Source organism: Streptomyces albiaxialis (assembly GCF_039530985.1).
Lineage (GTDB): Bacteria > Actinomycetota > Actinomycetes > Streptomycetales > Streptomycetaceae > Streptomyces > Streptomyces albiaxialis.
Window position 1 is genome coordinate 851,599 of the sequence record NZ_BAAAPE010000013.1, and the last position, 110,160, is coordinate 961,758.

At 72.2% G+C, this 110,160-nt stretch carries 108 protein-coding genes, 1 tRNA gene, 3 pseudogenes and 2 riboswitches (1 of these 114 only partly in view); of the genes and pseudogenes, 43 read left to right on the forward strand and 69 right to left on the reverse strand.

Annotation, left to right across the window (positions count from 1 at the left end; genetic code table 11):
- Nucleotides 1-43: 43 nt before the first annotated feature.
- Nucleotides 44-1,096, reverse strand: a complete 1,053-nt coding sequence (locus tag ABD343_RS27390; RefSeq protein ID WP_344531998.1) for a glycoside hydrolase family 6 protein — start codon at nt 1,094-1,096, stop codon at nt 44-46.
- A gap of 193 nt (nt 1,097-1,289) precedes the next feature.
- Nucleotides 1,290-1,411: riboswitch (cobalamin riboswitch) on the forward strand.
- Between the two features lie 32 nt (nt 1,412-1,443).
- Between ABD343_RS27390 and ABD343_RS27395 the strand changes: the two genes are divergently transcribed.
- Complete coding sequence (locus ABD343_RS27395) at nt 1,444-1,668, forward strand: CbtB domain-containing protein (RefSeq protein ID WP_344531999.1); 225 nt, start codon at nt 1,444-1,446, stop codon at nt 1,666-1,668.
- Nucleotides 1,669-1,683: 15 nt separating this feature from the next.
- Nucleotides 1,684-2,445 (forward strand): CbtA family protein, encoded by a 762-nt coding sequence (locus ABD343_RS27400; protein ID WP_344532000.1) that lies wholly within the window; start codon nt 1,684-1,686, stop codon nt 2,443-2,445.
- A 96-nt stretch (nt 2,446-2,541) separates the two neighbouring features.
- Here ABD343_RS27400 and ABD343_RS27405 read toward each other — a convergent pair whose 3' ends face one another.
- The 10 genes from ABD343_RS27405 to ABD343_RS27450 all read right to left on the reverse strand — a co-directional run bounded on the left by ABD343_RS27405 (nt 2,542) and on the right by ABD343_RS27450 (nt 11,324).
- On the reverse strand, nt 2,542-3,294 hold the full coding sequence (locus ABD343_RS27405) for a class F sortase (protein WP_344532001.1): 753 nt from the start codon (nt 3,292-3,294) through the stop codon (nt 2,542-2,544).
- Between the two features lie 8 nt (nt 3,295-3,302).
- A complete protein-coding gene (locus ABD343_RS27410) occupies nt 3,303-3,908 on the reverse strand; it encodes a hypothetical protein (RefSeq protein ID WP_344532002.1) in 606 nt (201 codons plus the stop codon).
- Between the two features lie 149 nt (nt 3,909-4,057).
- On the reverse strand, nt 4,058-4,837 hold the full coding sequence (locus ABD343_RS27415; protein WP_344532003.1) for an HAD-IIA family hydrolase: 780 nt from the start codon (nt 4,835-4,837) through the stop codon (nt 4,058-4,060).
- Between the two features lie 97 nt (nt 4,838-4,934).
- A complete protein-coding gene (locus tag ABD343_RS27420) occupies nt 4,935-6,002 on the reverse strand; it encodes a 2-aminoethylphosphonate ABC transporter substrate-binding protein (protein ID WP_344532004.1) in 1,068 nt (355 codons plus the stop codon).
- A 26-nt stretch (nt 6,003-6,028) separates the two neighbouring features.
- Nucleotides 6,029-6,826, reverse strand: coding sequence for an ABC transporter permease (locus ABD343_RS27425; RefSeq protein ID WP_344532005.1), 798 nt, complete (start codon nt 6,824-6,826; stop codon nt 6,029-6,031).
- Nucleotides 6,807-7,673, reverse strand: coding sequence for a 2-aminoethylphosphonate ABC transporter permease subunit (locus tag ABD343_RS27430; RefSeq protein ID WP_344532266.1), 867 nt, complete (start codon nt 7,671-7,673; stop codon nt 6,807-6,809). The genes ABD343_RS27425 and ABD343_RS27430 overlap by 20 nt, the downstream gene beginning before the upstream one ends.
- 10 nt (nt 7,674-7,683) lie before the next feature.
- The gene (locus ABD343_RS27435) at nt 7,684-8,775 is read right to left on the reverse strand and encodes an ABC transporter ATP-binding protein (protein ID WP_344532006.1); all 1,092 of its coding nucleotides are present in this window, start codon (nt 8,773-8,775) and stop codon (nt 7,684-7,686) included.
- Nucleotides 8,772-9,506 carry a phosphonatase-like hydrolase gene (locus ABD343_RS27440; protein WP_344532007.1) on the reverse strand — a complete coding sequence of 245 codons (735 nt, stop codon included), beginning with the start codon at nt 9,504-9,506 and terminating at the stop codon, nt 8,772-8,774. Before ABD343_RS27440 ends, ABD343_RS27435 begins: the two co-directional genes overlap by 4 nt.
- On the reverse strand, nt 9,500-10,633 hold the full coding sequence (locus tag ABD343_RS27445; RefSeq protein WP_344532008.1) for a TIGR03364 family FAD-dependent oxidoreductase: 1,134 nt from the start codon (nt 10,631-10,633) through the stop codon (nt 9,500-9,502). Before ABD343_RS27445 ends, ABD343_RS27440 begins: the two co-directional genes overlap by 7 nt.
- A gap of 130 nt (nt 10,634-10,763) precedes the next feature.
- Nucleotides 10,764-11,324, reverse strand: coding sequence for a TetR/AcrR family transcriptional regulator (locus tag ABD343_RS27450; protein WP_344532009.1), 561 nt, complete (start codon nt 11,322-11,324; stop codon nt 10,764-10,766).
- A gap of 80 nt (nt 11,325-11,404) precedes the next feature.
- Here ABD343_RS27450 and ABD343_RS27455 point away from each other — a divergent pair, with 80 nt between their 5' ends.
- Entirely contained in the window at nt 11,405-11,833 is a 429-nt protein-coding gene (locus tag ABD343_RS27455) for a DoxX family protein (protein WP_344532010.1), read from the forward strand.
- A 179-nt stretch (nt 11,834-12,012) separates the two neighbouring features.
- Here the strand turns inward: ABD343_RS27455 and ABD343_RS27460 are convergent, their stop codons facing one another.
- Complete coding sequence (locus tag ABD343_RS27460) at nt 12,013-12,795, reverse strand: GntR family transcriptional regulator (RefSeq protein ID WP_344532011.1); 783 nt, start codon at nt 12,793-12,795, stop codon at nt 12,013-12,015.
- A 36-nt stretch (nt 12,796-12,831) separates the two neighbouring features.
- Nucleotides 12,832-13,449 carry a hypothetical protein gene (locus ABD343_RS27465; protein WP_344532012.1) on the reverse strand — a complete coding sequence of 206 codons (618 nt, stop codon included), beginning with the start codon at nt 13,447-13,449 and terminating at the stop codon, nt 12,832-12,834.
- 231 nt (nt 13,450-13,680) lie between these two features.
- Here ABD343_RS27465 and ABD343_RS27470 point away from each other — a divergent pair, with 231 nt between their 5' ends.
- Nucleotides 13,681-14,769, forward strand: coding sequence for a Gfo/Idh/MocA family protein (locus tag ABD343_RS27470; protein ID WP_344532013.1), 1,089 nt, complete (start codon nt 13,681-13,683; stop codon nt 14,767-14,769).
- 65 nt (nt 14,770-14,834) lie between these two features.
- Here the strand turns inward: ABD343_RS27470 and ABD343_RS27475 are convergent, their stop codons facing one another.
- From ABD343_RS27475 to ABD343_RS27490, 4 genes are all read right to left on the reverse strand, one after another.
- Nucleotides 14,835-15,710, reverse strand: a complete 876-nt coding sequence (locus ABD343_RS27475; RefSeq protein WP_344532014.1) for a fumarylacetoacetate hydrolase family protein — start codon at nt 15,708-15,710, stop codon at nt 14,835-14,837.
- Nucleotides 15,711-15,776: 66 nt separating this feature from the next.
- Entirely contained in the window at nt 15,777-16,574 is a 798-nt protein-coding gene (locus ABD343_RS27480) for a YidC/Oxa1 family membrane protein insertase (RefSeq protein ID WP_344532015.1), read from the reverse strand.
- Between the two features lie 118 nt (nt 16,575-16,692).
- A complete protein-coding gene (locus ABD343_RS27485; RefSeq protein ID WP_344532016.1) occupies nt 16,693-17,001 on the reverse strand; it encodes a DUF6412 domain-containing protein in 309 nt (102 codons plus the stop codon).
- Between the two features lie 207 nt (nt 17,002-17,208).
- Nucleotides 17,209-18,729: a DUF445 domain-containing protein gene (locus ABD343_RS27490; RefSeq protein ID WP_344532017.1), complete on the reverse strand. Its 1,521-nt coding sequence runs from the start codon at nt 18,727-18,729 to the stop codon at nt 17,209-17,211.
- Nucleotides 18,730-18,963: 234 nt separating this feature from the next.
- Between ABD343_RS27490 and ABD343_RS27495 the strand changes: the two genes are divergently transcribed.
- The gene (locus ABD343_RS27495) at nt 18,964-20,274 is read left to right on the forward strand and encodes an SGNH/GDSL hydrolase family protein (protein ID WP_344532018.1); all 1,311 of its coding nucleotides are present in this window, start codon (nt 18,964-18,966) and stop codon (nt 20,272-20,274) included.
- Nucleotides 20,275-20,295: 21 nt separating this feature from the next.
- Here ABD343_RS27495 and ABD343_RS27500 read toward each other — a convergent pair whose 3' ends face one another.
- The 3 genes from ABD343_RS27500 to ABD343_RS27510 all read right to left on the reverse strand — a co-directional run bounded on the left by ABD343_RS27500 (nt 20,296) and on the right by ABD343_RS27510 (nt 22,917).
- A complete protein-coding gene (locus tag ABD343_RS27500; protein ID WP_344532019.1) occupies nt 20,296-21,255 on the reverse strand; it encodes an ABC transporter ATP-binding protein in 960 nt (319 codons plus the stop codon).
- A gap of 17 nt (nt 21,256-21,272) precedes the next feature.
- Nucleotides 21,273-22,037 (reverse strand): ABC transporter permease, encoded by a 765-nt coding sequence (locus ABD343_RS27505; protein WP_344532267.1) that lies wholly within the window; start codon nt 22,035-22,037, stop codon nt 21,273-21,275.
- Between the two features lie 70 nt (nt 22,038-22,107).
- Nucleotides 22,108-22,917 carry an ABC transporter permease gene (locus ABD343_RS27510; protein ID WP_344532020.1) on the reverse strand — a complete coding sequence of 270 codons (810 nt, stop codon included), beginning with the start codon at nt 22,915-22,917 and terminating at the stop codon, nt 22,108-22,110.
- Nucleotides 22,918-23,167: 250 nt separating this feature from the next.
- On the opposite strand from ABD343_RS27510, the gene ABD343_RS27515 reads away from it, so the two are divergent.
- A complete protein-coding gene (locus ABD343_RS27515; RefSeq protein ID WP_344532021.1) occupies nt 23,168-25,516 on the forward strand; it encodes a transglycosylase domain-containing protein in 2,349 nt (782 codons plus the stop codon).
- Nucleotides 25,517-25,601: 85 nt separating this feature from the next.
- A riboswitch (guanidine-III (ykkC-III) riboswitch) is annotated at nt 25,602-25,664 on the forward strand.
- Between the two features lie 31 nt (nt 25,665-25,695).
- Nucleotides 25,696-26,016, forward strand: a complete 321-nt coding sequence (locus ABD343_RS27520) for a DMT family transporter (RefSeq protein WP_344532022.1) — start codon at nt 25,696-25,698, stop codon at nt 26,014-26,016.
- Between the two features lie 29 nt (nt 26,017-26,045).
- Here the strand turns inward: ABD343_RS27520 and ABD343_RS27525 are convergent, their stop codons facing one another.
- Complete coding sequence (locus tag ABD343_RS27525; RefSeq protein WP_393734947.1) at nt 26,046-26,348, reverse strand: GroES family chaperonin; 303 nt, start codon at nt 26,346-26,348, stop codon at nt 26,046-26,048.
- A gap of 84 nt (nt 26,349-26,432) precedes the next feature.
- Nucleotides 26,433-26,756, reverse strand: coding sequence for a DUF3618 domain-containing protein (locus tag ABD343_RS27530; RefSeq protein WP_344532024.1), 324 nt, complete (start codon nt 26,754-26,756; stop codon nt 26,433-26,435).
- 176 nt (nt 26,757-26,932) lie between these two features.
- Here ABD343_RS27530 and bcp point away from each other — a divergent pair, with 176 nt between their 5' ends.
- The 5 genes from bcp to ABD343_RS27555 all read left to right on the forward strand — a co-directional run bounded on the left by bcp (nt 26,933) and on the right by ABD343_RS27555 (nt 30,995).
- On the forward strand, nt 26,933-27,415 hold the full coding sequence (gene bcp, locus ABD343_RS27535) for a thioredoxin-dependent thiol peroxidase (RefSeq protein ID WP_344532025.1): 483 nt from the start codon (nt 26,933-26,935) through the stop codon (nt 27,413-27,415).
- Nucleotides 27,416-27,472: 57 nt separating this feature from the next.
- Nucleotides 27,473-28,984, forward strand: a complete 1,512-nt coding sequence (locus ABD343_RS27540) for an MFS transporter (RefSeq protein ID WP_344532026.1) — start codon at nt 27,473-27,475, stop codon at nt 28,982-28,984.
- 46 nt (nt 28,985-29,030) lie between these two features.
- Nucleotides 29,031-29,112, forward strand: a tRNA-Leu gene (locus ABD343_RS27545).
- A 318-nt stretch (nt 29,113-29,430) separates the two neighbouring features.
- Nucleotides 29,431-29,868, forward strand: coding sequence for an NfeD family protein (locus ABD343_RS27550; RefSeq protein WP_344532027.1), 438 nt, complete (start codon nt 29,431-29,433; stop codon nt 29,866-29,868).
- Between the two features lie 29 nt (nt 29,869-29,897).
- The gene (locus ABD343_RS27555) at nt 29,898-30,995 is read left to right on the forward strand and encodes an SPFH domain-containing protein (RefSeq protein ID WP_344532028.1); all 1,098 of its coding nucleotides are present in this window, start codon (nt 29,898-29,900) and stop codon (nt 30,993-30,995) included.
- Nucleotides 30,996-31,022: 27 nt separating this feature from the next.
- Here ABD343_RS27555 and ABD343_RS27560 read toward each other — a convergent pair whose 3' ends face one another.
- Nucleotides 31,023-32,081 carry a PP2C family protein-serine/threonine phosphatase gene (locus ABD343_RS27560; RefSeq protein WP_344532029.1) on the reverse strand — a complete coding sequence of 353 codons (1,059 nt, stop codon included), beginning with the start codon at nt 32,079-32,081 and terminating at the stop codon, nt 31,023-31,025.
- 517 nt (nt 32,082-32,598) lie between these two features.
- Complete coding sequence (locus tag ABD343_RS27565; RefSeq protein ID WP_344532030.1) at nt 32,599-33,357, reverse strand: SDR family NAD(P)-dependent oxidoreductase; 759 nt, start codon at nt 33,355-33,357, stop codon at nt 32,599-32,601.
- A 144-nt stretch (nt 33,358-33,501) separates the two neighbouring features.
- Between ABD343_RS27565 and ABD343_RS27570 the strand changes: the two genes are divergently transcribed.
- Nucleotides 33,502-34,119, forward strand: coding sequence for a TetR/AcrR family transcriptional regulator (locus ABD343_RS27570; protein ID WP_344532031.1), 618 nt, complete (start codon nt 33,502-33,504; stop codon nt 34,117-34,119).
- 39 nt (nt 34,120-34,158) lie between these two features.
- Here the strand turns inward: ABD343_RS27570 and ABD343_RS27575 are convergent, their stop codons facing one another.
- A complete protein-coding gene (locus ABD343_RS27575) occupies nt 34,159-34,656 on the reverse strand; it encodes an SRPBCC family protein (protein WP_344532032.1) in 498 nt (165 codons plus the stop codon).
- 46 nt (nt 34,657-34,702) lie between these two features.
- On the opposite strand from ABD343_RS27575, the gene ABD343_RS27580 reads away from it, so the two are divergent.
- On the forward strand, nt 34,703-35,317 hold the full coding sequence (locus ABD343_RS27580; protein WP_344532033.1) for a TetR family transcriptional regulator: 615 nt from the start codon (nt 34,703-34,705) through the stop codon (nt 35,315-35,317).
- Between the two features lie 25 nt (nt 35,318-35,342).
- Here the strand turns inward: ABD343_RS27580 and ABD343_RS27585 are convergent, their stop codons facing one another.
- On the reverse strand, nt 35,343-36,980 hold the full coding sequence (locus ABD343_RS27585) for a serine/threonine-protein kinase (protein WP_344532034.1): 1,638 nt from the start codon (nt 36,978-36,980) through the stop codon (nt 35,343-35,345).
- Between the two features lie 144 nt (nt 36,981-37,124).
- Between ABD343_RS27585 and ABD343_RS27590 the strand changes: the two genes are divergently transcribed.
- Entirely contained in the window at nt 37,125-37,844 is a 720-nt protein-coding gene (locus ABD343_RS27590; RefSeq protein ID WP_344532268.1) for an SDR family oxidoreductase, read from the forward strand.
- 16 nt (nt 37,845-37,860) lie between these two features.
- On the opposite strand, the gene ABD343_RS27595 is transcribed toward ABD343_RS27590, so the two are convergent.
- Nucleotides 37,861-38,868 carry a DMT family transporter gene (locus tag ABD343_RS27595; RefSeq protein WP_344532035.1) on the reverse strand — a complete coding sequence of 336 codons (1,008 nt, stop codon included), beginning with the start codon at nt 38,866-38,868 and terminating at the stop codon, nt 37,861-37,863.
- Nucleotides 38,869-38,944: 76 nt separating this feature from the next.
- Here ABD343_RS27595 and ABD343_RS27600 point away from each other — a divergent pair, with 76 nt between their 5' ends.
- Nucleotides 38,945-39,544, forward strand: a complete 600-nt coding sequence (locus ABD343_RS27600; protein WP_344532036.1) for a TetR/AcrR family transcriptional regulator — start codon at nt 38,945-38,947, stop codon at nt 39,542-39,544.
- Here the strand turns inward: ABD343_RS27600 and bla are convergent.
- The gene (gene bla / locus ABD343_RS27605; RefSeq protein ID WP_344532037.1) at nt 39,521-40,486 is read right to left on the reverse strand and encodes a class A beta-lactamase; all 966 of its coding nucleotides are present in this window, start codon (nt 40,484-40,486) and stop codon (nt 39,521-39,523) included. The two genes, ABD343_RS27600 and bla, sit on opposite strands and share 24 nt — an antisense overlap.
- Before the next feature lie 73 nt (nt 40,487-40,559).
- Complete coding sequence (locus tag ABD343_RS27610; protein WP_344532038.1) at nt 40,560-42,254, reverse strand: penicillin-binding transpeptidase domain-containing protein; 1,695 nt, start codon at nt 42,252-42,254, stop codon at nt 40,560-40,562.
- A gap of 121 nt (nt 42,255-42,375) precedes the next feature.
- On the opposite strand from ABD343_RS27610, the gene ABD343_RS27615 reads away from it, so the two are divergent.
- Both ABD343_RS27615 and ABD343_RS27620 read left to right on the forward strand, forming a co-directional pair.
- Nucleotides 42,376-43,491: a LysR family transcriptional regulator gene (locus tag ABD343_RS27615; RefSeq protein ID WP_344532039.1), complete on the forward strand. Its 1,116-nt coding sequence runs from the start codon at nt 42,376-42,378 to the stop codon at nt 43,489-43,491.
- Complete coding sequence (locus ABD343_RS27620; protein WP_344532040.1) at nt 43,488-44,399, forward strand: serine hydrolase; 912 nt, start codon at nt 43,488-43,490, stop codon at nt 44,397-44,399. Before ABD343_RS27615 ends, ABD343_RS27620 begins: the two co-directional genes overlap by 4 nt.
- Nucleotides 44,400-44,451: 52 nt before the next feature.
- Here ABD343_RS27620 and ABD343_RS27625 read toward each other — a convergent pair whose 3' ends face one another.
- Together ABD343_RS27625 and ABD343_RS27630 are read right to left on the reverse strand one after the other, a co-directional pair.
- Entirely contained in the window at nt 44,452-45,048 is a 597-nt protein-coding gene (locus ABD343_RS27625; protein ID WP_344532041.1) for a hypothetical protein, read from the reverse strand.
- On the reverse strand, nt 45,048-46,112 hold the full coding sequence (locus tag ABD343_RS27630; protein WP_344532042.1) for a glycoside hydrolase family 6 protein: 1,065 nt from the start codon (nt 46,110-46,112) through the stop codon (nt 45,048-45,050). Before ABD343_RS27630 ends, ABD343_RS27625 begins: the two co-directional genes overlap by 1 nt.
- A gap of 184 nt (nt 46,113-46,296) precedes the next feature.
- Between ABD343_RS27630 and ABD343_RS27635 the strand changes: the two genes are divergently transcribed.
- A complete protein-coding gene (locus tag ABD343_RS27635) occupies nt 46,297-47,367 on the forward strand; it encodes a PucR family transcriptional regulator (RefSeq protein ID WP_344532043.1) in 1,071 nt (356 codons plus the stop codon).
- A 202-nt stretch (nt 47,368-47,569) separates the two neighbouring features.
- Here the strand turns inward: ABD343_RS27635 and ABD343_RS27640 are convergent, their stop codons facing one another.
- From ABD343_RS27640 to ABD343_RS27650, 3 genes are all read right to left on the reverse strand, one after another.
- On the reverse strand, nt 47,570-48,436 hold the full coding sequence (locus tag ABD343_RS27640; protein WP_344532044.1) for an LLM class flavin-dependent oxidoreductase: 867 nt from the start codon (nt 48,434-48,436) through the stop codon (nt 47,570-47,572).
- Nucleotides 48,437-48,450: 14 nt separating this feature from the next.
- The gene (locus ABD343_RS27645) at nt 48,451-49,998 is read right to left on the reverse strand and encodes a serine hydrolase domain-containing protein (RefSeq protein WP_344532045.1); all 1,548 of its coding nucleotides are present in this window, start codon (nt 49,996-49,998) and stop codon (nt 48,451-48,453) included.
- Between the two features lie 90 nt (nt 49,999-50,088).
- Nucleotides 50,089-50,946 carry a class I SAM-dependent methyltransferase gene (locus tag ABD343_RS27650; RefSeq protein WP_425578299.1) on the reverse strand — a complete coding sequence of 286 codons (858 nt, stop codon included), beginning with the start codon at nt 50,944-50,946 and terminating at the stop codon, nt 50,089-50,091.
- 61 nt (nt 50,947-51,007) lie between these two features.
- Here ABD343_RS27650 and ABD343_RS27655 point away from each other — a divergent pair, with 61 nt between their 5' ends.
- The gene (locus ABD343_RS27655; RefSeq protein ID WP_344532047.1) at nt 51,008-51,661 is read left to right on the forward strand and encodes a TetR/AcrR family transcriptional regulator; all 654 of its coding nucleotides are present in this window, start codon (nt 51,008-51,010) and stop codon (nt 51,659-51,661) included.
- Between the two features lie 58 nt (nt 51,662-51,719).
- On the opposite strand, the gene ABD343_RS27660 is transcribed toward ABD343_RS27655, so the two are convergent.
- On the reverse strand, nt 51,720-52,556 hold the full coding sequence (locus ABD343_RS27660) for a class I SAM-dependent methyltransferase (RefSeq protein WP_344532048.1): 837 nt from the start codon (nt 52,554-52,556) through the stop codon (nt 51,720-51,722).
- 185 nt (nt 52,557-52,741) lie between these two features.
- Between ABD343_RS27660 and ABD343_RS27665 the strand changes: the two genes are divergently transcribed.
- On the forward strand, nt 52,742-53,629 hold the full coding sequence (locus ABD343_RS27665) for a sigma-70 family RNA polymerase sigma factor (protein WP_344532269.1): 888 nt from the start codon (nt 52,742-52,744) through the stop codon (nt 53,627-53,629).
- 106 nt (nt 53,630-53,735) lie between these two features.
- Here ABD343_RS27665 and rdgB read toward each other — a convergent pair whose 3' ends face one another.
- From rdgB to ABD343_RS27685, 4 genes are all read right to left on the reverse strand, one after another.
- Nucleotides 53,736-54,350, reverse strand: coding sequence for an RdgB/HAM1 family non-canonical purine NTP pyrophosphatase (gene rdgB / locus ABD343_RS27670; protein WP_344532049.1), 615 nt, complete (start codon nt 54,348-54,350; stop codon nt 53,736-53,738).
- Nucleotides 54,351-54,388: 38 nt separating this feature from the next.
- Nucleotides 54,389-54,778, reverse strand: coding sequence for a hypothetical protein (locus ABD343_RS27675; protein ID WP_344532050.1), 390 nt, complete (start codon nt 54,776-54,778; stop codon nt 54,389-54,391).
- Between the two features lie 138 nt (nt 54,779-54,916).
- Nucleotides 54,917-55,642, reverse strand: coding sequence for a ribonuclease PH (gene rph, locus ABD343_RS27680; RefSeq protein WP_344532051.1), 726 nt, complete (start codon nt 55,640-55,642; stop codon nt 54,917-54,919).
- Between the two features lie 78 nt (nt 55,643-55,720).
- A complete protein-coding gene (locus ABD343_RS27685) occupies nt 55,721-55,954 on the reverse strand; it encodes a PTS sugar transporter subunit IIB (protein ID WP_344532052.1) in 234 nt (77 codons plus the stop codon).
- Nucleotides 55,955-56,240: 286 nt separating this feature from the next.
- Here ABD343_RS27685 and ABD343_RS27690 point away from each other — a divergent pair, with 286 nt between their 5' ends.
- Complete coding sequence (locus ABD343_RS27690) at nt 56,241-57,476, forward strand: PTS transporter subunit EIIC (protein WP_425578300.1); 1,236 nt, start codon at nt 56,241-56,243, stop codon at nt 57,474-57,476.
- Between the two features lie 216 nt (nt 57,477-57,692).
- Nucleotides 57,693-58,934, forward strand: a complete 1,242-nt coding sequence (locus tag ABD343_RS27695; protein WP_344532054.1) for a PTS transporter subunit EIIC — start codon at nt 57,693-57,695, stop codon at nt 58,932-58,934.
- Nucleotides 58,935-58,979: 45 nt separating this feature from the next.
- On the opposite strand, the gene ABD343_RS27700 is transcribed toward ABD343_RS27695, so the two are convergent.
- Nucleotides 58,980-59,741: an MBL fold metallo-hydrolase gene (locus tag ABD343_RS27700; protein ID WP_344532055.1), complete on the reverse strand. Its 762-nt coding sequence runs from the start codon at nt 59,739-59,741 to the stop codon at nt 58,980-58,982.
- 189 nt (nt 59,742-59,930) lie between these two features.
- On the opposite strand from ABD343_RS27700, the gene ABD343_RS27705 reads away from it, so the two are divergent.
- Nucleotides 59,931-60,326 (forward strand): type II toxin-antitoxin system PemK/MazF family toxin, encoded by a 396-nt coding sequence (locus ABD343_RS27705; RefSeq protein ID WP_344532056.1) that lies wholly within the window; start codon nt 59,931-59,933, stop codon nt 60,324-60,326.
- Nucleotides 60,327-60,344: 18 nt separating this feature from the next.
- Here ABD343_RS27705 and ABD343_RS27710 read toward each other — a convergent pair whose 3' ends face one another.
- The 8 genes from ABD343_RS27710 to clpS form a co-directional block, all read right to left on the reverse strand.
- Complete coding sequence (locus ABD343_RS27710; RefSeq protein ID WP_344532057.1) at nt 60,345-61,295, reverse strand: PLP-dependent cysteine synthase family protein; 951 nt, start codon at nt 61,293-61,295, stop codon at nt 60,345-60,347.
- Between the two features lie 6 nt (nt 61,296-61,301).
- On the reverse strand, nt 61,302-61,580 hold the full coding sequence (locus tag ABD343_RS27715; protein WP_344532058.1) for a MoaD/ThiS family protein: 279 nt from the start codon (nt 61,578-61,580) through the stop codon (nt 61,302-61,304).
- A 97-nt stretch (nt 61,581-61,677) separates the two neighbouring features.
- On the reverse strand, nt 61,678-61,788 hold the full coding sequence (locus ABD343_RS27720) for a putative leader peptide (protein WP_344532059.1): 111 nt from the start codon (nt 61,786-61,788) through the stop codon (nt 61,678-61,680).
- 66 nt (nt 61,789-61,854) lie between these two features.
- Nucleotides 61,855-62,280: a M67 family metallopeptidase gene (locus tag ABD343_RS27725; protein ID WP_344532060.1), complete on the reverse strand. Its 426-nt coding sequence runs from the start codon at nt 62,278-62,280 to the stop codon at nt 61,855-61,857.
- A gap of 203 nt (nt 62,281-62,483) precedes the next feature.
- Entirely contained in the window at nt 62,484-63,944 is a 1,461-nt protein-coding gene (locus tag ABD343_RS27730; protein ID WP_344532061.1) for an amino acid permease, read from the reverse strand.
- A gap of 262 nt (nt 63,945-64,206) precedes the next feature.
- On the reverse strand, nt 64,207-65,760 hold the full coding sequence (locus ABD343_RS27735; protein WP_344532062.1) for an alanine/glycine:cation symporter family protein: 1,554 nt from the start codon (nt 65,758-65,760) through the stop codon (nt 64,207-64,209).
- A gap of 336 nt (nt 65,761-66,096) precedes the next feature.
- On the reverse strand, nt 66,097-66,735 hold the full coding sequence (locus ABD343_RS27740; protein ID WP_344532063.1) for a DUF2017 domain-containing protein: 639 nt from the start codon (nt 66,733-66,735) through the stop codon (nt 66,097-66,099).
- Nucleotides 66,735-67,046, reverse strand: a complete 312-nt coding sequence (gene clpS, locus ABD343_RS27745; protein ID WP_344532064.1) for an ATP-dependent Clp protease adapter ClpS — start codon at nt 67,044-67,046, stop codon at nt 66,735-66,737. The genes ABD343_RS27740 and clpS overlap by 1 nt, the downstream gene beginning before the upstream one ends.
- Nucleotides 67,047-67,199: 153 nt before the next feature.
- On the opposite strand from clpS, the gene ABD343_RS27750 reads away from it, so the two are divergent.
- Nucleotides 67,200-68,540, forward strand: coding sequence for a nicotinate phosphoribosyltransferase (locus ABD343_RS27750; protein ID WP_344532065.1), 1,341 nt, complete (start codon nt 67,200-67,202; stop codon nt 68,538-68,540).
- A 116-nt stretch (nt 68,541-68,656) separates the two neighbouring features.
- Entirely contained in the window at nt 68,657-69,250 is a 594-nt protein-coding gene (locus ABD343_RS27755; RefSeq protein WP_344532066.1) for an isochorismatase family protein, read from the forward strand.
- Between the two features lie 36 nt (nt 69,251-69,286).
- Here ABD343_RS27755 and ABD343_RS27760 read toward each other — a convergent pair whose 3' ends face one another.
- A complete protein-coding gene (locus tag ABD343_RS27760; protein ID WP_344532270.1) occupies nt 69,287-69,553 on the reverse strand; it encodes a hypothetical protein in 267 nt (88 codons plus the stop codon).
- A gap of 1,001 nt (nt 69,554-70,554) precedes the next feature.
- Here ABD343_RS27760 and ABD343_RS27765 point away from each other — a divergent pair.
- A complete protein-coding gene (locus tag ABD343_RS27765) occupies nt 70,555-70,863 on the forward strand; it encodes a hypothetical protein (protein ID WP_344532067.1) in 309 nt (102 codons plus the stop codon).
- A gap of 75 nt (nt 70,864-70,938) precedes the next feature.
- Here the strand turns inward: ABD343_RS27765 and ABD343_RS27770 are convergent, their stop codons facing one another.
- The gene (locus tag ABD343_RS27770; RefSeq protein WP_344532068.1) at nt 70,939-71,640 is read right to left on the reverse strand and encodes an RDD family protein; all 702 of its coding nucleotides are present in this window, start codon (nt 71,638-71,640) and stop codon (nt 70,939-70,941) included.
- Nucleotides 71,641-71,742: 102 nt separating this feature from the next.
- The gene (locus ABD343_RS27775; RefSeq protein ID WP_344532069.1) at nt 71,743-73,371 is read right to left on the reverse strand and encodes an RDD family protein; all 1,629 of its coding nucleotides are present in this window, start codon (nt 73,369-73,371) and stop codon (nt 71,743-71,745) included.
- 321 nt (nt 73,372-73,692) lie between these two features.
- Between ABD343_RS27775 and ABD343_RS27780 the strand changes: the two genes are divergently transcribed.
- Both ABD343_RS27780 and ABD343_RS27785 read left to right on the forward strand, forming a co-directional pair.
- Complete coding sequence (locus ABD343_RS27780) at nt 73,693-74,169, forward strand: SsgA family sporulation/cell division regulator (protein WP_344532070.1); 477 nt, start codon at nt 73,693-73,695, stop codon at nt 74,167-74,169.
- 75 nt (nt 74,170-74,244) lie between these two features.
- Entirely contained in the window at nt 74,245-74,571 is a 327-nt protein-coding gene (locus tag ABD343_RS27785) for a hypothetical protein (RefSeq protein ID WP_344532071.1), read from the forward strand.
- On the opposite strand, the gene ABD343_RS27790 is transcribed toward ABD343_RS27785, so the two are convergent.
- Complete coding sequence (locus tag ABD343_RS27790) at nt 74,525-75,973, reverse strand: MFS transporter (protein ID WP_425578282.1); 1,449 nt, start codon at nt 75,971-75,973, stop codon at nt 74,525-74,527. The two genes, ABD343_RS27785 and ABD343_RS27790, sit on opposite strands and share 47 nt — an antisense overlap.
- Nucleotides 75,974-76,088: 115 nt before the next feature.
- On the opposite strand from ABD343_RS27790, the gene ABD343_RS27795 reads away from it, so the two are divergent.
- Nucleotides 76,089-76,625, forward strand: a complete 537-nt coding sequence (locus ABD343_RS27795; RefSeq protein ID WP_344532072.1) for a winged helix-turn-helix transcriptional regulator — start codon at nt 76,089-76,091, stop codon at nt 76,623-76,625.
- A gap of 221 nt (nt 76,626-76,846) precedes the next feature.
- Here ABD343_RS27795 and ABD343_RS27800 read toward each other — a convergent pair whose 3' ends face one another.
- Both ABD343_RS27800 and ABD343_RS27805 read right to left on the reverse strand, forming a co-directional pair.
- On the reverse strand, nt 76,847-77,149 hold the full coding sequence (locus tag ABD343_RS27800; protein WP_344532073.1) for a hypothetical protein: 303 nt from the start codon (nt 77,147-77,149) through the stop codon (nt 76,847-76,849).
- On the reverse strand, nt 77,142-77,447 hold the full coding sequence (locus ABD343_RS27805) for a hypothetical protein (protein ID WP_344532074.1): 306 nt from the start codon (nt 77,445-77,447) through the stop codon (nt 77,142-77,144). Before ABD343_RS27805 ends, ABD343_RS27800 begins: the two co-directional genes overlap by 8 nt.
- A 285-nt stretch (nt 77,448-77,732) precedes the next feature.
- Between ABD343_RS27805 and ABD343_RS27810 the strand changes: the two genes are divergently transcribed.
- On the forward strand, nt 77,733-77,993 hold the full coding sequence (locus ABD343_RS27810; RefSeq protein WP_344532075.1) for a hypothetical protein: 261 nt from the start codon (nt 77,733-77,735) through the stop codon (nt 77,991-77,993).
- A 40-nt stretch (nt 77,994-78,033) separates the two neighbouring features.
- Here ABD343_RS27810 and ABD343_RS27815 read toward each other — a convergent pair whose 3' ends face one another.
- Nucleotides 78,034-79,410, reverse strand: a complete 1,377-nt coding sequence (locus tag ABD343_RS27815) for an FAD-binding oxidoreductase (RefSeq protein WP_344532076.1) — start codon at nt 79,408-79,410, stop codon at nt 78,034-78,036.
- Between the two features lie 133 nt (nt 79,411-79,543).
- Here ABD343_RS27815 and surE point away from each other — a divergent pair, with 133 nt between their 5' ends.
- Entirely contained in the window at nt 79,544-80,500 is a 957-nt protein-coding gene (gene surE / locus ABD343_RS27820) for a 5'/3'-nucleotidase SurE (protein ID WP_344532077.1), read from the forward strand.
- Between the two features lie 204 nt (nt 80,501-80,704).
- On the opposite strand, the gene ABD343_RS27825 is transcribed toward surE, so the two are convergent.
- Nucleotides 80,705-82,222 carry a glycosyltransferase family 39 protein gene (locus ABD343_RS27825; RefSeq protein WP_344532078.1) on the reverse strand — a complete coding sequence of 506 codons (1,518 nt, stop codon included), beginning with the start codon at nt 82,220-82,222 and terminating at the stop codon, nt 80,705-80,707.
- Between the two features lie 175 nt (nt 82,223-82,397).
- On the reverse strand, nt 82,398-83,555 hold the full coding sequence (gene hppD, locus ABD343_RS27830; RefSeq protein WP_344532079.1) for a 4-hydroxyphenylpyruvate dioxygenase: 1,158 nt from the start codon (nt 83,553-83,555) through the stop codon (nt 82,398-82,400).
- Between the two features lie 142 nt (nt 83,556-83,697).
- Here hppD and ABD343_RS27835 point away from each other — a divergent pair, with 142 nt between their 5' ends.
- A complete protein-coding gene (locus tag ABD343_RS27835; protein WP_344532080.1) occupies nt 83,698-84,174 on the forward strand; it encodes an Lrp/AsnC family transcriptional regulator in 477 nt (158 codons plus the stop codon).
- A 184-nt stretch (nt 84,175-84,358) separates the two neighbouring features.
- On the opposite strand, the gene ABD343_RS27840 is transcribed toward ABD343_RS27835, so the two are convergent.
- The 7 genes from ABD343_RS27840 to ABD343_RS27870 all read right to left on the reverse strand — a co-directional run bounded on the left by ABD343_RS27840 (nt 84,359) and on the right by ABD343_RS27870 (nt 92,306).
- Nucleotides 84,359-85,171, reverse strand: coding sequence for a S16 family serine protease (locus ABD343_RS27840; protein ID WP_344532081.1), 813 nt, complete (start codon nt 85,169-85,171; stop codon nt 84,359-84,361).
- A 73-nt stretch (nt 85,172-85,244) separates the two neighbouring features.
- A complete protein-coding gene (locus ABD343_RS27845; RefSeq protein ID WP_344532082.1) occupies nt 85,245-85,889 on the reverse strand; it encodes an IclR family transcriptional regulator in 645 nt (214 codons plus the stop codon).
- A 246-nt stretch (nt 85,890-86,135) separates the two neighbouring features.
- Complete coding sequence (locus tag ABD343_RS27850) at nt 86,136-87,932, reverse strand: DEAD/DEAH box helicase (RefSeq protein ID WP_344532083.1); 1,797 nt, start codon at nt 87,930-87,932, stop codon at nt 86,136-86,138.
- Nucleotides 87,933-88,149: 217 nt separating this feature from the next.
- On the reverse strand, nt 88,150-89,211 hold the full coding sequence (locus ABD343_RS27855) for a YeiH family protein (RefSeq protein ID WP_344532084.1): 1,062 nt from the start codon (nt 89,209-89,211) through the stop codon (nt 88,150-88,152).
- Nucleotides 89,211-89,795 carry a cysteine dioxygenase family protein gene (locus tag ABD343_RS27860; RefSeq protein ID WP_344532085.1) on the reverse strand — a complete coding sequence of 195 codons (585 nt, stop codon included), beginning with the start codon at nt 89,793-89,795 and terminating at the stop codon, nt 89,211-89,213. Before ABD343_RS27860 ends, ABD343_RS27855 begins: the two co-directional genes overlap by 1 nt.
- 88 nt (nt 89,796-89,883) lie before the next feature.
- Entirely contained in the window at nt 89,884-90,789 is a 906-nt protein-coding gene (locus ABD343_RS27865) for a LysR family transcriptional regulator (protein WP_344532086.1), read from the reverse strand.
- 59 nt (nt 90,790-90,848) lie between these two features.
- Nucleotides 90,849-92,306, reverse strand: coding sequence for an MFS transporter (locus tag ABD343_RS27870; protein WP_344532087.1), 1,458 nt, complete (start codon nt 92,304-92,306; stop codon nt 90,849-90,851).
- A gap of 211 nt (nt 92,307-92,517) precedes the next feature.
- Between ABD343_RS27870 and ABD343_RS27875 the strand changes: the two genes are divergently transcribed.
- Genes ABD343_RS27875 through ABD343_RS27885 form a run of 3 tightly spaced genes read left to right on the forward strand, consistent with a single transcriptional unit; the run spans nt 92,518 to nt 97,756 of the window.
- On the forward strand, nt 92,518-93,042 hold the full coding sequence (locus ABD343_RS27875) for a hypothetical protein (RefSeq protein WP_344532088.1): 525 nt from the start codon (nt 92,518-92,520) through the stop codon (nt 93,040-93,042).
- Complete coding sequence (locus ABD343_RS27880) at nt 93,039-97,400, forward strand: putative T7SS-secreted protein (RefSeq protein ID WP_344532089.1); 4,362 nt, start codon at nt 93,039-93,041, stop codon at nt 97,398-97,400. Before ABD343_RS27875 ends, ABD343_RS27880 begins: the two co-directional genes overlap by 4 nt.
- Entirely contained in the window at nt 97,397-97,756 is a 360-nt protein-coding gene (locus ABD343_RS27885; RefSeq protein ID WP_344532090.1) for a hypothetical protein, read from the forward strand. Before ABD343_RS27880 ends, ABD343_RS27885 begins: the two co-directional genes overlap by 4 nt.
- A 57-nt stretch (nt 97,757-97,813) precedes the next feature.
- Here ABD343_RS27885 and ABD343_RS27890 read toward each other — a convergent pair whose 3' ends face one another.
- The 3 genes and pseudogenes from ABD343_RS27890 to ABD343_RS27900 form a co-directional block, all read right to left on the reverse strand.
- Nucleotides 97,814-97,996 (reverse strand): DUF397 domain-containing protein, encoded by a 183-nt coding sequence (locus ABD343_RS27890; protein WP_344532091.1) that lies wholly within the window; start codon nt 97,994-97,996, stop codon nt 97,814-97,816.
- A 10-nt stretch (nt 97,997-98,006) separates the two neighbouring features.
- A complete protein-coding gene (locus ABD343_RS27895; protein WP_344532272.1) occupies nt 98,007-98,624 on the reverse strand; it encodes a DUF5753 domain-containing protein in 618 nt (205 codons plus the stop codon).
- A 21-nt stretch (nt 98,625-98,645) separates the two neighbouring features.
- A pseudogene (locus ABD343_RS27900) lies at nt 98,646-98,807 on the reverse strand (helix-turn-helix domain-containing protein); the annotation flags it as partial.
- A 259-nt stretch (nt 98,808-99,066) separates the two neighbouring features.
- Here ABD343_RS27900 and ABD343_RS27905 point away from each other — a divergent pair.
- From ABD343_RS27905 to ABD343_RS27930, 6 genes and pseudogenes are all read left to right on the forward strand, one after another.
- On the forward strand, nt 99,067-99,501 hold the full coding sequence (locus ABD343_RS27905; protein ID WP_344532092.1) for an ATP-binding protein: 435 nt from the start codon (nt 99,067-99,069) through the stop codon (nt 99,499-99,501).
- An 84-nt stretch (nt 99,502-99,585) separates the two neighbouring features.
- A complete protein-coding gene (locus ABD343_RS27910; protein WP_344532093.1) occupies nt 99,586-99,930 on the forward strand; it encodes an SseB family protein in 345 nt (114 codons plus the stop codon).
- Nucleotides 99,927-100,505, forward strand: a complete 579-nt coding sequence (locus tag ABD343_RS27915) for a hypothetical protein (protein WP_344532094.1) — start codon at nt 99,927-99,929, stop codon at nt 100,503-100,505. Before ABD343_RS27910 ends, ABD343_RS27915 begins: the two co-directional genes overlap by 4 nt.
- Complete coding sequence (locus ABD343_RS27920; RefSeq protein WP_344532095.1) at nt 100,502-104,920, forward strand: DUF6531 domain-containing protein; 4,419 nt, start codon at nt 100,502-100,504, stop codon at nt 104,918-104,920. The genes ABD343_RS27915 and ABD343_RS27920 overlap by 4 nt, the downstream gene beginning before the upstream one ends.
- Before the next feature lie 7 nt (nt 104,921-104,927).
- Entirely contained in the window at nt 104,928-105,683 is a 756-nt protein-coding gene (locus ABD343_RS27925) for a barstar family protein (RefSeq protein ID WP_344532096.1), read from the forward strand.
- Between the two features lie 68 nt (nt 105,684-105,751).
- Nucleotides 105,752-106,873: pseudogene (locus ABD343_RS27930) on the forward strand (MFS transporter); the annotation flags it as partial.
- A gap of 28 nt (nt 106,874-106,901) precedes the next feature.
- Here ABD343_RS27930 and ABD343_RS27935 read toward each other — a convergent pair.
- Nucleotides 106,902-108,020: pseudogene (locus ABD343_RS27935) on the reverse strand (N-acetylmuramoyl-L-alanine amidase); the annotation flags it as partial.
- Between the two features lie 262 nt (nt 108,021-108,282).
- Here ABD343_RS27935 and ABD343_RS27940 point away from each other — a divergent pair.
- On the forward strand, nt 108,283-108,876 hold the full coding sequence (locus ABD343_RS27940) for a TIGR03086 family metal-binding protein (protein WP_344532097.1): 594 nt from the start codon (nt 108,283-108,285) through the stop codon (nt 108,874-108,876).
- 387 nt (nt 108,877-109,263) lie between these two features.
- On the opposite strand, the gene ABD343_RS27945 is transcribed toward ABD343_RS27940, so the two are convergent.
- A protein-coding gene (locus tag ABD343_RS27945; RefSeq protein WP_344532098.1) for an FG-GAP-like repeat-containing protein crosses the window boundary here: on the reverse strand, nt 109,264-110,160 show its 3' portion. 570 nt of this gene lie beyond the right edge of the window; 897 of the gene's 1,467 nt are visible here — the last part of the coding sequence; its start codon lies off the right edge, out of view — the gene reads right to left on this strand; its stop codon occupies nt 109,264-109,266.

The window sequence follows — 110,160 nt, forward strand, 5'->3', positions numbered from 1 at the left end:
TCCGCCCCCTCTCGTATGCGTGTGTCTCCCGTAGGCCCGTGCGCTACTTCTTCGCGTTGCGCGCGAGGTCCAGTGCGTACTCCGGCCACCAGGCGCCCGCCTTCGGGCCGCCCTTGCACTCGCCGTCCGACTCACCGGGGCGCTTGATCCAGAGGAAGGCGTCGACGAGCTTCACGCCCGTCTTCGTCGTGGGCTGCTCGCCGAGCGCGCGGCCCTTCGGGTTGCACCACGCCTCCTCGTCGGCGCCCGCGCCCTCGATCGGGCCGTTCCCGTTGCGGCTGGTGTCGATGACGAAGGGCTTGTTGCCGATCATCGGGGAGATCTTCTTGCCGTAGGCGATGTTGGACTTCGTCGTCTGGTAGTTCGAGACGTTCAGCGCGAAGCCGTCGGCCTTGGCGATGCCCGCCTTGTTGAGCGGCTCGACGAGGCCGCCCGGGTCACGCACCCAGTCGGGGTTGCCCGCGTCCAGGTAGACCTTCGTCTTGGGCAGGTCCTTGAGCTTGCTGACCGCCTCGTTCAGAAGCTGGTAGCGCTCCTCGTGGAACTGCTGCGGGGTGCACCCCTCGGCCAGCAGGTGCGGGATCGAGTCGGGCTCGACGATGACCGTCGCCGACCGGTCGCCGATGCCCTTGACGACCTTGTCGAGCCACGCGCGGTACGCGCCCGCGTCCTTGGCGCCGCCCTTGCTGTACTGCCCGCAGTCGCGGTGCGGCAGGTTGTACAGCACCAGGAGCGCGCTGCGGTCGGCCTTGTCGGCGGCCTGCGTGAGCTTCTCGGTCTCGCCCTGCGGGTCCTCGGTGCCGACCCACTCGGCCACGGGCTGGCTGGCGATCTTCTTGATCAGCTTCGCGTCGCCGGACTTGTCGTCCTTCTTGTACGAGCTGAGCTGCTGGGCCGCCTTCCCCTCCGGGTTCACCCAGTACGGGGCGACGGACTTGGGGCGCTGCTGAGGAGCGCCCTCGTCCTTCCCGTCGCCGGACCCGTCGTCCGACGACGAGCATCCGGCGAGCAGCAGCAGCGTCCCCACCGCCGCACCGCTCGCGACGAGCCGAGTGCGGGCAGGACCTCGCCCGCGGCCGCCGTGATTGCCGTACATCCACTCCCCCTTGGCTGCACTTCCGGGACTCTCCCGGACCCCCATGGGACAAATCGTCGCTCCATCGTGTCACAGGGATTCGCGAACGGGAAAAGCTGTAGAACACCTGTTACGGCCGCCGTGACGCCGCTCACGTCCTGCCCAGGGCCTTGTTGACAGTGCACGCTCAGGCTGGGACTCTCCGGGCACCACATGTTCACATCGAGGCGACGGTGCGCAGGAACCCGGTGCGAATCCGGGACGGTCCCGCCACTGTGTCCGTACGCGCGCCGCGCGTACGGGAGTCAGGAACTGACCCGTCGCTTCTCCGCCAACGGGGCGTGGAAACCCCAGGAGGAGGCCCGCGGATGTCCCCGCAGACGCACACCGCGCACACGGCACCGGCCGGTTCGACGACGGCCGCCGCGATCCGTACGCGCGACGCGCTGATCGCTCTCGCCGCCGCGCTCGTCGCGCTCATCGCCCTCTACGCCGTCTTCGTCGACAACGGCCAGCTCGTCTCGGCCACCGGCGAGTATCTCCACGAGTTCTCGCACGACGGACGCCACCTCTTCGGCGCCCCCTGCCACTGAGGGGAACCGGACACCATGACGGTCTCAGCCGAGACGACTCCCTACCCCCTCCTGCCCCTCCTCGGCCGCGGGCTCGCCGCGGGCGGGCTGGCGGGACTCGCCTCCGGGCTCTTCTCCCTGCTGCTCGCCGAGCCGCTGATGGACCGCGCGATCCGGCTGGAGGAGCGGCGCGCGGCGGCCCACGAGCACGGCGGGGCGCACGGGCACGCCGCCGAGGCGGAAGAGCTGTTCACCCGGGGCACCCAGCACTTCGGGCTGGTGGTGACGGCGGTGGTCGTCGGCCTCGCGGTCGGCGTCTTCTTCGCCCTCGCCCACGCGCTCGTCCACCGCGCCGACCACGCCCGGCGCCCCTGGGAGCGCGCGGTCGCCCTCGCCGGTGCCGGGTTCCTCGCGCTCTCGCTGCTGCCCGCGCTGCGCTACCCGGCCAATCCGCCGGGCGTCGGCGACGGGGGCACGGTCCAGGAGCGCCAGGCACTGTGGGTCGCGGCCCTGGTGATCGGGGTGCTGGGGATGGTGCTGGCGTGGCAGCTCTCCGTGCGGATGGGGCGGCACGGGTTCGGTGCCCCGGCGCGCCAGCTCGCCGCCGCCGGTGCGATCGTCGGCACCCTTGCCGCGCTCTTCCTCCTCCCCGACAACCCGGACCCGGTACCGGTCCCCGCTCCCCTGCTCTGGGACTTCCGCGTCCTCTCACTGGCCTCCCACGCCCTGCTGTGGGGAGCCCTGGGAGCAACCTTCGGCCTCCTGTCGCTCCGCAGGAGAACGGAGGGCGCCCCCTAAGGGGCGCGGGGAACTGCGCGACAAGCCGCGACGCGCGGGGAGGGGTGGGCTCGGCTCGGTCGCGATGTTGGGGGCGCTCATGGTTGCGGGCTAGGACTAGTTCGGGTCCGACACCCCTGTGAGGTAGGCGGAGACGACGACGTTGGAGGAGTAGACGCGGCGGACGCGGTCGAATTCGCCGCCGCAGGTGATCAGCCGGAGTTCGGCGCGTCCCTCCTTCTCCGTCCCGTAGACCCGGTCGGCGTCGAACTCTCCGCGCCCGACGACCCGCGTGCGCTCGACAGTGAACTCCGCGACCGTGCCGTCCGCGCGCCGCACCCGTATGCCCGTGCCCGGCTTCACGGTGCTGAGCGCGTAGAAGACGGCCCGGCGCTCGTCCGTGTCCACGTGGCCGACGAGGAGCGCCGCGCCCTTCTCGCCGGGCGCGGGTCCCCGCGCGTACCAGCCGACACGGTCGGCGTGGGCGTACGCGGGGGCGTCGACGGCGCCCTCGCGGTCCACGCCGCGCCGGATCACGCGGGCGTGCACGCCGATGTCGCCGATGTCGATCCGCGTCGGCCGCGACCGCTCGTCGAGGGGGTCGTGGGCCGCGGGCAGCGGCGGCAGGCCCGCGGCGAGCCGTCCGGCGCGGGAGACGTCGCCGAGGACCGGTCCCCCGCCGCCGTCGGTCAGGTTGCGGCCCCACAGCCAGAGCCCGAGCAGCAGGACGACCCAGGCGGCGCCGGTGATCAGCCGTCCCCGCCCGGCCGTGCGGGCCTCGCCGCCGCTCGCGGACCCACCGCTCGCGGTCCCGTTCCCCTCGGCCCGTTCACCGTGCCCCGGCGCACTCCGACCGCCGCCGCCGTCCATCGGTCACGTCACCTGTCGCCGTTCGGGCGCCGGGTGCGCAGCACGTACGTGACGAACGCGGCCAGCGCGGCGCCGATCAGCACGAGGCCGCCGCCCGCGTCGAAGCCGCCGCCCGCGCCCCCGTCCGCCGTGCCGCCGCCGCCCGCGCGTACGGGCGCGGAGGGCGAGGCCGGGGAGGGGGTGGGGGTCGGAGTGGCCGTGGGCGTGGGCGTGGGGCTGGGCGACGGGGACTGCGCGCCCGCGACCGTGAACTCGCCCCGGGCGACTCCCTGCTTGCCGTCGCAGTCGACGGTGACCGTGTGCGTGCCGGGCTCGGCGGAGGCGCGGATCGTGGGCTCGCCGTAGAGCCCGCCGTCGGCGTCGGGCTTGAGGTCGACGTCCTCCTCGAAGGCGTCGGAGTAGGCGACGCCGGTGTCGCCCTCGCAGGCGTCGACGCTGATGTCGGCCTTGGCGCCGGCTGTCACCGTCTCCGGCGTGACGGTGACGCCGTCCACGCCCCGGTCCTCGCCCGGCGTCAGCGGGGGCGCGGCGCCCAGGGCCAGGGCCGCCAGCAGCGCGAGCGGAACGGCCTGGTGTCGGACCCGACGTCGTGCCGGGGCGCAGCAGGGAGCCATGGGAACCTCCGGATCCTGGTAGATCCGACGTTCCACAAGGCGGCGCCCCGCCGCATCCGGAGAGGGTCCGGAAGCGGCGGGGCGCTACTCCGTACGGGCGATATGAGCGGTACGGGCGGTACGGGCGGTATGGGCGGTACGTCCCGGTCTCAGACGCGGTCCACCAGGTCGGCGATCGAGTCGACGACGCTGGAGGGCCGGTACGGGTACCGCTCGACCTCGTCCGGCCTGGTCAGGCCCGTCAGCACCAGGAAGGTCTCCAGGCCCGCCTCCATGCCGGCCCGCACATCGGTGTCCATGCGGTCGCCGATCATGGCGCTGGTCTCGGAGTGCGCCCCGATCGCGTTGAGCCCGGCGCGCATCATCAGCGGGTTGGGCTTGCCGACGAAGTACGGGTCCTGGCCCGTCGCCTTGGTGATCAGCGCGGCGACGGAGCCCGTGGCGGGCAGGGCGCCCTCGGTGGAGGGGCCGGTCTCGTCGGGGTTGGTGGCGATGAACCGGGCGCCGTCGTTGATCAGCCGGATCGCCTTGGTCAGCGCCTCGAACGAGTACGTCCGGGTCTCGCCCAGCACCACGTAGTCCGGCTCGACGTCCGAGAGGACGTACCCCATGTCGTGCAGCGCGGTCGTGAGACCGGACTCCCCTATGACGTACGCGGTGCCGCCGGGGCGCTGGTCGTCCAGGAACTGGGCCGTGGCCAGCGCCGACGTCCAGATGTTCTCCGCGGGCACGTCGAGGCCGATCCGGGAGAGGCGGGCGTGCAGGTCACGGGGCGTGTGCATCGAGTTGTTGGTGAGCACGAGGAAGGGGCGCCCGGACTCCTTCAGCCGCTTTATGAAGGAATCGGCGCCGGGCACCGGGATCCCCTCGTGCATCAGCACACCGTCCATGTCGGTGAGCCAGGACTCGATCGGCTTGCGCTCTGCCACGTGACGGCTCCCTGCCGGTGCGTTCGGGTTCTGGCCTTCAGCGTAACCGGGAGTCGCCGGTCAGCCGATCCGTACGCCGTGCCGAGGCCCTCGGCGATCAGCTTCCGGTCGCCTCCTTCCAGTCGTCGATGTAGGAGTCGAAGTTCTTCTCGACGTCGGCCCAGTCGGGGCGGAAGATCTCGACGCCCTTCATCAGCTCGGCCAGCGCCCTGGCGTTCGCGTCGTGTGCCGTGATGTCGGAACGGACGGTGAAGCCGCCGCCCACCGACGAGACCTCGCGCTGGGGCTCCTCCCCGAGCAGGAAGTCCAGCAGCTTCTTGCCGTTCTCCGTCCGCGGCCCGCCCTTGACGAGCCCGGCCGCGTACGGCAGCGCGAACGTGGAGGGCTTGGCGCCCTTCTCCTTCGCGGGGAACCAGATGCCGAGGTTCGGCATGGAATGGGACTGGGCGTGGTTCATCTGGACGTCGCCGTTGGCCACGAGCAGCTCGCCCTTGTCGACCTTGGGCGCGAGCTTGCTGGTGGAGGAGGACGGGCCGACGTTGTTCTTCTGGAGCTTGCCCAGGTACTCCATCGCGGGCTCGCGGCCGCCGAAGTCGTGGACGGCCTTCAGGAGCAGGGCCGTTCCGTCCCCGGCGACGCCGGGCGTGGAGTACTGGAGCTTGCCCTTGAACTTGCTGTCGAGCAGGTCGTCCCAGGTGGCGGGCGCCTTCTCCAGCTCCTTGGTGTTGCGGATGAAGCCGAAGTAGTTGTTGACCAGGGGCGTCCAGCGGCCACTGGCGGCGCGCTCCTTCGCGGGCACCTTGTCGGCGCCCTCGGGCTCGTACTTCTCCAGCAGGCCCTTGCTGTCGGCCTGCTGGATGAACGGGGGCAGGGTGACGAGGACGTCGGCCTGGGTGTTGCTCTTCTCGCGGACGGCGCGCTGCACCATCTCGCCGGAGCCGCCCTCGACGTACTTCACCTCGATGCCGGTCTTCTTCTCGAAGGCCTTGAACTGCCGGTCGTACCAGCCGTCGCCCTTCTCGCCCTTGAGGCCGTCGGCGCTGTAGACGGTGACGACCTTGTCGCCGGAGGAGGCGGACCCGGTGCCGCCGCAGCCGGAGAGCGCGAGGGAGAGGGAGAGCGCGGCGGCGCCTGCGGCGGCGGCGCGGGAGGGACGTATGGACATGGGAGTGCGCCTCTCAGGAGGTCGGATCAGCGGTAGGAAGCCTTGGTACGGACGCGGGAGACGGCGAGCAGCACCAGCAGCGTCGTCGCCATCAGCACCACCGCGAGCGCGGACCCCGTGAAGAGCGAGCCCCGGTCGGTGGCGGCGAAGATCTGGACGGGCAGGGGCATCCAGTCCGGCGGGTAGAGCATCATCGTGGCGCTCAGCTCGCCCATGGACAGCGCGAAGCAGAGCCCGGCGGCGGCGTTGAGCGAGGGCAGCAGCAGCGGCAGCTTCACCCGCAACAGCACGTACGCGGGACGGGCGCCCAGCGAGGCCGCGGCCTGCTCGTACGCGGGATCGAGGCGGGCCAGCGCGGCGGAGACGGACTGGAAGGCGAACGCGGTGACGAGGACCGTGTGCGCCAGGAGCACGATCCAGCGCGTGCCGTTGAGCGTCACGGGCGGCTTGCTGTACGCCACCAGCACCGCGAGCCCGACGACGACGGACGGCACGGCGACCGGCAGCATGAACAGCGCGTCCAGGACGCGCCGTGCGCGCCTGCCGACCGCCGAGGCCGACAGCGCGGCCCAGGTGCCCAGGACGAGCGCGACGAGGCTCGCGCCGATCGCGGTCTGGAGGCTGACGCCGAGCGCGGCGAGCGACTCGCCCCGGGTGACCGCCTCGTAGTGCCCGGCGGTGGGACCGGAGGGGAAGGCGCCGCTCCAGTGCGTCGAGACCGAGGCGACCGCCACGATCAGCAGCGGCAGCGCGAACAGCGGGGCGAACAGCAGCGCGAAGACGGCCCACGCGCCCCAGCGCCCTTTACGGCTGTGCACCAGCACGGCGCCCGCTCCTTCCGAGGACGGCCCGGTAGAGCGCGTACAGCCCCACCGAGATGACGACGTTGACGGTGGCGACGACGCAGGCGGCCGCGTAGTCGGACTCCAGCATCGCCTTGCTGTAGACGAGCATCGGGAGGGTGACCACGTCCTTCGCGCCGGTGAACAGCACGATCGCGAACTCGTTCAGGCACAGGACGAGGACGAGGCTGCCGCCCGCCATCAGGGCGGGGAGCGCCTCCGGCAGGATGATCCGCCGCACGATCCGCGCGGGCCGCGCGCCCAGCGAGGACGCGGCCTCGATCTGCGCGGTGTCGAGCTGCGCGAACGCGGCGAGCAGGGGGCGCATCACGAACGGCGTGAAGTAGGTGACCTCGGCGAGCAGCACGCCCCACGGGGTGGTCAGGAAGTCGACCGGCCCGTCGGCGGCGCCCGTCGCGTCCGTCCACACCCCGTTGGCCATGCCCTTGGTCCCGTAGAGGAAGAGCAGCGCGAGGGTGATGAGGAAGGAGGGGAAGGAGAGAAAGACGTCGATGAACTTCGCGACGGCCCTGCTGCCGGGGAACGGCACGAACGCGACGACCAGCGCCAGCACGAACCCCAGCACGAGGCACCCGGCGGTCGCCCCCACCGCGATCATGACGGTGGTGAGCAGCGCGTCGCGGAAGGCGTCGGACGCGAACACCTCGCCGTAGGCCCCGGACGCGGTGGACTCCTCGACGACCAGCGCGAGCGGATAGAGGAAGATCACCGCCAGCACGGCGACGGGCGGCAGGGCCCACAGCAGCGCGCCGTGCCGCCGCGGGGACCGGCCCCCGGTACGGGCGCCCTGGAGGCGGCCGGCCCGCACCGGCACGCTCTCAGCCACGGAGCACCACCCCGTCCTCCGCCGCGAAGCGCAGCGCGACGCGCTCGCCGAGGCGCGGGGGTTCGCGCAGCTCGCCGACCTCGGCGGTCACCTCGTGCCCGTCGATCTCGGCGGTGATCCGGTGCGTGGCGCCGCGCCACTGGAGCCCGGTGACGACGCCCCGCAGGACATTGCCCCCGTCCTCGGCCCCGCCCTCGCTCTCGCTCTCGCCGAGGCCGATCCGGTGGGGGCGTACGCACAGCGTCGCGCTCTCCCCGTCCCGTACGGCGTCCCGCACGGTGTCCCCGACGCGGAGTTCCGTGCCGCCGAAGCGCACGGTGCCCCCCTCCGGGCCGCCGACCACGGGCAGCAGGTTCGCGTTGCCGACGAACGAGGCCGTGAAGGTGCCGCCGGGCCGCCGGTAGAGCCGCGAGGGCGTGCCGACGTCCTGGAGGCGGGCCTTGTCCATCACGGCGATACGGTCGGCGAGGGTGAGGGCCTCGACCTGGTCGTGCGTGACGTAGAGGATCGAGACGTCCGGCAGCTCGCGGTGCAGCCGCGCGAGTTCGGCGAGCATGCCGGACCTGAGCTGCGCGTCGAGTGCGGACAGCGGCTCGTCGAGGAGCAGCACGCCGGGGCGGATCGCGAGCGCCCGCGCGATGGCGACGCGCTGCTGCTGGCCGCCGGACAGCTCGCGCGGGTGGCGGCGCGCGTACGCGCTCATGCCCGTCATCTCCAGCGCCTCGGCGACCCGTCCGGCGATCTCGCCGCGCGGCGCCTTCTGCGCCTTGAGGCCGAACGCGACGTTGTCCTCGACGCGCATGTGCGGGAAGAGCGCGTACTGCTGGACGACCATGCCCACGCCCCGCCGGTACGGGGGCAGGTCCGTCACGTCGCGCTCGCCGATCCACACGCGCCCGCGCGCGGGGCGCACGAACCCGGCGACGGCGCGCAGCGCGGTCGTCTTGCCGGAGCCGGAGGGGCCGAGCAGGGCCATGACCTCGCCCGGCTCGACGGTCAGGTCGAAGGAGTCGAGGACGGTGTTCTCGGCGTTCCGCCCGTACGCCACCGACACCTCGTCGAAGCGGATCCCGGAGGCGCTCACGTCCCCTCCCGTACGTCCAGCTCGTCGAGCAGCTCGGGGAGCCCGGCCACCGAGCCGAGGACGTGGGTGGCGCCGGCTCCGCGCAGCTCGTCCTCGCCGTGCGCGCCGGTCAGCACCCCGGCCACCGCGCCGGCGCCCGCGCGGATCCCGGAGCGCATGTCGTACGCGGTGTCGCCCGCGACGGCGATCTCGCGCACGTCGTCGGCGGCGCCGGTGCGCAGCAGCGCCGCGAGCACCATGTCGGGGTACGGGCGCCCGCGCCCGGCGGGGCCGGTGTCGGCCGGGCAGAGGGTCAGTTCAACGAGGTCGCGCCAGCCGAGCGCGTCGAGGATCGCGTCCTGCGTGACGCGCGCGAAGCCGGTGGTCAGCACGACCGTTCGGCCCGCGTCCCGCATCCGGCCGATCGCCTCGCGCGCCCCGTCGACCGGCGCGCAGTGGCCCTCGCCGACGAGCTGCCCGTACGCGCGCTCGAACTCGGCGTTCGCGCGCCGGGCCTTGTCCTCGTCGCCCCCGAACAGGTGCCGGAAGACGGAGATCTTGGACTCGCCCATGGTGGCGCGGACGTAGGCGAGCATCTTCTCGCTCTCGGGCGTGCCGGGTTCGACGCCGAGGAGGGAGGACGCGGCGGTGAACGCGCGCTCGACGAGGCCGTCGTCGGCGACGGTGGTCCCGGCCATGTCGAGCACGACGAGTTTGGCGGTGTGCGGCGTGGTGGGGCTCATGGTCACCATCCCAGTTCGTTCGCGGTCTGTTCGGCGATGGCGGGCGAGCAGGTCATGCCGCGCCCGCCGGGCCCGGTCACCAGCCACGCGCCCGCGCCGACCTCCTGGCGGTGCACGACGCGCCCCGGCTCGGCGCACTGCGCGTACACCCCGGCCCAGCGCTGCCGCACGGGCGGCAGCGGACGGCCGAGCAACTTCTCGACGACGGCGGCGAGGTGCCCGTACGGCTCCTCCTCGACGTCGAAGCGGAACGGGGTCTCGTACTCGTGGGTGTCGCCGATCGTCAGCGAGCCGTCGCGCCGCTGCACCATGAGCAACTGCATCTTGTGCAGGGCGGCGACCGGCGTCTGGTCCTGCGCCGCGGCCATCGCGTCGAGCGCGGGGCCGCCGTACGCGGGGTAGTAGCGGAAGCTGTCCCCGTCGGCGACCGAGGTCGTCAGCTCCTCGCCCAGCGGCTCGGTCTGCATCATCTGCAACCGCACGCGCCGTACGGGCAGTTCGGGCACCAGCTCGCGCACCAGGCCGCCGAGCCACGCGCCGGTGCAGAGCACGACGGCGTCGCCCTCGTGGGTCCCGCCCCGGTCGTCGCGCACGCCGGGACGTCCTTCGAGCAGCGCGCGGACCTCGCGCCCGCCGAGGAACGTGTAGCGGCCGGGCGCGGCGGCGCGCAGCGCGTCCTGGAGCGCGCGCTGCGCGGTGCGCGGCTCGACGGCCGCGTCGCGCTCGCACCACAGCCCGCCGAGCACGGCCTCCCCGCGCAGCGCGGGGTTGAGGGCGCGGACCTCCTCGGGGCCGAGCAGCTTGTAGCCGCGCGCGGCGGCGTCGGGGCGGGCGGCGGAGGCGCGCGCCACCGCCAGCTCCGCCTCGGTGGTGACGGCGGTCAGCGAGCCGTTGGGGCGGAAGCCCAGGTCCGGCACGCGGGCGCCGATCTCCTCCCACAGCTCGCGGGCGCGCAGCGCCGCCTCCAGCTCGGGCCCGTCGGCGCGGCCGCCGACCCAGACCAGGCCGAAGTTCCGTACGGAGGCGCCGCGCGCCTGCTCCTCGCGCTCGATGTGGACGACCTCGTGGCCGCGCTCCACGGCATGCCAGGCGTGCATGGTGCCCAGCACCCCGGCTCCGACAACTATGACTCGCATGCCGTGAACGATCGCGGCGCCGCGTGACACCGGGGCGACGGCCGGGTGAACTGGGCCGGAAGTTTGGCCCAGACCCGTTATCGTTCTGTGATCCGTAGGGAGCGGTAGGCCTGGTCGCCTGGTCGCCGGGTCAGCTCACCGAGAACCGGGAGAGGACCGCGCGGGCGGCGGCGACGGGGTCGTCGCCCAGCTCCGGCGGCAGCGCGCCGCCGATCCACAGCGCGGCGAACCCGTGCACGACGGACCAGGCGGCCACCTCGGCCGACTCCCGCTCCTCGGCGGACCCGGCCCGCCCGTCGGGGGGCAGGGCGGCGAGCGCGGCGCCCAGCCGCGCGTCGGCACGGTCGCGGGCCGCCGTGACCAGCGGATCGTCGGCGCGGTAGAGCCCGGGCTGGAACATCACCGCGAAGTGCGCCGGCCGCTCGACGGCGAACCGTACGTACGCGACGCCCGACTCCAGCAGATCGTCACCGGCGGCTTCGAGCGCGTCGGCGAGCAGCTCGTACCCCTCGGCGGCGAGCGCGGTGAGCAGCCCGGTCCGGTCCTTGAAGTGGTGCGCGGGCGCGGCGTGCGAGACGCCCGCGCGCCGGGCCAGCTCGCGCAGGCTGAGCGCGGCGGGCCCGTCGCGCTCGATCATCTCGGCCGCCGCGGCGAGCAGGGCACGGCGCAGGTCTCCGTGGTGGTACGGCATGGAGCGAGCCTATCTTGCCATTGACAAGATGGGGAGCGAGCGGGAATCTTGACAGTGTCAAGACTCGGAGGAGGTTCGCCATGGAACCCCTGATCGCCCTGCTCGTGGGATTCGGCGGCGCCCGGCTGACCGGGCTGGCGGGCGTGGAGGCGCTGGACAGTTGGCAGCCCTCGCTGCGCGTCGGACTCGCGCTGATGTTCCTGCTCACCGGGTTCGCGCACTTCCACCCGAAGCTGCGCGCCGACCTCGTCGGCATGGTGCCGCCCGCGCTGCCGCGCCCGGACCTGATGGTGACGGCCACGGGCGTGCTCGAACTCGTGGGCGCGGCCGGGCTGCTGCTCCCCGCCACCGCACGGTGGGCGGCGGCCTGCCTGGGCCTGCTGCTGATCGCCATGTACCCGGCGAACGTCTCGGCCGCGAGACGAGGCGTGGCCCAGGGAGATCCCCTGCTCCCCCGCACCCTGCTCCAACTCGTGTTCATCGGCGCGGCGGTTCTCGTGCTGGTCTGAAGAGCGCCCCGTCAGGGGCGCGGGGAACTGCGCGAGCAACCACGACGACGGCGCAGCCCGCGACGCACCGCACGGGGCACCCCCGACACAGCCCCGGCGCAGCCCCGGCCCAGCCCCGGCCCAGCCCCGGCCCAGCCCCGGCCCAGCCCCGGCCCAGCCCCGGCCCAGCCCCGAAAAAGCTAGCCCTCAAGCCGGACGCTGAAGCTGAAGCGGTCCCCCCGGTAGAGCAGGCGGACGCGTTCGAGGGGGCGCCCCTCCTCGTCCCGCGAGGCCCGGTGGATGAGCAGCATCGGCAGGCCCGGCGGCGTCCCGATCAGCAGGGCCTCGCGCGGGGTGGCCAGCACGGTCTCCAGCCGCTCGTCCGCGTCACCGAGGCACAGCCCCATCTCCTCCCGGAGATAGCCGTAGAACGACGAGTCGGGCTCGAAGTCCCGGTCCAGCCTCGGCACCCGTTCGACGGCGATGTACGTGCTCTCCAGCCCGACCCGCTCGTCGTCCGCGAACAGCACCCGTTCCAGGTGCCACACGCTCTCCCCCGCGCCGATCGCCAGCTCCCGCGCCAGCGCCGGGGGGCAGGGGTGCCGTTCGAGGCCGATGAGCGTACGCCCCGGCGTACGGCCCTGCTTCCGCACGCCCTCCGTGTAGCTCGCCAGCGCCAGCGGCTGCTCCATCTTCGGCCCCGCGACCACCGTGCCGCGGCCCGAACGGCGCAGCCGCCCCTCCAGCAGCAGTTCGCGCAGCGCCTGGCGGACGGTCTCGCGCGACACCTCGTACCGCAGGGCGAGTTCGCGCTCGGTGGGCAGCACGCCGCCCTCCCCCAGCTCGTCGAGGAGCGGCGCGATCCGGGCCTTCAGCCAGTAGTACTTCGGCACCCGCCCGTGCTCGGGTATACCCGCACGGACGGGCGCGCTGCCGTCCTCGGGGATCTCGTACGGGACGGTGCGTTCGCGAGAGGTAGCCACCTCGGCATCCTCGCAGGCCGCCGGGGCGCGGGGCGGCTAGCGCCGGGCCGCGCCGACCGTGAACCGGTACGGAGCGGACTCCCCCACCCACTCCCCGTCCGCACCGCGCCGCTGCACCGAACTGACGCTCGCCCGCACGCCGTTGCCGCCCTCCGTGCCCTCGGCGAACCGCATCTGGACCCGCACGGAGGCGGTGCCGCCCGGCTGGAGCGCGTAGCCGTGGAAACCGGGGGCCGTGAAGACGCCGACGTTCTCGCCGGGCCCGGTGTGCCGGAACCGCACGGGGCGCCACGTACCGCCCGGGTCCCGGAACCGGACCTGGATCTGAGCGGGCCGCAGCGCCTTCCGCCGGTCGAGCAGCACCAGGATCGGGTGGACGGCGGCACAGCGCCCCCGCGCGTCGTTCCGCATCTCGATCCGGAACCCGCGCCGGCCCCCGCCCGGCGCGTACGCGGCGGGGCCGCCGGTCACCCGCGTGCCGAGCGCGAACCGCGCCTTCCCGGGCGCCACGCAGCGCGGCACCTCGGGCACCTCCGGCGCGGAGGAGGCGGAGGCGACGGCAGCGGCGGAAGCGGGCGCGCCCCCGAGCAGGACGGGCAGCGCCAGCAACGCGGACCCGAGCACGACGGCCCTACGGAACAAACGGAATCGCATGGAGACGGCCCTCTCAGCGAACGGGGACGGGGACGGGGCAGGGCGGGACGGCAGGAACGGGAATCCGGGAGGGAGCGAGGGCGGAGACGGAAGGGCGGGGGGCAGGGATCGTGTCCGGAACATCCCCGTTCGTGGCCCCCGCGCCCGGCCCGCGCCGCGCGGACGACCCGTACGGCGCACACCGCGCCCCGGTCGTTTCCCTGTCACCAGCCGCTTTGCGAGGCTGGGGCCATGACACGTATGGACGCCTCCGTCACCCCGCTCCGCGTCGGCCTCCTCGGCTACGGCCTGGCGGGATCCGTCTTCCACGCCCCGCTGATCGCGACGACGCCCGGCCTCGCGCTCGACACCGTCGTCACCTCCGACCCGGAACGGCAGGTCCGCGCCCGCACCGCCGGAGGCCGCGACGCCGACGACGTCCGTACGGTCGCCACCGCCGACGAGCTGTTCGCCCGCGCGGACGAGCTGGACCTCGTGGTGGTCGCGACGCCGAACAAGACCCACGTCTCCCTCGCCCGGCAGGCCCTGGAGGCCGGGCTCCCGGTCGTCGTCGACAAGCCGCTCGCGGCGACGGCCGCCGAGGCCGAAGCGCTCGCGGACCTCGCCGACGAACGGGGCCTGCTCCTGTCCGCCTTCCAGAACCGCCGCTGGGACAACGACTTCCTCACCCTCCGCTCCCTCCTGGACGGGGGCGCGCTCGGCGAGGTGCAGCGCTTCGAGTCCCGCTTCGAGCGCTGGCGGCCGAAGCCCAAGGGCGGCTGGCGCGAGTCGGGCGACCCGGCGGAGATCGGCGGCCTCCTCTACGACCTGGGCAGCCACCTCGTCGACCAGGCCCTCACCCTCTTCGGCCCGGCCGCGTCCGTCTACGCGGAGACCGACGTCCGCCGGGCAGGCGCCGAGGCCGACGACGACAGCTTCATCGCCGTCACCCACGCCGGCGGCGTCCGCTCCCACCTGTGGATGAGTGCCACGGCGGCGCAGCTCGGGCCCCGCTTCCGGGCGCTGGGCAGCGAGGCCGCGTACGTGAAGTACGGCCTCGACCCGCAGGAGGCCTCCCTGCGCGAGGGAGCCCGCCCGGCGCCGGGCCTGCCGTGGGGCGTGGAGCCGGTGTTCGCCTGGGGCACCCTCGGCACCGTCGACGGAACCCGGCCCGTGCCCACGCTCGACGGTGCCTACCCGGCGTACTACGACGCCGTCGCCGTGGCCCTGCGCGAGGGCACGCCCCCGCCGGTCACCGCCCGCGAGGCGGCGGCGGCCCTCCGCGTGCTGGAGGCCGCCCGCCTCTCGGCGACGGAGTCCCGCGTGGTGAGCCTCCGCTAGGGGGTGTCTGACCAATGCCCGCGGCGTCGCGGTGTCCGGCACCCCCTAGGCCACGGCCCGGCTCCTCAGGCCGACTTCAGCAACTGCCGCTGACGCCCGAGCCCCTCGATCTCCACCTCCACCACATCGCCGTCCCGGAGATAGGGCTTGGGCTCGGCCATGCCCATGGCCACGCCCGCGGGGGTGCCGGTGTTGATCACATCGCCCGGGTACAGCGTCATGAACTGGCTGAGATAGCGGACCACCTCCGCCACCGGGAAGATCTGCTCGGCGCTGGTGCCGTCCTGCCGGAGCTCGCCGTTGACCCACAGGCGCAGATCGAGCGCCTGGGGGTCCGGCACCTCGTCGGCCGTCACGAGCCAGGGGCCCAGGGGGTTGAACGTCTCGCAGTTCTTCCCCTTGTCCCACTGGCCGCCGCGCTCGATCTGGAAGGCACGCTCCGACACGTCGTTCGCCACCGCGTATCCCGCGACGGACGCCAGCGCCTCCTCGTGCGACCCCAGATACCGCGCCGTACGCCCGATGACGACCGCCAGCTCGACCTCCCAGTCGGTCTTCTCGCTGCCGCGCGGGATCAGCACGGTGTCGTGCGGACCGACGACGGTGTCGGGCGCCTTCATGAACACGATCGGCTCGGCGGGCACGGCGGCGCCCGTCTCCCGGGCGTGGTCGTGGTAGTTCAGCCCGATGCACACGATCTTGCCGATGCGGCCGAGCGGCGGGCCCACCCGCAGGCTCTCCGCCTCGCCCTCGCCGCCGCCCGGCAGTTCGGGAAGGGCGCCGCCCTCCGCCGCCACCCGCAGCCGGTCCATGGCGGCGGCGTCGGCGAGCAGGTCACCGTCGATGTCCGGCACAAGTCCCGACAGGTCCCGGAGCGTTCCGGACGCGTCGAGCAGCGCGGGCCGCTCCGCTCCCACCGAACCTATGCGCAGCAGTTTCACGTGCCTCTCCCCTCACAGCGGTTTGTCAGATCCTCCAAGGCTTCGTTCATGTCGGCAAGACCCGGTTCACCTGCTGGACGCCCCTCCCCCGGACGCCCGGAGCTTCCCGCGCCTCCCGGCCGCCCCCGCGGCACGCGCGGCGTCCCCCGTCGCGTCCCCCGTCGCGCCGCCGCGCCGCCCGGCCTCCTCCGGCGGCTTCCCGGCGCCGAGCGCGGCCCGCTCGACGGCCGTCCACGTCGTCGACGTCACGACGTAGAGCGCGGCGGCCAGCGGCACCACGGCCACCGTGATCAGCGTCCCGAAGGCGAGCAGCGACAGGTACCGGAACGGTCCCGTCATACCCGTCGCGCTCTGCGCCGCGAGCCTCCTTCCCCGCAGATACGTCCAGGTCGCCACCGCTCCCGTCAGGACGAACAGCCCCACGTACACCAGCCCGTGCGCCCCGAACACCCCGCCGTCGCCCAGCGCGTCCGTCCACCGGCCGCCGAGCGGAGCCCCGAGCAGGGTGTGGCCCAGCAGGCCGTCGTCCGTCGTGAACAGGTGGTACATCGCGAAGAACACGGGCAGTTGGAGCAGCAGCGGCAGACAGCCCGCCGCGGGCGACACCCCCTCCTTCTTGTAGACGGCGCCCATCTCGCGGCGCAGCCGTTCCGGGTCGTTCTTGTGCTTGCGCTGGAGCTCCGCGACGCGCGGCGCCAGCCGGGCCCTCACCCGCTCTCCCCGCACCGCCGCGCGGGCCAGGGGATGGAGCGCGAGGCGGACGGCCAGCGTGCAGGCCACGATGGCGGCGGCGGTGGCGGCACCGCCGAAGAGAGGGGCGAGCGCGTCCGAGAGGGACGCGACGAGCGAGGCGAATACGGACATGGGGTGAGCCCTCCACGGGTCCCGTCGTGCCGGATGGAGACAGATCGGCGTGACGAGCCACGGGGGCTCAGCCCGGCGGAACGCCGGGAGAGAGGGAGCGTGAGCGCGCGGGCGAGCCCTACGTGGCCGTCGGTATTCGACGGCCCGGTGCTCGGGGGCGCGGACGCCCCGAGGCGTCCGGATCCCGCTGCGGGAGGAAGGCGGTGCGCCGCTCACGGTCGCGTATCGCCGTGCGGATGCGTCCTGGGGCCAGTGCGGGCGCCGCGTCGGCCCCGGCCAGCGCGAGGCAGAGCAGGGTGACGGCACCCGTGGCCGCGGCGGCGGCCAGCGCCGTGCCCAGCCCGCTCTGCGTGATGAGGAATCCGGCGGCAAGGACCATCAGGGCGACGGCGCACATCCGCCAGGCGCTCAACATCCGGTAGACCATCCGTCCCCCCTTCCTTCCGCCCGACGTGCCACACCCGTACGACTCCCGTACGCGCGTGGCCTTTTCACCACGACACCACGCTAACGCCCGCCACTGACAACGGGTTCCCGGCCCGTCGCCGCCCCGCCGTCCGGCCCGTCGCCGCCCCGCCGTCCGGCCCGACGTCGGCCCGCCATCGCCCCGTCATCGCCCCGTCGCCGCCCCAGGTCAGACCCCGAAGAACCGCGCCACCGTGTAGATCGCGAGGCCCGCCAGCGAGCCCACCACCGTGCCGTTGATCCGGATGAACTGGAGGTCGCGCCCGATGTGGGCCTCGATCTTCTTCGAGGTGTGCTCGGCGTCCCAGCCGGCCACGGTCTCCGAGATCAGCGAGGTGATCTCGTCGCGGTAGGTCGTCACGAGATAGACCGCGGCGCCCTCGACCCAGCCGTCGACCTTGCCCTGGAGGCGGCCGTCGTTCGCCATCCGCATGCCGAGCGAGAGCAGCGCCGTCCGTGCCCGTACGCGCAGTTCGCTGCGCTCGTCCTCGGCCGCCGCCACCAGCATCGAGCGCACCGCGCTCCACGCGGAGGCGATCAGGTCCTGCACCTCGGAGCGGTCCAGCACCTCGTTCTTGAGCCGCTCGACCCGGGCCCGGGTCTCCGGGTCGGACTGCAGGTCGCGGGCGAAGTCGGAGAGGAAGCGGTCCACGGCGCCGCGCGCCGGGTGGTCCGGCATGTCCCGCATCTCGGTGACGAAGCGCAGCAGTTCGCGGTAGACGCGCTCGCCGATCCGGCGGTCCACGAAGCGCGGCGTCCAGCCGGGCGCCCCGCCCTCGACGGCCTCCATCACCGAGTCCCTGTGCACCTCCAGCCAGTGCGCGGCGCGCTCGCACACGAGGTCCACGATCCGCCGGTGGCCGCCGTCACCGACGATCTTCTCCAGCATCGTGCCGAGCCCCGGCGCGATCTCCTGCGCGTGTGCGCGGCGCGTGATGGCCTCGCTCACCACCGCCTGGACGTCCGAGTCGCGCAGCACGGTGAGCGCCCCGCGCAGCGCGGTCGCCAGCTCGGCCGTGACCCGGTCGGCGTGCGCGGGCTCGGCGAGCCAGGCGCCGAGCCTGTTGCCGATGCCGACGGCACGCAGCCGCGCCCGTACGACGTCCTCGGAGAGGAAGTTCTCCCCCACGAACTCGCCGAGGCTCTGTCCGAGCTGGTCCTTCTTCGTCGGGATGATCGCCGTGTGCGGGATCGGCAGGCCCATGGGGTGCCGGAAGAGGGCCGTGACCGCGAACCAGTCGGCGAGCGCGCCGACCATCCCGGCCTCGGCCGCCGCCGCGACGTATCCGGTCCAGCCGCCGGCGCCCGCGTGCTGCGCCCACTTGGCCAGCGCGAAGACCGTCGCCATCAGGAGCAGCGCTCCGGTCGCGATGGTCTTCATCCGGCGCACCCCGCGCCGCCGCTCCTCGTCGGCCGCGGTGAACCCGCCGATGCCGCCGATGCCCCCGGGGCCGCCGCTGCCTCCGCGCCCCTTCGGCCCTCTCCGGCCGGGGGCCGCGCCGGGTGCCGAGGCCGGAGTACGGGCCCCGGCAGCCACCTCCCCGTCGGCCCCTTCTGCGCGCTCAGCCTCCCCGTTCTCCTCGTTGTCCCCGTTCCCGCCGCTCGCGCCGGGCTCGGACGGGCCGCGTGTGAGAGCCCTCACATGGGCATCATCACGACCAGCCAGCTCGCCCTCATTTGTCCGATCCATCCGCTCCACGCCATCCTCACCCGGGGCATCCCACGCATATTCTCCCTCGCTCTTCCACGAAGGGAACGGTCGGCCGGTTTCCGGCGTCTGTGTGTTCGGGTGATGGCGTCGCCGTGGTCGCCGCCCCTCCCGTCGTCCCGGCCCCCGGCGGAGGCCGTACGCCAATCGTGGGATCATGACACCGCCGACCACTCGGAGCCTCGGGCTCCGCCAGCCCGAGGAGAAACATCGCGCATGACCAGGAACATGGGTTATGCCCTGCTCGCCGGACTAGCGGCAATCGTGGTCCTCGTCTCGACCGCGATATTCATCGGTATCGGCAGCGGCAACGACGGCCTGGACGAGGGTTCGCCCCAGGCCCGTAACTCGGCGGCGCCCGCCTCCTCGGGCAACTGGGTCGGCACCTGGTCGGCGGCAGCGGCGGCGGCCGAGCCGAACACCAAGGACGGCTTCGCCGACATGTCGATACGGAACGTCGTGCACACCTCGGTCGGCGGCACCGGCGCCCGTATCCAGCTCTCCAACCTCTTCGGCAACCGCCCGCTGACGATCTCGCACGCCACCATCGCGCTCGCCGCGGCGCCCAGCAATCCCACGGCCGCCGCGGGCACGATGCGCCGCCTCAGCTTCGGCAACAAGTCGTCCGTGACCATCCCGGCCGGCGGCGAGGTCACCAGCGACGCGGTCCGGCTCAATGTGCCGCACGCCGCCGACCTGCTGGTCACCACGTACTCGCCGACCCCCTCGGGCCCGGTGACCTACCACCCGTACGCCCGCCAGACCGGTTACGTCGCCGAGGGCGACAAGGCCGAGGAGCTGTCGGGTGCCGCGTTCGACCAGCAGAGCCAGTACTGGCGCTATCTGACCGCCGTGGACGTGTGGAGCGCGGAGACCGAGGGCGCGGTGGCGGTCCTGGGCGACTCGATCACCGACGGCATCACCTCCAGCCCGGGCGCCAACCGCCGCTGGACGGACTTCCTCGCCGAGCGCCTGCGTACCGAGCGTGGCGCGCCGCGGTACAGCGTGCTCAACAGCGGCGTCAGCGGCAACCGCATCCTCGTGGACGGCAGCAAGTTCTCGCCCAACAACGGCCCCAGCGCGCTGACCAGGATGAATCGCGACGTCCTGTCCCGTACGGGCGTGAAGACCGTCTTCATCGAGATGGGCCTCAACGACGTCATCAAGATCCCGCGCCAGCGCGACCCGCAGAAGATCGTGGACGGTCTGCGCGAACTGGTGAAGCAGGCGCACACGCGTGGCCTGCGGGTCGTCGGCTCCACGCTCACGCCGTTCGGCGGGCACCGGGGATACACCCCGCGCATGGACGCCGTGCGCCAGCGGGTCAACGAGCAGATCCGGGGCGGCAAGATCTTCGACGCGGTCGTGGACTTCGACGCCGCGCTGCGCGACCCGGCCCGCCCCGAACGGCTGCGCGCCGCCTACGACTCGGGCGACCACCTGCACCCGAGCGACAACGGCTACCGCGCCATGGCCGACGCCGTGAACCTCAAGCTCCTCAAGGGCTCGTCCCCGGCACGGCTCTGAGCCCGCGCACCACCTCGGCGCTCACCCCTCCGCGTACATCCGTGCGATGACGTCCTCGATGTCCGGCTCCCTGACCGACAGGTCCACCAGCGGATAGCCGTCCGCGATCTGGGAGACGATCGGCGCCGCGCTCGCCGAGGCGGGGAACGCGAGCCACTGGCGCGGGCCCTCCGTCCGTACGGTCCGCGCCCCGCTCACTCCTTCGATCGGGGGGAGTGCGCGTTCGAGGTCCACCACCAGCGTGCGCTCGCTCTCGCCCACCTCGTGGAGCCCGGCGAGCGCCCCGTCGTACATCAGCCTGCCGTGGTCGATGACCATCACGCGCTTGCAGAGCTGCTCGATGTCGGTCAGGTCATGCGTGGTGAGGAGGACGGTCGTGCCTTTCTCGGCGTTCAGGTCGCGCAGGAACTCCCGTACGCGCACCTTGCTGATGACGTCGAGCCCGATCGTCGGCTCGTCCAGGTACAGCACGTCCGGGTCGTGCAGCAGCGCCGCGGTGATGTCGCCGCGCATCCGCTGCCCCAGCGAGAGCTGCCGTACGGGCACGTCGAGCAGGCCGTCCAGCTCCAGGAGTTCGACGCAGCGCTCCAGGTTCGCCCGGTAACGCGCGCCGGGCACCCGGTACATCCGGCGGACCAGGTCGAACGAGTCGCGCAGCGGCAGGTCCCACCAGAGCGTGGTGCGCTGGCCGAAGACGACGCCGATGCGCCGGACCAGGCGCGTGCGCTCGCGCGAGGGGTCGAGACCCGCGACCCGTAGCCGGCCGCCGCTGGGCGTCAGGATGCCGGTCAGCATCTTGATCGTGGTCGACTTCCCGGCGCCGTTCGGACCGATGTAGCCGACCATCTCGCCGCGCGGCACGGAGAAGGAGATCCCGCCGACGGCGCGCACCTCCCGCTTCGTGCGCCGGAACGTGCCGCTCTTGCGCCGCACCTGGAAGACCTTCTCCAGGTCCTCCACCTCGATGAATCCGTCACTCATCCGTGCCCGTCCCCTCCTCAGCTCCCGGTACTCCGATAGGCACGCAGCCCCGTACGCCACGCCAGGCCCGCCAGCGCGCAGAAGAGCAGCGCGACGGCGGGCGAGGCGAAGTCCACCCAGCCGGGCAGGCCGAGCGGGTCGTCCCGGCCGAGCACGCGCAGCGCGGGCAGCCAGTTGACGAAGGCCAGCGGCACCACGAACGTGACCCCGCGCACCAGGTCCTTCGCGAAGATCGTCGGCGGGTACTGGAGCAGCGTCGTGCCCCCGTACGTGAAGGAGTTCTGCACCTCGGCCGCGTCCTGCGCGAAGAACTGGAACGCGGCGCCGAACACGAAGACGCAGCCGAAGATCACGAAGCCGCAGAAGATCATCATCGCGATCATCAGGACCTTCCACGGCGCCCAGTCGGTCTCCAGCCGCCACAGCGCCCAGCCCAGCACCAGCGCGCCCTGCGTGATCCGCGAGACGCGGCGCAGCGCGAACTGGTCGGCCGCGATCTGGCTGAGCACCGGCACGGGCCGCATCAGCAGCACGTCCATGGTCCCGTCGCGCACCCGTCTGCCGACCCGTTCGAGGTTGCCCAGCAACAGGTCGGAGAGTCCGAAGGCCACGGTGGACGTCCCGTAGAGGAACGCGACCTCGGGCAGGGAGAAGCCGCCGAGCGCGTCCACGTGAGCGAACATGATCATGATCGCGGCGAAGTCCGCGAACGTCATCACGCCGCTGACCACCGTGACGATCGCGAACGACGCGCGGTACGCCATCGTCGAGCGCATCCACATCCGCACGATGAAGCCGTACGCCCGCAGCCCCCAGAGCGCCCGTGCCACGGGGCTCTCGGCCACCCTGGTCTCAGCCACCCTGGACCACCACCCTCCGCATCGCGACGGCCTGGAGCAGCCGCCCGGCGCCCAGCAGCACCACAGCCCACCCCGCCTGGAACGCCAGCGCGCCCGCGAGCCCGGCCCCGACGTGCTGCTGGAGGAGCACGTCGGCGGGCACCTGGAGCGTGGCCGCCCAGGGCAGCACGCTCACCACGTCCCCGAAGCCGCCCGGGAAGACGGTGAGCGGCAGCAGCATCCCCGAGAAGAAGATGCTCAGCAGCATGCTCAGCCCGTTGACGCCCGTGGAGTCGAGCAGCCAGAAGGTGCTGAGCGCGAAGAGGTAGCGCAGCGCGAAGCTCACGACGACACCGAGGGCGGTCGCGAGCAGGAACAGCAGCCACACCAGCGGGGAGCCGGGGAGCGCGAGGTCGAAGGCGAGCGCCCCCACGAGTATCGGCACGATGCCCCGGCCGAGCAGGTGGAAGGCGGCCCGCCCCAGATCGGCCGCGAGCCACCACATCTGCAGATCGACGGGCCGGTACAGGTCGATGGCCACATCGCCGGTGCGGATGCGCTCCTGCAGCTCGTCCTGGAAGCCGCCGCCCATGATCGCCGCGGTGGCGAGCAGCCCCTGTCCGATCCAGACGAAGGCCAGTGCCTGGGCCTGGTCGTATCCGCCGAGGTGGGGGCGGGTGTCCCAGAGGGCGATGAAGGTGTACGCGAGGATGAAGCCGAAGACCGTGTTCGTGAACACACCGGCGGCTGTAGCGACACGGTATGTCGCATACCGCCGGAAACTGCTCACCGCTACGGCGAAATAGAGACGGAAAAGACGCATCCTTTCGAGCCCCTCCACCGTCTTCCTAGTAGCACTTCCGTACGAGAACGAAGCGACGGAGCCTAGTCCGGACCAGGCCGGGCCGACGAACGATTTTCTCGCGCGACGGGTGACGGGGCGGGGCCAAACGGCCCATCAGGGGGTCCGGACTGGTGTGCCCCGGCCCTGTCAATCGATGCGGATGGTGCGACAGTGTTCTACGGGGCGTACACGGGAATCGCCCGACATCGGACGAGGAGTCCCTGGAGACATGAGCGACGAACCGAACAGCGAGGCCGAAGGCTGGGAGCCGAGGCCCGAAGGTGCGTCCGAGGAGAACGGCAAGAAGCGCCGTCGCACCGGCTGGCGCCGCGTCATCCCCACGTGGCGGATGGTGCTCGGCGGCGTGCTGCTGATCCTCCTGCTCGTCTCCGGCGCGATGGTCGCCGGATATCTGCTGGTCAGCATCCCTGAGCCGAACAAGGCGGCGGCCGCGCAGACCAATGTCTATCTCTACGCCGACGGCACCCAGATCGCCCGCGACGGCAAGGTCAACCGGGAGAACATCAGCCTCGCGCAGGTCCCCAAGCGCGCCCAGCACGCGGTGCTCGCCGCCGAGGACCGGGACTTCTACCACGAGTCGGCGATCGACCCGAAGGCCATGCTCCGCGCGGGCTGGAAGACCCTCACGGGCGGCGACCGGCAGGGCGGTTCGACGATCACGCAGCAGTACGTGAAGAACTACTACCTGAACCAGGAACAGACGGTCACCCGTAAGGCCAAGGAGTTCTTCATCTCGCTCAAACTCGATCGTGAGGTGAGCAAGGACGATGTCCTCCAGGGCTATCTGAACACCAGCTACTTCGGCCGGAACGCCTACGGCATCCAGTCCGCCGCGCACGCCTACTACGGCAAGGACGTCAGCGACCTGACCACCGCCGAGGGCGCGTACCTCGCGGCGCTCGTCAACTCCCCGAACGCGTACGACACCCGCGCCCATCCCGAGAACCGCAAGCGGGCCGTCGCCCGCTGGAACTACGTGCTCGACGGCATGGTCAAGGAGGGCTGGCTGGAGGAGTCCAAGCGGGAGAAGATGAAGTTCCCCGAGCCGGACCGCGCCAAGCCGCCGAACAACATGTCGGGACAGCGCGGCTATCTCGTCGAGGCCGTCAAGAACTACCTGATCAGCAACAAGATCATCGACGAGCAGCGGCTCGCCGCGGGCGGATTCCGCATCACGACCACCCTGCAGCCCAAGAAGCAGAAGGCGATGCGCGACGCCGTCGACAAACGGCTGATGGACCAGCTCGACAAGAAGGGCCGCAAGGTCGACAAATACGTCCGCGCGGGCGGCTCCTCCGTCGATCCCAAGACGGGCAAGGTCGTCGCGATGTACGGCGGTATCGGCTACACCAAGCAGTACGTCAACAACGCCACCCGCCGCGACTACCAGGTCGGCTCGACCTTCAAGCCGTTCATCTTCACCTCCGCCGTCCAGAACAAGTCCAAGACCCAGGACGGCGTCCCCATCACCGCGCGCACCATCTACGACGGCACGAACAAGCGCGAGGTCATGAGCGACGGCCGCGGCACCGACTACGCACCGGAGAACGAGGACCACAGGTCGTACGGCCAGATCCCCGTCACCACCGCCATGGACAAGTCGGTGAACTCTGTCTTCGCGCAGATGGGCGTCGACGTCGGCCCCCGGAAGGTCAAGAACACCGCGATCGACCTCGGCGTCCCCCGGGGCGTGCCGAACATGCCCGAGGACGGCTCGATCGCCCTCGGCGTCACCACCGCCTCGACGCTCGACATGGCCGAGGCGTACGCGACGCTCGCCAACCACGGCAAGCACGGCCACTACCGCCTCGTGGAGAAGATGACCCGGGGCGGCGAGGTCGTCGAGCTGCCCGAGCAGGATGCCAAGCAGGCCGTGCCGCGCGTGGCCGCCGACTCCACGACGGCCATCCTGCGCAGCGTCGTCAAGGGCGGCACCGGCACCGCGGCGCAGGCGGCGGGCCGCCCGGCCGCGGGCAAGACGGGTACGGCCGAGGAGGACAAGGCCGCCTGGTTCGCGGGCTACACCCCGGAGCTGTCCACGGTGATCGCCGTGATGGGCCAGGACTCCAAGAGCGGCGTCCAGAAGCCCCTGTACGGCGCCGCGGGCAAGGCCCGTATCAACGGTGGCGGCTTCCCCGCCGAGATCTGGGGCGCCTACACCAAGGCGGCGCTCGACGGCACTCCGGTGCGCGACTTCAAGCTCGAAACCGACGGCCAGTCCGCCGATCTGCCGAACACCCAGCCGCCCACCACGCAGGCGCCCACGACCCGGCCGCCGGAGACCGAGGACCCGACCACCCCGCCGCCTTCCTCCGAGGAGCCGCCGGAGACCCCGACCAAGCCCGAGCCGCCGAGCACCAAGCCCCCGGAGACCCCGACGGTGCCTCCGGAGATCGGCGGCGTGGACGGCGGCGACGTGATCGGCGGCGACGACGGAGGGGTCGTCGGCGGCGACACGGGAGGTGATCCCGGCGGAGCCGCCGCCAACGGCGATCCGAACGGCGGGGCGTGGGACGGCGGCAACACCGCCGACGGCGCCCCGGGCGGGGGCTGGTGATCCTCCCGGTGCTCCACCTGGTGACCGGCGTCACCACCCCTTCCCACCCCGTTTGCTACGGTTCAGGGACCGGCTGAGAGAGCGCTGAACGCCGCTCCGGCCGGTCCCGACGAGACGCGTCGTACCGGGCTCGCAAAGACGACGCACCCCCGCAATGCAACATTTACGGAGGTGCCGTCATGGCCTGGATCCTGTTGGTCGTCGCCGGACTCATCGAGGTGGCGTGGTCGATCGGGATGAAGTTCACCGAGGGCTTCACCCGACTGTGGCCGAGCGTCTTCACGATCATCGGCATCGCCGCCAGCATGGCCCTGCTCGCCCAGGCCGCCAGGACCCTGCCGATCGGCACGGCCTACGGCGTCTGGGTCGGCATAGGCGCGGCCGGCGCCGCGATCGTCGGCATGCTGGTCCTCGGCGAACCGGCGACCGCGGCCCGGATCTTCTTCATCGCCCTGCTGCTGGTGGCGGTGGTCGGCCTCAAGGCGACCTCGGGCCACTGACCGGCACTCGGAGGTCTCTCAGAGGTCTCTCAGAGGTAGAGCCCCGTGGAGTCCTCCGAGCCCTGGAGGCGCTCGGCGGCGACGGCGTGGAGGTCGCGTTCGCGCATCAGCACGTACGCGACCCCGCGCACCTCGACCTCCGCGCGCTCCTCGGGGTCGTACAGGACGCGGTCGCCCGGCTCGACCGTCCGCACGTTCTGGCCCACGGCGACCACCTCGGCCCAGTCGAGCCTGCGGCCGACCGCCGCGGTCGCCGGGATCACGATGCCGCCGGACGAGCGCCGCTCGCCCTCGCCCTTGTCCGTACGGACGAGCACGCGGTCGTGCAGCATACGGATGGGCAGCTTGTCATGGTGCTGCGCGTGTGCGGATTCAGGCGTCTCGGAGCTCACGGCACGACACCGTATCCCAGACGCTCAGCCGCGCCGACGCCGAGCCGAGAGCGCGAAGAGGCCGCCCACGACGGCGACGGTCACCAGCGCGACGGGAACGACGCGCTCCATGCGCGGAGCCCCGTCCTCGCCGACGAACTGCGCCCGTACGTCCGTGAGGGCACGGTTCGCCGCGACGTACGCGCGCCCGGCGGTCCTGTCCACCGCGGCGGACGCCTTCGCCTTCACGTCGCCCATGATCGTCTTGGGATGGACACGGACGGCGATCTCGTCCAGCGAGGCGGCGAGCTCCTGCCGCCTGCGGACGATGTCCGCCTCGATGTCCGCGGGGGTCCTGGCTTCCGGCACCGCGCTGCCTCCGTCGCTGTCAGTCGTCCGTCATACCGTGGCTGATGGACCACATCCTGTCAGTTCACCGGGTCACGCGCCCCACGGCACCCCCGATCGGCGCCGTCGGGCTACGCTCGGCCGCTGTCCGACCCGGCCGCGCCCCGGCCGCACACGTTCGAGGAGACGGAGACCAGATGAGCGAGCGACTCCAGCCCGGCGACACCGCGCCCGACTTCACGCTGCCCGACGCCGACGGGAAGCAGGTCTCGCTCGCGGACCACCGCGGCCGCAAGGTGATCGTCTATTTCTACCCCGCGGCGCTGACCCCCGGCTGCACCAAGCAGGCGTGCGACTTCACCGACAACCTCGACCTGCTCGCCGGGCAGGGGTACGACGTCATCGGCGTCTCCCCCGACAAGCCGGAGAAGCTCGCGAAGTTCCGCGAGAAGGAGGACCTGCGGGTCACGCTCGTCGGCGACCCCAGCAAGGAGACGATGGAGGCGTACGGCGCCTTCGGCGAGAAGAAGCTCTACGGGAAGACGGTCACCGGCGTCATCCGCTCGACCGTGATCCTGGACGAGGAGGGCAAGGTCGAGCGCGCGCTCTACAACGTCAAGGCGACCGGGCACGTCGCCAAGCTCATTCGCGACCTGGGCCTGGAGGAGCAGGGGGCCTGACCGCCACTGGCGTATCAATTGCCGCATAAGGGTGGATGTGTGCGGTACTCATGATCCATGAGTACCGAGGCGCCGAATCCCCCCGACCCGGCCGCCGTCAAGCGGCACCGCGCCCTCTTCCGTGCCGTCAAGCGGCGGCTGAGTCCCAGAATCCGCCGCAGCGACATCACGGTCACCGACGAGGCGACGGTACGCAGGGCCACAAAGGCGGCGGCCGTCGGGAACGCGATGGAGTGGTTCGACTTCGGGATCTACGCCTATCTCGCGGTCACGATCGGCAAGGTCTTCTTCCCCGGCGGGGGCAGCACCCAGCTCCTCGCGTCCTTCACCGCGTTCGCGGCGTCCTTCCTGGTCAGGCCGCTGGGCGGGCTCTTCTTCGGCCCGCTCGGCGACCGCGTCGGCCGGAAGAAGGTCCTCGCGCTCACGATGATGCTGATGGCGGCGGGCACCTTCTGCATCGGCCTCATCCCGAGCTATGACTCGATCGGCATCGCCTCGCCGATCCTCCTCCTGCTCTGCCGCGTCGTGCAGGGCTTCTCGACGGGCGGCGAGTACGGCGGCGCCGCCACGTTCATCGCCGAGTACGCCCCCGACAAGCGCCGCGGCTACTTCGGCAGCTTCCTGGAGCTGGGCACCCTCACCGGCTACACGGGCGCGGCCGCGCTCGTCCTCGTCCTGAACACCACGCTGGGCGAGCAGGGGATGCTCGACTGGGGCTGGCGCATCCCCTTCCTGGTCGGCGGCCCGATCGGCGCCGTCGGCCTCTATCTGCGGATGAGGCTCGACGAGACACCCGCGTTCCAGAAGCGCGCCGCCGAGCTGTCCCACTCCCCCGAGGCCGGCCGCGAGCAGGCCGCGGAGCCCAAGCTGTCGGAGAACGTGCCGCAGAAGGAGCTGAAGACGATCTTCGCCGAGCAGTGGCCCACGCTGCTGCTCTGCGTGGGCCTGGTCGCGGCGTACAACGTCACCGACTACATGCTGCTCTCGTACATGCCCGCGTATCTGACCAGCGAGCTGGACTACAAGGACTCGATGGAGCTGGTCGCGGCCATCATCGCCATGCTCGCGATGATGACGGTCCTCCAGCGGGTCGGCCATCTCAACGACCGCTTCGGCCGCAAGCCGGTCCTCCTCGCGGGCATGCTCGGCTTCCTCGTCCTGACCGTCCCGGCCTTCGCCCTCTTCCAGCAGGGCAGCTTCCTGGCGGTGCTCGGCGGGATGCTGATGCTCAGCGCCTGCCTGGTGTGTCTGCTGGGCACGATGTCCGCGACACTGCCCGCGCTCTTCCCCACGGACGTCCGCTACGGCTCGCTCTCCATCGGCTACAACGTCGCCACGTCCGTCTTCGGCGGCACGGCTCCCGGCATCATGACGTTCCTGGTCGACAGCACGGGCAACAAGCTGGCCCCCGCCTACTACTCCTCCGGCGCCGCCGTGCTCGGCATCATCGCGGTCCTGTGCATGAAGGAGACCTCGGGCCGGCCCCTGGAGGGCTCGCCGCCCTCGGTCAGCACGGAGGAAGAGGCCCGCGAACTCGCCCGCGCCCAGACCCACGAGCCGTCCTTCTGACCCTCTCCCCCTCCCTCCCCGCCGCCCCGCAGTACGATACGAGCGCGCGCGAGTGCCGGAATTGGTAGACGGGACGGCTTTAGGTGCCGGTGTCTTCGGACGTGGGGGTTCGAGTCCCCCCTCGCGCACTGCGGGTTCCACCCCTCCGGCCCGCCTCGGGCGGGCACAGGCACCGTCACCGGGCCTGCCCACCGTGCTGTGCGTGGCCCACGTCGAAGAACGACAGCGCGCCGCGGGACTTCGGCATTCAGCCGCATTTCAATGGAGATATTCCCTTTCCAGAACGGCAGAGGATCTCCATGTCCGCACGGTGGCGGTGTACAGACCTCTGAGCCGTGTACAAGCGGCATGATCGCGGCACAAGCGCGCCCCAGTTGCTTCCTCTGTTCCGCCCGGTGTTCCGGGAGGTAGATTGGGAGGCAAGTCCCCTGAGGGAGGCTGATTCGATGCCGTGGTTTCTCTGGCTGCTCGCCGCTGCGGCACTCGGTGCCGCGGAGTTTTTCACTCTGACACTGGTCTTCGGGCTGCTGGCGGGCGCCGCACTGGTCACCGCCGTGGTCGCCGGTGTGGGCATCGGAATTCTGGGCCAGCTCGTGGCCCTGGGAGTGACAGCGGCAGCGGGCCTTCTCGTCGTCCGGCCCGTCGCGCTGCGGCACATGACGCAGTCGCCCGTTACGCGAGAGGGCAGCGACGCACTGATCGGGAAGCGGGCCGAGGTCCTGCAGGAGGTCACCGCGACCCGCGGCCTCGTCAAACTTTCCGGCGAAGACTGGTCAGCGCGTTCTCTCGATGAAAGCCAGGTGATCCCGGTAGGAGCACTTGTGGATGTAATGGAGATCGAAGGCGCTACAGCTATCGTCTACCCCCACGAACTCCTTCCATGAGTGCCTGAAAAATAACCGATGGAGGAATTGTGGATCCGCTTGTCATTCCTATTCTTGTAGCGGCGATCGTCATCGTCTTCCTCGTGATCTCCACCGTCCGGATCGTGCCGCAGGCGCGCCGCTACAACATCGAGCGATTCGGCCGATATCACCGAACTCTGCAGCCCGGCCTGAATTTTGTCCTGCCGGTGGCGGACCGCGTCAACACCAAACTCGACGTGCGGGAGCAGGTGTATTCGTCCGACCCCAAGCCGGTGATCACCGAGGACAACCTCGTGGTGAACATCGACACCGTGCTCTATTACCAGATCACCGACCCGCGTTCGGCGGCGTACGAGGTCGCCAGTTATCTGCAGGCGATCGACCAGCTCACCGTGACCACACTGCGGAACGTCATCGGCAGCATGGACCTGGAGGGGACCCTCACCTCGCGTGAGGAGATCAACAACCGGCTCCGTGCCGTCCTCGACGACGCCACCGGCAAGTGGGGGATCCGGGTGAACCGTGTCGAGATCAAGGCCATCGATCCGCCGAACACCATCAAGGAAGCGATGGAGAAGCAGATGCGGGCCGAGCGTGACAAGCGCGCGGCCATCCTGCACGCCGAAGGGGAACGGCAGGCCAAGGTCCTCACCGCGGAAGGTACGAAGCAGAAGGACATCCTGGAGGCGCAGGGCACACAGCAGGCCATGATCTTGCGGGCCGACGGCGAGGCAAAGGCGGTGGAGCGCGTCTTCCAGGCCGTTCACCGCAACAACGCCGACCCGAAGGTCCTGGCCTACAAGTACCTGGAAACGCTGCCGCACTTGGCCCAGAGCGACAACAACACCTTCTGGGTGATCCCCGGGGAGCTGACCGAGGCGGTCCGCACCGTCACCAGCGCGTTCGGCGACCAGTCGGCGACGGGGCTCCCCGAATCCACGCGACGTGAGAGCGCGGCCGCCGCCGACGCGGACGACGCCTCGGACACGGGCGAGACCCCGGAGCTGGAGGCGGGCCCGCCCCTCTCGTTCGACTCCGACGCGGCCGCCAAGGAGGCCGCCGCTGCCGTGAACGAGGCCAAGGCCGAGGCCGAGGCTGCCAAGTCGCCGCAGATGCCGAACCGGGGCCAGAAGCCGGGCGACTGAACCTGTCGGCCTGCCGGGGCCGTTCGTCTACGCCCCGTGGTAGCGCAGGAGCAGCATCGCGGCGTCGTCGTGCAGCGGTGCCGCACTGTGCTCCACCAGGTCGGCGCGCAGCGTGGCCAGCGCGTCTTCCGGATCCGGTTCCTTGAGCAGCAGTCCGCGTTCTTCCAACGGGTAGAAACGGCCGGCCCGGTCGCGGGACTCGGAGACACCGTCGGTGTACAGCAGTATCTGGTCGCCGGGGACGAAGTCCACCCGGAACGGGCGCGGGCCCTCCGCGTCCAGGGCGCCGAGCCCCAAGGGGAGGGCGGGTCTCGGTGGTTCGATGAGGCGGACCTCGCCGTCGGGGCGGACGAGCAGCGGGGGCGGGTGGCCATGATTGAGCATGGTGACGCTGCGCTTGTCGGTGACCTCGGCGAGCACCGCCGTGCAGAACTTCTCCCCGGTCAACTGCCGCTCGGCGGCCCGTTCCAGCCGGGCGCTGACGGCGACGAGGTCGGCTTCGTCGTGCGCGGCCTCGCGGAACGCGCCGAGGATGTCGGCCACCGTCTCGACCGCCTCCAGCCCTTTGCCCTGGACGTCACCGACGATGACGCGGACGCCGCGGGGCGAGGCGACGACTTCGTACAGGTCGCCGCCGATGCGGGCCTCGGCCGCGGCTGAGGTGTAGGAGACGGCGACGCGAAGGTTCCCCGCGTGCCGGGGAACGGGCCGCAGGAGCACCCGCTGGGCGACTTCGGCGACGGAACGGACATGCGCCAGCTCGGTCATCCGCCGCTGCCGGGCGATCGCGACGATCGCCCCGGCCACCGTGACACCGGCGACCGAGGCCAGCGCGGTATAGCCGCGCCGCTCGCCCCACAGGTCATTCTGAATCGCCAGTTCGGTGCACAGGGCCAGCGCCAGGGCGCCGACGAGAGCCGTACGGCGCCAGCTCCCGGCCAGAGTGGCGAAGGCCGGGCCCAGCGAGACCAGAGGCAGGAAGCCCACGCCCGGGCCCGCCGTGAAGTCGATCACGGCGACGATCGCCATCACCGCGAACGGCAGGATGGAAAGCGTGAGGGAGCGCTGCCTCGCCTGTTCGGCCATGGGGGTCTCCGGCTGTACGAGAACTCAGGTGACGCCAGCGTGCCCACAGCTTGGCAACCTGGCCGAATGCGCACCGACAATAGGGGTTTCACTCTCTCTGGGAGAAAAAATCCGCTAGTTCGTGAGCGGATCGTCATCCGCGAGGCATGCTGGTGCGGCAGGATCCAGCCCCGGAAAGGGGCGGCAACCGCTCGCCCACCTCCGACAGCGCCGGGAAGCGGCGCACGAGACCGAGCAGCGCATGGCTTCACTCCCTCAGGCCGACCTCGCCCCCGCCGCCCGCCGCCCGCGCCAGGCGTGGGGAGGCATGGGGAACACACGTCTTACACATCTCATGTTCCACCCGTCAGCCAGCGGTACTCATCCCGCACCGATCGCGCGAAACAAGCTCGAAGCCCCCCTCGCGCACTGCGAGGGGGGCAACGGGAAGGGCATCTGCCCACCGGGCCGGGTGCCGGGCCGGGGGCCGGGGGCCGAACCGGATCGTACGAGCGGTCGCGGCACGGCCCCGGGGCCGTCACTGGGCCGTGATGCCCCCGTCGATGGCGAGGGCGCCGGCTGTGATGAAGCGGGACTCGTCGCTCAGGAGGAAGGCGACGAACGCCGCTATCTCGTCGGGCTGTGCCAGGCGGCCGACCGGGAGCATGCCCTCCACCTGGGCCCGGCCCTCGGGTGTCGCGCCCATCGTCTGGGCGAACAAGGGGGTGTCGACGCCGCCGGTGACCAGGGCGTTGACCCGGATCCCCGCCGTGGCGTTCTCCAGCGCTGCGGCGCGGGTCAGGCCGACCACGCCGTGCTTGGCGGCCACGTACGCGGCGACGGTCGGGGTGCCGGTCACTCCCAGGTTCGAGGCGTTGTTGACCACCGCGCCGCCGCCCGCGGCCTGGAGTGCCGGGATCTGGTACTTCAGCCCGTAGAAGACACTCGTCAGGTTGGCCTCCAGGTCCGCGTGCCAGTCGGTCGCGGCGATGTCGGGCACGGGGCCGAAGGCGTTCATGCCGCCGACGTTGTTGAACGCCCCGTCCAGGCGGCCGAATTCGGTGACGGCGGTCTCGACCAGCCGCGCGCAGTCCTCCTCGACGGTGACGTCGGCCGGGACGAACACCGCGCGTCCCCCGCCCGCACGGATCCCGGCGACGACCTCGTCGCCGATGTCCTTGCGGCGCGCGCCGATGACCACCGCGGCCCCCTCGGCCGCGAGCCGCTCGGCCGTGGCCCTGCCCATACCCGAATTGCCGCCCGTGACGAGGACGACCTTGTCCGTGAAGCGCGCCATGATGCGAACTTCCCTTCTTCCACAAAGAGTTCGACAGACTTACTCGATACACGACACGTGCCGTGTCGCCATCTGCCGTGAAGCGTGCCCCGCCGCATGGACCCTTGTCAACACGACCCGTGTCGTTTCCAGTAGAGTGGGGTCATGCCCAGTCAGCCGGAACCCAGCCCGCCGGAATCCCGGCAGCCCGATCCACAGCGCCGCAGCGAGAGGAGCCGCCGCGCGATCCTCGACGCCACCCTCGACCTGTGCGCCGAGCACGGGTACGGGCCGGTGACCGTGGAGGCCATCGCCGCGCGGGCCGGGGTCAGCAAGAAGACGATCTACCGCTGGTGGCCCTCGAAGGGCGCGGTCGTCCTGGAGGCGCTCCACGAGGCCGCCGACCCGGTCTCGGGCTTCCCCGACACCGGGGACCTGCGCGCGGACCTGCTGACCCAGATGGAGGCGCTGCTGCGCGGCCTGCTGGGCAGCCCGCGCTTCGGCCGCGCGCTGATAGGCCTGATCGCCGACACCCACCACAACGTGGAGCTGGCGCACGGCCTGCAGACGGTCCTTTTCCAGCCGCGCATCGACGACGGCCGTGCCCGCCTGGCCAAGGCCCGCGAGGCGGGCCAGATCAGCCCGGACGCCGATCTCGACCTGGCCATGGAGCTGCTGTACGGGCCGGTCTACTACCGCCTGCTCCTGCACCAGGGCGACCTGCACGGGGGCACCGAGCTGGAGTCGCTCGTCGACCACGCGCTGCGCGCCCTGGCTCCCTGATCCCCGCCCACCGCCCCTTGACCCCCGCTCCGGCGGGCGTCAGGAGTCGGTGGCCGACGCGTGGCGGGCCAGCTCCGTTGCCAGGCGGCACATTGCCGTGCCGTTCGCGCGGCGCATCGTGGCGCGCACGAAGGGGGCCAGCATGCGGTCGGCGAGTGGGGCGCTCTCCCACGCATAGGTGAACGCGACGCGGCTCCCGGCTCCGGCCCCGGCCCCGGCCCCGGCCCCGGCCCCGGTGCCCAACGGCTCGACGGTGTACGTGCCGTGAGCCCGGCGCCGGCCGCCCGCGCTGATGTTGCGCTCGACGATGCGGCGCGGCGCCTCGGCCTCGACGACCTCGATGTCGACGTCGGCCTTCGCGCCCGCCAGGGCGGCCGTGACCGTGGCGCGGGCGCCGACGCCGCGGGCGGGGCCTTCGTAGCGCCAGCCCGTCATGTAGTGGTTCGTGAAGCGCTCGTGGTGAGCCATGACGTCGAGGAAGTCGTAGACCTGCTCGGGCGTCTGCGGAACGTCGATCGACACGGTGACGGGCCTCATGTACCAGACGGTACATGGACCATGTACCAATTGGTACACTCCCGCGGTGACGCATACCGACGCCGCCGGGGAGCAGGATCGGGCCCAGGACCAGGACCAGGACCAGGACCGGCGGGCGCGGCTCGTGGACGCCGCCGTCGACCACGTCACCGAGCACGGCATCGCGGACCTCAGCCTGCGCCGTCTCGGTGCCGCGATCGGCGTCAGTCACCGGATGCTGATCCACTACTTCGGCAGCAAGGAGCAGTTGCTCGCCGAGATCGTCCGGACGTCGGAGCGGCGCCAGCGCGCCCTGCTCTCGCGGCTCCACGAGGAGAGCGGCCTCGCGCCCACGGAGGTCGCGCGGCTGCTGTGGCGGCAGTTGACGGACCCTCGGCTGGCCGGTCAGGAGCGGCTCTTCTTCGAAATCTGCGGATACGCGCTACGGGGACGCCCCGAGGCCGTCCGGGTCCTGGACGGCCTCGTGTCCGACTGGCTGGAACCGCTCGCGGCGGCCGAGACCGCCGCGGGCGCGGATCCCGCCTCGGCCCGCGCCCGCGCGAGGCTGGGCCTCGCGACCGTCCGCGGCCTCCTGCTCGACCTGCTCGCCACCGGCGACCGCGCCGGGGTGGACGCGGCGATGGAGGAGTTCCTCCGGCTGTACTACGGACCGGACCGCTGAGCGCCGGGCCGCTGAGGGTTTGACCTCAGGACGCCGTCGTCGCGAAGTCGTGGATCACGACGCTCGGCGGCGCGTAGCGCGCGAGCGCGTCGGACAGTCCGGCGTGCCGCCCGCCGCCCATGGGGGGCTTGCGGACCGTGACGGAGCCGCCGCCTCCGGACCGGTGCAGCACCAGGGAGGACTTCCGCCGCTCGATCCCCGCCACCTCGTTCCAGCCGACGCGCACGGTGCGGACGCCCTGGCGGTACGTGACGCCCTCCGCGTCGACGGTGACGCGGTACGGGAACAGCGCCCACACGGCGAGGACGAACAGCACGCACATGACCGTGTTGACCGGGACGACCAGCGGCAGCGGCTCGTAGAAGACGGAGCCGGGGTCGTTCTCGTGCAGGGCCTGGAGGGTGACCATGGGCGCGGTCAGCCCGGCGAACGCGAGCGACCACACCGTGCAGACCAGCGTCCGCCACACCTTGCCGCGCACGAAGGTCACCTGGTCCGCGGGCGCCCGTACGCCGGAGACGGGACCCGTCGTCGCGGGGCCTGTCGTCGCGGGGCCCGTCGTCGCGGGGGCCGGGGTCGGCGTCGGCGTCGGCGCTGATGCGGGCGCAGGCGTGGGCGTCGGCGCAGGCGTGGGCATGGGCATGGGCGTCGCGGCCGGTGCCGGTGCCGGGGTCCGCCCCGAGGAGGCCCGGGCCACGGCCGGTTCCCGCTCCCGCTCCGACTCCGGTTCCGGCGCCAGCTCCGGCGCCCCCTCCTCCCGTACGTCCGTGAACACGCTCGGCGCCGGGCCGAACGCGCCCCCGGGCGCGGGCGCGGGCACACCGGCAACGGCCCCGGCGGCGGCCGGGCCCCCGTCGCCGCCCGGTCGCGGGGCGACATGGGCCAGCACCTGCTCCGGCGTGGGTCTGCGCTCCGGTTCCTTGTCCATGCAGGCCGCCACCAGTGGCTGGAGGGAGGCGGGCAGCGCGGTGAGGTTCGGATCGTTGTGCACCGCGCGGTACATCAGCGTCATGGAGTCGCCCTCGCCGAACGGGCGTCCCCCGGCGGCGTGGACGAGCACGGCGCCCAGCGCGAAGACGTCGGCCGGGGGGCCGATCTCGCGGTCGCCCTGGACCTGTTCGGGCGAGAAGAAGCCCGGAGTGCCCACGGAGACATGGGTGTTGGTGAAGCGGGTGGCCTCCAGCGCGCGGGCGATGCCGAAGTCGAGGACGCGCGGGCCGTCGTCGCTGAGGATGATGTTGGCGGGCTTGAGGTCGCGGTGGACCAGGTCGTTGCCGTGGATGGCCTGGAGCGCCTCGGCGAGCGCCGCGCCGAGCGCGCACAGCCGCTCCTCGTCCATCGGCCCGTCCTCGCCGATGGCGCGCGCGAGCGTACGGCCGGGTATGAAGGCGGTCGTCATCCACGGCGGGACCGCGTCCGGGTCTGCGTCGATGACCTGGGCCGTGTGAAAGCCGCCGACGCGCTGCGCGGCCTCGATCTCCGTGCGGAACCGGGCGCGGAAGTCCGGGTCGGCGCCGAGTTCCGGCTTGGCCACCTTCACCGCGACCGAACGGCCGCCGCGCGAACGGCCCTTGTAGACGGTGCCCATACCGCCCTCGCCGAGCTTGCCGACGATCTCGTACGAGCCAATGCTGCGCGGGTCGTCCGCGCCGAGCTGAAACACGGTGGTGGGTTCCCCTCTGAAGCCACAACGTCCGTCGCTGGCCAACGGCGCCGGTGCCGACGCTCTTCGCCAGTCTGGCTCCACCGGCAACATTCGTACCATCCTCCCCAAAGGAAGGGGAAGTTCGTGGATGGGTTCCAGGGGATGGACGACAGGGGACACGTGCTGGTGACCGGCGCCGGGAAGGGCATCGGGCTGGCGGTCTCGCGGAGGCTCGCGGAGGCGGGGTACGGGGTCGTCGGGGTGGCGAGGAACGAGCCCGAGGACGGTTTCCCCGGCACGTTCCTGCGCTGCGATCTCTCCGACGTCGAGGACACCGCGCGCATGCTGGCGGAGGCGGCCCGGGGGCGTACGGTCACCCGCGTCGTGAACAACGCGGGCATCGCGCTCCCCCAGCCCCTCGAAGAACTGGAGCTGGCGGCTCTCGGGCAGGTCGTGGACCTGAACCTGCGCGCCTCCGTGCAGATCACGCAGGCCCTCGTGCCGGGCATGCGCGCGGCGGGCTTCGGGCGGATCGTCAACGTGACCTCGCGGGCGACGTACGGCGCGCGGGACCGTACGTCCTACGCGGCGGCCAAGAGCGCGCTGGTCGGCTGCACCCGTGCGTGGGCGCTGGAGCTGGCGCCGGACGGCATCACGTCGAACGCCGTGTCCCCCGGCCCCACCGCCACCGAACTCTTCCGCCGCGCGCGGCCAGTCGGCAGCGAGGGCGAGCGCGCGGCCCTCGCGTCGATCCCGCTGGGGCGCCTGGGCACGCCCGAGGACGTCGCCGCGGCCGTCGCGTTCCTGCTGTCGGAGGACGCGGGGTTCATCACCGGGCACGTCCTCGACGTCGACGGGGGCAGCAGCCTCGGCGGACGGTGACCCCGCGTCCGCGCCGTCACCGGCCCCCGCGCATCACCCTGCGGGCGCGGGTCAGTTCGCCGAGGAAGGCGGAGGCGCCGGACGGGCGCGCGGGCCCCGGCGTCAGCGACACCCGGCGCTCCGGCCGCCTCTCGCCCCGCCGTACGACCTGGACCGAGGCGATCACCACCGCGAGCCCGAAGGCCGTCTGGAGGCCGAAGGGTTCGCCGAACATCAGCGCGCCCCAGACCGCCGTGACCGGCGCCATCAGGAACATCAGGGTGTTCACGGCGGTGACGCCCGAGCGGCGCAGCAGCAGCCAGTAGAGGCCGTAGCCGCCGAAGGTCGAGAGGACCACGAGCCAGGTCACCGCCGTCCAGAACTCGGCCGTCGCGGGCGGCAGCGCGTCCCCCGTCGCCAGCGCCAGCGCGGAGAAGACGGCCGCGCTCACCGTGCTGTGGAGGGTCAGCGCCGTCATCGGCGGGACGTCGGCGCGGGCGCGGCGCTCCAGGAAGGTGGCCGCGACGAGCGACAGCATGCCGAGGAACGGGACGAGATACGCCCACCAGGCCACGTCCGTACTCGTACCCGAGTGCGCGTCCGCCGTGGTGACGAGGGCGACGCCCGCCAGCCCGAGCAGGAGGCCGAGCCACTGGGAACGGGTGACGTACTGGCCGAGCAGCGGGCCCAGCAACGCACCCGCCACCAGGGGCTGCGTGCCGTCGATGAGCGCGGTCGTGCCGCTGGAGACGCCGAGCTGGATGGCCCAGTAGACGGTCAGCAGATAGCCGCTCTGGGAGAGCAGCCCGATGACGGCCTGCCGTCCGACCGTACGGGCGCTGAGCGTACGGCCGGGGCCGTCACGGGGGTGGCGACGGCGGCGGATGTGCCGGGCGAGGGCCGCGGCGGCCAGCAGCGCGAGGGCCAGCGGCAGGAAGCGCCACATCAGCAGCGTGACGGCGCTCGCGCTGCCCGCCCCGAGCTTCGCGCCGATGAAGCCGGAGCTCCAGGTGATCACGAAGGCCACGGACAGGAGGACGTTCATGGTCAGCACCTCGGACGAGTAAACCGATCTGTATACCTCTCGGCGCCCACTATACAGATGGGTTTACTCTGGTGTCATGACCACCAAGAAGCCGCACCGGGTCGAGCTGACACCCGCCGCGCGGCGCGCCCTCCGGGCCGCCGAGCGGCTCTTCTACGCGCACGGGATCCACGCGGTCGGGGTCGATCTGATCGCGGCCGAGGCCGGGATCACGAAGAAGACGCTCTACGACCGCTTCGGCTCGAAGGAGCAGCTCGTCGTCGAGTACCTCGCGGGGCGCGACGAGCGCTGGCGGGCGTTCCTGGCCGAGCGGCTGGAAGCGCGGGAAGGGGCCCCGGCGGGCGAGCGGATCGACGCCGTCTTCGTCGCGGCCCGCGACTGGGCGGAGCGGGAGGGCGGCAAGGGCTGCTCGATGGTCAACGCGCACGCGGAGATCAGCGACCCCGCCCACCCCGCGTACGCGGTGATCACGGGCCACAAGCGGTGGATGCGCGACCTCTTCGCCGACTTGGCCGGGGACGAGGAGTCGGGCCGCACCCTCACCCTGCTGTACGAGGGCGCCCTCGTCGCGTACGGCCTCCAGGTCTTCCCCGAGGCCTTCGACCACGCCCGTACGCAGGCCCGGCAGCTCGTCGGCCGCGCGGCGTCGCGCTCAGGGGCGTCCGGCGACCAGTGAATGAGCCGCCAGCCGCGCGGCGCGGGCCACCAGCGGGTTGTCCGTCGGGCCCTGCGGGTCGTGCTTGGCGGAGAGGATCACGAGGACGAGCGGAGGGCCGTCAGGGGGCCGTACGACGCCCGCGTCGTTCGCGACCCCGTACGCGCTGCCGCCGCCCGTCTTGTCCGCGAGGGTCCAGCCGGGGAGGGCCTCGCGGAAGCGTTCCGTGTTGGTGGTGTTGGCGACGAGCCAGCCGGTGAGCCGTTCGCGGTCGGGGCGTTCGAGGGCACTGCCGAGCAGCAGCCGTCCGAGGGTCCCGCCGAGGGCGCGCGGGGTGGTGGTGTCGGTCTCGCGCCAGGGCTCGGCGGAGTTCAGCTCCGGCTCCCAGCGGTCGAGGCGCGTCTCGCGGTCCCCCAGCGAGCGGCTGAAGCGGGTGATGGCCGTGGGGCCGCCGAGCTGCTGGAGCAGCAGGTTCCCCGCCGTGTTGTCGCTCTCGCCGACGGTGGCAGCGCACAGCTCGCCGACCGTCATGCCGTGCTCGATGTTCTCGGCCTTGCCGGTCACGGGCGAGTAGCCGGACTTGCGGACGTACGCCGCCGTGTAGTGGAGGCGCTTCGCGAGGAACTCGCCGTGGTGGTCGAGGTCGCGCAGGACCGCGGCGGCGGCGAGCGCCTTGAAGACGGAGCAGAGCGGGAAGCGGTCCCGGGCGCGGTGGGCGACCGTCGCGCCCGTGGACGGGTCGAGGGCGAAGACGCCGAGCCGGGCCGCGTACTCCTTCTCCAGCGCGCTGAACCGGTGTTCGAGCCCGGCGGCCCCGGCCGACTTCCCCCGCGGCTGCCCCGTCGACTGCCCCGTCGGCGTCGCGGTCGCGGTGCCGGGCGCGGCGACGGTGAGCGTGGTCAGCGCCGCGGCCGTTCCGGCGCCCAGGGTGAGGACCCTGCGCCGGGTGAGGGTGGAGTGCACGGTGTGCTTCCTTTCTGTGCGAGGGCCCTGTCGCCCCTCGCCTCTCTCGTCGTCGGCGTGTCTCTCGTCGTCGTCAGCGTGCGAGGTTCTTCAGGAAGCGGGCCGCCACCGGGCCCGCGTCCGAGCCGCCCGAGCCGCCGTCCTCCAGGAGCACCGCCCAGGCGAGGTCGTCGTCGCCCTGGTAGCCGATCATCCAGGCGTGGGTACGGGGCGGGTCGTCGGTGCCGAACTCGGCGGTGCCCGTCTTGGCGTGCGGCGTGCCCGGCAGTCCCTTGAGCGCGTGCCCGGAGCCGGAGGTCACCGTCTCGCGCATCAGGGCGCGCAGGTCGGAGGCGACCTTCGGGGAGAGCTTCCCGGGCGCCTTGTACTTCTCGTCCACCTCGTCCGGCACCAGCACCGGCTGGGCGAACGTGCCCCTCTTCACCGTGGCCGCGAGCGAGGCCATCACCAGCGGCGAGGCCTGCACCCGTGCCTGGCCGATGACGGCGGCGGCCTTGTCGTTGGCGCCGTTGTTGACGGGGACCTTGCCGTCGTACGTCGTCGTGCCGACGTCCCATCGGCCGCCGACGCCGAACGCGCGCGCGGTGTCGCGCAGCGCCGAGTCGGAGAGCCGGTCGCGGGCGCCGACGAAGAAGGTGTTGCAGGACTCGGCGAACGCGTCCTCGAACGTCGAGCCCTTCGGCAGCGTGAACTTCCCCTGGTTCTCGAAGCGTTGCCCGTCCACGTGTGCGAACTTGGGGCAGGGCGCGGGGTCCGAGGGCCGCATGCCCTTCTGCAGGAGCGCGGCGGTGGTGACGACCTTGAACGTGGAGCCCGGCGGATAGCGGCCCTCCAGCGCCCGGTTCATGCCGCCGGGCTTGTTGGCGGCGGCGAGGATGTCCCCGTTCCGCGGGTCGACGGCGACGAGTGCCGCGTTCTTCTTCACCTTGCCCAGCGCGTCGGCCGCGGCCCGCTGCACGCGCGGATCGATGGTCGTCCGCACGGGCTTGCCCTTGGCCTTCTCGACCTTGGAGAGCGTACGGACGGCCTGTCCGCTGTTCCGGTCGGCGACGACGACGGCCTTGTGCGGGCCCTTGCCGCCGGAGAGCCGGTCGTCATAACGGGCTTCGAGGCCCGAGACCCCCTTGCCGCTCTTCTCGTCGACCGAGCCGGTGAGCGAGGCGGCCTCCAGCGGGTCGCCCTCGCGGTCGAGGATCCTCGCGCGGTTGGCGCGGTTGGAGAGCGCGAGGGTCTGGCCCGAGCGCAGCTCCGGGTGCACGGTCGAGGAGCGGAACGCGACGGTCCAGGTGCCCGAGCGTTCGCGCATCCGCGCCTCGGACCGCCACTCGTACGTGCCCGCGCCGGGGATCCGCATCGAGACGGTGAACGGGATGCCGACCTGACCCCCGTCCTTCGTCCCGCCGTCCTCGGCGGTGATGCGCGTACGGCTCGGGTCGAGGTTGGTCATGACCGATTCGAGGAGCGACTCGGCGCTGTCCGGGCTGTCGGTGTACGAGCCCGCGCGGCCCGGCTCGTTCGCCTGCCAGGCGCGCAGGAAGCGGTCGAAGCGCTCCCCCGCCGCCGTGACCCTCGGGTCGGCGGACTCGTCGCCGAGGAGCCGGTATCCGGCGTAGCCGCCGCCCGCCAGCACCACCACGGCCAGGGCGATGACGCCGGCGAGCCGCTTCCGGCCGCCGGGGCGGGGCGCACGGTACAGCGGGGAGTTCTCCGGACCTGTCGGGGGCGCCAGGTGCGGTCCGTCCGGATGCTCCGGGTGCGATTGCGACAAAACGGCCTCCTTCGCTGTACCGCGGCTGAGGCTCAGTGAAGTCCCGGGGGCCGGTCGTGTCGAATACACTCTCGACACGCACACGATTCCCTTTCGATATTCGGGCACGTCAGGGGCTGCCTTGCTCACGGAACGCCATCTGGAAATCTTTGTCGCGCTGGCGGAGGAGGAGCATTTCGGCGCCGCCGCGCAGCGCGTGGGCATCACCCAGCCGCCCCTCTCCCAGGGACTGCGGCGCCTGGAGGCGCTGCTCGGCGTCCGGCTCTTCGAACGCGCCCGGGGCGTCACGCTCACCGACGAGGGCTCGCTGCTGCTGCCGCACGCCCGCCGCGCGCTGGCGGCGCTCACCGAGCTGCGCGAGGCCGGGGACCGCGAGCGCGCCGACGGGCGCAGGCTCCGGCTCGGGCTCGCCCCCGAGGTGCCCGCGGCGGTCGCGGCGGCCGTGGCCTCGGCTCCCGTCCGTGCCGGGGAGAGCGGCCGGATCGCGGTGACGACGGCGCCGACGGCGACGCTGCTGTCCGAGACGAAGTCCGGGCGCCTCGACCTCGCCGTCGTCCGCCACCCCTCGGTGCTGCACGGGCTGGGCGCGGGCCGCGTGATCCTCATGCCGACCTGGCTCCTCTCCCCCGAGGAGCCCGCCGGGGGCCGGCCGGGGGACGTACGACGGCTGCCGGTGGCCGTACGGCCGCGCGAGGAGGCGCCCGCCGCGTACGACCTGTTCGTGGACACCCTCGCCAGCCGGGGGCGGCGCGTCGAGACGGTGACGGTCTCCGACGAGCGCGCCGGGCTGGCGCTGGTCGCCGCGGGGCAGGCGGTGCTGGTCACGGCCGACGCCACGCTGGCCGCCCACGGCGTCGTCCGCGCCCCGGCGGTCTCGCCGCCGCTGCCGCTGCGGCTGCGGGTGGTGTGGGACGCGCGGCGGGAGGACGGAGAGGAGGTCGAGCAGACCGCACGGCTGCTGGTCGAGACGCTCTCCCTCCAGGCACGCGCCCAGGAGGCGCACGACCGGGGGCCGGACGGGACGGGCGGGCCGGACGGGTCCGGCACGGACGGGCCGGACGGGACGGGCGAGCCGGGCAGGCCGGGCGCGCCGCACGGGTCGGCCGCGCATGACGGTCCGCACGCGCCGCGTACGCCGGAGGGGCCGCGTACGCCGGAGGGGCCGCGTACGCCGGAGGGGCCGCGTACGCCGGAGGGGCCGCGTACCGGCGGCGGCCTCCCGGGGGAGGAGCGGTGAGCGGCGTGACGCGCTGGGAGAGCTCCGTGCGGCGCACGCTGCGCGGGATGTTCGACGACGCGGGCGTACGCGGCTGGCTGCACGTCGCCGAGCTGCGCCGCCCGGCGGCATGCGTGACCCTCGACCCCGACGAGCCGGTCCCCGTCGGCTCGGTCTACAAGGTGGCGCTGATGGCTGCCTTCTGCCGGATGACGGACGCGGGGGCGCTCGACCCCCGGCAGCCCGTGACGATCGGCCCCGAGGACCGGCTGCCGGGGCCGACCGGCGTCTCGGTCATGCGGGACCCGGTCACGATGTCGCTGCGCGACCTGGTGCTCCTCATGATGTCCGTCTCGGACAACACCGCCGCCGACGCCGTGCACCGCCGGGTCGGCGCCGGGCCCGTCGAAGAGCTGTGCCGGGACCTGGGCATGACGGACACCCAGGTGCACGGGGGCGTCGCCAACACGTTCGCGCAGCTCATGACCGAGACCGGCTCCCCGACGCTGCGGGCGGCGCTGGCGCGGATCTCGGACAACGACGTGACGGTGCCGCCCGGCGTCTACAACCCGATCTCCAAGGCGTCCGCCTCCCCCGCCGACATGGCCCGTCTGCTGCGCGCGATCTGGACGGACGAGGCGGCCTCGGCGGAGAGCTGCGCGTTCATGCGGGAGACCATGGGCCGGCAGGCCTGGGGGCACCGGCTCGGCTCCGGGTTCCCGTACGACGACGTGAAGGTGTCCGGCAAGACGGGCACGTTCGGCGCGATGCGCCACGAGGCCGGGGTGGTCGAGCTGGCCGACGGGAGCACGTACACGGCCGTGGTCTTCACACAGGCGGCGCGCGCCGACAGCAAACTCCCGCGCGCCGACGCGGTGATCGGCGCGGCGGCACGCCTCGCGGTGGAGGAGCTGCGGGGGAACGCGTGAGTCCCGGTCGCCCGCGGCCCGCGTCTCACGCCCCGTCCGGGCCTACGGGTGCTCAGAGCCCGTCCGGATCCGGGTCCTCCGTCAGGAAGTCGGCGACCAGCTCCGGCGGGTTGGCGGCGCGGGTGAGGGCGAACATGGCGTCCGGGTCGAACATGTCGTAGAGCACCACCGGCAGCGGGCGCCCCAGCGCGGCCTCTATCCGGCCGTCCTCGTGGAGCCCGCGCGCGACCTGGACGCACAGCTCGCGGAACTCCTCCTCCAGCCGCTCCCCGCGCTCGTCCTCCGCCGGGTCCCCCTCCTCGTACCAGAGGCCCCGCTCCCGGGTCTCGCGCAGGTGCAGCGCGGCGCCCTCCGGGTCGCGCTCCGCGTCGTGCCCGGCGACGCGGACGCCCTCCAGGCCGGACGGCGGAAAATACGCGTAACTCCAGCGGGCCTCCCAGGGGCCGGGGGCGCCCGGCCCGTCCAGCAGCCGGGCGACCTCGTCCTCCGTCGTGTAACCGACCGCGAGGTACGGGAAGCGGGGGTCCTGGTCGACGCTGTCGATCCGGAACGTCACCGCGTACGTCCCCGGCGCGGCCTCCGCGGGGAACTCCGCGAGGGCACGCGCCGCGGCGGCGCGCAGGTGCGCGCCGAAGGTCGGCGCCGCCATCAGTGGCGCGCGTTCTTCGCGAGCTCCAGCGCCCGGTCCGGGAACCAGCTCCCGGCCTTCGGGCCGCCCTGGCACTCGCCGTCGGAGTCACCGGCGCGCTTGATCCAGAGATAGGCGTCCACGCCCTTCTCGCCCGTGCGGGTGGTGGGCTTCTCGCCCAGGGCGCGGCCCTTCGGGTTGCACCAGGCCTCCTCGTCCTGGGCGCCCTTCACCGGCCCGTTCCCGTTGCGGCTGGTGTCGATGACGAAGGGCTTGTTGCCGATCATGGGCGAGAGGCGGCGGCCGTAGGCGATGTTGGCCTTCGTCGTCTCGAAGTTCGACACGTTGAGCGAGAAGCCGTCCGCCTGGTCGATGCCCGCGCGCTTCAGGGGCTCCACCAGGGCGCCCGGGTCGCGGGTCCAGCCGGGGTTGCCCGCGTCGAGGTACACCTTCGTGCGGGGCTGCTCCTTCATGCGCTCGACGGCGCCCTTCAGCAGGTCGTACCGCTCCTTGTGGAACTTCCCGGGCGTGCAGCCGTCCTGGAGCAGGTGCGGGATCGAGTCGGGCTCGACGATGACGGTGGCTCTGCGGTCGCCGATGCCCTCGGCGACCTTGTCGACGAACGCGCGGTACTCGGCGGCGGTGCCGAAGCCGCCCTGCGAGTACTGGCCGCAGTCGCGGTGCGGGATGTTGTAGAGCACGAGGAGCGCGCTCTGGCCCGCGTCCGCCGCCGCCCTGGTGACCTTCCGGGTCTCGCCCTCCGGGTCCTCGGGGCGGATCCAGGCGCCGACGGGCTGCTCCGCGATCTTCTTGACCAGGGCGGCCTTCTCGTCCTCGCCGCGCTCCTTGTGGACGCGCATCGCCTTGGCCGCGTTGCTGTCCGGATTCACCCAGTACGCGGACCGGGCGGCGCCGCCGGTGCCGGCCTGCCCGCTCCCACGGTCCCGCTCCCTGCTCTCCTCCGGGCCGTCCCCGGAGGACGTACAGCCCGTCATGAGCAGCAACGCGGCTCCGGCCGCGGCACCGCCCGCCGCGAGGCGGCCACGCCCCCCTCGTACGGCCCGGCCGGTTCGCCTGCCGATCATCCACCCCTCCTCGAACGTTTTGCGCACTAACGGGACCTACGCGCTCCGGCCGCCAAAGGTTCCTGGCATGCGTTCCCGTCATTGGCCCGCCGGGCCGGCGTTCTCTAGGGTCGGCGTGCGGGGTGGCATCAAGAAGGCGTCAGGGGGACGTCAGGAATCGGGGGTTCGGGTGGCCGTGGACGAGATGTCCGACACGAACGTCGAGAGCGCCGAGAGCGTCGGGGAGTACGTCGGGGGGTTCGCGGGGATCCTGGCGGACGTCGCGGCGACCGGGCGCCGCCTCACGCGTGACGAGCTGGACTCGCGGCGGGCCCTGGGCGAGCGGGCGGCGGAGGCGGGCGTCGGACTGCGGCAGCTCGTCGACGCGCACCTCGTGGCGGCGCGGGCCGCCTGGCCCTCCTCGCCGGGCGGGCAGGACAGCGCGCTGGCCGGGATGCACCAGGTGATCGACGCGGTCGCCGAGGGGTACGAGCGGGCGCAGCGGCACGCCGTGCGGCGGGAGGAGGCGGCGCGCCGGGAGTTCATCGACGACCTGCTCTACGGGCGCAGCGACCTGGGCCGCCTCGCGCAGCGCGCCGAACGCTTCGGGCTCCAGCTCTCGCACGCGCACGCGGTGGCCGTGGCGCGCGGCGCGGAGGGGTACGACGAGGGCGACCCGGTCGCGCGGCGCGTCGAACAGGCGATGATCGCCCGCTTCGGCGACCGCAGCATCCTGCTGACCACGAAGGACGGCCGCCTGCTGTGTGTGGCGCCCGGCGATCAGGAGGAGGCGCTGCGGTTCTTCGCCAAGCACGCGTACGAGGCGACGGACGGGGGCCAGGTCGCCATCGGCCGCGCCCAGCCGGGGCCCGGGGGCGTCGTGCAGTCGTACGAGGAGGCCGTGTCCATCCTCGACCTGGCCGAGCGCATGGAGCTGGACCAGCCGGTGCTGCACGCGGCGGACCTGCTCGTCTACCCCGTGCTCGCGCGGGACCGGCAGGCCCTGACCGACCTGGTCACCCACGCGCTGGGGCCGCTGACCTCGGCGCGGGGCGGGGCGCGGCCCCTGCTGGCGACGCTCAGCGCCTACTTCGACTCGGGGTGCGTGGCCGCGGAGGCGGCGCGCCGGCTGTCGCTGAGCGTACGGGCGTTCACGTACCGGCTGGAGCGGATTCGGCAGCTCACGGGGGCGAATCCTGCGGATCCCACGCACCGTTACATGCTCCAGACCGCGGTCATCGGCGCCCGCCTCCTCGACTGGCCGCCGGACGAGTAGACCCCTCTCTTCTCTTGGCCCGGGGCCAAGGTGCCGCTGGCTGCGCCTCTGTGCCGTGCCGGGCCCGGGGTGCCCCTTCCCGTGCGTCGCGGGCCGCGCGTTGCGCCGTGGCCGGGCGCGCAGTTCCCCGCGCCCCTAGGACTCTGGGCCCGGCGCCCCCTCCCCCCCGCGCCGCTGGGGCTCTGGGCCGGGGTGTCGGGTCTCAGAGGCGGGGCGGGCCCTGGTGGAGGCGGTGGAGGACTGGGGGGAGTTTGTCGAAGCGGTCGCCGTTCATGAGGTGGCGTTCGTCCCACCAGGTGGCGCCCGCCTCGGCGAGGGGGGCGACCAGGGCGCGGGCGGCGGCCGGGTCGCCGGGGCTGGTGCCGCCGACGACCAGGTCGAAGGGCCCGGCGTCCGCGGGGCGGTGCGCGCGGACGTACGCGGCGACCTCGCGCACCTGCTCCGGCGTCGGCGGCGTGCCGTGCCGCGCGTCGTCGAAGAGCGGGGCGGCACCGTCCCAGCGGGCGGCGCGCCGCATGGGCCTGCGGTGGGGCCAGAAGCCGCCGATCCAGACGGGCGGCCGTGGCCGCTGCACAGGGGCGGGCAGCAGTTCGACGTCGTCCACCTGGAAGTGCCGTCCGTGGTGGGTGACGCGCTCGCCGGTCCAGTAGCGGCCGAGCAGGTCCAGGCCCTCGTCGAGGAGTTCGGCGAGCACCACGGGGTCGGTCGGCTCGCCGAAGCTGCCGTACTCGTCCTCGACCGGCCCGCCCAGCCCCGCGCCGAGGACGGTCCGGCCGCCGCTGAGGGCGTCCAGCGTGGCGACCTGCCGGGCGAGCTGGTGCGGGCGGCGCCGGGCGACGGGCGTGACGAGGGTGCCCAGCCTGATGCGGGAGGTCGCGAGCGCGGCGGCGGTCAGCAGGATCCAGGGGTCGCCGAAGTCCTGGCCCCGCCGCGCGTCCTTGTCGTGCACCACGTGATCCCAGATGAACAGGCCGTCCCAGCCCGCCTGTTCGGCCGCCTCGGCGACGGTGGCGACCGTACGGGCGTCCGCGAAGTCCCCGAAGTTCGGAATGTTGACCGAGAAGCGCATCCCCGCATGCTGCTTCAGTCCGCCGCTCCCGGCAACGACCCCGCGGAACGGCGCCGCGCGCGCCGCAGGTCCGCGGCGGCGAGCACGAGGCGTTCCAGCGCGAGCAGCGGCGCGAGGACGAGCACGGCGACGGCGCTCCAGCCCACGTCCGGCATCCATACGAGCATCTGGGCGAGCGTGCCGCCGAAGGCCGAGGGCAGCACCCGCCATACGCAGAGGGCCAGTCCGAGCGCGAGCGCGACGGAGAGCGCGGTGGTCGTCAGGACGCGGCGCCGCGAGCGGGCCCGTGCCCTGCGCCGGGGCCCCGGCAGGGCGCGCAGCGCGGGCGCGGCCGCGCACAGCAGCAGCGCGGCGGCGAGCCCGGCAGCCGCCCAGGGCAGGGTGACGGCGAGCGTGTCGGCGGGGCGGGGCGCGGGGTCGGCGCCGGAGAGGATGCGGGCGGCACCGGTCGCGGCGTCGTTGCGGCGCCGGGCGTCGAGGAGCTGGTAGGCGTTCTGGAGGACGATCACGGCCCGGTCGCTGTCGGGCAGCATGACGACCATGGACTGGTAGCCGGGCAGCCCGCCGTCGTGCGAGACCATCCGTTCGTCCGTTCCCTTCAGCGTGCCGACCGACCAGCCGAACCCGTAGCGGTCGGCGCTGCTCTCGACCTGGCCGCGCTGGCTGAGCGCCGTGCTCCGCGCGGAGAGCACCCGGCGCCCGTCGACCTGCCCGCCGCCCATCTCGGCGAGGACGAACCGCTCCAGGTCGCGGACGCTGCCGCCGAGGTAGCCGTAGGGGGTGCCGGAGGTGTCGTAGGGCGCGTCGTACGCGACGGGGCGGCCGAAGACCTGGCGGTGCCCGGCGGGCACCCGCTCGCGGCGGAAGTCCCGCTCCGTGGCCACCGCGTCCCGCATGCCGAGCGGGTCGAGGACGGTCCGGTGCAGCTCCGCGCCGAACGTCCGCCCCGAGACCCGTTCGACCAGGGCGCCGAGGACGGCGTACCCCGCGCTGGAGTACGCGTAGGAACGGCCGGGCGGGGCGGCGGGCTCGACGTCGGCGAGGTCGCGGACGGCGCGGGTGAGGGCGCCGGGCGCGTTGTCGTACCGGTCGGAGATCCGCGCGGTGGCGGACTCGGGGATGCCGCTCGTGTGGGTGAGCAGGTGGCGCACGGTGATCCGCGCGGACGCCGCCCGGTCGGCGAGCCGGAACCAGGGCAGATACCTCCGCACCGGCGCGTCCAGCTCCACCTTTCCCCGTTCGACGAGCCGCAGGACCACCACGCCCGTCACCGGCTTGGCGACCGAGCCCCACAGGAACGGGGTGCGGGACGTGACCGCCTCGCCCCGCCCGTCCTCACCGAAACCCGCGCGGTGGACGACGCGCCCGCCCTCGATCACGGCAAGGGCCCCGCCGGGCGTCCCGGTCGCCTGCAGCCGCTCCCGCACGAACGCGTCGACCCGCGCCCAGCGCCCGTTCTCCGGGCGCGGCTCCGCCGACGCGGGTGCCGCCACCGCCCCCGCGCACAGGGCCGCCAGCAGCACTTCCACGACGCGTCGCAGCCATCCCGTTCCTACGGCCATGCCACAGCCCCGTGTTACCCGTTCGCCCGATTTTCACCATACGGGTATCCGGTTCGAGCGGCACGGAACGGGCGGGAAATCAGCCACCCGTCAGGGCCGTACGGCCGTCACCAGCCAGGCGGCGCCGCGCAGTTCGACGCCGCGCGGACCCTCGTAGCGGCGCATGCACGCGGTCACGGCCTCGCGGGCGCGACGCTCGGTCTCGTCGCCGACGCCGGTCATGTGGTGCCGTACGGGTCCCCACGCGGCGAGGAACGCGGCCGCGTCCTCGGCGTCGCTCCCCCAGCGCTGCGTGGCGTCGAGGGGCGCGACGCCGATCTCCGTGAAGCCCGCGCGCTCCAGCAGGGCGCGGACGACGGCGGGGTCGGAGAGCGAGACCGGGCCCTTGTCGCCGGGTTCCTGGGCGGGCTCGTACCGCCAGGGCGGCTCGGGCAGCTCCCGGGAGAGCGCGTCGACGACCGTGCCGAGGTCCTGGTCCTCGAAGGGGCGCATGCTGACGAACGCGAGCCGCCCGCCCGGGCGGAGCGCTCCGGCGAGGTTGCCGAAGGCGGCGGCCGGGTCGGCGAAGAACATCACCCCGAACCGGCTGAGGACGGCGTCGAAGGGCGGCCCGGCGAAGGCGTGGGTCTGCGCGTCGCCGCGTACGAACGTCACGTTCTCCACCCCCTCCTCCGCCGCCCGCGCCCGCGCCGTCCCCAGCATCGGGGCCGACAGGTCGAGCCCGACGGCGGCGCCGCGGGCGGCCCGGCGCGCGGCGAGCCGGGTCAACTGGCCGTTGCCGCAGCCGACGTCGAGGACGCGGGCGTCCGTGGCGAACGCGGCGGCGTCGAGCAGCGGCGCGTTGAAGCCGCTGTTGACCGCGTCGTACCGGTCGGGGTGGCCAGCCCAGTGGGCGCCTTCGTAGCCGTTCCAGGCGTCGGCCTGGTCCGTGTTCACCAGGCCGGGAATGGGGTCGTACGTGGTCACGTGATGCCTCTTTCTCTTCGGTTTCTGGAGTTAGACTCCAGCGATGAACGACACGACGGCGGAGGCGGCCCGAGGCAAGCGCGGGCGGAAGGCGGCGGAGACCCGGCGTCGCATCCTGGAGGCCGCGGGCGAGCTGTTCGTCCGGCAGGGATACGGGGCCAGCACGCTCCAGGACATCGCCTCCCGGGCCGGAGTCGCCGTCCAGACCGTCTATTTCGTGTTCGGGAACAAGCGCACGGTCCTCAAGGAGCTGGTCGACGTCACCATCGCCGGGGACGACGAGCCGGTGGCGACGATGGACCGGGCCTGGTTCCGCGCCGGGATCGACGCGCCGGACGCGCGGGAGCACCTGCGGCTGCACGTCGCGGGCACGCGCGCGGTCCTCGACCGCGTCGCCCCCGTCACCCAGGTCGTCGCGACGGCCCTCGCGACCGATCCCGAGGTGGCCGCGATGTGGCCCGGGGACGAGGACCCGCGCCACATCGTGCAGACCGCGGCGGCCCGCTCGATGATGGCCAAGCCGGGTGCCCGCGAGGACGTGACGCCCGAACACGCGGCCGACGTGCTGTACGGGCTGCTGAGCCCCGAGACGTATCTGCTCTTCGTCCGCGAGCGCGGCTGGGAGCCCGAGCGCTGGGAGCGCTGGGCGTACGAGACGCTGAGCGCGCAGCTCACCAGCCCCCCGTCCGGCTCCTGACCGCAACCGCACCGGCGCCGGCCCCCGCACCCGCACCGGCACTCGCCCCCGCGCCCGCTCACGCGTTCGCCGTCACCAGTCTGACCGTCCCCGGGATGCGCACGGCGCCGTCCCTGACGAACGGCCGCAGTCCGTCGGCCAGTTCGCGGCGGATACGGTCGCGCTCCGCGGGGGCGGTCTCCGCGAGGCCGCGGCGGACCGCGCCGATGCCGCAGATGCCCGCCGCCGCCTCCTCCGCGTCCCGCCCGAGCACCTGGTCGGCGACGACGGTGGTCATGGCGGTCCCCGTGAACCCGGCGCCGGAGAGCACCTCGCGAACCCGGTCCTCGTCGGCCAGCGACATCATGGCGCGGGCCGCGGGCGACGGGCCGTGCCCGAAGTCGGGGAGCGCGGCGGTCGCCCGCGCGTACGCCCCCTCGGGGTCGGGCCGGACGGCGAGGACCGCCGCGAACCGGCCGCCGGGGCGCAGTGCCTCCCGGATGTGCGCGAATCCGGCGACGAGGTCGGCGAAGAACATCACCCCGCCCCTGCTGATCGCCACGTCGAAACCGCCCTCGCCCCAGGGGTGGACCTGCGCGTCGCCCTGCTCGAACGCGACCCGCCCCGCGAGCCCCGCCGCCTCCGCGTCGGCCCGCGCCCGCTCCAGCATCGGCGCGGACAGGTCGACGCCGAGGACCCGCCCGCGCGGCGCCCGGCGGGCGGCGAGCAGCGCCGTGCGTCCGGTGCCGCAGCCGACGTCGAGCACCGCGTCGCCGTCGGCGATCCGGGCCGCCTCGAACAGGGCGTCGTTGAACGCGTCGAGCATGCCGTTGTAGAAGCCCGGGTTCTCCGCCCAGTGCTCCCCCTCCGGGCCGTTCCAGGCCTCGCTCTGCTCGGTGTTCGCCTGTGTCTCCATGAGCCCTCCCTTTCACTAGATGCGAACTCTAGTGTTGGACTCTAGAGTTGATCCTGGACGACACGGTGTCAAGCGAGGAGCGGAACGCGCGGAACCTGTGAGCCGTCCTGTCACATCCGCCGCCTCCCGGGAGTCATCCCGGTGACGCCACTTCACGGAGGAACGGACCGATGGACAACGGACCGATGGACGCACACGACTTTCTGGCCGCGCGCTTCGAGGACCACAGGAGCCACCTGAGGGCCGTCGCCCACCGGATGCTGGGCTCGCTCAGCGAGGCCGACGACGCGGTCCAGGAGACCTGGCTGCGGCTGAGCCGCTCCGACACGAGCGGCGTGGAGAACCTGGGCGGCTGGCTGACCACGGTCGTGGGCCGCGTCTGCCTGGACATGCTGCGCTCGCGCGGCGTCCGCCGCGAGGAGCCGCTCGACGGGGGCGTCCATGTGCCCGACCCGGTCGTCAGCGCCGCGGACGGGGTCGATCCCGAGCACGAGGCGCTGCTCGCCGACTCGGTGGGGCTGGCGCTGCTCGTCGTGCTGGAGACCCTGTCCCCGCCGGAGCGGCTGGCGTTCGTCCTGCACGACCTGTTCGCCGTCCCGTTCGACGAGATCGCGCCCGTCGTCGGCCGTACGCCCGCCGCCGCGCGGCAGCTCGCCAGCCGGGCCCGCCGCCGCGTCCAGGGCGGGGCCCCGGCGACCGACCCGGACCGGGACCGGCAGCGCGCGGTGGTGGAGGCGTTCCTGGCCGCCGCGCGCGGCGGGGACCTGCAGGGGCTGCTGGCGCTGCTGGACCCGGACGTCGTGGCGCGCTCGGACGGCGGGCCGACGCTCGGCGGCAGCGTGCGGCACGGGGCGCGCGCCGTCGCCGAGGGCGCGCTCCTCTACGCCCGCCTCGCGGGCGCCGGGCGCCCGGCGCTGGTCAACGGCGCGGCGGGGTTCGTCGCGTTCTCGCCCGAGGGGCGGCCGACCTCGGTGATGGCGTTCACCGTCCGCGACGGCCGGATCGTCGCCATGGACGCGCTGAACGACCCCGAGCGGCTCGCGCGGCTCGACCTGTCGGCGCTGGACGCCTGAGGCCGCGCGGGCCCGGGAGCGGGGCCGGGGCCCGGGAGCGAGGGCCGCGGGCCCGGGAGCGAGGGCCGCGCCCCGGGAGCGAGGGCCGCGCCCCGGGAGCGAGGGCTCAGTCCCGCTCCACCAGCTCCCGGACGACGGGGACGAGCGCCCGGAACGCCTTGCCCCGGTGGCTGATCGCGTTCTTCTCCCCGGGGCTCAGCTCCGCGCACGTACGGTTCTCGCCCTCGGGCTGGAGCACCGGGTCGTACCCGAAGCCGCCGCTGCCCGAGGGGGCGTGGCGCAGGGTGCCGCGCAGGCGGCCGTTGACGACGCGCTCCGTGCCGTCCGGGAGGGCGAGGGCCGCCGCGCACTCGAAGTGGGCGGCCCGGTGGGCGGCGTCGATGTCGGAGAGCTGGGCGAGGAGCAGGTCGAGGTTGGCGCGGTCGTCGCCGTGGGTGCCCGCCCAGCGCGCGGAGAAGATGCCGGGGGCGCCGCCGAGCACGTCCACGCACAGGCCCGAGTCGTCGGCGACGGCGGGCAGGCCGGTGGCGCGGGCGAGGGCGTGCGCCTTCAGCAGCGCGTTCTCCGCGAAGGTCACCCCGGTCTCCTTGACGTCGGGGATCTCGGGGTAGGCGTCGGCGCCGACGAGGTCCAGATCGAGGCCCGCGTCGGCGAGGATCGCCTTCAGCTCGGTGACCTTGTGGGCATTACGGGTGGCGAGGATCAGGCGCTTGGTGCTCATGGGCACCGATTATCCAGGGGCCCCGCCCGGCCCACCGGTCAGCCCGGCGTGCAGACCTTGGTCAGCTCCTTGCCCGCGTCCTTGACGGGGCCGACCTCGGGGACCTTGTTGTCATTGATGTCCGTGCGGGCGCTGTCGACCGCGTCGCCCATCTTGTCGACGGCCTTGGTGACGTCTCCGTCGTCCGTCTCGTCCTTGATCTTGTCGAGGTTCTTGTCGATACGGTCGAGGGACTTCTTCGCCTGGGTGGGGTCCTCGGTCGCGTCCGAGGCGGCCTGGCTGAGGTCGTCGGCGGCCTCGGCCACCGTGGCGGCCGTGTTGGCACAGTCCAGCGCCTTGTTCACAACCTCCTCCGCGCCGCAGCCACTGGCGGCGGGCACGGCGAGCGCGACGGCGGCGAGCGCCGCGACGGTGGTCTTGCGGAGCACGGTGGGGTCCCCCTCTTCGGTTCTTGGTCGGGCCGCACGGTTCGACACGTGCGGCCCGCACCTAGGCAGACGCGTAAAGCGCTCGCAAAGTTCCGTCGCGGCGCGAGATCAGTTCCGGAACGGCGGATTCACTGAGATTCACTGCCCCAGCGCGCTGCGCTGTGCCCCGTCGAGCTGGGCGCATCCCTTGACGGCGAGGTCGAGCAGCCCGTTCAGCTCCTCGCGCGCGAAGGGCTCGCCCTCGGCCGTGCCCTGGACCTCGACGAAGCGGCCGTCACCGGTGCAGACGACGTTCATGTCGGTCTCGGCCCGCACGTCCTCCTCGTACCGCAGGTCGAGCAGGGGGACGCCGTCGACGATGCCGACGCTGACGGCGGCGACGGTGCCGGTGAGCGGCTGGGCCTTGGGCTTGATCAGCTTCCGCTCCTGCGCCCAGCCGATCGCGTCGGCCAGCGCCACGTACGCGCCGGTGATCGCGGCCGTGCGGGTGCCGCCGTCGGCCTGGAGGACGTCGCAGTCGAGCACGATGGTGTTCTCGCCCAGCGCCTTGAAGTCCACGACGGCGCGCAGGGAGCGCCCGATGAGGCGGGAGATCTCGTGCGTACGCCCGCCGATCTTGCCCCGCACGGACTCGCGGTCGCCGCGGGTGTTGGTGGCGCGCGGCAGCATGGCGTACTCGGCGGTGATCCAGCCCTCGCCGCTGCCCTTGCGCCAGCGCGGCACTCCCTCGGTCAGGCTGGCGGTGCACAGCACCTTGGTGTCGCCGAACGAGACGAGGACGGAGCCCTCGGCGTGCTTGCTCCAGCCGCGCTCAATGGTGACGGGGCGCAGTTCCTCGGCCGTACGGCCGTCGATACGAGACATGAGGGCGAGCCTATCCGCACGGCAGAGGGCCCGGTTCCGGGGAGCGGAACCGGGCCCTGGGGCCTCTCGGGGAGAGGCTCACATCATGTCTTCGATGTCCGCGGCGATCGGGTCGGCGTCCGTGCCGATGACGACCTGGATCGCGGTCCCCATCTTGACGACGCCGTGCGCGCCCGCGGCCTTGAGCGCGGCCTCGTCGACGAGCGAGGGGTCGTTGACCTCGGTGCGGAGGCGGGTGATGCAGCCCTCGACCTCTTCGATGTTGTCGAGCCCGCCGAGTCCGGCGACGATCTTCTCAGCCTTGCTGGCCATGTGCTTCTCCTGGGGTTCCGGCCCGGTGGACCGCTGGGCGTCGCAATTCACATTAGCCCACGTTTAGCCCAACTTCGCGGGCATATGTCCACTCGCTGGCGAATGATGGCGGTTACCTGGCGCTGCGGGGCCGTCACTCCTGACCACTCCGCACCACTAGAGGTCTACACCAGTATGCGTCAGGTGCGAGCAGAGTCAGGAGGAGCCCGTGAGTTCCGACGCCGCAGCGGCCTCAGCAGCGCCCCGGAGGAAGAGGACCTCCGCCTTCTTCCAGGGGCTCCAGAAGATGGGCCGCAGCCTCCAGCTCCCCATCGCGGTGCTCCCGGCGGCCGGCATCCTCAACCGGCTCGGCCAGCCCGACGTCTTCGGCGACGACGGGCTCGGCTGGACGGACGTCGCCAAGGTCTTCGCGGGCGCGGGCAGCGCGCTCCTGGACTCCGCGCTCGGCCTGCCCCTGCTGTTCTGCGTGGGCGTGGCCATCGGCATGGCCAAGAAGGCGGACGGCTCGACGGCGCTCGCGGCGGTCGCCGGGTTCCTCGTCTACTACAACATCCTCCACCAGTTCCCCGAGTGCCCCTCCGGCGCCTCGTTCGACAGCGCGATGGGGACCTGCGTGGGCGGCGGCGGCAAGGCCGCGGGCGCCCCGACGTACCAGAACCCGGGCGTCTTCGGCGGCATCATCATGGGGCTGCTGTCCGCCTGGTTCTGGCAGCGGCTGCACCGGGTGAAGCTCGTGGACTGGCTGGGCTTCTTCAACGGGCGCCGGCTCGTGCCGATCGTCATGGCCTTCGTGGCGCTGGTCTTCGCGGTGCTGTGCCAGTGGGTGTGGCCGCCGGTCGGCGACGCGCTGACCAGCTTCTCCAAGTGGATGACCGACCTCGGCTCGTGGGGCTCGGGCATCTTCGGCCTGGCGAACCGGGCGCTGATCCCGATCGGCATGCACCAGTTCCTGAACACCTTCATGTGGTTCCAGTTCGGGGACTACGAGAAGCCCGGCGGCGAGGTCGTGCACGGCGACATCAACCGTTTCCTGGCGGGCGACCCGACGGCGGGCCAGTTCACCTCGGGTTTCTTCCCGATCATGATGTTCGCGCTCCCCGCCGCCGCGCTCGCCATCACGCACGCGGCGCACCCGCACCGCCGCAAGGTGGTCGGCGGCATGATGCTCTCGGTCGGCCTGACCTCGTTCGTCACGGGCGTCACCGAGCCGATCGAATTCTCGTTCCTCTTCGTGGCCCCCGCGCTCTATGTGATCCACGTGATCCTCACCGGCGTCTCGATGGCGGTGACCTGGGCGCTCGGGGTGCACGACGGCTTCAGCTTCTCGGCCGGACTGATCGACTACGTGATCAACTGGAGCCTCGCGACCAAACCCTGGCTGATCATCCCGATCGGACTCTGCTTCGCGGTCGTCTACTACGCGCTCTTCCGCTTCGTGATCGTCAAGTTCGACCTCAAGACGCCGGGCCGCGAGCCGGAGGAGCTGGCCGAAGAGATCGAGAAGGAGAACACCCAGGCGTAACGGGATTCCCCTTCCCCGGCGCCTTTCGCGAAGGCCCTCAAGTCCCCGGACCTGAGGGCCTTTCGATATGCCTTCGTGACCTTGCCGACGGGCTCGGACGAAGTGATTCCGTTCGTCGCGGGACGCATGTTAATAATGGTCTAAACCACTAGTGTGGACTAGACCACCAGCGGGCCTCCTCCTGAGTGCAGTGCCCGCTTCTCCTGGAGGAATCCCATGAGCACGGACACCGCTGCTCCCGCGAAGAAGCGGGGCTCCGGCCTGTTCCAAGGGCTGCAGAAGGTAGGCCGCAGCCTTCAGTTGCCCATCGCCGTCCTGCCCGCCGCCGGCATTCTCAACCGTCTCGGCCAGCCCGACGTCTTCGGCGACGACGGGCTGAAGTGGCACGACGTCGCCGCGGCCTTCGCGGGCGCCGGCGGCGCGATCTTCGACAACCTGCCGCTGCTGTTCTGCATCGGCGTCGCCATCGGCTTCGCGAAGAAGTCCGACGGCTCGACGGCGCTCGCCGCGCTGGTCGGCTTCCTCGTCTACAAGAACGTGCTCCAGGCGTTCCCCGTCGAGGAAGCGGTCGTCAAGGCCGGTGAGGACACCCCGGCCGTCTACAACGACCCGGGCGTGCTCGGCGGCGTGATCATGGGTCTGATAGCCGCGGTCATCTGGCAGCGGTACCACCGCACCAAGCTCGTGGACTGGCTCGGCTTCTTCAACGGCCGCCGCCTGGTGCCGATCATCATGGCCTTCGTCGGCCTCGCCGTCGGCGTGCTCTTCACCCTGATCTGGGGTCCGATCGGCGACGCGATCACCTCGTTCGGCGAGTGGATGACGGGCCTGGGCGCCGCGGGCGCGGGCATCTTCGGCGCGATCAACCGCGCGCTGATCCCCGTCGGCATGCACCAGTTCCTCAACACGGTGGCCTGGTTCCAGCTCGGTGACTACAAGAACGCCTCCGGGGACGTCGTCCACGGCGACATCGCGCGCTTCTTCGCGGGCGACCCGAGCGCGGGACAGTTCATGTCCGGCTTCTTCCCGATCATGATGTTCGGCCTCCCGGCCGCGGCCCTCGCCATCGCGCACTGCGCCAAGCCGAACCGTCGCAAGGCCGTGATGGGCATGATGGTCTCGCTGGCGCTGACCTCGTTCGTCACCGGCATCACCGAGCCGATCGAGTTCTCGTTCATGTTCATCGCGCCGGTGCTCTACGTCGTCCACGCGGTCCTGACCGCCGTCTCCATGGCGGTGACCTGGGCGCTCGGGGTGCACGACGGCTTCAGCTTCTCCGCGGGCTTCATCGACTACGCGATCAACTGGAGCCTCGCGACCAAACCCTGGCTGATCATCCCGATCGGACTCTGCTTCGCGGTCGTCTATTACACGCTGTTCCGCTTCCTGATCCTGAAGCTGGACATCAAGACGCCGGGCCGCGAGCCGGACGAAGAGGTCGAGGACCTCACGAAGTAGGACCGGGCACCACCCGGAGGACCCGGCACCCGGCCGGGCGCGGCGCTACAGCTCGTAGACCGCGCCCGGCCGTGCCATGTCCACGGGGCCGTCGAAGACGCTCTTCGCGTCGCGCAGATTGATCTGCGGGTCCGTCCACGGCGGTACGTGCGTGAGGACCAGCCGTCCCGCGCCGGCCCGCTGCGCGGCCTCCCCCGCCTCGCGCCCGTTCAGGTGCAGGCCGGGGATCTGCTCCTTGCCGTGGGTGAAGGACGCCTCGCACAGGAAGAGGTCCGTCTCCCGCGCGGCCTCCTCCAGCGCCGCGCAGGGCCCGGTGTCGCCCGAGTACGTGAGCGTCCTCCCGCTCTCCGTGTGCTCGACGCGGAACGCGTACGCCTCCACCGGGTGGTCCACCAGTTCGGCCCGTACGCGGAAGGGGCCCGCCTCGTACTCGCCGTGCGCGGCGAGGGAGCGGAAGTCGAAGACCTCGCTCATCGACTTCTCCGAGGGCGTGTCCGCGTAGGCCGTGGTCAGCCGCTCCTCGGTGCCGTCCGGCCCGTACACCGGGATCGGGGCGCAACGGCCGCCCTCCACCCGGTAGTAGCGCGCGACGAAATAGCCGCACATGTCGATGCAGTGGTCCGCGTGGAGGTGGCTGAGCGCGATGGCGTCGAGGTCGTAGAGGCCGCAGTGACGCTGGAGCTCGCCGAGCGCGCCGTTGCCCATGTCGAGCAGCAGGCGGTAGCCGTCGGCCTCCACCAGGTAGCTCGAACAGGCCGATTCCGTCGAGGGAAACGATCCGGAACAGCCGACGACGGTGAGCTTCATGGAGCGGGAACCTCCGTTGACGGCCGGCCGGGATGCTCCCCTCTCGGCGACGAGGGGAATTCCGAGCGTAAGCCGCCGGGGTCCTGCTGACTCCTCGGTAGCACGCTGGTGTGGGCGGAATCACCAGCCCGGGGCAATCCTCCGGGCGGCCCGCTGGTGCCCGCCTCCGGCGCGGCTTAGCGTCGACGGATGGACACGTCGTGGTGGGTGGCGCTGGGGGTGGTCGTGCTGCTCGCGTTCGTCGCGGCGCTCGTGGACGGGCGGGGACGGCTGGGGCCCCGGCGCCGCGACGGCCTTCCCGGCGAGCCGCCCGCGCCGGGAGAGGTGTGGCTGGCGAGGCTGCCGGGCGGAAAGGAACACCCGTTCCTCGTCCTCACGGTCCGCGCCGACGGCGGAGCGCGCGTCGCCCGGCTGGCCCCCGAGCCCCCGGGGAGCCCGGAGGTCCTGGTGCTGCCCCCGGAGGGAGGCGGTCCGCTCTACCCCGAGCCCGAGGGCCTGGCCGACATCGGCGCCGCCCGGCTCGTGCGCCGTACGGGCGAGGTCGCGCCGGAGGTCTGGGACGAGGTCCGGCACCTCGCCGAGTGACGCCCCGGCCGTACGGGGCTACGCCCAGAGCTGGCCCTGGACCGCTGCCACGGCCTCCTCGGTCGTCGCCGCCGTGTAGAGCCCGGTGGAGAGGTACTTCCAGCCGCCGTCCGCGACGACGAAGACCACATCGGCGCTCTCCCCCGCGCGCTGCGCCTTGCGCGCGACGCCGATCGCCGCGTGCAGCGCCGCGCCCGTGGAGACGCCCGCGAAGATGCCCTCCTGCGCGAGGAGTTCGCGCGTACGTGCGACCGCGTCCTCGGAGCCGACCGAGAAGCGGGTGGTGAGCACCGACTCGTCGTACAGCTCGGGGACGAAGCCCTCGTCGAGGTTGCGCAGGCCGTAGACCAGGTCGTCGTAGCGCGGCTCGGCGGCGACGATGCGGATGTCCGGGCGGTGCTCGCGCAGATAGCGGCCCGCGCCCATCAGGGTGCCGGTGGTGCCCAGGCCCGCCACGAAGTGGGTGACCGAGGGCAGGTCGGCGAGGATCTCGGGGCCGGTGCCCGCGTAGTGCGCGCCCGCGTTGTCCGCGTTCCCGTACTGGTAGAGCATCACCCAGTCCGGGTGCTCGGCGGCCAGTTCCTTCGCCACCCGTACGGCCGTGTTCGACCCGCCGGCCGCGGGCGAGGAGATGATCTCCGCGCCCCACATGGTGAGGAGCTGGCGCCGCTCCTCGCTGGTGTTCTCCGGCATCACGCAGACGATGCGGTAGCCCTTGAGCCTGGCCGCCATCGCCAGCGAGATGCCGGTGTTGCCCGAGGTCGGCTCCAGGATGGTGCAGCCCGGGGTCAACCGGCCGTCCTTCTCGGCCTGTTCGACCATGTGCAGGGCCGGGCGGTCCTTGATCGAGCCTGTCGGGTTACGGTCCTCCAGCTTGGCCCAGATCCGGACGTCCTCGGAGAGCGACAGCCGGGGGAGCCGCACGAGCGGCGTGTTCCCCACGGCGTCGAGCGGCGAGTCGTAGCGCATCGGGGATCAGCGCATTCCGCCGGCGACCGCCGGGAGGATCGTGACGCTGTCGCCGTCGCTGAGCTTGGTGGAGATGCCGTCGAGGAAGCGCACATCCTCGTCGTTCAGGTACACGTTCACGAAGCGGCGCAGGCCGCCGTTCTCGACCAGGCGGTCCTGGATTCCCGCGTGGCGGCTCTCCAGGTCGGTGAAGAGGTCGCCGAGCGTGTCGCCCGAGCCCTCGACGGCCTTCTGGCCGTCGGTGTAGGTGCGGAGGATGGTCGGGATGCGGACCTCGATGGCCATGAGTGGGCTCCTGTCGGAGAGAGAAGAAGACTGGCTGTTCTGCGGGCAGCGTGCGGGCAGCGTGCACCGACGTGTGCCGTATGGAGAGGGGCGCGCGTCAGGGGAGCGGACAGATGGCGCTGGCGAGACGGCAGAGATCGACGTGCAGGCGCGCCACGAGCAACATGCCCGGGGACTTCTCGCTCGCGCTCACGTCGTGGACAACCATGGGCTCATCGTAACGATTCCCGGACCCGGATTCGGATGCCAGTTTCATCATGCGGACGGGAGCGTCTCAGTACGTGTCGACGACGGCGATCTCCTCCTCCGTCACCGCGCCCTCGACGATGCGGAAGGAGCGGAACGAGTACGGTCCGTCCTCGTTCCCGGTCTCGGCGGTCGAGACGAGGACGTAGTGGGCGCCGGGCTCGTTGGCGTAGGTGATGTCCGTACGGGACGGGTAGGCCTCCGTGGCCGTGTGCGAGTGGTAGATGACGACCGGTTCCTCGTCCCGGTCGTCCATCTCGCGGTAGAGCTTGAGCAGGTCGCCGGAGTCGAACTCGTAGAACGTGGGCGAACGTGCCGCGTTCAGCATGGGGATGAACCGCTCGGGCCGCCCCGAGCCCGCGGGCCCCGCGATCACTCCGCACGCCTCGTCGGGGTGGTCCTGACGCGCGTGGGCGACGATCTTGTCTCGCAGTTCGGCGGTGATGGTCAGCATGCGGGCAAGCATAAGCAGGGGGCCCGGCGGCCGTGGCGGGCGGTGTTTCCCGGGGCGGGCCCGCATCTGCCCCCTCCCCGCCGTCGCCGTCGAAAGGCGCGCGGTGGCTGGGCGCGCAGTTCCCCGCGCCCCTTCGGGGCGCAGCCCCGGGGCATGGCGAAGGGGCCCGGAGAGCGGTGCTCCGGGCCCCTGTCGTGCCGGTCTCAGCTCGTCGGTGTGCCCGTCTTGAAGACGTTCGGGGTGCGGGCCTTCAGGACGAAGTACGCGACCGTCAGCAGCACCGCCCAGATCGGGGCGACGTAGAGCGAGACGCGGGCGTCCTTGTCGAAGCCCATCAGCACGATGACCATGCCGATGAAGGCCAGCCCGAACCAGCTCGTGTACGGCGCGCCCGGGGCCTTGAACTCCGACTGCGGCAGCTCGCCGCGGTCCGCCTTGGCGCGGTAGCGGATCTGCGAGGCCAGGATCATGATCCAGGCCCACATGCCGGAGATGGTGGCGAAGGAGACGACGTAGTCGAACGCCTTGGTGGGCCACTCGTAGTTGATCCAGACGCCGAACATCATCAGCGCGGCCGAGAAGGTGGTGCCGAGGATCGGCAGCCCGGCCCTGCTCAGGCGCGTGAAGACCTTCGGGCCCTGCCCGTTGAGCGCGAGGTCGCGCAGCATCCGGCCCGTCGAGTACATGCCGGAGTTGCAGGACGAGAGCGCGGCGGTGAGCACCACGAAGTTCACGATCCCGGCGCCGGCCGGGATGCCGATCTTCTGGAAGGCGGCGACGAACGGGCTGGTGCCGGCGTCGAACACGGTCCAGGAGACCACCGAGAGGATCACGATCAGCGAGCCGATGTAGAAGAGCGCGATGCGCCACGGCACGGTCTTGATCGCCCGGGGGAGGGCCTTCTTCGGGTCGGTCGCCTCGCCCGCCGTGACGCCGACCAGCTCGACGGCGAGGAAGGCGAACATCACGATCTGGAGGGTCATCAGCGTCCCGCCGACGCCCTTGGGGAAGAAGCCGTCGTGGCTCCACAGATTCGAGAACGAGGCCGTGTCGCCCGCTTCCGAGAATCCGAGCGTGATCACGCCGAGGCCGATCAGGATCATGCCGATGATGGCGGTGACCTTGACCATGGAGAACCAGAACTCCAGCTCACCGAAGAGCTTCACGGAGATCAGGTTGATGCAGTAGAGGGCGATGGTGAAGACCAGCGCCGAGATCCACGGCTTGATGTCCCACCAGTAGTTCATATAGGTGGCCGCGGCGGTCACTTCCGTGATGCCCGTGACGACCCAGAACAGCCAGTAGGTCCAGCCGGTGACGAAGCCGAAGTACGGGCCGAGGAACTCGCGCGCGTATTCGGAGAAGGAGCCCGAGACCGGGCGGTACATCAGCAGCTCGCCCAGGGCACGCATGATGAAGTAGATCACCGTGCCCGCGACGACGTAGGCCAGGATGAGGCTGGGCCCCGCCTTGGTGATGGCCTTGCCCGCGCCGAGGAACAGCCCGGTGCCGATGGCGCCGCCGATCGCGATCATCTGGATCTGACGGCCGCCGAGTCCGCGCTGGTAGCCCTCGCCGGACTCCGCGGCGGCCGCGTCTGTCCCCCGCTGGCCGGGGACGTGGTCCCTGGGCGGGCCCTGCTCTTCGACCTGCTCGGAGGTCATACGCTGCGCCTTTCTCCATTCCGATCCGGACCTTTCCGGATCGGGTTCCGATCCCCCCGGATGGAGTTGTGCGTGCCGACGGTCGGCCGGCGGGCACCCCTCATCCACAGGGGTGGCGTGGAAAAAGGGACCGGGAAGGTCTACCACGGAGAGAGGCCACGAACGAGTGTCCCGGGCCACCCCCAAAGCGGGGTGACCCGGGACAACCAGCACGTTCAGGTGAACGCCATGAAGTGTTCGTTAGTCAGATTTTGCTGTCCGTTTAACGAACGTCGGCGACCCGCTCGGCCTCCTCGATCTCCTCCTCGGTCTCACCGGCGTCGCGGCGGCGGGCGTAGTCCAGGACCCGCTTCAGCTCCTTCTTGACCACCGGCATCAGGAAGTAGAGCCCGGCGATGTTGAAGAGCGCGGCGGCGAACAGCGCCGCGTCCGAGAGGCCCACCAGGGTGCCGAGGGAGAGCAGCGCGCCGGCGACCGTGATGACGCTGAAGACGACCTTGTACGCGATGCTGGCGGCCCGGCTCTCGCCGAAGAAGAACGTCCAGCACTTCAGGCCGTAGTAGCTCCAGGTGAGGACGGTCGAGAAGGCGAACAGCAGCACCGCGACGGTCAGGACGTACGGGAACCAGGGCAGCGCGGTCTCGAAGGCGTCCGAGGTGACGGAGATGCCCTGGCTGGTGCTGCCGTCCACGGCGCGGCCCGCGGCCGCGTCGTCACGCAGCTTCTCGTACATCGGCCCGCCCGCGATGATGATCGTCAGCGCGGTCATGGTGCAGATGACGACGGTGTCGATGAACGGCTCCAGCGAGGCGACCAGGCCCTCGGTTGCCGGACGCTTGGTCTTCACGGCCGAGTGCGCGATGGAGGCGGAGCCGATGCCCGCCTCGTTCGACCAGGCGGCCCGCTGGAAGCCGACGATCAGCGCGCCGATGGCGCCGCCCGCGACGCCCTTGGGGCTGAAGGCCTCGGAGACGATGGAGGCGAGCGCGTCCGGGACGGCGGTCACGTTGAAGAGGATGACCAGCAGACAGGCGATCACGTAGACCAGCGCCATGCTCGGCACCAGCTTGCTGGCCACCCGGCCGATGGCCTTGACGCCGCCCAGCAGCACGACCGCGACGAGCGCGGCGATCACGACGCCGTAGAAGAGGGAGCCGCCGGAGCTGTTGAAGAAGCTGTCCTCCTTGCCCGTGACGCTGACGAGCTGCTCCAGGCTCTGGTTGACCTGGAAGAGGTTGCCGCCGAAGAAGGCGAAGATCAGGATCATCAGGGCGCTGCAGAAGGCCAGCACCTTGCCGAGGCCGCCCATGCCGCGTTCGGCCAGACCGTGGACCAGATAGCGCATCGGGCCGCCGGAGACCGTCCCGTCCTCGTTGATCTTCCGGTATTTCACGCCGAGCGTGCATTCCACGAACTTCGTGGCCATGCCCAGGAATCCGCAGAGGATCATCCAGAACGTGGCGCCCGGGCCGCCGATGGAGACGGCGATCGCGACTCCGGCGATGTTTCCGAGGCCGACGGTCCCCGACACCGCCGACGACAGCGCCTGGAAGTGACTCAGCTCGCCGGGGGCGTCCTTCTGCTCGTACTTGCCACGCACCAGCCGCAGCGCGACCGGCAGATGCCTGACCTGCGCGAAACCGAAGTACACCGAGAAGACGGCACCCGCGACGACCAGCCAGACGACCATCAGCGGAAGATCGGTTCCGAAGACGTGGACGTCGTAGAAGACGATGTCGTTCATCGTCGTGGAAATGGGATCGAAGAAGTCACTGATGGACTTGTCGACCTGGTCGGTCCAGGACTGACTTGCCATGCTTTTACCTTTGGCCGAGCGGAAAGGGGACGATTCCACGGGCACTGAATACGAAGGGGACGCCGTCAACAGCGGAGCAGGGAATCGAGTTCCGGGATTCCTATCACGGCGTCCGACACTTGGATGTGACTTGAATCACAGGATCGGATAACGAACACATCGCGAGGGGTGAAGGATGACGAAGCGGGCATAATCGACGCGCTGAACGCCCGGACATGACCAGATATCGACGTGATGCGACCCGCGTGCACGGAAAATGCCGACAACACCGGGAGAAGCGAGAGGTGCCAGGCGCAAACGCGTGCGACGCTCCTGGCAATTTCCGGAAGCCTCGCTTCAGTCCATCAGGGTCTCCACCAGGGTCTCCTGAAGCCCCCCGAGCCAGAGATAGGCCATTACCATCGGTTTACGCGGATCGGAGTCCGGCAGTGCGTACATCTCGCCGCCGTCCTCGTCGCTGACGTCCAGCCGGGTGCCGATGGCGAGCCGGAGGTCGTTGAGCGCGCCGAGCCACTGCCGGGAGTCGTCCGGGGTGAGCGTGAGCACCGCGCCGCGGTCGCCGGGCGTGAGCCCGTCGAGGGCGCGGACCACGGCGAGGCCGTCCTCGCGCTTGCGGGCCCGCAGATCGTTCTCCGTGTAGCGGCGGAACTCCGAGGAGGCCGTGCGGGCCTCCTCCAGCTCGTCCGGCTTGGCGTCCGCGTCGTCCGGCCCCGGACCGTAGGCGTCCGGGAAGAGCCGGGCGAGGGCCGGGTCGGCCGGGGGCTCGGAGGGCCCGTCGGCGAAGGGCCAGGCCACGTCCTCCAGCCCGTCCATGCCCTCCAGCTTCTCCGGGGTCCCGGAGGACTCGGCGGACTCGGCGCCGGGACCGATCAGCTCCAGGAGCTGGACGGTGAGGCTGCGCAGGATGGAGATCTCGACCTCGTCCAGCGCGATGGCGGCGCCGCCGCCGTCCACGGACTCGAAATGGCCCGCCATCAGCGGTCCTGCGTCAAGGTCGCCCACAGGCCGTAGCCGTGCATCGCCTGCACGTCGCGCTCCATCTCCTCGCGGCTTCCGCTGGACACGATCGCCCGCCCCTTGTGGTGCACGTCCAGCATCAGCTTCTTCGCCTTCTCCTTCGAATAGCCGAAGTACGCCTGGAACACGTAGGTCACATAGCTCATCAGGTTGACCGGGTCGTTGTGGACGACCGTCACCCAGGGCACGTCGGGCTCCGGCACCTCGACGTGCTCCTCGGCCGACTCCGGGCGCTCGATCTCCGTAGGGGCGACACTCACGTGTCCCATGCTGCCACCCGGCCGGGGCACCCGCGCAAACGCGGGCCCCCGGCGAAGCCCGCGACGCGGCCCGCGGCGGGACCCTCCGACGCATATCGTCAAGCTGACGAGATGTGGGGTACGCTCAGCCTGACCGAACGAACTCGCGAGGTGGGACCGAACGTGAACGAGGCAGATACGGGGCTGCCGGTGACCGTGCCCTCGACGGCGCTGTTCACCGACCAGTACGAGCTGACGATGCTCCAGGCCGCGCTCCGCGCGGGCACGGCGGAGCGGCGCTCCGTCTTCGAGGTCTTCACCCGCAGACTCCCCGAGGGCAGGCGGTACGGGGTGGTGGCCGGCACGGGCCGGGTGCTCGACGCGGTGGAGAACTTCCGCTTCGACGACCGGATGCTGGAGTTCCTGCGCGCGGGCGACGTCGTCGACGGCCCGACCCTGGAGTGGCTCGCGGACTACCGCTTCAGCGGCGACATCCTCGGATACCCCGAGGGCGAGGTGTATTTCCCCGGCTCCCCGCTGCTGCGCGTCGAGGGCAGCTTCGCCGAGTGCGTGCTGCTGGAGACGGTGATCCTCTCGATCCTCAACCACGACTCGGCGGTCGCCGCGGCGGCCTCCCGGATGGCCGTCGCCGCGGGCGGGCGCCCGCTGATCGAGATGGGCGCCCGGCGCACCCACGAGCTGGCCGCGGTCGCCGCCTCCCGCGCGGCGTACGTCGGCGGCTTCGACACCACCTCCGACCTCGCCGCCGGGTTCCGGTACGGGATTCCGACGGTCGGCACCAGCGCCCACGCCTTCACCCTGCTGCACGACACCGAGCGCGACGCCTTCCAGGCCCAGGTCGACTCGCTGGGCAACGGCACGACGCTGCTGGTGGACACGTACGACGTGGCGGAGGCGGTGCGTACGGCCGTGGAGGTCGCGGGCCCCGGCCTGGGCGCCGTCCGGATCGACTCGGGCGACCTGCTGCTCCTCGCGCACCGCGTGCGCCAGCAGCTCGACGAGCTGGGCGCGGAGAAGACCAAGATCGTCGTCACCAGCGACCTCGACGAGTACGCGATCGCCTCGCTGGCCGCCGCGCCGGTCGACGCGTACGGGGTCGGCACCCAGCTCGTCACGGGCAGCGGTCACCCCACCTGCTCGATGGTCTACAAGCTGGTGGCCCGCGCCGACTCGGACGCCCCGGACGCGCCGCTCCGGCCCGTCGCCAAGCGCTCGATGGGCGGCAAGACGTCCGTCGGCGGCGCCAAGTGGGCGGCCCGGCCGCTGGACGCCGACGGGGTGGCGGAGGCCGAGGTCGTCGGCAGCGGCCCGGTCCCGGACGAGCTGGCGCCGCACGGGCTCCAGGTCGAGCTGGTCAAGGACGGCACCGTCGTCGGCCGCGAGCCCCTCCTGGCGGCCCGCGACCGCCACCGGGCGACGCTGGAGCGGCTCCCGATGTCCGCCAAACAGCTCTCGCGGGGCGAGGCGGTCCTCCCGACGGAGCAGCTCCGCCCACAGGGGTAGAGGGGCCACCCCCGGTGGCAGACCTCCCGAGGACAGCGGGCCTCGGCGAAGGCGCACTGCCGAACACGCGCGTACGCGTCTAGTCTCAGAAGCGAGCCGACCGAAGGGTGTGCACCATGCACCGGGCACTGATCGTCGTCGATGTGCAGAACGACTTCTGCGAGGGCGGCAGCCTCGCGGTCTCCGGCGGGGCCGACGTGGCCGCCGCGATCACCGATCTCGTGGCGGACTCCTCCGCGGGGTACCGCCACGTGGTGGCGACGCGCGACTTCCACATCTCCCCCGGGGACCACTTCTCCGAGCACCCCGACTTCGAGCACTCCTGGCCCCCGCACTGCGTCGCGGGCACCGAGGGCGTCGGCTTCCACGCGAACTTCGCGCCGGTCGTCGCCTCGGGCTCGATCGACGCGGTCTTCGACAAGGGCGCCTACACCGCCGCGTACAGCGGCTTCGAGGGGGCCGACGAGAACGGGACGTCGCTCGCCGAGTGGCTGCGGGCCCGCGAGGTGACCGAGATCGACGTCGTCGGCCTCGCCACCGACCACTGCGTGCGCGCCACGGCGCTCGACGGCGCCCGCGAGGGCTTCCGGGTCCATGTGCTGCTGGACCTCACGGCGGGCGTCGCCGAGGGCACCACGCAGCGCGCGCTGGACGCGCTGCGCGAGGCGGGGGTCGAGCTGACGGGGAAGCCGGTGGTCTCCGCGGCGTAGCCCCGCTCCCCCGGCTCCCGGAGGCCGGGGCGGCGCCTAGGCGGTGCCGACCCGGAGCAGCGAGGCGATGGGGTGCCAGGACTCGCGGTCGTCCTCGGGGACGGCGCGCCAGACCAGCCCCTCGGGGTGGTGCAGCACGGCCGTGACCTCGTCGGCGGTCGGCGGCTCCGCGTTCCCGTTCAGATAGATCGCGCGCAGGCCGAGGTTCCGCAGCCGGGTCAGGGCCCGGGCGCGGTTCTGGGCGTGGACGAGCACGCGGACGCGTGGCTCGTCCCCGGGCCGCCGGGGGTCCGCGGCACGCACCGTGTGCGGCTCGTCCGCCTGCGCGGACCAGCGGCGGGACCGCAGGGGGCCCGCGGCGCCCGTCCGGGCCCCTCGGGGCGTCCCCGGGAACCGCAGGGCACCGCTCGCCCCGGCGCCCTGCGGGCGCGGGCGGGGCAGGCTGAGCGCGACGATCACGCTGCCGTCCGGCAGCCTGACGAATCCGCCTCCTGACATGTACATCATCTCCCCCGTGAGACTTGCTTCGGGTGGTCACGTGAGGCCCCGGTCGAGGAACCCTCACAGGAGGCATCTAAACGCGATCGCGCTCCCACCGCCAGGGGGGTAACGGGTGATCATGTTTTGACCTGCAACGATGCAAACAAATTCATCCCTGGGTTGCACACACCATGATCGTCAAACCTCGGGACCCCGCCGTGGATCTTGTCATTGGCATGTGCAGGGGTGATTCGATCACCCTCGTCGTGACCTTGGTCACGCTATGCCCGCTTCTCTGCAGAATGTCCCTTGAGCTGGAATTTCCCGCACCCTGACGCCCCTCGCGACCCCCTCTTCCACCCCTCGCGGGGGCCGCGCGGGACCACCGTACGGATCAACCACGGGCGGGTGGGCCATAGTTGGGGAAGCGGGGCCCCCGACCCCACGCGGCACGGGGCACCCGGGACCGCCAGGGGCGGTTCAACTCCCCGTCAGATAGCGGATGCGAACACCGGTACGTCCTCCCCCACGCGCCCCCGTGCGACCCCGGCGCCACCCCCGGCGGAGGGGTCGCGCCGCGAGCGGACGACGCGTCACACAAGAGGACTACGCCGTCCACGAGTTGGGATTCCTGGGACCCCGTGCGCCAGTGCGCCCCCTGTGCAACAGCGGCGTGGGTTAGGTCACGCTTACCCGGCTTTCCGCCAGGGCATCCCGGACCGTAGAGTCGTTCGATGGCGCCCCGTTTGTACCGAGGCAACGAGGGCCGTGCAACGACCCGTTCGACGTCCACTCTGACCTCACCCCCCGAGGACGGATCCGCCATGCCGCGTCCGAATGTCGCACAGTTCGCTTACGGATCTGCCACCGTCATCTGCTCCGCGCTCGCCATGCTGCTGCTCTCACAGGCCCGTTCGGGCCTCGGGGTGATAGTGATCGCGTTCGCGGCACTTGCCCTTGGCGTACTCGTCGCGCTCACCGCTCCCGCTCCGCGCGCAACGCGCAAACGGGCGACGGCAGTCGGCGCGGCGCAGGGGACCCCGGTCCCCGTCCAGCAGCCCGCCTCCACCACCGCCGCGGCCGCCGCTCCGGCCGCCGCGGCACGGATCGCGGAGCCCACCCTGCGGCGCTGACCCTGCGGCGCTGACCCGGAGCGACGGGCCGGGTCAGCCCGCAAGGGCCGTTCGGTCACCTCTTCGAGCGGCCGGTCAGTCGGTGGCGACGACGACGGTCCGGGCGGCCTTGTCGTGGACGCACTGTTGATAGGGCTTGTCCCAGGTGCAGAACAGCACGTTCACGAGCCAGAACAGAAAACCCAGACAGGGGACGAGCGCGGGCAGGGAGTAGGTGGCGGCGCGGAACCAGCCGGGTGTCCCGTGCGGGACCGTGCCGTCGGAGAGCATCCCCACGCGGATCTTCATCAGCTTCTTGCCGACCGTCTGGCCCCGCGTCGTCAGCATGAGGCCCTCGTAGATCAGGTAGACGAGGGTGTAGACCGCCTGCTGCCAGTACGTCTGACCGGTGTCGGTCGAGTAGCCGCCCTGCGCGAGACCGACCACGACACCGACCGGAATGCCGATGATGAGGGCGTCGATGATCCGGGCCACCAGCCGCTTGCCCCGCGAGGCGAGCGGCGGCATCCCGGCGAGGGGGTCGGCGGCGCCCATGGTGCCGCCGTAGGGGTTGTCGTAGGGACCGGGGCCGGGGCCGTCATGGGGACCGGGGCCACCGTAGGGACCGCCGCCGTACGGACCGGCGGCGCCTTCCCCTCCGCCGGGCGGCGGCGGAGGGGGCGGAGGCGCGCTGTCGTACGGCGAGCCCCCGCCGCCCGGCGACGAGGGGGGCGGCGACGGCTGCTCGGGCTGCTCCGGTTTCCGGAACGGATCGTTCTCGGGCTGCTCCGTGCTCATGGCCCGAGTGGAACGCCCGGCCCGTGAGCGCGCATCCGCTGCGTGCTGTTCGGGGGACGCGCGTGGCCCGTACGGACGTCGGCGGACGGGTCCGTACGGACGTCAGCGCGCGGGGCCCGCCACGAACGTGCGTGCCACCTTGTCGTGCCAGCACTGGCGCCAGGGCTTGTCGAACACGCACCACAGCACGTTGACCACCCCGACCACGAGCAGTCCCAGCACCCCGTACATCAGCCAGCGCGTCAGCGCGGCGCCGAAGCCGGGCGGGTCCTGCCGCTCGACGTCCAGCACCGTGACCCCGAACAGCTTCTTGCCGGGCGTCTTTCCCCACCGCGCGGTCGGCAGCACCTCGTACAGCAGGCCGAAGACGAGCAGGGCGCCGAGGACGATCGCGAGATAGCCGCCCGTCGTCCCGTCGATCAGCCAGACCTGCTTGGTGACGCCCGCCTGCTCGACCGCGTCGATCTTGTCGTCGATGTGGTCGGTCGCCTTGGCGACGAACGGGAACGCGACGCCGCCGCCCACGGCCAGCGTGAGCACGAGGTCGACCAGCCGGGCGCCCAGCCGCCTGCCGAGCCCCGCGGGCCGCGCCTGCCGCAGCGCGTGCGCGAACGGGTCCTCCACCGGGGGCCGCCAGGGCGTGACGGCGTCGGGCCCGCCGCTCTGCGGCTGCGCCGGGAGCCCGGCACCGGCACCGGCACCGGCACCGGGGAACGGCGTGGCCGGTGTGGTCGGCGAGGACGGGGGCGGGGCGGCCGAAGCGGCGGCGGGCGCGGCCAGTTCCTGCACCTGCTGCTGCCAGGGAGGCGCGGGATTCGCGGCCGAGGCGGGCGCGGATGCGGATGCGGGGCTCTGCGCGGGCGTCGTCGGCGACGTTGGCGACGTTGGCGTCGTACGGGCGGGGGCCGAGGCGGCGGGCGCCGCGGCGGAGGCCGACGCACCGCCCTGGCCCGGCACGCGCCGGCCGGACGGTGAAGGAGAGGGAGAGGGAGAGGGGGACGAGGAGGGGTTCGCGGTCGGCGACGGGCCGCCGTTGCCGAGGACTTCGGAGCGGCGCAGCCCGACCGTGTGCTCGCGCTTGCCCTGCCCCGGCACCTGCGGCCCCTGGGCCGCGGGCGCGGACGCGGGCGCGGACGCGGCGCCGGAGGCGGGCGGCTCGTCCCCGCCCTCCGCGCGCGGCCGTTCGGCGGCTTCGGGCCTCTCGGACTCGCCGCCGCCCCAGTCGCCGCGCGGGTCGGACGCCGTACGTCCCTCGCCGCCGCGCCCGGAGTCGCCGCCACCCTCGGGCTCGGGCCACGAGATGCGGCCCTCGTGCTCGCCGTCGGGGCCCGCCTGCCGGGCCGCGTCCGCCTGCCACGCGGAAGCACCGCCGGAGGGGCCGTCGGAAGACCCGCCCGGGGCTCCGCCCGGGCGCAGTTCGGGCAGGGCGCCGATCCCGCCCGCCTCGTCCGGCCCTTCGTCCTCGTCGAGGAACACCGGGCCCGTCTCCTCCGGTTCCGTCCGCCGCGGGGGCCCCGCGGGCGACGAGGCGAGCGCGGGCCCGGCCGGGGCGGCCGGAGGGGCCGCCGCGCCGGCGGGCGGCTCGGGCATCGGCTCGCCCTCGCGGGGCTCGGGGCGACTGGTGCCCGGGACCCACGACGAACCGTTCCAGTAACGGATGTATCCGGGGATGGACGGATCCGGGTAATACCCCGAACGAGGTACCTCACCGCTCGCACCGGAGGGTCCCACTGACCCCAACTCCCCTCATGACCGACACACTTGACCTGGCAGCGGTGTCGCGGCCTCGCTGGTCACCGCTGCGGCCCGGCGGGGGAACCTCCGCCCGTCCAAGGAGGACAGTAACGAAGAAGACGGCTCCGGGCGGAGGGAGACCGCCCGGTTGACCGCGTTCGAGCGACCCCGCGGACGTCCCGGCGCACATCCGGCCGACGTCCGCCGGAAAAAAATTCCGAGAAAGTCCCCGGAACCCGTGTGACGAACCACGGCCTGCCCTCTCTCTCCAGTGCACCCGCCGCACACGCGGCACGGCACAACGAAAGGGCACACCTCATGCACACCGTCGTGGAACGCGAGCTGGAGATGAAGCTGGTCCTCTCCCCGGAGCGCAGCGTCCCCGTACCGGCCCGGCTCAGCTACCGCTCGGACGACCCGTTCGCCGTCCATGTCACCTTCCACCTGGGCTCCGAGTTCCCCGTGCACTGGACGTTCTCGCGCGAGCTGCTCGTCGAGGGCGTCTTCCGGCCGTGCGGCCAGGGGGACGTGCGGGTCTGGCCGACCAAGGTCGAGTCGAGGGAGGTGATCTGCATGGCGCTGACGTCCCCGGACGGGGACGCGCTGCTGGAGGCGCCGTCACTGGCGCTGTCGGCGTGGCTGGAGCGGACGTTGCGCGTGGTGCCCCCGGGGCAGGAGCACGAGGCGCTGGGGATCGACGAGGGGTTGAGCGAGTTGCTCGCGCCGACCCCTCGCGACGACCTGTATCTGCGGGACCCGTGGCAGAGCGATGAAGGCGGCGAGAGCGGATCGTAGAGGAACGGCCCGTACTCGCCGGAGGAATGCCGGAATACGACCGTGAGTGAAAGGAAATCCGCCATCATTCCGCCCATGCCTCATGAGGATGCGCACGGACCGCGCGAGCAGGAGGTCCGCCTCCGCGTGGGAGCCCGTCTCCGTGACCTCGCGGAGCGTCTCGACCCGGCTTCCTTCGAGCTGCTGCTCAAACTGATGAGCGGCGTCAACGCGGCGTTCGCCTGCCGCAACGAACCCATCGACATCCAGATGACCCCGGAGGAACGGGCGCTCTACACGCCCGTTCTCGAACGGGAGCTGGTGGCGCTCCTGGAGCTGGCCAGCGTGCCCCCGGAGCGCGTCCACACGGAGACGGTCAGCGAGCGGCCGCGGCACGCGTCCTGGCCGTACGTCGTTCCCTGAACGCGAGGGCGCCCACGGCGCCCGCGAGCATCAGGCCCACGCCCGCCAGCAGGGCGTGGTCGGCACCGTGTGCGAGGGCGCGCGCGGGATCGCCGCCGTGTCCGGAACCGGCCGAGGTGGCGATGACGATCGTGAGGGAGAGCCCCATGGACGAACCGATGTAGCGCGCCGTGTTGTTGGCGCCCGAGCCCATCGAGGCGCGGTCCGAGGGCACGCTCTCGACGGCGGCGCGGGGCATCGCGGCGTTGAGCAGCCCGCTGCCGACCCCGGCCACGAGCCAGCCGGGGAGCGTACGGACCCAGGAACCGGAGGACATGGCGCCCAGCATGCTCAGCGCGCCGAGCGCGGAGAGGACGAAGCCGAGCGCGAGTTGATGGCGCGCGGAGAAGCGTTCCGGCAGCCGCTTGGCCTGGAGCGCGACGAGCAGCGCGACGGCGGACCACAGGCACAGCAGCCACGCCGTGCCGAGCGCGGACATGCCCACGGTCTGCTGGAGCAGCGCGGGGAAGTAGCTGAACAGCCCGATCACGCCGAGACCGGTGAACAGCGCGCTGGAGGTCGCGGCGAGGAACGCCGGGCGGCGGAAGAGCCCGAGGTCGATCATGGGCGCGGAGCTGCGGCGCTCGACCACGACGAACGCGGCGAGCAGCACGACGGCCGCGGCAGCCAGCTCCCCCACGGCGGGGCTCAGCCAGCCGTCCCTGCCGACGGTGAGCGCGGCGAGCAGCGCGGTCAGCGCGAGGCCGAGCACGACGGCGCCGAACAGATCGGGCCTGCCCGGACGCGGGCTGCGGGACTCGGTGAGCGTACGGGCGGCGACGGCGGCCAGGACGAGCGAGGCGGCGGCGTAGAGGGCGTAGCCGACGCGCCAGTCGAGGGTGCCGAGCCCGGCGGCGGCGACGGGGCCCACGGCGATGCCGCCGCTCAGGGCCGCGCCCCAGACGCCCATGGCGCGTATGCGCGCGGGCCCCGCGGGGAACGCCTGCGCGAGGAGGCCCAGGCTGCTGGCGATGATCGCCGCGCTGGCCCCGCCCTGGGCGACGCGGGCGAGGGTGAAGGTCAGGGTCGAGGGGGCGACGGCGCCGAGCGCGACGGTGACGGCGAGGACGACGGTGCCGGTGACGAAGACGCGCTTGCGCCCGTAGTCGTCGGCGAGGCTGCCCGCGACGAGCAGCAGCGCCGCGAGGCCGAGCGCGATCCCGTTGAGCAGCCACGCCTGGCCGGAGACGCCGGTGCCGAACGAGGCGGTCATGCCGGGGAGCGTGAGCATCGGCGCGGCGTAGTTCATGAGCGCGACGAGCGTCGCGAGGCTGACGGTGGCGAGGACCGCGCTGGCGCCGCGCACGGATGCCTGCGCGGGGGGCCGCACGGGGGCCCGCCGGGGCCGGGGCAGGGTCTCCACTGCGTACTCCTAAGTTCTGTGAACGAACTGAGTTCAATGAACGAACTGACGAACGCGGTGGACCGTAGCACGCACGGGTTCATTGAATGAACCAAGGGCGGGTAAGCTGGCCCTCATGGCACTGAAAAAGGGCTACGCGATGCAGGACTGCTCGCTCGCCCGGACGCTGGAGCTGGTCGGCGAGCGCTGGACGATGCTGGTCATCCGCGACGCGTTCTACGGCGTGCGGCGCTACAGCGACTTCCTCGCCCACCTCGACATCCCGCGCGCGGTGCTCTCCGGGCGGCTGCGGACGCTGACCGAGGCGGGCGTCCTCGACAAGCGGCGGTACGCGGACTCCCCGCCCCGCGACGAGTACGTGCTCACCGACAAGGGCCGCCAGCTCTGGCCCGCGCTCTACGCCCTGCTGTCCTGGGGCGAGGCCCACGCCCTGGGCTCACAGCCGGCACGCAGGATCTACGCGCACGCGGCGTGCGGCCGCCGCCTCTCCCCCGGCGGGGGCTGCGAGGAGTGCGGGGTGGGCGCGGTGCCGCCCGAGGACATCGAGCTGCACCCGGGCCCGGGCGCGGACCACCCGGACCGCCAGGACCCGGTGAGCCGCGCCCTCCTCACCCCGCACCGCCTTCTGGTCCCGCTGGAGACCTCCGTCTAGGGGGTGCCCCTTGCCGTACACCGCGGTCCGCGGCCGCGTCGTGGCCGCTCGCGCAGTTCCCCGCGCCCCTGACGGGGCACGTCCCGGAGGGGTGGATTCGGGGGCACGGGGAACTGCGCGCCGAGCCAGGCTCGCAGCGGCACCCGGCAACGGCGCGCAAGGGGCAGCCCCTGCCCCGCGCGGAAAGGGCTCGCGGGCGAGGAGCGGCGGGCCCCGCCGGGCTAACGGCGCTGGTCGGAGCCGAAGAAGAAGCCGAAGGCGGCGCTGGCGAGGGCAACCACCGGGGTGAAGAGGGTGCTGACCTCGCGGAAGTCGGCGTCGCTGAACTTCGTCCAGCGCTGGAAGATCAGCGCGAGGACCGGCAGCACGGCGATGACGCCGACGAGCCAGAAGAGGCGGAGGGCGAGCGCGCGGCGCGTCTCGTGGATGTGCATCTCCGGCGTCGAGAAGACCTGGGCCTCCCCGGGCGGCTCGTCCTCCGACAGCTCCGTGAGGCGCAGCGCGGGCTCCGGCGGCTCAGCCACGGCACCCTCCGGTGCCCGGCTCGCACTCGGCGACCCCCGCCTCCTCCAGGGAGAAGACGGCACCGGCGCCCGGAACCTCGTCCTCCACCAGGCAGTGCGCGGCCCCGCCGCGCGCCCCGGCACCGGCCGGGACCCGGTCGGCGTACGCGTGCACGGCGGCGTCCGGCGCGCGGAGCCGGGGGCAGTCGAACCCGGCCTCCAGCAGCACGCTCCCCTGCGCACCGGCGGCGGACCGGGCGAACGGGCAGGGAGCCGGTGTGTGGTCCTGCCGGGCGCGCGGGTCCTGTGAAGTCGACATTCCGGTCACCCCCTCTCCGCAACTCCCCCTGATTTCGCGGACGTTCGAGCACGGCGGGCAGTTCCCGTCACTGTACGGAACGGAAAGACTACCATGCACCTGCCGCATCGAATCAGCAGTTCAGGCGGGATTGATACACACTGGATACACATCGTATGTGCATGCGGTGCGCATGACGGGTTGACACGATGCGTGTCAGCCACGCATCCTGAGATGGCAAGGACAGAAGCGCGCGTACGGCACCGGGGGAGTCCGGGCTGCCCCAAGGCGAAGAGGAGTCCTCCCATGTCGGACATGGAGAACGCTGTTACCCGTACAGAGCCCGGCGGCGCCCGTTCCGGCGCCGGCACCCGGCTCAGTGTCAACATCAGTGAGGCGACGGCGGAGGTGCTCCAGAAGCACAAGCGGAGGGGCGTCTCGATCACCGAAACGGTCCGCCGCGCCTGCGCCGTCTACGATCTGATCGAGTCCGAGGCGGCAAAGGGGAGCAAGATCCAGATCGTCGACCGGGACGGCAGGACGCGTGAGCTGCTGCTGATCCCCTGACGCGGCAAGGCCGTCGCATGCCCTCTTCCGCCCGGTGCGCTCAGAAGAGCTTGCCCGGGTTGAGAATGCCCTGAGGGTCGAAGACGGCCTTGACCGCGCGTTGCATCTCCAGCCCCACCGGCCCCAGTTCGCGGGCCAGCCATTCCTTCTTGAGCACACCCACGCCGTGTTCGCCCGTGATCGTGCCGCCCAGGCTGAGGCCCAGGGCCATGATCTCGTCGAACGACTCGCGGGCGCGGCGTGACTCGTCCTCGTCCGAGGCGTCGAAGCAGACCGTCGGATGGGTGTTCCCGTCCCCGGCGTGCGCGCAGACCCCGATCGTCAGCCCGTGCTTGTCGGCGATGGCGGCCGTGCCCTCCAGCATGGCCGCCAGTTCGCTGCGCGGGACGCAGACGTCGTCGATCATCGTCGTGCCCTTGACGGCCTCCAGCGCGACCAGCGCCGTCCGCCGCGCCTGGAGCAGCAGCTCCGACTCGGCCGCGCTCTCGGCCGGTACGACCTCGCTGGCCCCCGCAGCGGCGCACAGCTCCCCCACCGCCGCGAGCTGCGGGCCCGGCTCCGGGGTGTCGAAGGCGGCGAGGAGGAGGGCCTCGGTGGTCTCGGGCAGGTCCATCTTCGTCAGGGCGTTCACCGCGCGGAGCGTCGTACGGTCCATCAGCTCCAGCAGCGCGGGCGTGTGCCCGGCCTCCATGATCCGGCACACCGCGTCGCAGGCCGCGGCGGCCGAGGGGAACTCGGCGGCGAGCGCGAGCTGCCGGGGCGGCTCCGCGCGCAGCGCGAGGGTCGCCTTCACGACGATCCCGAGGCTGCCTTCGGAGCCGACGAAGAGCCTGGTCAGGTCGTATCCGGCGACGCCCTTGGCGGTGCGGCGGCCCGTGCTCATCAGCCGGCCGTCGGCGAGCACGACGTCGAGGCCCAGCACGTACTCGGCGGTGACCCCGTACTTCACGCAGCACAGGCCGCCGGACGCGGTGCCGATGTTGCCGCCGATGGTGCACTCCTCCCAACTGGAGGGGTCCGGCGGGTAGAAGAGGCCGTGCGCGTTGACCTCGCGGGAGAGCACGGCGTTGACCACGCCGGGCTCGACGACCGCGATCCGGTCGACGGGGTTGATCTCCAGGATGCGGTTCATCCGCACGAGCGAGAGGACGACGCAGCCGTCCGTGGCGTTCGCCGCGCCCGACAGGCCCGTGCGCGCGCCCTGCGGCACGACCGGCACGCCCAGCGCGCTCGCCGTCCGCATGACGTGCTGGACCTCCTCGGCGGTGCGGGGCAGCACGGCGACGGCGGGGGCTCCGGCCGGGCAGAAGCTGGCCATGTCGTTGGCGTAGGTACCGAGGACATCGGGGTCGGTGAGGACCGCGTCCTCCGGGAGCCCGTCCCGCAGGCGCACGGTCAGCTCGGTCAGCTCGCTCATGTGCTCAGGCTCGCAGGCGCGCGGGGCGTACGGAACCCGCCGGAAACGATCTGTCGAGCGTGCCTTGAAGTGACGGCCCGTCAGCTCTAAGGTTCCGCGACCGCTCGTGTTCGTCCCGGGAGGGAGAGGGCGCATGCGCATACGGAGAGCCGTCGCCGCACTGGCCGCCGCGCTGGGGGTCGCGGGACTCGTCGCCGGATCGGGTGTCGCGGGCGCGCAGCCCGCCGAACGCGCCGCCGCCGAGCGGGAGAGGGCCGGGCTGCGGATCCTCGTCTCCAACGACGACGGCTACCGGCACCCGTACATCCACCGGCTCCGCGACGCGCTCGCCGCCGCCGGGCACACGGCCGTGATCGTCGCGCCCGCCGAGGACCAGTCCGGGCGCGGTACGGGCCTCAACTTCACCTCCGGCGCGACCGTACGGGCCGTCGAGGCCGAGCCCGGCGTCTGGTCCGTCACCGGCTCGCCCGGCGACGCGGTCGCCTTCGGCGCGGAACGCGTACTGAAGGATCCGGACCTGGTCGTCTCCGGCGTCAACGCGGGGCCCAACACCGGTACCAGCGCGAACCATTCCGGCACCGTCGGCGCCACCGTGATGGCCCAGGACCTGGGGATCCCGGCGCTCGCGGTGAGCGCCGGGTACGACCTGTCGAACCCCCAGGATCCCTTCCCCTCCGTCCCTCAGGCCGTGGCCTTCACCGTACGGACGGTGGAGCGGCTGGCCCGGACCGCGCCGCGCGGGGCGGCGCTGCTGCCGGCGCACGCCTCGCTGAACGTCAACTACCCGGCGAAGCCGGCGGACGGGGGGCGGCTCGCCTTCACGAACGTGGGGCACGCGCGGGAGATCACCCGCTCCTTCGAGCCGGACCCTGCGGGGTGCGCCGAGTGCTACAAGGTCCGGCTCGGAGTCGCTCCGGACGCGCCCGAGCCGGTCCCGAACGCCGACACGTCGGCTCTGCGGCGCGGCGACGTGAGCGTCTCCCTTCTTACGGGGGACTGGAACGCCCCCGAGTGGGCCGAGGGACGGCCCCCGCCCTCCTCACCCGACGTCCGGCGCACACAGTCCCGCCTTCTGGGGCTGCGCCCGTAGGCCCCTTGACGTGTCCAGCAGTGCGTGCGCGCCCGGCATGGGGGCTGCGCTTGCCAGCCCTGCTCCCCCGAGCTCTTCGAGCAGGGGGCACCCCCAGTGGCAGACCTCCCATGCGCAGCGGGAGGAGCAGGGGCGTGCCCCGTCAGAGGCGCGGCCAGCCACAGCGCAGCCGCAGGCCGCGACGCACCGGCAAGGGGCAAGCGCTCAGTCGGTGCAGAGTGCGGGGTCGGAGGCGTAGAGGGTCAGCGTCATGTGGCCGGCGTTGTGCCGAGCGCAGAGCGTGAAGCGTTCGCGGAGCGCCGCGAGTTTCGCCTCGTCCCGGGCCGTGAACGGGGCGTCGCCCGCGCGGGAGGGCGGGTCGGTCAGGACGAGGACGCGGTGTGCGGCCCGTACGCGCGCGCCGATCTGCGCCTCGGGGAGTTCGACGCCCCACAACGTGCCCGAGGCGGCGGGCGTGCGGGCCAGCGCGAGGTCGCGCAGGCCCCCGTACTCGGCGGGGTGCGAGAGGCTGCCCTCCCGGCGCAGCGCGGGCACGTAGAGCACGCCGTCGCCCCGCCGCGTCATCTCGCGCGCGGCGTCCGCGACCGCGTTGGTGTCGTCCATGTGGACCTCCGGCTGCCGCACCGGGAGCCAGAGCGGCACGAGCGCCGCGACCACGGCGACCGTCAGCAGCCCGGCCGCCCACGGCCGCAGGGCGCGCAGTACCCGTTCGACGGCGAAGCCGCCCAGCAGGGCGAGGCCGACGGCGGAGTAGACGACGTACCGCTCCTCGTAGAGCGGGCGCACGGAGGAGACGAGGACCAGCAGGGACGGGGGCAGGACCGCGAGGGCCAGCGCTGCCGTGCGGGGGTCGGCCGGGCCCCGGCGGCGCGGGCGCGCGCAGGCGAACAGCAGCGCGAGCAGCACCGGCAGCGCGAAGCGCAGCAGTTGCGCGGGGCCCGGGGCCTCCAGGTGGGCGAGCTGGGCCTCCTGCGCCTTGCTGACGACGACGAGCGGCGTCAGCACCGCGCAGACGGCGGCGGCCGCCTGGCTCCAGGGCCACAGCAGCGGGCGCAGGGCGCGTTCCCTCAGCAGGACGGCGCCGTGCGCGAGGAGCGTGAGGACGGCCAGTTCGTTCAGCAGGCAGCCCACCGCGAGCACCGCGGCGTACCCCGCCCAGAGCCGTGGACGGGGCCGTTCCAGGGCCCGTAGCAGCAGGTACGTGGACCAGGCGACCGCCGCGCACACCATCGCGTACGAGCGGCCCTCCTGGGCGTACTTCTGTACGAGCGGGAAGAGCGGGAAGACCAGGCCCGCGGCGAGTCCGGCGCGGGGTCCGGCGAGGCGGCGGCCGGTGAGCGCGACCGCCGAAGCGGCGGCGGCCATGGCCAGCACGGCGGGCAGCCGCAGCGCGAGCAGACCGCCGTCCCACACCGCGAACACCGCGTGCATGAACAGGTAGTGCAGCCCGTGCACCATGTCGACGGTGCCCAGCATGTGCCACAGCTCGGGCAGGCTCCGGTGCGCGACCTGGTACGTCGTCGACTCGTCCCGCCACATCGAGTTCTCGCGGCGTATCCCCCACAGGCCCAGGCCGAGCATGAGCAGCGCGGGCGCCAGGACGGCCACCGTGCGGCTGTCCCGGGTGAGGTCCCGGGCGAGGCGGGGCCGCCGAGCGGGCGGGGCGGGGGACTTCCGCTCCGCAGGCGTGCGGAAGCGGCTGGGCGCGGTGGACGTGACCATGCGTGGGGGGAGTTCCGTTTCGGGCCCGGGGCGATCTCGGTGGGGGGTCGGATGATCGTGCAAGTGCCCCGGCGCCCCTGTCAAAACGGCCCGGAGGTCCCCGGAACGGCGAAGGGCCCGTGCTCCCGGAGTCGGGGAGCACGGGCCCTTCCGGTTCCCGCGTGGGGAGGCGGGCTCAGAGGTTGCCGCGCTTCTCCTGCTCGCGCTCGATCGCCTCGAAGAGGGCCTTGAAGTTGCCCTTGCCGAAGCCCATCGAGCCGTGGCGCTCGATCATCTCGAAGAAGACGGTCGGCCGGTCCTGGACCGGCTTGGTGAAGATCTGGAGCAGATAGCCGTCCTCGTCGCGGTCGACGAGGATCTTCTGCTCGCGCAGGATCTCGACCGGCACGCGGGTCTCGCCCGCCCACTCGCCGAGGGTGTCGTAGTAGCTGTCGGGCACGTCGAGGAACTCGATGCCCGCGGCGCGCATGGTCTTCACGGTGGCCACGATGTCGTTGGTGGCCAGCGCCATGTGCTGGACGCCGGGGCCGCCGTAGAACTCCAGGTACTCGTCGATCTGCGACTTCTTCTTCGCGATCGCGGGCTCGTTGATCGGGAACTTGACCTTCTTGGTGCCGTCAGCGACGACCTTCGACATCAGCGCGCTGTACTCGGTGGCGATGTCGTCGCCCACGAACTCCTTCATGTTCGTGAAGCTCATGACCCTGTTGTAGAAGGCGCACCACTCGTCCATCTTGCCCAGCTCGACGTTGCCGACGCAGTGGTCGATGGCCTGGAACGTCCGCTTGGCAGGGGGCTCCACGATCGGCCGCGCCGCGACGAAGCCGGGGAGGTAGGGGCCGTCGTAACCGGAGCGGTCGACGAGGGTGTGGCGGGTCTTGCCGTAGGTGGCGATGGAGGCGAGGACGACCGTGCCGTGCTCGTCCTTGACCTCGTGCGGCTCCTCGATGCCGCGGGCGCCGTGCTCCAGCGCGTACGCGTAGGCCGCGCGGGCGTCCGGGACCTCGATGGCGAGGTCGATCACCCCGTCGCCGTGCTCGGCGACGTGGTCGGCGAGGAAGCGGCCCCATTCGGTGGCGGGCTTGATGACGGAGGTGAAGACGAACCGGGCGGAGCCCGACTCCAGGACGTAACTGGCGGTCTCGCGGCTTCCGTTCTCCGGTCCGGAGTACGCGACGAGCTTCATGCCGAAGCCCGCGGAGTAGTAGTGCGCCGCCTGTTTGGCGTTGCCCACCGCGAAGACGACCGCGTCCATCCCCTTGACCGGGAAGGGGTCGGCCTGCCGGGCAGTTCCGGGGGCCGCGTGGGTGCCCCGGGGAGATGCAGTAGTCATGGCGGCAGGCTCCCGTCCCGCGACAAGGTGCGCAATAGTTTGTGCATTCGCTGGGCATCCTGTACAGCCGAGCCCCGGAGTCATGGGGCTATCTGTACAAGGTGCGCAGCACTCCTGCCGGACCGCATCGGAGAGGACCGCCATGGGTATCGACCGGCTCGACGGCCGCCTGCTCGAACTGCTCGCCGAGGAGCCGCGGATCGGGGTGCTGGAGGCGTCCCGGCGGCTCGGGGTCGCGCGCGGCACCGCGCAGGCGCGGCTGGACCGGCTCAAGGCGAGCGGGGTGATCCGCGGCTTCGGCCCCGAGGTGGACCCGGCGGCCATCGGCTATCCCGTGACCGCGTTCGCGACGCTGGAGATCAAGCAGGGCCAGGGCGCGGATGTACGGGCGCACTTGGCGGGCGTTCCCGAGGTGCTGGAGCTGCACACGACGACCGGGCACGGCGACATGCTCTGCCGCCTCGTGGCCCGTTCGAACGCCGATCTCCAGCGGGTGATCGACCGGGTCGTCGGATACGACGGCATCGTCCGCGCCTCCACGGCGATCGTCATGGAGAACCCGGTGCCGCTGCGGATCGTGCCCCTGGTGCGCCAGGCGGCCTCGGGCACGCTGCCCTGACGGGCGCCGGGGCCCGGGCCCCAGTGGGTGTCTGACACATGAGCGCGGGAGAAGGAGCGGTGTCCGGTGCGTGCGATCGCAAGGCGCCGGAGCGCCCTCGTAGCGGAGCTACCAGGGCGTTTCGGCAACGCCGCGAGCGTGCGTGCCGGACACCGCGACGCCGCGGGCATTGGTCAGACACCCCCTAGCAGCTCGGCAGTTTCCGGCCGTCCTTCAGGTCCTTGAGCGTGTCCAGGGTCTTGTCCAGGGTCGTGACCGGGACGAGGCGCAGGCCCTTGGGGCGCTGGGCCTCGGCCTCGCCGCACTCCTTCTTCGGGACGAGGAAGTGCGAGGCCCCGTCGCGCTCGGCGGCGCGCATCTTCAGCGGGACGCCGCCGACCGGGCCCACCTCGCCCTTGGCGTCGATGGTGCCGGTCCCGGCGATCGTACGGCCGCCGGTGAGGTCTCCTTCGAGCTTGTCGATGATGCCGAGGGAGAAGAGCAGGCCCGCACTGGGGCCGCCGACGTCGCCGAGGCGGAGGGAGACCTCGACGTCCCCGGGCTTCTTGCCGAGCTGGCGCAGGGCCGCCGTGACGGCCTTGTCCTGGGAGTCCTTCATCTGCCGGCGGATGGAGCGCTTGACCTCGCGCACGTTGTCGCCGCCCTCCGGGTACGCCGCCTCGCGCGGCATCACCGCGCGGTCCTCGGCGAACCACGCACGCGCCACGTCGGCGGCGCGCACCGTGACGTCCGGGTTCGTGACCCCGATCGTGACGGCGAGCAGCTCGCCGCCGCCCTTGCCCGTCCCGGGGGCCTCCCGGGCGTCGGAGATCGAGATGACCGGCTCGCCCTCGTTCTTCCCCAGGACGTCGGCGGTGTCGCCGGGCTGCGCGAGCGAGAACGGCAGCGGTGCGGCCGCCGCGACCGCGAGCAGCGCCACGACGGGCACCGCGCAGACGGCGAGCGTCCGGCGGCGGGTCGCGAACAGGGCGGAGAGCGGGCGCTTCTTCTCGGTCACCCCAGCAATCTAGTCGATGGGCGGCGGACGCCCGTACGCCCGTACCCGGACGCCCGCCACCTCGGGAGGCGCGTCAGCGCAGGGCGTCCGCGACCTCGTGCGCGGCGCGCACCACCCGCGTCCCGACCTGCTCCGGCACGACCTCGGAGAGCATGACCACGCCGACGCTGCCCTCGATGCCGCTCACCCCGAGCACGGGGGCCGCGGCGCCGCTGGCGCCCGCCTCCAGCTCGCCGTGGGTGAGCACGTACCCGGGCCCCAGCTCGTGGTCGGGGCCGCGGCCCATGAGGATCGCGCGGCCCGCGGCGCCCCGGTCCAGGGGGTGCCGGAAGCCGGTGCGGTAGGCCACGTGGTAGTCGGTCCAGCTCGGTTCGACCACCGCGACGGCCAGCGCCTCCGTCCCGTCGACGAGGGTGAGGTGCGCGGTCGCGCCGACGTCCTCCGCGAGCGAGCGCAGCGCGGGCAGCGCGGCCTCCCGTACGAGCGGGTGCACCTGGCGTCCCAGCCGCAGCACCCCGAGCCCGACCCGGGCCCGGCCGCCCAGGTCGCGGCGGACGAGGGCGTGCTGCTCCAGGGTGGCCAGCAGGCGGTAGACCACGGTGCGGTTGACCCCGAGCTTGTTGGACAGCTCGGTGACGGTCAGGCCGTGGTCCGTGTCGGCCAGTAATTTGAGGACTCGCAGCCCTCGGTCGAGCGTCTGAGAGGTCTCCGCGGTCACGACGCCCCCTCCTAGAGTGAGTGACGGCAGCCGCGGTGCGCCGAGCGCCTGGAGGCCGCCGGTCGCGGGTGGCACTGGCTTGTGGCAATGCGTACGAAGTCACCGGCTGCGCTCCGCGGCAACGGTGCCACGGGGCGTGTATGTGACGGGAAACCTAGCGAGCGGCACCGCTCACCGGAAGGGCTTGTCCAGAATCCGGGCGTCCGGCGTCCGTTCTCGACCGAAACATCCCCTGCCATGGACAGGTCAGCGCATCCGGGTCGCCCACTCGCGCACCTTGGCGATGCGTGCCTCGATCTGGTTCGCGGTGGCCTCGGCGCTCGGCGGTCCGCCGCAGACCCGGCGCAGCTCGTTGTGGACCACGCCGTGCGGCTTGCCGCTCTGGTGGACGTAGGCGCCCACCAGGGTGTTGAGCTGCTTGCGCTTCTCCAGCAGCTCCTTGTGCGTGACGACGGGCCGCTGCTCGGCGGGCATTTCGAGGAGGTCGGCCTCCTCGGCCGGCCTCTTCTTGCTGTGCGAGATCTGCCGGGCCTGCCGCTTCTGGAGCAGCATCTGCACCTGGTCGGGCTCCAGCAGGCCCGGAATGCCCAGATAGTCCTGCTCCTCCTCGCTGCCCGGGTGCGCCTGCATGCCGAACTCGGCGCCGTCGTACATCACCCGGTCGAAGACCGCGTCGGACTCCAGGGCCTCGAACGGGAGTTGGTCCTGCTCCCCTGTGTCCTCGTCCTGCTCCTTCTCCGCCTCCTTGAGGAGCTTCTCCTCCTCCGCGTACGGATCGTCCTCGGCGTCCTTCTTCGGCTTGTCGAGGACGTGGTCGCGCTCGACCTCCATCTCGTTCGCGAAGGTGAGCAGCGTCGGGATGGTCGGCAGGAAGACCGAGGCCGTCTCGCCGCGCCGCCGCGACCGTACGAAGCGGCCCACGGCCTGGGCGAAGAAGAGGGGCGTAGAGACGGTCGTCGCGTACACTCCGACGGCCAGCCGGGGCACGTCGACGCCCTCGGAGACCATCCGCACCGCGACCATCCAGCGCGACTCGTCCTGCCGGAAGTCCTCGATGCGCTGCGAGGCGCCCGCGTCGTCCGAGAGCACGACGGTCGGGCCCTGCCCGGTGATCTCCCGGATCAGCTTGGCGTACGCGCGGGCCGAGTCCTGGTCCGCGGCGATCACCAGCCCGCCCGCGTCCGGCACGGACTTGCGCACCTCGGACAGCCGCCGGTCCGCCGCGCGCAGCACGGCGGGCATCCACTCGCCGCGCGGGTCGAGCGCGGTGCGCCACGCCTGCGAGATCGCGTCCTTGGTCATCGGCTCCCCGAGCCGCGCCTCGATCTCGTCGCCCGCCTTGGTGCGCCAGCGCATGTTGCCGCTGTAGGAGAGGAATATGACCGGCCGCACGACGCCGTTCGCGAGCGCGTCCCCGTAGCCGTACGTGTAGTCGGCGACGGAACGGCGGATGCCCTCGGCGTCCTCGGCGTACTCGACGAACGGGATCGGGTTGGTGTCCGAGCGGAACGGCGTGCCGGTCAGCGCCAGGCGCCGGGTCGCGGGCTCGAACGCCTCCTGGCAGGCCTCGCCCCACGAGCGGCTGTCACCGGCGTGGTGGATCTCGTCCAGGATCACCAGCGTCTTGCGCTGCTCGATGCGGTTGCGGTGCAGCATCGGGCGTACACCCACGCCCGCGTACGTGATCGCGATGCCGTGGTACTCCTTGCTGAGCGGCCCGGCGCTGTAGTCGGGGTCCAGCTTGATCCCGACGCGCGCGGCCGCCTCGGCCCACTGCTTCTTCAGGTGCTCGGTCGGCGCGACGACGGTCACCTGCTGCACGACGTGGTGGTGCAGCAGCCACGACGCGAGCGTCAGCGCGAACGTCGTCTTGCCCGCGCCGGGTGTCGCGACCGCGAGGAAGTCCCGCGGCTGCTGCTCCAGGTACGCGTCCATGGCCGCCTGCTGCCAGGCCCGCAGCTTGCTGGCGGTGCCCCAGGGCGCGCGGCCCGGGAAGGCCGGGGACAGGTGGTGGCTGTGGCTGTTGGTGGGCGTGGTAGTCACGGTCTCCGAGTGCGGGTTCGGTTGTCGGGGGCGGTCAACGCAGCGTCCCAGAGTACCGGGGGCCCCGGCGGTGACCGGATGCCGGGAACGCCCTGCCCTTTGCCGCGCGTCGCGGAGTGCGGGTGCTCTGTGGCCGCTCGCGCAGTTCCCCGCGCCCCTGACGGGGCACGTCTCCGGGAGGGGCGCCCCGTCCAGGGGCGCGGGGAACCCGCGCGCCTCACGTCGTCAGGAGTACGCCCCCGTACGAGACCCCGGCGATCACGATCCAGGAGCAGAGGCCAAGGGCCGCCACGCGGCCGCCCGTACGCGCGAGCGAGGGCAGGTGGACCGCGCTGCCCAGCCCGAAGAGGGCCGCCGCCAGCAGCACCTCCTGCGCGGTCCCGGCGCCGTCCAGCACCGCGTCCGGCAGCCAGCCGGTCGTCCGTACGACGACCATCGCGAGGAACCCGGCGACGAACAGGGGCACGAGCGGCGGGCGCTTCCCGCCCGCGCGCGGCTCTCCGCCCGCGCGGGAGCGGCGCCGTACCGCGACGACCATCGCCGCCACGAGCGGCGCCAGCATCATCACGCGGACCAGCTTGACGAGCACCGCCTGCCCCAGCGCGTCGTGCCCGGCGGTCTGCGCCGTGGCGACGACCTGGCCGACGTCGTGCACCCCGGCGCCGACCCAGCGCCCGAACTGCCCGTCGTCCAGGCCCAGCGGAGCGTGCAGCAGGGGCAGCACCGCGATGGCGAGCGTGCCGCAGAGCGTGACGAGCGCGACGGACGTGGCGACGTCCCGCTCGTCGCTCTCGCGCACCTCGCTGACGGCGCCGATCGCGGAGGCGCCGCAGATCGAGTAGCCGGTGGCGATCAGTACGGGCTGGTCGCCGCGGAGGCCGAGCTTCCGGCCGAGCCACACCGTGCCGGCGAACGTCGCGGCGACCACGGCGAAGACCATGACGACCGTCGCCCAGCCCAGCCCCAGCACGTCGCCGATGCTGAGCTTCAGCCCGAGCAGCACGATCCCGAGCCGCATCAGCCGCTTCCCGGCCAGGGTGAGGCCGGGCCGCGCCAGGCCGCGGACCAGGCCGCGCGTCCCGGGCAGATGCGCGACGGCGATGCCGAGGACGACGGCGGCCGTCAGCATCGGCACGCCGGGCACCAGCAGGTGCACACCGGACGCGGCGGCGACGCCGAGCGCGGCCGCCGCCAGCCCGGGCAGCTTGCTGGGCGGGCCGGAACGTGAGGTTCCCGTACCTGCGGCGCGCGGTCGCGCACGTTCCCCCAGCAGCGCCATCAGGAGTCGGTCGCGTCGGTCGGGAGGTCGTAGACCCGGCGGACGCTCGTCCCCAGGCGGGAGATGTCCGCTCCGTAGATGTGGATGGATATCGCGGTCGTCTCGCAGCCGTTCCACACCCGGTGGATGTCGCCGGGGGGCGCGAAGCCGCAGACCGAGCCCTCGGGGTTGACGACGTCCTCGGTGGCCACGAGGCGCGCGGGGGCGCCGCTCGCGGCGTCGGCGGGCAGCAGCCGGTAGCGGCGCTCGTGCTCCTCGCCCTGGTGGACGCCCGTGACGCACCAGGACACGTGGTCGTGGACCGGCGTGCACTGGCCCGGCAGCCAGACGAGGGCCACGAGGGAGAAACTGCCGTCGCCCTCGGCGTGCAGCAGGTGCTGCCGGTAGCGCTCGGGGTCGGGCTCGCACTGGGCGGGGGCGAGAAGGTCCGCCGCGCCGAGGTGGGGCGCGAGCTTCTCGCCGACGAGGTACGCCGTCACGTCGGGCGGCAGACCCTTGCCGACCGCCTCGCGGACGTCCCCGACGAGGGCGGTCAGTCGCTCGGTCGTACGGAGGGCGGTGCTGGGGTCAGTCGTAGGGGGCATGCTCGCAGCGTGGCGCGAGCCTCGTATCACGTCTAACGACGGTTTCTTGGCCGACCCCTGAGTTCCGCTTATGGGTCGGGGCGCGGGCTCAGCAGCCGACGCGGCGCTCGGCCGCGCCCCGCAGCTCGTCCAGCACGAGCGCGGTCGCCGGTATCTCCAGGTGCTCGCGCAGCACGTACGCTGAGACCTGGCGCCGCGAGGCCGGGTCCAGCGCCCGGCCCGTCACCTTCTGGTGGACCAGGAAGGAGAGGACCAGGCCCGGCATCATCGCGATACCGAGGCCCTCGGCGACCAGGCTCTGGACGACGAGGTTGTCGTCGGTGGTGAAGGCGATGTCCGGCGCGAAGCCCAGCTCGGCGCACTCGTGCAGGAAGTTGGCGCGGCAGCGCAGGCAGCCCGCGATCCAGCGCTCGCCCGCCAGGTCGCCGAGCTTGACGGCGCGGCGCCGGGCCATCGGGTGCCCGGTCGGCAGCAGCACGGTGAGCTGGTCCTCCAGCAGCGGGATCTCGACCAGTTCCTCGGGCACCTGTTCGTGCAGCCCGGGGTAGGTGAAGGCGAGCGTGATGTCGCACTCGCCGCGCACGACGCGGCGCAGCGAGTCCGGCGGCTCGCCCTCCTGCAGCTCGACGCGCACGCCGGGGTGGTCGACGGCGAGCCCGGTCAGCGCCTCGGGCACCAGCGTGGCCCCGGCGCTGGGGAAGGCGCAGACCCGGACGCGTCCGGCGCGCAGCCGGGTCAGCGAGGTCATCTGCTGCTGGGCCGTGGCGATGCTGTCGAGGATCACGCCCGCGTGCCGGGACAGCGCCTCCCCGGCCTCGGTGAGCCGCATCTGGCGGCCCACGCGGATGAACAGGGGGGTGCCCACGGCCCGTTCGAGCGCCTTCATCTGTTGGGTGATCGCGGGCTGGGTGTACCCGAGGGCACGGGCCGCCGCCGAGTACGACCCGGCCCGCACCACTTCGTGGAAGGTCTTGATGTGCCGCGAGTCGAACATGACCGAACCATAAGCAGAATTTGGGAAGCCGCAACCCTGCCCCCGACTCCCCTTCTGGATCACCGGGCCCGCAGGCGGCCGCCGACCAGGATGCCGAGTGCCGCGACGGCGGCGGAGACGAGATACACGACCACGAACGCGGCGGGCTGCCCCGCCGTCCCCTCCGACGCCCCGTGCGTCGCCCCCACGCTCACCGAACCGCCTCCGAGCGCGGCGAAGACGGCTCCGGTCGCGGCGAGCAGCAGCACGTTCGAGAGGCTGTCGGACATCTGGAGCGCGGCCGAGTTCCGCCCCGTCTCCTCGGGCGCCGACAGCCGCAGCAGCAGGACGCTCAGCGAGGAGATCACCATGCCCATGCCGAGGCAGCTCAGGGTCAGCGCGACCACGAGCGTCCATACGGGCACGGAGTGGACGAGGACGAGCGGCGCGTAGGCGATCCCGAAGGTCACCAGCGCCATCCCCGTCCGTACGAGCCGCTCCCGGTGGGGCTCCATGCGCGGGCGGGACTGGAGGAAGGACCCCAGCGCCCAGGACGCGCCGCCCGCGGCGAGCGTGAGCCCCGCCATCGTCACGGACAGCCCGCGCTGGGTGACGAGCATGAGCGGCACGAAGCTCTCCGCCACGATGTACGACCCGGCCGCCATGCCGCGCAGCAGCACCACGGCGGGCAGCCCGCGCGCCGCCCGGAACGTGCCGCGCGGCAGCAGCGCCCGTACGGACGGCACGAGCAGCGCGGCGCCCGCGAGCGCGGGGACGAGGGAGAGGAGCCTCAGGTCCTGCCCCGCGTACTGGAGGAGCCCGGCGCCGAGGGCGACGGCGAGCGCGAGCCGTATCCGCCGCGAGTCCGGCCTGCTCTCGTTCTCGGCGCCTTCCGGGGGCCCGGAGGCGCGGCGCCGCAGCGGCGGCATCATCACGGCGAGCGGCAGCACGACGAGGACGGGGATGCCGAGGAAGACCCAGCGCCAGCCCAGGTGTTCGGTGACGGTCCCGGAGATCAGCGGCCCGACGATCGAGGGCACGACCCACGAGGCGGCGAACGCGGCCATCACGGTCGGCCGCAGCTCCTCCGGATACGCCCGGCTGACCGTCACGTACAGCGCGACGATCACGAGCCCGCCGCCGACGCCCTGAACGGCCCGCCCCAGGACCAGGATCCACATGCTCGCCGCCGTGCCCGACAGCACGAGCCCGGCCCCGAACGCCACGATCCCCGTCGCCAGCGGCGGCACCGGCCCCCGCCGGTCGCACCACTGGCCGGACGCGACCATGCCGACGAGGGAGGTGGTGAAGAAGGACGAGAACGCGTACGCGTACAGGGATATCCCGTTCAGCTCGTCGGCGGCGACCGGCATGGCCGTGCCGACGGCTGTCGCCTCGAAGGCGATCAGCAGCACGACGGAGACGATCCCGAACGTGAGCGCCCGGTACGCCCCGCTCAGCACGGTCACCTTCTCCCCCGGCCCCGTGCCCTCCCCGATCCCCCCGACGACCTTCACGGCCTCCCCATCAACACCCATACGCCCCAAGGTAAGCGTCACCCCTGACAACCGACTCCTACCAGGAACGCCCCTTCCCTCAGCCCCTGGGCCTAGGACTCCGGCTCATGTGTCGCATTCGGCCGTGGTGGTCCGGTGGACGGGGTTGCTACGGTCGACGGCCGTGACGCACTGTGCGTAGGCACGGGATCACCGCACGGATCGGGACGGTCGACGTGGAGGGGAACCAGAGGTGTCGGAACCGACCGGGGACGGGCCGCGGCCGGGCGAGGGGTACGCCGTCGAGATCGCCTCGCTCCGGAAGATCCTCAAGCCGATGGAGGAGTCGGTCGTCGCGGCGCACAAGATCAAGAACGACTGGAAGCCGATGGCCCAGCACATCCACGACTCGGCCACCATCGACATCGTGAGCCCGGCCAAGGAGATGCTGTCGTCCTGGGGCTTCGGCATGGGCCGGGTCGCCGAGCACGCGGACACGGTCGTGGAGACGCTCCGCCAGGTCCTCTCCGCCTATGTGCTGGCCGACCTCCTCGGCATCAAGCACTTCTCGCCGACCGAGGACAACATGGCCAAGTTGCCGTTCGGCAAGGAGGGGATGGCCGCCTGGAAGAACGGCCAGCGCCCCGACTTCGACCCGCCGCCGAGAATCACCGGGGACCCCCTGCCCGGCGGCCCCGTTCCGTACGACTCCTCGAAGAGGGGCACGCAGGAGCCCTTTCCCGAAACCGCCGGCACCCCGCAGGGCCCGATCGCATGACGCAGAAGGACGCCACCGAGGGCGGCACGGTCGAGCGGATACCACCGAACGCCGAGCCCGGCGACGTCATCTTCGGCAAGCCGTCCGACGTCGACGACCTCGTCGTCAAACTGCGCGCGTACGCGGGCGCGTTCAAGGACGGGAAGGCCAAGCTCGACGTCCTCATGTTCAAGCCGTGGACGGGAGCCGCCTCGGAGGCGTTCGACAAGGCGACCGAGAAGCTGCCGAAAGAGCTGGACTCCGCGCACACGTACTTCGGCGCGGCGGCGAACGCCCTGGACGCGTACGCCGACAAGCTGCGCTCCGTCCAGAAGCGGGTCAAGCCGATCATCGAGGACGCGGACGAGGCCAGGGCGACGTCCAAGCGGTACTGGAAGAAGGTCGAGGCGTACAACGCGGCCGTCGAGCGCGGCGACGCCCCCCTCCCCGAGCGCCCGCCGGACCAGGACCCGGGCGTTGCCGCGATGGAGGCCTGCCACCGCCGCCTCGACAAACTGGAGGGCGAACTCGACGGCGTCGTCACGGCGGCGAAGAGGAAACTCGACAAGGCGGCGGAGAAGGCCCCGAAGAGGCCTCCGGGCCTGAGCAAGTGGGACGCCAAGATGAAGGAGGCCAAGGACTTCGGCCTGGGCATGGGCGACGCCGGAAGCGACATGCTCAAGGAGTTCGAGTTCTTCGTCGAGGACGGAACCGACGGCGCCCGGATGCGGCTGGCGGGAATGGTCGACGGGGCCGCCTACGCGGTCGAGAACCCGAAGGAGTTCGCCAAGGCCGTCAGCAACTGGGACGAGTGGCAGCGCAACCCCAACCGCGCGGCGGGCCAGCTCACCCCGGGCCTGCTGCTCGCCCTGGCGACGGGCGGAACGGGCGCCCTGCGCCAAGGGGGCACGGCGGCGAAGAACGCGGCCCAGCGCCTCGCCTCCCGCGAGAAGGCGCTGCGCCGGGACGGCAGCGCGCGAGAGAGGGCGGACGGCGAACCGGGGCGGAACGACAAGTCCGAGGGCGAGAAGAAGAAGGCCGGCGAGCCCATCGACGTCGCGACGGGCGAGATGGTGATGTCCGCGACGGACGTGTCCCTGCCCGGCGCCCTGCCCCTGGTCCTGGAGCGGCACCACGTCTCGGGCCACCCCTGCGGCGGCTGGTTCGGCCCCACCTGGGCCGCCACGCTCGACCAGCGCCTCGAACTCGACGAGGCGGGCGTCGTGTACGTCGCCCCGGACGGCATGGTGCTGCGCTATCCGGTCCCGGACCCGGACGCCCCGGTCCTCCCCGCCACGGGCCCCCGCTGGCCGCTGGCCTGGGACGGCAAACCGGACGGCACCATGACCCTCACGGTCCCGGAGCAGAACCGAGCCCTCCACTTCGCGCCGCTCCCCCTCGGTGGCCGCGAACTCGCCCTCCGCGCGATCACCGACCGTACGGGCGAGGGCGACCGGCTGGACTTCACGTACGACGACCAGGGCGCCCCGGCGGAGATCACCCACTCCGGCGGCTACCGCGTCGCCGTCGACACGGACCCGTCCCTGTCGCGCGTGACGGCCCTCCGCCTCCTGGACGGCGATCTGGACGTCACGCTGGTCTCGTTCGCGTACGACGGTGCGGGAAATCTGGCCGAGGTCATCAACTCCACGGGTCTTCCCCTCCGTTACCGGTACGACGCCGAGCACCGCGTCACGTCCTGGACCGACCGCAACGGCACGTCGTTCGCCTACGTCTACGACCACCGGGGCCGCGTCCTGCGCACGCTCGGCCCGGACGGCATGATGTCCGGCCGCTTCCACTACGAACCGGCGGCCCGCACCACGCGCTACACCGACTCGCTGGGCCACACCACGACGTACGTCTACAACGAGGCGTACAAGGTCGTGCGGGAGACTGACCCCCTCGGCCACACGACGCACACCGAGTGGGACGACACCAACCGCCATCCCCTTTCGGTCACCGACCCGATGGGCCGCACGACGCGCCGCACGTACGACGGGGAAGGGAACTGCACGTCCGTCACCCGCCCCGACGGCACGGCCGTGGAGGCGACGTACGACGACTGGGGCCTGCCCCTGGAGATCCGCGAACCGGGCGGCGGCGTCTGGCGCCATACGTACGACGCGCGCGGGAACCGTCTCAGCACAACGGACCCGACGGGCGCGACGACCCGCTACGCGTACGACACGGCGGGCCACCTGTGCGGGATCACGGACGCGTCGGGCCGTACGACCCGGGTCACGGCGAACAGCACGGGCCTCCCCGTCGAGGTCACGGACCCGTCGGGCGCGCTCACCCGCGTGACGCGGGGCCCTCATGGCCGCATCACCTCACTCACCGACCCCATGGGCCACACCACGCGCCAGGGCTGGACGATCGAGGGCAAACCGGCATGGCGCGCACACCCGGACGGCACGCGGGAGACGTGGGAGTGGGACGGCGAGGGCAACCTCCTGTCCCACAGGGACGAAGCGGGCAACGTCACGTCGTACACCCACACCCACTTCGACCTCCCCGCCACCCGCACCGACCCGGACGGCGCGCACTACGCGTTCGCGTACGACACGGAGCTACGCCTCCGGGCCGTGACGAACCCCCAGGGCAGGGAGTGGCGCTACGAGTACGACGAGGCGGGCCGCCTGATCGCGGAAACGGACTTCAACGGTGCGAGCCGTACGTACGCCCTCAACGCGGCGGGTGAGCTGGTGGCCCGGACCAACGCCTGCGGCGAGACGCTCCGCTACGAGCTGGACGCACTGGGCCGGGTGCTGCGGCAGCGTGACGAGTCGAGCGGCGAGGAGACGACGTACGCGTACGACGCGCGAGGCGACCTGCGGCACGCCGCGAACGCGACGACGGAACTGACGTGGGAGCGGGACGAACTGGGCCGGGTCCTCGCGGAAACGGCGGACGGCCGCACGACGACGTACGCCTACGACGCGGCGGGGCACCGCACCCGCCGCACCACGCCCTCCGGGCTGGTCTCCACCTGGACGTACGACGCGAGGGGCCTCCCGGCAACCCTGACGACGGCGGACACCACCCTCACGTTCGCGTACGACGAGGCGGGCCGCGAGACGCGCCGCGCGGTCGGCGGAGTGACCCTCTCCCAGTCCTGGGACGAGACGGACCGCCTCACGACCCAGCAGGTCACCGGCCCGGGTCCCGGGCCGGACCTCCTCCAGCACCGCACGTACACCTACCGCCCCGACGGCTACGTCACGGAGATCCGCGAGCTGACGACGGGCACCCGTCATTTCGCGCTGGACGCGAGGGGCCGCGTCACCGGCGTCCAGGCCCACGGCTGGACCGAGAAGTACGCCTACGACACGGCGGGCAACCAGACCGAGGCGGAGGCCCCCGCGCACCCGGCCCCGGGCGGCCGGGAACACGAGGGCACGCTCATCCGCCGCGCGGGCCGCACGACGTATGCCTACGACGCGGCGGGGCGCACCGTCCGCAAGACCCGCAAGCTCCTCAACGGCCGGACCCGCACCTGGACCTACACCTGGAACGCGGAAGACCGCCTCACGCGGGCGACGACGCCGGACGGCGAGGAGTGGACGTACACCTACGACCCCTTGGGCCGCCGCACCACGAAGACGGGCCCGTCGGGCAGGCCCCTCATCTTCACCTGGGACGGCACGCGCCTGGCCGAGCAAACGGAGCGGGACGGCGCAACAACGACCTGGGACTACGCCCCAGGCACCCACCGCCCTCTCTGCCAAACGGAGAGCGAGCTGGGCACCACCCGCTTCCACGCGGTGGTGACCGACGCAGTCGGCACCCCCACCGAACTCGTAACCCCCGCCGGAGAAGTCCCCTGGCAACACCGCACAACTCTCTGGGGCACGCCACTCCCCTCCCCACCGGAGAGGACCACTTGCCCTCTCCGCTACCCAGGCCAATACGCCGACCCCGAAACGGGCCTCAACTACAACTACTTCCGCTACTACGACCCGGAAACGGCCCGCTACCTCACGCCGGACCCGCTGGGCCTCGGCCCGGCACCCAACCCGCACAGCTATGTCCCCAATCCGGACGCGTGGAGCGACCCGCTGGGGTTGGCGAAATGCGGGCAACAAGTGCGGGACGAGTTCAATACTCTACGAAAAGGGACCTCGAAACGCACAGGTCTCGTCGACTCACTCGAAGAGTTACAAGAGCAGTTTGACAGTTGGACAGAAGGAGCCGAGAAGCTACCTGCTCGCGGCCCGAAGGTTCCCGATGTATACAAGCTCGAGGACGGTACGATTATTCAATGGCGGACCGCCTCAACGAGCGGCGGCGAGACAATCGACCTGATCTTCCCGGACAGCAACAAGGCGCGGAAAGTGCATATAGATTCGAACCAGAGCAGCGAAGGATCACCATGAGACCGCACCTGGTCACGCTGGTCGAGGAAGTACTGGCTGAGGGGGACGAAGACTGGGTCATGGTCGACTTCCTCATCGGGGTCGCAGAAGAACACGTGAGTGCGCAAGGTGGAGACTTCAAGAGCGTCTCCCTCGAACTCCTCAAGACCCTCCTCGAGGAAGAACTCATGGAGATCGGCGAGCTCGGCGAGACCGGGTTCGAAGCCTGGGAGTGCCCTGTCGAAGAATCCGTTGAAAGGTTCAGAGAGGGGAGCGAGCGCTACGCATGGAAGCCCATGGGCGCGCTGTGGTGGCTGGCCAATACCTCGAAGGGGGAACAATGGCTGAAGGCGCGCCACGAGAGAGAACGCGGATGAAATCCCGTTTTCCCTGGCCGCCCAAAGCAGCCGCTTCGGTCTCGTCAATCCGGGCGCTCAGGCACCCTTCAGGTGTCGGACCAGGCCGTCGAAGCCGGCGGGGCTGACGGCAAGCGTTACGTCCGGCGCCTCGCTCTCGCGCAGCAGAAGTCCGCCTGCCGTGTCGTCCGCGACCTCCACGCAGTTGGGCGCGTCCTCGTCGCTTGAGAAGGATGACTTCGTCCATTCCTGATCTCTCATGCTCACACCCTCAGAGTTCTCGTGACAGACGATGAATGAGGGCCCTGGACCCGATCGCGTCCAGGGCGACGGACCGCACGCCGTCGAATACTGTGCGATATCGGCGAAGTTGATCCTCCGCTTCAACGAAGATCCCACCACGCGCGTTGTCCAAGAGGACCGTGTCAAGCCGCGGCGTGGCACCCTCCGCATACAGCATCGGATTCCCGATGCGGGTGAAGCCGTCGATATCGAAGGGGACGACGCGGACAGAGATGTTCGGGCGCTCGGACTGCTCCAGGATGTGAGCGAGTTGCCTGCGCGCGACCTTGCGGTCCGCGACTCTCACCCGCATCGCCGCTTCATGGATGACCGCGTCGTAAGAGAAGGGCTCCTCACGGCTCAGCACCCTCTGGCGCCGAAGCCTGAACGACGTCCGGTGGTCGATTTGCTCCTCCGAGAACGCGGAGACTGAGGCCGCGTAGATGGCACGCACATGCTCCTCCGTCTGCAACAGGCCCGGGACGTGCACGCTCTCGAAAGTCAGCAGGCGGGTGGAGACCTGCTCCAGCTCCGCCAGGTCGAGGAAGTTCGACGGTAGTCGGCCCGCGTACTCGCTCCACCAGCCCCGCCCACGCTCACCCGCCATCGAAGCGAGGGCATCGACGAGTACCGCGTCCTCGCAGGCGTACTGAGCAGCGAGGTGTCTGACTCGCTCCGGACTGACTCCGACTCGTCCGGACTCCGTGTTGGAGAGCCTGCCCTCATCGATACCGGACCGCCGAGCCCCCTCTCGGAGCGAGAGACGCGCCGCCTCTCGAAGCTTGCGCAACTCGCAGCCCAGTCACTCCTGACGAGCGGTGACGTGCTTACGCGAGGCCATGTACCCCTTCTTTCCGGCGAGTTGGGCTCACGATACCTCGGGTCAAACTTGACCTGGGTCAAACTTGACCCCTACCGTAAGTGACGCATCACACACGCACCGGTATCGCCGGAAGCGCACCGCGCCGTCATGCCGTGACACGCGTGGCACTGCCACCGGCAGCCCCGCCCGCCCCCTCCCCATCGGCACCTCCCTCCTGGAGTCCCGTATGCCCGAACCCGCAGCCCCCTGGGGCTACACGCTGCACATTCCCAACGATCCCCGCGCCGTCGCCGTCTGTCGGCACACTCTCCGGCTCGTCCTCGCCGCGCACGGCCTGCCCCACCTCGCCCCCGCCGCCGAACTCCTCGGCACCGAGTTGGTCACCAACGCCGTCACGCACACCAAGGGCCCCGTCGCGATAAGGCTCTGCTGGAGCGGGAGCGTCCTGCGACTCGGAGCCTGGGACACCGATCCGACGCCGCCGAGCCCGCGCCCCGCAGCCGTTGACGCGGAAGCGGGAGCCGACAACGGGCGCGGGCTGGCGCTCGTACGGGCCTGCTCCGACGACTGGGGATGGCACCGGCTCACCTACGCGGGCAAGTACGTATGGTGCGAACTGGCCCCCGGCCCTCACGTGGCATCCGTCACGGACGCGGTGTAGGAGAGGCCGGGCGGCGACGTGAGCTGGGCTCTTGTGTCACTATGCCGCCGGAGTTGCTGGTGAGTAACAGGGGGGCGGGGGCCTATGTCGCTGCGGGAGTTGGTCGAGGGGGAGCGGGTCGCCGGGATGTCGGCGGCGGAACGGCTCGACGCCGTACGCGCGATGCGGCTGTACTTCCAGCGGCCCGAGGAGCCCGGGTTCCTGGTGGCCGAGACCGAGGGCGGGCCCCTCGTGCCCGTGTTCACCTCCTGGGAGCGGCTCGCGCTGTTCGCGGGGGCGTGCGACTGGGCGTCCACCACCGCTGAAGACCTCGTGGAGCTGCTGCCCGAGGGCGTACGGGCGCTGGTGGATCCGCTCGGGCCCGAGCCCGGGCCGTTCCTGCTGGACCCCGAAGCGCTGCGGGCCGCCGCCCCGGAGAAGGGCCGATGAGCGGCGAGGGCAAGGGCGACGGCGCGGCGCCCGGGGCCGGGTACGCGGTCGAGATCTCCTCGCTGCGGCGGATCCTCACGCCCATGGAGGAGTCGGTGGTCGCCGCGCGCAAGATCAAGAACGACTGGAAGCCGATGGCCGACCACATCAACGAGGCGGCCACGTTCGACATCGTGAAGCCCGCCCGGGACCTGCTGTCCGGCTGGGGCTACGGCATGGGCCGCGTCGCCGAGCACGCGGACACGGTGGTCGAGACGCTCAGGCAGGTCATCGCGGCGTACGTGCTCGCGGACCTGCTCCGTATCAAGGACTTCGAGCCGACCGCCGACAACATCGCCAAGCTGCCCTGGGGCGATCACGCGCTGGAGTCCTGGAAGGCCGGGAACCGGCCGAAGTTCGACCCGGCGCCGCAGATCTACCAGGAGCCCTGGCTCACCGACAACGGGCGCGCCGACGGCGACGTCGGCGGCGACACCGGCAGCGGCGGCGTCGTCACCGGTGACCCGCCCTCCAACCCCCGCAAGCTCTACGACGGCGGCTGGGTCACCGACGGCGGGAAGGGAACGATCGCGTGACGCAGAAGGACGCCACCGAGGGCGGCGCCGTCGAGCGCATACCCCCGAACGCCGAGCCCGGCGACGTGATCTACGGCAAGCCGTCCGACGTCGACGACCTGGTCGTCAAGCTCAAGGCGTACGCGGGCGCCTTCAAGGACGGCAACGCCCAGCTCGACGTGCTGATGCTCAAGAACTGGACGGGGGCCGGGGCCGAGGAGTTCGAGAACGCGACCCGGAGCCTGCCCAGGGAACTGGCCGCCGCGCACAAGTACTTCACCTCGGCGGCGGGCGCCCTCGACGCGTACGCCGACAAGCTCCGCTCCGTCCACAAGCGGGTCAAGCCGATCATCGCGGACGCGGACGAGGCCAGGGCGACGTCGAAGCGGTACTGGAAGAAGGTCGAGGCGTACAACGCGGCCCTGGAGCGCGGCGACGACCCGCTCCCGGAACGCCCTCCGGAGAACGACCCCGGCATCGCCGCCATGGACGCCTGCCACCGCCGCCTCGACAAGCTGGAGGCCGAACTCGACGGCGTCGTACGGACCGCCAAGCGCACGCTGGAGACCGCGGCGGAGAAGGCCCCCGAGAAGAAGCCCGGCCCCCAGGGCATGGACAAGGTCAAGGGCTGGGGCAAGGACTTCCTGCGCGGCATGGGGGACACGGGCCTGTCCTGGGAGAAGCAGCTCAAGGCCCTGGTCGCGGACGGCCCCGGCAGCGCGGACCTCCAGCTCGCGGGCATGGTGGACGGCGTCGTGTACGCGAAGGACCACCCGAAGGAGTTCGCCAAGGCCGCCCTCAACTGGGAGGAGTGGCAGCGCAATCCCGCCCGCGCGGCGGGCCAGCTCACCCCCGAACTGCTGCTCGCCCTCGGCAGCGGCGGCGCGGGCGGCGCCAAGCGCGGCCTCTCGGCGGCGAAGAACGCGGCGGAGCGGCTCAAGGGCCGGGAGGGCGCGCTGCGCCGGGACGGCAGCGCGCGGGGCCGCGCGGGCGGGGAGTCCGGGAACAGCGGCGAGGGCAACGGCACCAAGAAGGGCACCGGCGAGCCGATCGACGCCGCGAGCGGCGAGATGATCATGTCGGCGACGGACGTCGAACTGCCCGGCGCGCTCCCCCTGGTCCTGGAGCGGCACTACGTCTCGGGCCACCCCTGCGGCGGCTGGTTCGGCCCGTCCTGGGCGGCGACCCTCGACCAGCGCCTCGAACTCGACGACGAGGGCGTCGTGTACGTCGCCCCGGACGGCATGGTGCTGACCTACCCGGTGCCGGAGCCCGAGGTACCCACGTTCCCGACGAGCGGGCCGCGCTGGCCCCTGGTCTGGGACGGCAAGCCCGACAGCACCGTCACGCTCACCGTGCCCGAGCAGAACCGCACGTTCCACTTCGCGCGGCTGCCGGTCGGCGGCCGGGAGCTGGCCCTCCACGCGATCACCGACCGCACGGGCGACGGGGACCGCATCGCCTTCGCGTACGACGAGCAGGGCGCGCCCGTCCGCGTCACCCACTCCGGCGGCTACGACATCGAGGTCGAGACCGACCCCGGGCTCCACCGGATCACCGCCCTGCTGCTGCGCCACGGCGAGGGCGAGCGGCGCACCGCCACCCGCCTGATCGGCTACGCCTACGACCAGGCGGGCGACCTCACGGAGATCATCAACTCCACCGGCCTCCCGCTCCGTTACCGCTACGACGACGAGCACCGCGTCACGTCCTGGACCGACCGCAACGGCACCTCGTACGCCTACGTCTACGACCACCGCGGCCGCGTCCTGCGCGGCATCGGCCCGGACGGCATCCTCTCCGGCCGTATGCACTACGACCCGGCAGCCCGCACCAACCGGTACACCGACTCCCTCGGCCGCACGACCACCTACGTCTACAACGAGGCGTACAAGGTCACCGCCGAGACCGACCCCCTCGGCCACACCACGTACACCGAGTGGGACGAGACCAACCGCCACCCGGTCAGCGTCACCGACCCACTCGGCCGCACCACCCGCTACATGTACGACGAGAACGGCAACTGCACGTCCATCACCCAGCCGGACGGCGCGGTCACGGAGGCCACGTACGACGACTGGGGCCTCCCCCTGGAGATCCGCGAACCGGGCGGCGGGACCTGGCGCCACACGTACGACGACCGGGGGTACTGCCTCAGCACGACCGACCCGACGGGTGCCACGACGCGCTACACGTACGACGCGGCGGGCCACCTGGCCTCGGTCACCGACCCGAACGGCCGCACCACCCACGTCACGGCCGACGCCACCGGCCTCCCCCTCTCCCTGACGGACCCGACGGGCGCCGTCACCCGCGTGACGCGGGGTCCGCACGGCCGCGTCACCTCCCTCACCGACCCCCTGGGCCGCACCTCGCGCCAGGGCTGGACGATCGAGGGCAAGCCCGCCTTCCGCGAACACCCCGACGGCACCCGCGAGACCTGGAACTGGGACCCCGAGGGCAACCTCGCCACCTACACCGACGAGGCGGGCCACACCACCCGCTGGACCCACACCCACTTCGACCTCCCCGCCACCCGCACCGACCCGGACGGCGCGCACTACGCCTTCGCGTACGACACGGAACTGCGCCTGCTCACGGTCACGAACCCGCAGGGCCGCGAGTGGCGCTACGAATACGACGAGGCGGGCCGCCTCGTCGCCGAGACCGACTTCAACGGCGCGACCCGCACGTACGAACTCGACGCGGCGGGCGACCTGGTGGCCAGGACCAACGCCTGCGGCCAGACGCTCCACTACGACCTCGACGCGCTGGGCCGCGTGGTGCGCGAACGCGACGAGACGGCGGGCGAGGAGACGACATACGCGTACGACGCGCGAGGCGACCTGCGGCACGCGGCGAATGCCGTCTCGGACCTGACCTGGGAACGCGACCCGCTCGGCCGCGTCCTCGCGGAGACGGTGAACGGCCGTACGAGCACGTACGGATACGACGCCCTGGGCAACCGCACCCACCGCACCACTCCCTCCGGGCTGGTCTCCACCTGGACGTACGACGCCGCTGGCCTTCCGCTGACCCTGACGACGGCGGACAACGAGCTGTCGTTCACGCACGACGCGGCGAGCCGCGAGGTCGCTCGCGCGGTGGGTGACGTGACGCTCACCCAGTCCTGGGACGAGACGGACCGCCTCGCGACCCAGCAGCTCACCGGCCCGGGCCCCGAACCGGACCTCCTCCAGCACCGCACGTACACCTACCGCCCAGACGGCTACGTCACGGAGGTCCGCGAACTCACGAGCGGCACGCGAAAGTTCACCCTCGACCCCATGGGCCGCCCCACCGCGGTCCGGGCCCACGGCTGGACGGAGCGCTACGCCTACGACGCGGTGGGCAACCAGACCCGGGCCGAGGCCCCCGACCACCCGTCCCCGGGCGACAGAGACGTCTCCGGAACACTCGTCCAGCGCGCGGGCCGCACGACGTACGACTACGACGCGGCGGGACGCATGACCCGCAGGACCCGCAAACTCCTCAACGGCCAGACCCGCACCTGGACGTACACCTGGAACGCCGAGGACCGCTTGACGCGGGTCACGACCCCGGACGATGAGGAGTGGACGTACACCTACGACCCGCTCGGCCGCCGTCTGGCCAAGGAGGGAAGCTCCGGCTCCACGGTCCGCTTCACCTGGGACAACTCGCGCCTGGCGGAGCAGACGACCGGGGACGGTGCCAGCACGGCGTGGGAGTACGCGCCGGGCACCCACCGGCCGCTGGCCCAGATCCACCGGGAGCCGCTGTCTCCGGCGGTGTTCCTCGCGGTGATCACCGACCAGACGGGCACTCCGACGGAACTGCTCACCGCCGGGGGTGAGCTGGCGTGGCAGCGGCGCACCACCGTCTGGGGAACTCCCCTCCCTTCCCCATCCGGCACGGCGGAATGCCCGCTCCGATTCCCGGGCCAATACGCGGACCCCGAAACGGGCCTGCACTACAACTACTTCCGCTATTACGACCCCGAAACCGCCCGCTACCTTTCCCCCGACCCCCTGGGGCTCGTCCCGTCCACGCACGACCACGCCTACGTCCCTAATCCGCTCACCTGGCGGGACCCGCTGGGACTCGCGGGGTGCGGGGACAAGCCACCACGCCTCTCGGACCCTCTCCCAAAGGGGCTGCCGAAAGTGACGATCAGGGCATACGAGGAGATCAGGGCGGGCAACGGCGTCCGGCAGACGGATCCGAAGACGGGCGATCCGAAGACATTCGCCGGCGACCATAAGCCGCATGAGAAGCGGTGGGCAGGTTCCGAGGAATACACCGTTCCCGGCGCACCCAGAGGAAGGGAACAGGACTACAAGATCCTCAAGAAGGAACTGCCGGACGGGCGTATCGTCATGGGCTGGACCGTGGACCACTACGAGACGATCCATCCGTTCAAGGCACCACATTTCCCGGACGACGGTTGGAAATAGGAGCGCCATGTACGTCCTTGTCGAGGAAGAGAGCCGCGAGGACGTGCTCTCGGCGGTCGATCTGCTCGGCTTCTTCGTGGAGCCGCCGTTGGGCACGTCGGATGTCGTCACCGCCATCGGCACCTCGTTTCGGCCCGAGCGGATTCCGCTGCTGCTCGAAGGGATGGAACTGCAGGTGCGGAACCGGCAGGACGAGGAGATCGGCTTCTACCACATCGGCCAGATCGAGGTGACCGACATCCGGGAGAGCGAGGCGGTGCCTGGCGCCGTCGACCTGGCCTTCGATCTGGGCGGCTACGCCAGCCCGTACGCGTACGCGCGTGAGCTGTGGCAGACCTGGGTCGACCAGGGCCCGCCGACCGAGACCGGCATGTGGAAACGGCTGCCCCCCGGTGCGCACCGGAGTTGGATTCACGTTGTCCAGCAGACCTGGTTCCGCTCCGGTCACCAGCCCCGCGTCTACGGCCACGCGGACACTTACGAGATCGAAGGCGCCGATCTCGCGAACATCGAGAGCTTCTACTGCGCCCTCGGCGAGGCCGTCAACGGCCCCGCGGGCTACCTCGGCTCCAGCCCCGCGGGCCTGGACGACTGCCTCAACAACACCTTGGCCACCCCACCCATCCGCCTCCGGTGGCGGAACTTCGAAACGAGTCGCGCGAATATCGACGCCGACGAACTGGGTTACGTGCTCTCCGCACTGCGCCGGCACGACGTTCCGATCGAGACGCCGACAGAGGCGGACGAACAGCGGCACGGCTGACCAGCGCAGCACCGTTCACGTCGCGATTCCGCCGGAGAAGTGACCGGCTCCGCGCTGGACTGGGTCGCATGGAAACCGCACCCGGCTCGCGTTGGGCCGCCGTCGTGGCCGTCATGGTGGGGATCTTCGCGATCGTCACGACCGAGATCCTGCCCGTGGGGCTGCTGACGGGGATCGGGGGGAGTTTCGAGGTCTCCGACGGGCGGGCCGGGCTGATGATGGCCGTGCCCGGGGTGCTGGCCGCGATCGCCGCGCCCGGCGTCACGGTGCTGACGGCGCGGGCGGACCGGCGGGTGATGCTGTGCGCGTTCATGGGCCTGCTCGCCGCCGCGAATCTCCTCGCCGCGTGCGCGACGTCGTTCCCCGTCATGCTCGTCTCGCGCGTGCTGGTCGGCGTCGTCATCGGAGGGTTCTGGTCGATCGCCGCGGGGGTCGCGTCGCGGCTGGTCGCGGAGGGGAGCGCCGCGCGGGCCACCGCGCTCGTGTTCGCGGGGGTGCCGCTCGGCTCCGTGCTGGGGGTGCCGCTCGGCACGCTGCTCGGCGACCTGGCGGGGTGGCGGGCGGCGTTCGCCGTGATGGGGGCGCTGGCCGCCGTCGTGGGCGGGGCGCTCGCGGTGACCGTGCCGCGGCTGCCCGCCGGGACGGCGACGCGGCCCGCGGTGCTGCTCCGTACGCTGCGGGCCCGGCCGACGCGGGCGGCGCTCGGCGTGACGTTCCTCGTCGTGCTGGCGCACTTCGGGACGTACACGTACGTGACGCCGTTCCTGGAAGGGGTCACCCGTGTCGGGCCGGGCGTCGTCACCGGGCTGCTCCTGGCCTACGGCGCGGCCGGGGTCGCCGGGAACTTCGCCGGGGGCGCCGCCGTCGCGCGGTGGCCCCGGGCCGCGTTCGGGGTCGCGGCGGCGGGGATCGGGGGCGTCACCCTGTCGCTGCCCCTCCTCGGCACGCACCTGCCCGGCGCCGCCGTGCTGCTCGTGCTCTGGGGCGCCGCCTACGGCGCCGTGCCGGTCTGTTCGCAGACCTGGTTCGCGAAGGGCACCCCGGAGACGCCGGAGGCCGCCGGTGTGGTGTTCACCTCCGCCTTCCAGGCGACCTTCGCCCTCGGCGCGTTCACCGGAGGGCTCGTGCTCGACCGTACGTCGCTCACCACCGTGCTGGTGTGCGGCGGCGTGGTCGCCTGCCTCGCCGCCGCCGTCTGCCTCGCCCCGGGAGGGGTCAGCCCTTCACCAGCGCCATGTACTTGTCCCAGTCCCAGTTCGGACCGGGGTCCGTGTGGTCGTTGCCCGGGACCTCGCTGTGGCCGACGATGTGCTCGCGGTCCTTGGGGATCCCGTGCGCGTCGGCCAGGTGCCGGGTCAGCGCCGCCGAGGAGCGGTACATCGCGTCGGTGAACCAGGTCGGGTCGTCGACGTACCCCTCGTGCTCGATGCCGAGCGAGGAGGCGTTGGCGCTGCGCGCGTGGTACGCGGTGTCGGCGTCGCGCACCATCTGGGTGACCTCGCCGTCCGAGGAGCGGACCACGTAGTGGGCGCTGACCTGGGCCTCGGGGTTCTGGAACCAACTGATCGAGCCCGCGTACGAGCCCTGCGTGACATGGACGACGATCTTGTTGAGCGACTCGGCCCTGCCCGAGGCGAAGTTGTTCCCGTCGGCCGGGACCCACTTGGCGTCGGGGTAGTCCTCGCTCTGCGTCCCCGCACCGGCCTTGGGCGCGCCCGTCTTGTGCGGGTCCACGGTGCGCGCGGTGACCGCGATCCGCTCCCCGCCGGGGGTCTCGGCCTTGATCCCCTTCTTGAGGAACGAGTAGACCGTGTCCGCGTACAGCCGGGCCGTCGCGCCCTTGGCGCCGCTGTACTCGGTGAGGGCCGGGTACCACGCGTCCACGTCGTCGCGCTCGTCCGCGTCGAGGCCGAGCCGGTCGGCGTAGGCGCGCAGGACGGCGGCGCCGCCGTGGATGTTGGCGCCGGTGTCGCGGCGGAGCTTCGCGACGGGCTCGCCGGTGAGTTCGGCGGCCTGTTCGAGCGTGTGCCGGGCGGGGTTGCTGACGAGGTGCATCACGCCGTAGCCGTTGGCCTGGCTCGGCTTGCCCCGGTGGCCGTCGAAGTGGGTCTCGCCGTAGCCGACGGCGGCGAGGACGTCGCGGGGGACGTCGAAGCGTTCGGCGGCCGAGGCGAACGCGCCGTTCATCGGGCCGTTCGCCGCGCCGCCGTCGGCGGGCTCGGGTGCCGCCGACGCCATCGGTCCCGTTCCGGTGGCGAGAAGCGCGGCCGAGGCGAGGACCGCGACGAGCGAGGCCGCCTTCGCGGTGCGCCGCGCGCTGCTGCTGACTCCGGGCATAGCTGCTCCTGGGAGGTGGGGGGATGGAGCTGGTGCGTGCCTTGAGACCGGCCACAGTACCGATGTGGTAAGGGCATGACAATGACATACGGACATTGACATCTACGCGCGTCCCACACCGCCTCTCCCCGGTCTCACCCCCGCCTCTCCCCCGTCGCCCCGCCGCCGGGGGCGCCAACACCGGCGCTGTCACCGGCGCGTGGGATTCTGGGGGCGCCGCGTTCCGAACGCGGCGCCATTCCCGTCCCGTTGGAGGTCTGTGATGGATCTGTCCTCGTTGCCCGACGCGCGTCCGGTGTACGACCGGGCGCTCACCCAGGTCGTCGGGCTCGTCGACGCGGCGAAGCCCGAGCAGTTCGACGCGCCGACCCCGTGCACCGAGTGGACGGTGCGCGATCTTCTGGGGCATCTCCTCGACGTCGCGGAGCGCGTCACCGCCGCCGCCGAGGACGCGCCCGCGCCCGCCCCGACCCCGGCCGCCGACCGAGGCGACGACTGGCACACCGCGTTCACCGCCGCCGCCGGTCGCGTCCGCGCGGCGTGGGCCGACGACGCCACGCTGGACCGGCAGATGACGCTGCCGTTCGGCGAGGTGCCGGGCCGGATGGCTGTCGCGGTCGTCGCGAGCGACGCGATCGTGCACGCGTGGGACCTCGCGCGGGCCCTGGACCTGCCGACCGGGGAGATGGACGCCGAACTGGCGGCGTTCGCCCGGGAGATCGTCGGCGTCGTCGCCCCGCCCGAGCGCCGCGGCGAGGGCATCCCGTTCGGCCCCGCGCGCGAGGCCGCGGGCGGCGCCGATGTCTACACCCACCTGGCGGCCTGGACGGGCCGCGACCCGGAGTGGGCCGCCTGACCCTCACGGGCGCCGGACCGCTCCGGACCGCTCCGGACCCGTACGCCCGCGTGCCGCACTCGCCGACGTACGGTCTCGTCGGCCGCCGGGAAGGGGCTGCCCCTTCCCGCGCGCCGCGCGCCGCGGGCCGTTCCGCCGGTGGCCGGTGGCCGGTAGCCGGGCGCGCGGCTCCCCGCGCTCCCCGCTCCCGGGCCGAACCGCCCCCTACGCCGAGGAGCCGCCCACCGGCGGCCGCGCGGCGCGGGGGCCTCGCGCGACCCCGCGACCCCGCGGCCACGCGGCCACGCGGCCACGCGGCAGCGAAAAAGCGGCCCCGCACCCCCGGAGCCGGCCCTCAGGGCCGTACTTCCAGGGGTGCGGGGCCGTGTCCGCACGTCAGTCCGGTCGTCAGCGGGCGAAGTTGACGCCCAGTCGCGCGTCGGACGCCGGGGCGCCGAGGGCCGTCGGGCCCCAGGACGTGACGCCCGTGGCGGTGAGCCCGCCCTTGGCGCCGCGCAGCGACCAGACGGCTCCGGCGTCCTTCTCCGCCGACGTGCCGTCCTCCTCCGGGGCGCCGATGGCCAGGTCGTCCTTGCCGTCGCCGTCCGTGTCGCGCAGGCTCACGGCCTGGCCGAAGCGGTCGCCGGCCTCGACGGCGCCGGGGACGCCCTCCGTGCCCTGGTCCCAGTTCTTGGCGCCGGTGCCGGAGAGGCCGCCCTTGCCGCCGAGGAGCTGGACGATGGCGCCGGTGTCCTTGCCCGAGGCGCCGGTGCCGATGTCCTCGCCGGGGACGCCCGCCGCGATGTCCGCGTAACCGTCGCCGTTGACGTCACCGGCGGTGAGGGAGGCGCCGAACTCGTCGCCCTCCTCGTTCTTGCCGGGCACGCCCGCGCTGTTCTGGGTGAGCGTGGTCGAGCGGGTCTTGCTGGGGCCGTCGGCCGTGCCGTAGAGGACCTTCACCGTGCCGTGGTCGTACGGCAGGTTCTCCAGGACGCCGCCCGGGACGGTGCGGACGACGAGGTCGCCGTAGCCGTCCTTGTCGACGTCGCCGACGGTCGCGGTGGCCGCGTCCTGGGTGGCGACGGCCTTGGCCATGCCGCTCTTGCTGCCCTTCCAGAACTGCGACTTGCGGGACATCTCCTCGAAGCCGTACGTCCCGAAGAGGTCGTCGATGCCGTCGCCCGTCACGTCCCCGGCGGTGATCTCGCCGAGCTCGCTGTCGCCGACGTCCGCCGTCACGTCCTCGGAGTCGGCCGCCTGGCCGCCCTTGAACGGGCCGTGCAGCACCTGGAGGTCGGACCAGCT

Excerpts from the sequence above, each read along its gene's own strand:
- ABD343_RS27390 (WP_344531998.1), bottom strand. The coding sequence starts at position 1,096 with ATGTACGGCAATCACGGCGGCCGCGGGCGAGGTCCTGCCCGCACTCGG.
- ABD343_RS27395 (WP_344531999.1), top strand. The coding sequence starts at position 1,444 with ATGTCCCCGCAGACGCACACCGCGCACACGGCACCGGCCGGTTCGACG.
- ABD343_RS27400 (WP_344532000.1), top strand. The coding sequence starts at position 1,684 with ATGACGGTCTCAGCCGAGACGACTCCCTACCCCCTCCTGCCCCTCCTC.
- ABD343_RS27405 (WP_344532001.1), bottom strand. The coding sequence starts at position 3,294 with ATGGACGGCGGCGGCGGTCGGAGTGCGCCGGGGCACGGTGAACGGGCC.
- ABD343_RS27410 (WP_344532002.1), bottom strand. The coding sequence starts at position 3,908 with ATGGCTCCCTGCTGCGCCCCGGCACGACGTCGGGTCCGACACCAGGCC.
- ABD343_RS27420 (WP_344532004.1), bottom strand. The coding sequence starts at position 6,002 with ATGTCCATACGTCCCTCCCGCGCCGCCGCCGCAGGCGCCGCCGCGCTC.
- ABD343_RS27440 (WP_344532007.1), bottom strand. The coding sequence starts at position 9,506 with ATGGTGACCATGAGCCCCACCACGCCGCACACCGCCAAACTCGTCGTG.
- ABD343_RS27445 (WP_344532008.1), bottom strand. The coding sequence starts at position 10,633 with ATGCGAGTCATAGTTGTCGGAGCCGGGGTGCTGGGCACCATGCACGCC.
- ABD343_RS27450 (WP_344532009.1), bottom strand. The coding sequence starts at position 11,324 with ATGCCGTACCACCACGGAGACCTGCGCCGTGCCCTGCTCGCCGCGGCG.
- ABD343_RS27455 (WP_344532010.1), top strand. The coding sequence starts at position 11,405 with ATGGAACCCCTGATCGCCCTGCTCGTGGGATTCGGCGGCGCCCGGCTG.
- ABD343_RS27465 (WP_344532012.1), bottom strand. The coding sequence starts at position 13,449 with ATGCGATTCCGTTTGTTCCGTAGGGCCGTCGTGCTCGGGTCCGCGTTG.
- ABD343_RS27470 (WP_344532013.1), top strand. The coding sequence starts at position 13,681 with ATGACACGTATGGACGCCTCCGTCACCCCGCTCCGCGTCGGCCTCCTC.
- ABD343_RS27480 (WP_344532015.1), bottom strand. The coding sequence starts at position 16,574 with ATGTCCGTATTCGCCTCGCTCGTCGCGTCCCTCTCGGACGCGCTCGCC.
- ABD343_RS27485 (WP_344532016.1), bottom strand. The coding sequence starts at position 17,001 with ATGGTCTACCGGATGTTGAGCGCCTGGCGGATGTGCGCCGTCGCCCTG.
- ABD343_RS27490 (WP_344532017.1), bottom strand. The coding sequence starts at position 18,729 with ATGGATCGGACAAATGAGGGCGAGCTGGCTGGTCGTGATGATGCCCAT.
- ABD343_RS27495 (WP_344532018.1), top strand. The coding sequence starts at position 18,964 with ATGACCAGGAACATGGGTTATGCCCTGCTCGCCGGACTAGCGGCAATC.
- ABD343_RS27500 (WP_344532019.1), bottom strand. The coding sequence starts at position 21,255 with ATGAGTGACGGATTCATCGAGGTGGAGGACCTGGAGAAGGTCTTCCAG.
- ABD343_RS27505 (WP_344532267.1), bottom strand. The coding sequence starts at position 22,037 with ATGTGGATGCGCTCGACGATGGCGTACCGCGCGTCGTTCGCGATCGTC.
- ABD343_RS27510 (WP_344532020.1), bottom strand. The coding sequence starts at position 22,917 with ATGCGTCTTTTCCGTCTCTATTTCGCCGTAGCGGTGAGCAGTTTCCGG.
- ABD343_RS27515 (WP_344532021.1), top strand. The coding sequence starts at position 23,168 with ATGAGCGACGAACCGAACAGCGAGGCCGAAGGCTGGGAGCCGAGGCCC.
- ABD343_RS27520 (WP_344532022.1), top strand. The coding sequence starts at position 25,696 with ATGGCCTGGATCCTGTTGGTCGTCGCCGGACTCATCGAGGTGGCGTGG.
- ABD343_RS27525 (WP_393734947.1), bottom strand. The coding sequence starts at position 26,348 with ATGCTGCACGACCGCGTGCTCGTCCGTACGGACAAGGGCGAGGGCGAG.
- bcp (WP_344532025.1), top strand. The coding sequence starts at position 26,933 with ATGAGCGAGCGACTCCAGCCCGGCGACACCGCGCCCGACTTCACGCTG.
- ABD343_RS27540 (WP_344532026.1), top strand. The coding sequence starts at position 27,473 with ATGAGTACCGAGGCGCCGAATCCCCCCGACCCGGCCGCCGTCAAGCGG.
- ABD343_RS27550 (WP_344532027.1), top strand. The coding sequence starts at position 29,431 with ATGCCGTGGTTTCTCTGGCTGCTCGCCGCTGCGGCACTCGGTGCCGCG.
- ABD343_RS27560 (WP_344532029.1), bottom strand. The coding sequence starts at position 32,081 with ATGGCCGAACAGGCGAGGCAGCGCTCCCTCACGCTTTCCATCCTGCCG.
- ABD343_RS27565 (WP_344532030.1), bottom strand. The coding sequence starts at position 33,357 with ATGGCGCGCTTCACGGACAAGGTCGTCCTCGTCACGGGCGGCAATTCG.
- ABD343_RS27570 (WP_344532031.1), top strand. The coding sequence starts at position 33,502 with ATGCCCAGTCAGCCGGAACCCAGCCCGCCGGAATCCCGGCAGCCCGAT.
- ABD343_RS27575 (WP_344532032.1), bottom strand. The coding sequence starts at position 34,656 with ATGAGGCCCGTCACCGTGTCGATCGACGTTCCGCAGACGCCCGAGCAG.
- ABD343_RS27590 (WP_344532268.1), top strand. The coding sequence starts at position 37,125 with ATGGACGACAGGGGACACGTGCTGGTGACCGGCGCCGGGAAGGGCATC.
- ABD343_RS27595 (WP_344532035.1), bottom strand. The coding sequence starts at position 38,868 with ATGAACGTCCTCCTGTCCGTGGCCTTCGTGATCACCTGGAGCTCCGGC.
- ABD343_RS27600 (WP_344532036.1), top strand. The coding sequence starts at position 38,945 with ATGACCACCAAGAAGCCGCACCGGGTCGAGCTGACACCCGCCGCGCGG.
- ABD343_RS27625 (WP_344532041.1), bottom strand. The coding sequence starts at position 45,048 with ATGGCGGCGCCGACCTTCGGCGCGCACCTGCGCGCCGCCGCGGCGCGT.
- ABD343_RS27630 (WP_344532042.1), bottom strand. The coding sequence starts at position 46,112 with ATGATCGGCAGGCGAACCGGCCGGGCCGTACGAGGGGGGCGTGGCCGC.
- ABD343_RS27635 (WP_344532043.1), top strand. The coding sequence starts at position 46,297 with ATGTCCGACACGAACGTCGAGAGCGCCGAGAGCGTCGGGGAGTACGTC.
- ABD343_RS27640 (WP_344532044.1), bottom strand. The coding sequence starts at position 48,436 with ATGCGCTTCTCGGTCAACATTCCGAACTTCGGGGACTTCGCGGACGCC.
- ABD343_RS27645 (WP_344532045.1), bottom strand. The coding sequence starts at position 49,998 with ATGGCCGTAGGAACGGGATGGCTGCGACGCGTCGTGGAAGTGCTGCTG.
- ABD343_RS27655 (WP_344532047.1), top strand. The coding sequence starts at position 51,008 with ATGAACGACACGACGGCGGAGGCGGCCCGAGGCAAGCGCGGGCGGAAG.
- ABD343_RS27660 (WP_344532048.1), bottom strand. The coding sequence starts at position 52,556 with ATGGAGACACAGGCGAACACCGAGCAGAGCGAGGCCTGGAACGGCCCG.
- ABD343_RS27665 (WP_344532269.1), top strand. The coding sequence starts at position 52,742 with ATGGACGCACACGACTTTCTGGCCGCGCGCTTCGAGGACCACAGGAGC.
- rdgB (WP_344532049.1), bottom strand. The coding sequence starts at position 54,350 with ATGAGCACCAAGCGCCTGATCCTCGCCACCCGTAATGCCCACAAGGTC.
- rph (WP_344532051.1), bottom strand. The coding sequence starts at position 55,642 with ATGTCTCGTATCGACGGCCGTACGGCCGAGGAACTGCGCCCCGTCACC.
- ABD343_RS27685 (WP_344532052.1), bottom strand. The coding sequence starts at position 55,954 with ATGGCCAGCAAGGCTGAGAAGATCGTCGCCGGACTCGGCGGGCTCGAC.
- ABD343_RS27690 (WP_425578300.1), top strand. The coding sequence starts at position 56,241 with ATGGGCCGCAGCCTCCAGCTCCCCATCGCGGTGCTCCCGGCGGCCGGC.
- ABD343_RS27695 (WP_344532054.1), top strand. The coding sequence starts at position 57,693 with ATGAGCACGGACACCGCTGCTCCCGCGAAGAAGCGGGGCTCCGGCCTG.
- ABD343_RS27700 (WP_344532055.1), bottom strand. The coding sequence starts at position 59,741 with ATGAAGCTCACCGTCGTCGGCTGTTCCGGATCGTTTCCCTCGACGGAA.
- ABD343_RS27705 (WP_344532056.1), top strand. The coding sequence starts at position 59,931 with ATGGACACGTCGTGGTGGGTGGCGCTGGGGGTGGTCGTGCTGCTCGCG.
- ABD343_RS27710 (WP_344532057.1), bottom strand. The coding sequence starts at position 61,295 with ATGCGCTACGACTCGCCGCTCGACGCCGTGGGGAACACGCCGCTCGTG.
- ABD343_RS27715 (WP_344532058.1), bottom strand. The coding sequence starts at position 61,580 with ATGGCCATCGAGGTCCGCATCCCGACCATCCTCCGCACCTACACCGAC.
- ABD343_RS27720 (WP_344532059.1), bottom strand. The coding sequence starts at position 61,788 with ATGGTTGTCCACGACGTGAGCGCGAGCGAGAAGTCCCCGGGCATGTTG.
- ABD343_RS27725 (WP_344532060.1), bottom strand. The coding sequence starts at position 62,280 with ATGCTGACCATCACCGCCGAACTGCGAGACAAGATCGTCGCCCACGCG.
- ABD343_RS27730 (WP_344532061.1), bottom strand. The coding sequence starts at position 63,944 with ATGACCTCCGAGCAGGTCGAAGAGCAGGGCCCGCCCAGGGACCACGTC.
- ABD343_RS27735 (WP_344532062.1), bottom strand. The coding sequence starts at position 65,760 with ATGGCAAGTCAGTCCTGGACCGACCAGGTCGACAAGTCCATCAGTGAC.
- ABD343_RS27740 (WP_344532063.1), bottom strand. The coding sequence starts at position 66,735 with ATGGCGGGCCATTTCGAGTCCGTGGACGGCGGCGGCGCCGCCATCGCG.
- clpS (WP_344532064.1), bottom strand. The coding sequence starts at position 67,046 with ATGGGACACGTGAGTGTCGCCCCTACGGAGATCGAGCGCCCGGAGTCG.
- ABD343_RS27755 (WP_344532066.1), top strand. The coding sequence starts at position 68,657 with ATGCACCGGGCACTGATCGTCGTCGATGTGCAGAACGACTTCTGCGAG.
- ABD343_RS27765 (WP_344532067.1), top strand. The coding sequence starts at position 70,555 with ATGCCGCGTCCGAATGTCGCACAGTTCGCTTACGGATCTGCCACCGTC.
- ABD343_RS27770 (WP_344532068.1), bottom strand. The coding sequence starts at position 71,640 with ATGAGCACGGAGCAGCCCGAGAACGATCCGTTCCGGAAACCGGAGCAG.
- ABD343_RS27780 (WP_344532070.1), top strand. The coding sequence starts at position 73,693 with ATGCACACCGTCGTGGAACGCGAGCTGGAGATGAAGCTGGTCCTCTCC.
- ABD343_RS27785 (WP_344532071.1), top strand. The coding sequence starts at position 74,245 with ATGCCTCATGAGGATGCGCACGGACCGCGCGAGCAGGAGGTCCGCCTC.
- ABD343_RS27795 (WP_344532072.1), top strand. The coding sequence starts at position 76,089 with ATGGCACTGAAAAAGGGCTACGCGATGCAGGACTGCTCGCTCGCCCGG.
- ABD343_RS27805 (WP_344532074.1), bottom strand. The coding sequence starts at position 77,447 with ATGTCGACTTCACAGGACCCGCGCGCCCGGCAGGACCACACACCGGCT.
- ABD343_RS27810 (WP_344532075.1), top strand. The coding sequence starts at position 77,733 with ATGTCGGACATGGAGAACGCTGTTACCCGTACAGAGCCCGGCGGCGCC.
- ABD343_RS27815 (WP_344532076.1), bottom strand. The coding sequence starts at position 79,410 with ATGAGCGAGCTGACCGAGCTGACCGTGCGCCTGCGGGACGGGCTCCCG.
- surE (WP_344532077.1), top strand. The coding sequence starts at position 79,544 with ATGCGCATACGGAGAGCCGTCGCCGCACTGGCCGCCGCGCTGGGGGTC.
- ABD343_RS27825 (WP_344532078.1), bottom strand. The coding sequence starts at position 82,222 with ATGGTCACGTCCACCGCGCCCAGCCGCTTCCGCACGCCTGCGGAGCGG.
- hppD (WP_344532079.1), bottom strand. The coding sequence starts at position 83,555 with ATGACTACTGCATCTCCCCGGGGCACCCACGCGGCCCCCGGAACTGCC.
- ABD343_RS27835 (WP_344532080.1), top strand. The coding sequence starts at position 83,698 with ATGGGTATCGACCGGCTCGACGGCCGCCTGCTCGAACTGCTCGCCGAG.
- ABD343_RS27855 (WP_344532084.1), bottom strand. The coding sequence starts at position 89,211 with ATGGCGCTGCTGGGGGAACGTGCGCGACCGCGCGCCGCAGGTACGGGA.
- ABD343_RS27860 (WP_344532085.1), bottom strand. The coding sequence starts at position 89,795 with ATGCCCCCTACGACTGACCCCAGCACCGCCCTCCGTACGACCGAGCGA.
- ABD343_RS27865 (WP_344532086.1), bottom strand. The coding sequence starts at position 90,789 with ATGTTCGACTCGCGGCACATCAAGACCTTCCACGAAGTGGTGCGGGCC.
- ABD343_RS27870 (WP_344532087.1), bottom strand. The coding sequence starts at position 92,306 with ATGGGTGTTGATGGGGAGGCCGTGAAGGTCGTCGGGGGGATCGGGGAG.
- ABD343_RS27880 (WP_344532089.1), top strand. The coding sequence starts at position 93,039 with ATGACGCAGAAGGACGCCACCGAGGGCGGCACGGTCGAGCGGATACCA.
- ABD343_RS27885 (WP_344532090.1), top strand. The coding sequence starts at position 97,397 with ATGAGACCGCACCTGGTCACGCTGGTCGAGGAAGTACTGGCTGAGGGG.
- ABD343_RS27890 (WP_344532091.1), bottom strand. The coding sequence starts at position 97,996 with ATGAGAGATCAGGAATGGACGAAGTCATCCTTCTCAAGCGACGAGGAC.
- ABD343_RS27895 (WP_344532272.1), bottom strand. The coding sequence starts at position 98,624 with ATGGCGGGTGAGCGTGGGCGGGGCTGGTGGAGCGAGTACGCGGGCCGA.
- ABD343_RS27905 (WP_344532092.1), top strand. The coding sequence starts at position 99,067 with ATGCCCGAACCCGCAGCCCCCTGGGGCTACACGCTGCACATTCCCAAC.
- ABD343_RS27910 (WP_344532093.1), top strand. The coding sequence starts at position 99,586 with ATGTCGCTGCGGGAGTTGGTCGAGGGGGAGCGGGTCGCCGGGATGTCG.
- ABD343_RS27915 (WP_344532094.1), top strand. The coding sequence starts at position 99,927 with ATGAGCGGCGAGGGCAAGGGCGACGGCGCGGCGCCCGGGGCCGGGTAC.
- ABD343_RS27925 (WP_344532096.1), top strand. The coding sequence starts at position 104,928 with ATGTACGTCCTTGTCGAGGAAGAGAGCCGCGAGGACGTGCTCTCGGCG.
- ABD343_RS27940 (WP_344532097.1), top strand. The coding sequence starts at position 108,283 with ATGGATCTGTCCTCGTTGCCCGACGCGCGTCCGGTGTACGACCGGGCG.